The organism is Amycolatopsis sp. MJM2582 (assembly GCF_000754115.1).
GTDB lineage: Bacteria > Actinomycetota > Actinomycetes > Mycobacteriales > Pseudonocardiaceae > Amycolatopsis > Amycolatopsis japonica.
Genome location: NZ_JPLW01000002.1, coordinates 532705 through 645114, shown reverse-complemented (window position 1 = coordinate 645114; position 112410 = coordinate 532705). Strand labels below are relative to the sequence as shown.

The window sequence follows — 112410 nt, the reverse complement described above, 5'->3', positions numbered from 1 at the left end:
CGGTGAAAGGCCCCTTCAGCCACCCCGAGGCCAGAAGAACCCAAGACACGACTGGTGTCCTTTGTGGACATAATCTGGTCGAGCCTCCTGCCAACCGCCCCGTTCGAAGATCCGGTCCGAATCACCAAGAGTGGCATCGACCAGCGCTTATACGACTTCGCCGGTGCCCTGCGCCAGGTGCCGGGAAAGGGTCCTTCAGGCGAGCACGGCCACCAGTATCGATCAGCCCTTGCCGGAGCGACGGTGGACCCGCGGCGATACGGTCCCGTCCGCCAGACGGCGCGCCGTCAGCAGGAACGCGGTATGCGCGACCATCCGGTGGTCCGGCCGCACCGCAAGGCTCACGACGTGCCAGGGCCGCATGAGGGTCTCCCACGACTCCGGTTCGGTCCAGCACTGCTGATCCCGCAGGGCTTCCGTGATCCGCGAAAGTTGTGTGACCGTCGCCACATAGACCGTGAGCACGCCGCCGGGCACGAGATGCGCGGCGACCGTCTCCAGCTGGTCCCAAGGCGCCAGCATGTCGAGGACGACGCGGTCGACCTCGCCGGTGTGCGTCGACAGGTCCGCGACCGTGAGCGACCAGTTGTCCGGCTTGTGGCCGAAGAACTTCTCCACGTTCCGCTCGGCGTGTTCGGCGTGGTCGTCCCGGATCTCGTAGGACTGCACCGTGCCTTCCGAACCGACCGCGCGCAGCAGCGAGCAGGTCAGCGCGCCGGAACCGGCACCGGCCTCGAGCACCCGCGCCCCCGGGAAGATGTCGCCCCACATCACGATCTGCGCGGCGTCCTTCGGGTAGATCACCTGCGCGCCACGCGGCATCGACAACACGTAGTCGGGCAGCAACGGGCGCAGCGCCAGATAGTGGCTGCCGCCGGCCGAAGTGACGACCGAACCCTCCTGCGCACCGATCACGTCGTCGTGCGCCAGCGCGCCGCGGTGGGTGTGATACTGCTGTCCCTCGGCGAGCACCATGGTGTAGTGCCGCCCTTTGGAGTCGGTCAGCTGAACCCGGTCACCAACACGAAACGGCCCACGGACCGACACTGAACCTCCATACGCGCGAATGATCGACGACCGATCCTCGCAGGTGGCCGTACCGCGCTACGCCGGGGGTCGGCTCCGGGTCATCGCGGCGCGCAGGTCTTCCCGCCGCAGCACCCCCGCGGGCCTGCCTTCGTCGTCCACGACGAGGAACTGCCACGCGGCGGTTTCCCTGACCCGCTCGGCGATCTCCTCCCCCGACTCCGAGGAGAGCAGCACGGTGTCGGCGCGGATCGGCTCCGCGGCCATCTCCGCTGGCGCGTGCGGAGACGTCCCGGCCAGTTGTGCGGCGGCCGTCTCGTCGAGCAGCCCGGCGGCGACGCCGTCGGCGCGCACCAGGACCACCCCGCGGCCCGCCGAAGCGGCCAGCGCGTCCGAGACGGGGCTTTCCGCGGGAAGCTGCAGAACGGGCCGGATGAGTTCGCTCAGCCGTACGCCTTCCGGCCAGCCTCGGCGTGTTTCGGCGGCGAGTTCGCTTCGCGCGCCGAGGACCACGAACCACGCCGTCACGACGCAGACACCGAGGCGGAGCCAGCGGTCCTCGCTGCCCGCCGCCAGACCCCACAGCGCCCAGACGACCAGGCCCGCCGCGACGACACCGCCCCCGACGACCGCCGCGCGCGTGCCCTTCTCGCGGCGTCCCGTGGCAGCCCAGACCCCGGCGCGGACCAGCCGTCCGCCGTCGAGCGGAAGTCCGGGAAGGAGGTTGAAGATCCCGACGGCGAAGTTCGCGACGGCGCATTCGGCGATGAGCAGCCAGGCGGCGCTCTCCGGCGGGACGGCGAACATCAGCAGCCCGCAGAATCCGCCGAGCAGCAACGAAACCACCGGTCCCGCGGCGGCGACGAGCCCTTCCTGCCGAGGCTGGCGGGGAGTCCTGGCGACCTCGGAGAGGCCGCCGAGCAGGAACAACCGCAGGCGCCGGACCGGGATGCCGAGGCGCAGCGCGACCAGGCAGTGCCCGAGTTCATGCGCGAGCACGGAAAGTCCGAGAAGGACCGCGAACGCGGCGGCCAGCAGCCAGGAGGTCAGCGTGGTGACCCCGGGCAGGATCCGGCCGACCAGCGGCGTGTAGAGCACCACGATGATCAGGGAGCCGATCCACCACGAAGGGGCCAGCAGCACGGGGATCCCGGAGACCCGGAACAGCAGGAGCCCACCCTCTGGTGCCACGCCTCGTCGAGGCGGGCCCTGCTCACCCGTCACCGCCATGTGTCGAAGCGTAGATGCCCAGGTGTGGGGTGCCGGTAACCCGCCCTTCCCGTCCGGGTGGTGTCGGTCATGCCACTCCGGTCCGTCGCGGTCCCGAAACTGTCGGTACCCGGCGATACGCTTCCCCCATGCCCGACACCGACACGGTCACCGCCGATCCGCCGCCCGGCGCCGAAGTCCCGCGCCGTCGGCCGGCCCTGTCCCCGTCGCGTGCCAGCGACTTCAAGCAGTGTCCGCTGCTCTACCGCTTCCGCGCGGTCGACAGACTGCCCGAGATCCCGACGAAGGCCCAGCTGCGCGGCACGCTGGTGCATTCCGTGCTGGAGCGCCTGTTCTCCCTTCCGCAGGCCGATCGCACGCCGCCGCAGGCCAAGGAGCTGCTCGCACCGGCGTGGGAAGAGCTGTCTTCGGAGCGTCCGGAGTGGATCGAGCTGTTCGATCAGGAGGATCCCGAGGCCGTCACGTCGTGGCTCGCGTCGGCCGAGCAGCTCGTCGACACCTACTTCGGCCTCGAAGATCCGCGCCGCCTGGAACCGGAAGCGTGTGAGCTGCACGTCGAGATCGAACTGGGCTCCGGAGTCCTGCTTCGGGGCTACGTCGACCGGCTGGACGTGGCGCCGACCGGCGAGATCCGCGTCGTCGACTACAAGACCGGTGCCGCGCCGCGCGAGATCGGCGAGGCCAAGGCGATGTTCCAGATGAAGTTCTACGCCGTGGTCCTCTGGCGGCTTCGCGGTGTCGTGCCGCGCCAGCTGAAACTGATGTACCTCACCGACGGGCAGTCCCTGGCCTACACGCCCGACGAGGGCGAGCTGATCCGCTTCGAGCGCACGCTGGAGGCGATCTGGCAGGCGATCCTCAAAGCGGGCAAGACCGGCGACTTCCGGCCGAATCCGAGCAAACTCTGCGCGTGGTGCGATCACCAGGCACTCTGCCCACAGTACGGCGGCACTCCCCCGCCGTACCCGGGCTGGCCGGAGCCGGATCCCGGCGAGGAGTCCGTATTGGACCGTGCGGATTAGGCCGTGTCCGGTGAGTCCGTTCGATGGGCTTCGTGATCCAGGTGGTTCCTGGCGGTGCGGGCGGATCGGCCTCGTACCGGGTCGTACTCGGCCGCATCCGCCCGTGCCGTCAGGGGGCGCCTGGGCGCGGAGACCGCGAACGGCCTCATCGGACACGGCCTAAGGTGCTTATGTGACAGAAGCGTTTTACGTGCCGTCAGGTGACGGCGTCTTCCTCCCGACCCCGCACACCGCCGGCCCGTGGACCCCGGACGCGCAGCACTTCGGGCCGCCTTCGGCGTTGCTGGTCCGCGCGCTCGAAGAGGTCGAGGCGCCCCACGCGAGCCAGCTGGCCCGGGTGACGGTCGAGATCCTCGGGCCCGCGCCGCTGGAGGAGCTGTCGGTACAGGCCCGGGTGGAACGGCCGGGCCGGTCGGTCGAATGGCTGACAGCCGAGCTCTCCCACGGCGAGCGGGTCGTCGCCCGTGCCTCGGCGTGGCGCATCGCGACGTCGGACACCACCGCGGTGGCCACGGCGGATGCTCCCGCGCTGCCGTCGCCGGACGGGCTGCCCGCGTCGAACTGGCCGGAGGGCTGGCTCGGCGGGTACCTGCAGGCCGTCGAGTGGCGCAGCGTCAAGGGTGCGCTGGACGAACCCGGCCCCGCGACCGTCTGGGGCAGGCAGCGCGTCGCGCTCGTGGACGGGGAGAAGCCCAGCCCGCTGCAGCGGTTGTTCGTGCTGGCGGATTCCGGCAACGGGATCTCGAACTTCCTGGACCCGCGGGAGTGGTGGTTCATCAACTCCGAGCTGACGGTGCACCTCCGCCGTCCGCCCCTCGGCGACTGGATCGGCGTCGACGCGGCCACCCTGGTCGGCCCGAACGGGATCGGCACGGCGACGACGACGCTGCACGACACGTCGGGGCCGATCGCCTCCGGGGCGCAGGCCTTGCTGGTGCGGCCGCGACAGGCGGGCTGATAGACGCGCTTTCTCGGCGGGTTTCCAATAGCCTTCCCGGAACAACAGACACAGGGAGCGCTTCGGCATGCAGATCACCTCGGTGGTCAACCAGAAAGGCGGGGTCGGCAAGACCTCACTCAGCGTGGGCGCGGCGGCCGCACTGGCCGAACGCGGCCGCCGGGTGCTGCTGATCGACCTCGACCCACAGGGCCACGCGACCACTGAACTCCTCGGCCTGGACGAGGTGGCGCCGGACATGCCCAGCCTCGCGAAAGCCCTGACCAAGGTGTGGAAGGGCCCGATCGAGGAACTCGTCGTCCGGCATCCGCGCAGCAATCTCGGGCGGGGTGGCGCGTTCGACGTCATCCCGACCTCGCCGGGGATGTTCGACCTGATCCGGCGGCTGGACCAGTTCCGGGTGCCCGGCTGGCAGCTGGCCAGGGTCATCCAGTTCGCCAACTACGACCACATCATCATCGACTGCCCGCCCGCGCTCGACGTACTGACCAACAACGCGCTCGCCGCTTCGCACGGGATCCTCGTGCCGGTGCAGCCGGACCGGACGAGCATCCGCGCGCTGCGCCTGCTTTCGGACCAGGTGCGTTACGTCGAACAGACCGTCGGCCGTCCGCCGATCGCCTACTACGGTCTCGTGCCAGGGCTGTACCGCCGCCCGATCTCGCATTACGCGGCCGCGGCGTTGCAGGAGCTGTACGCGTTCGGGATCCCGATGCTGTCGCACGTCCCACTCGGCGTCGTGATGAACGAAGCCGCCGCGCACGGCGTTCCGGTGACGACGTACGCGCCGGAAACGCTGCAGGCACTGTCGTTCCGGGAGATCGCGGAGACGCTCGACGGCTACCTGCGGAATCATCCGGCCGCGGCGATCGTGCCCGCGGACGAGGAGTTCGTCTTCGAGGACTTCATCACCGAGGTCTCGGTGACCCGTAGCGCGAAGGACAACGGGGCACGCAAGAAGCTCTACGACCTGATGCCCAAGAAGCCCAACCGCCCCCGCTAGCCAATGCCATGAACGGTCCTTTCCTCCCAAATTTCGCAAGGAAAGGACCGTTCATGGCGTCTGGAGCGGGGGTCAGAGGCGGCAGGCCCGGATGTCCGAAGCGAGGACGGCCTTGGCGCCGGTCTCGGCGAGCTCGTCCATGATCCGGTTGACCTCCTTGCGCGGCACCATCGCCCGCACGGCCACCCAGTCCGCGTCGGCCAGCGGCGCGACGGTCGGCGACTCGAGACCCGGCGTGATCGCGATGGCCGCGTCGAGCAGCGACCGCGGGCAGTCGTAGTCCAGCATCATGTAGTGCTGGGCGAAGACGACACCCTGCAGCCGCGCCTTCAGCTGATCCTTGGGCCGGGTGTGCTCGGTGCCCGCCCGCTGCAGCAGCACCGCCTCCGACACGCAGATCGGGTCCCCGAAGGCCACGAGGTTGTGCTGGCGCAACGAACGTCCCGACTCGACGACGTCCGCGATGGCGTCGGCCACGCCGAGCTGGATCGAGATCTCGACGGCGCCGTCGAGGCGGATGACCTCCGCCTCCACCCCGTGCTGCTTCAGGTTCTCGCGCACGAGCCGCGGGTACGACGTCGCGAGCCGCTTGCCCTGCAGGTCTTCGGCCCGCCACTCCCGGCCCGCCGGCGCGGCGTACCGGAAGGTGGAACCGCCGAAGCCGAGGCCGAGGATCTCCTCGACCGGGGCGCCGGAGTCGAGCGCGAGGTCGCGGCCGGTGATGCCGAGGTCCAGCTCGCCGGATCCGACGTAGATCGCGATGTCCTTGGGACGCAAGAAGAAGAACTCGACCTCGTTGACCGTGTCGAGCACGGTCAGGTCGCGGGCCTCATGTCGCTTGCGGTAGCCGGCCTCTCCGAGCATCTCCGACGCGGCGGCGGCGAGGGCTCCCTTGTTCGGCACGGCGACACGCAGCATTGCTTCTCCTTGGTTCTCCGGACGCGAACGCGTCACAGGTACCGGTACACGTCCTCTGTCGACAGTCCTCGGCCGAGCATGAGCACCTGTACGCGGTACAGCAGCTGTGAAATCTCCTCGGAGAGCCTGTCGTCGGATTCGTGCTCGGCGGCGATCCACACCTCGCCCGCCTCTTCGAGCACCTTCTTGCCTTGCGCGTGCACTCCCGCGTCCAGCGCGGCGACGGTGCCGGAACCGTCAGGGCGCGTGCGGGCGCGCTCGGCAAGCTCGGCGAACAGCTCATCGAAGGTCTTCACGGTCTGGAGATCCTTCCATCCGCGCCCGCGTCGCGCTGCCCCGGGCCGGTGTGTTGCCGCTCGCGTCACACTTCAGAACAGCGCGGCACCGCCCCGTTCGAAGTCGAGCAGGTGCCGTTTCCGTTCGACACCACCGCCGTAACCGGTGAGATCGCCGTTGGACCCGATCACGCGATGGCAGGGCACGATGATGCTGATGGGGTTCTTCCCGTTCGCGAGGCCGACCGCGCGCGACGCGGTGGGCCTGCCCAGACGGTCGGCGAGCTGACCGTAGGAAACCGTCTCGCCATATGGGATCCCGAGCAGGCCTTCCCAGACCATCCGCTGGAATTCGGTGCCGCCGAAGCTCAGCGAAAGATCGAATTCCTTCCGCTGTCCGGCGAAGTACTCCTTCAGCTGCTTCTCGGTCTCGACGAAGATCGGCGCGCCCGGGTCCGGATGGCCGAAGCTCTCCTCGGCCGGACGGTGCCGCTGCTGGACCATGTAGACCCCGCAGAGGCTTTCGCCGTCCGCGACCAGAGTCAGCTTGTCGTACGGGCTGTCGATGACGGTGTGCGTGCGCATGGCGTTCCTCGGAGTCAGGCGGCGGGCAGCTTGTTGATCGGGTGATCTCCGGTCGCCCAGAGGTGCTGGACGGCATAGGCGCGCCACGGGCGCCAGCGTTCCGCGTGCGTGGCGAACGCCGCCGGGCCGAGTCCGAACCCCTTCGCGGCGATTTTGACGCCGAGGTCGGTCGGCAGGAAGGCGTCGGGGTCACCGAGCGAGCGCATCGCGATGCTCTCGACGGTCCACGGGCCGAAGCCGGGCAACGCGTGCAGGCGCTCGCGGGCGGACTGCCAGTCACTTCCCGCCCCGAGGTCGAGCCCGCCGTCGTTCAGTTCGGCGACGAGGCCGAGCAGGGTCCGCTTGCGGCTCTGCGGCATCGCGAGGCTTTCCGGGTCGATTTCCGCCAGCGCGGCGGCGTCCGGGAAGACGTGGGTGAGGCCGCCGTCCGGATCGTCGACGGGCTCACCGTGCGCGAGCACCAGCCGGGCAGCGTGGGTTCGCGCGGCCGCGGTGGACACCTGCTGCCCGAGGACCGCCCGGACGGCGAACTCGTCACCGTCGACCGTCCTCGGCACCCGCCTGCCGGGCGCGGCGGCCACGAGCGGGCCGAGCAGCGGGTCCGCGCCCAGGGCTTCGTCGACCGCGGCCGGGTCGGCGTCGAGGTCGAGCAGACGGCGGCAGCGGCTGATCGCGGTCGAGAGATCCCGCAGATCCGACAACGTGAGCCGGCAGCCGATGTACCCGTCTTCCGGCTTGAGCGCGACGACGGCCGCGCCGTGCGGGAGCCGCAGCGTGCGGCGGTACGCGCCGTCGCGCCATTCCTCGACACCGGGGACGCCAGTCGCGACGAGATGCCCGAAGAGGTTGTCCGGGAACAGCGGCTTCCGGTACGGCAGGCGCAGGTTGAGCGTCCCGGGCGCGGTCGCCGGCGCGGTGCGGACGCGGGCCCGCAGTTCCGTCGGGGACAGGGCGAAGACCTCGCGGACGGTGTCGTTGAAGGTCCGGACGCTGCCGAATCCCGCGGCGAGGGCGACGTCGATCATCGACAGGCCGGTCGTCTCGATCAGCAGCCGCGCCGTCTGCGCCCGTTGCGCACGGGCGAGGCTGAGCGGGCCCGCGCCGAGTTCGGCGCGCACGTGCCGCTCCACCTGCCGGACGCTGTAGCCGAGCCGGGCGGCCAGCCCGCTCACGCCGTCGGTGTCGACGACGCCGTCGGCGATCAGCCGCATCGCCCTGGCCACCAGGTCCGCGCGCTCGTTCCACTGCGGTGACCCGGGGCTGGCGTCCGGACGGCACCGTTTGCAGGCACGGAACCCGGCCTCCTGCGCGGCCGCCGCGCTCGGGTAGAACGTCATGTTCTCCGGCTTGGGCGGGACGACCGGACAGCTCGCCCGGCAGTAGATCCGCGTCGTCAGGACGGCGGTGAAGAACCAGCCGTCGAACCGGGCGTCCTTCGCCTGGACCGCCCGGACGCAGCGTTCGAAATCCTCATGCACCAGGCCAGCATCACCGACCGCACCGGGTGCGGTCTAGCGGAAATGCGACATGGCGGTCAGGGCAGGAGCGCGGTCAGCGCCGGCACGTCGAGCCCGACCAGCGACGAACGGAACACCCGCCGCTCTCCCGGTTCGACGTCGACGTCGTTCGGGATCACCACCACCGTGCAGCCCGCGGCGGCCGCGGAAGCCGCGCCGGGCGGTGAATCCTCAATCGCCACACACCGGGAAGCCGGGACTCCCAGCAATTCCGTGGCCAGCTGATACGGCCTCGCGTGTGGCTTGTTCAGACCATCGACCTCGTCACCGCAGACCGTGGCGGCGAAGTAGTCGCGGCCGATGGTGTTGAGCGCGAGTTCGGTCAGCGACCGTTCGGTGGAGGTGACCAGCGCCATCGGGACACCGTTGGCGCGCAACAGTTCGAGCAGCTCCTGCGCGCCGGGGCGCCACGGGAGCGGACCGTCGAAGAGGTTCGCCGTGCGGCGGCGGATCCACTCCCCCATCTCCGCGATCGACTCTGGTGTCACGGGCCTGGCGCACACTTCGAGCAGGAACGCGGCCGTGTCGTCCATATTGGACCCGACAAGACTCAGGCGCTGCTCCTCGGTCAGGCTTCCGCCGAGGCTCTCGACGGCCTCGTAGAGCGCGACGTCCCACAGCTTCTCCGAGTCGACCAGCGTGCCGTCCATGTCCCACAGCACGGCGGCGAGTCCGTCCGGTGTGGACGGTTCGGTCACGGCTCCCCCTCACGTTCGGTCAGGCCTTCCGGAGCCCACGGTAGCCGAGATGGATTCATGTCGACGGCCAGGTAAGTGCCCGAAATGTCGCATTGCGTCGGCTCCGCGCGGTTCGCGCCCGCGAAACGCCACCGGACATGCCCAACGGCACACGGCCGCCTGGTCGTAGGCTGGTCCGGTGAGTGAGCCCGTCGACGAGACCCAGCGGCCCGGCCGCGACCACCCGGATGACACCAAGCCGATCATGATCGTCGCCTTCGAAGGATGGAACGACGCAGGTGACGCGGCCAGCCGGGCGGTCGAGCATCTCCAGCTCAACTGGGATGCGACCCCACTGAGCGAGCTGAGTCCTGACGAGTACTACGACTTCCAGGTCAGCAGACCGACCGTGCGCATGGTGGACGGCGTCACCCGGCGGGTCGACTGGCCGACCACGCGGCTCTCGGTGTGCCGCCCGGAGGGCTTCAGCCGGGACATCGTGCTGGTGCAGGGGCCGGAACCGAACATGCGCTGGCGCGCCTTCTGCGCCGAACTGCTGGAGCACATCCAGCAGCTGGAGGTCTCCACTGTCGTCACCCTCGGCGCGCTTCTGGCCGACACCGCGCACACCCGGCCCGTCCCGGTCACCGGGACGGCGTACGACAAGGACACCGCTTCGCAGTTCGGGCTGGAGCTGAACAACTACCAGGGGCCGACCGGCATCGTCGGGGTCCTGCAGGACTACTGCGTGCAGGCGGGGGTCCCGGCGGTCTCGATCTGGGCGGCCGTGCCGCACTACGTCTCGCATCCGCCGTCGCCCAAGGCCACGCTGGCGCTGCTGCACAAACTCGAGGACGTGCTCGACGTCGAGATCCCGCTCGGCGCCCTTCCCGAGCAGGCGGAGGAGTGGCAGCGGACGGTCACCGAGATGGCCGAGGAGGACGAAGAGATCAGCGAGTACGTCCGGGGGCTCGAGGAGCGCGGCGACGCGGAGACCGAGTTCACGCTGGACGACGTCAGCGGGGACAAGATCGCGGCCGAGTTCGAGCGGTACCTGCGGCGGCGCCGTCCCGGCCAGGACGGTCCCGGGCGAGGCTGAGCGCACCCTCCTGCCGCAAATGTCATGAAGGGGCCGTTCCTGACGTTTTTCGTCAGGAACGGCCCTTTCATGACATTAGAGACTCGCGCCCCCGTTGAGGCGTCAGAAGATGCGCCGCAGCGGGATCGGTCCCCGCGACCGCTTCCGCCACTCACGCGGATAGCCGAGCGAGACCTCTTCGAAGCGCACGCCGTCCGCCTCCGTGGAGCGCGGGATGTGCAGATGCCCGTAGACGGCGACCTCGGCACGGAAGCGCAGGTGCCAGTCCTCGGTCTCGGTCGTCCCGCACCACAGCGCGAACTCCGGGTAGTACAGCGGTTCGGTCGGGTGGCGGTGCAGCGGCCAGTGCGACATGAGGATCGTCCCGTGGTCCTCGGGGATCGCCTCCAGCCGCTCCGTGCTGATCTTCACCCGGTCGGCGCACCACGCCTGCCTGCTGGGATACGGATCGGGGTGCAGGAAGAACTCGTCCGTGCACAACACGCCCGCCTCACGCGCCTGCTCGATGGCCGCCAGCATCGGCAGCCCGTCGGCCAGCGGGGTCCGCCAGCTGTAGTCGTACAGGACGAACAGCGGCGCGATCGTCAGCGGCTTCTCCTGGTGCTCCCACACCGGGTACGGGTCCTCCGGGGTGAGGACGTCGATCTCGCGGCAGCGTTCCACCAGATGCTCGTAGCGCGCCTGCCCGCGCAGCTGACATTCATCCTTCTGGGTGGTCCACAGCTCGTGGTTGCCGGGTACCCAGACGACCTTCGCGAAACGTTCACGCAAGGTCTTGAGCACCCCGATCACGGATTCGGCGCGTTCGGCGACGTCACCGGCCACGAGCAGCCAGTCGTCGGGGGTCCGGGGGACGACCTCGTCGACGAGCGGGGCGTTGCCCTCATGGGTGACGTGGAGGTCGCTGGTGGCGAAGAGATGCGGCACTCCACCACCGTAGCTTCACCCGGTCCGGGGAACCGCCGGAATTGCCTTACCGCGCAGCCTTCCCGACGCCGACACGGCCAGCACGATCAACGCCGAGAGGGTGTGCAAACCCGCCTGGACGTTCAGCAGGACCCCCGTGCCCAGCACGTCCAGCAGCCAGCCGGTCAGCAACGCGCCCAGCGCCGTGAACCCCGCGGTCCCCGCGAAGACGGTGCTCAGCACGCGGCCGGAGCGTGCCGGGGACGCGGCGGTCTGGACCAGCGAGAGCAACCCGGATCCGGCGAGCACCCCGGGTGCGCCGACCAGGCCGAAGAGCCCGATGAAAACGCCCAGCGAAGCGGTCAGCGCGGGCAGATTCCAGATCAGCGCCGACAGCAGGCCGAGCGCGAGCCCGCCCCAGCCGAGCAGTGCGGCGGGCGCGACCTTGCGGGCGACGGTGGCGACGGCGAATCCCGCGGCCAGCCCACCGAGCGCCTGTACGCCGCGTAGGAGGCCGACGTCGCCTTCGGTGCCGTCGAGGATGTCGAGCACGAAGACCACGAACAGCACCAGGAACATCCCCTGTGCCAGCGACGTCAGGACCACGACGACACCGGCGAGGCGAAGGCGTCCTTCGCGGCCGATCTCGCGAAGCCCGTCGAGCCACGCTCGCAACACCGGTTCGTGCGGTCCGGCCGCTTTCGGCGCCGCGACACGCTGGAACGGGCGCGCCAGGAGGGCGGAGCCGATCACCAGCACGCCGAGATAGGCGACCACGACCCAGCCCAGGCCGCCGAACCCGAGCAGGAGACCGCCCGCCCAGCCACCGGCGAGCCGGGCGACGCTGCCGTTGATGCTCATCAGGCCGTTGGCGCCGATCAGCTCGCCGGGAGGGACCAGTTCGGGCACGAGCGCGTTGCGCGCGGGCTCGAACAACGAAGCCAGGCCCGCCTGCGCGGCCATCACCGCGTAGATCACGTGGACCGGGCCGCCGGACGCGACGAACAACAGCGGCAGCGCCACGAACGCCTGTCCCGCGCACACCACGCACAGCACCAGCCGCCGGTTCCAGCGATCCGCGATCACGCCGGCGACCGGGCTCAGCAGTACCGCGGGCACCAGGCCCAGGACGATGCTCAACGCCGTGGTCGCCGCCGAACCGGTCGCCTGGAAGACGAACACCGGCAACGCGATCTGCAGCATCCACTCGGCGGTCTCGGAGAAGAACGCGGCGATCCACAACCGCGCGAACGCGGGTTCCCTCAACGGTTTCATCTGCCCGGTTTCCCCTCGGCGTCGATGCGGAGGAACGCCCGCAGTCCCAAGTGGACCGGGAGTGCCTCCGCGGGAGCGTCTTCGCGGATCGCGCCGACGTAGGGCCGCACGAGCGCGTCGATCCGCTGGACCAGCTCGTCCAGCTCACCAGCGGTCACCCGCAGCGAGTAGGTGTTGATCCCCGAAGCGTCCCGCCACTCCTTGCCGAGCCGGTCGGCGGCGTCGAGATAACGCTCGGTCAGCTCCTTTTCCCGCGCGAGGGTGGTGCCCACGACCGCCAGCTGCGCGCCGTGCAGCTCCGGGTCGTCACCGAACTCGATGCCGACCTGGCACGCCCGCCACGGCCGCTCCCGCCCGTCCTCCCCTTCGACCCGCTCCACGAGACCGTGCCGCGCCAGCTGACGCAGATGCCAGCTGCAGTTCGAGGCGGTCGAGCCGACGGCCGCCGCGCACTCACTCGCGGTCCGCGGGCCGACCGCCATGAGGTGGTCCACCAGCGCCGAACGCAGCGGATGCGCCAACGCCCGCATCAGCTCGACGTCTTCGATCCGCTTGCGCGGCGGTAACCCGGCCATCGCCCGATCCAATCTGAAAGACTTCTTTCGAAAGTTCTCTTTCAGATTCACAGGCAGCCGCCGCGCTGTCAAGCGAGTCACGCTCCGGCGAACAAGAAGGGGGTTGACTAATGCTACTGGTGTTGCGTTAGACTCTCCGCATCATGGACAACTGACATCGCACCTTCCCCGTTCCGAGGCGGCTCCGGTCGAGCACAGCTCCCGCAAGCCACGAAGCCCGGCGGGGTCCCCCCATGTCCGAAGAAGCACGGTGATGTCGTATGTCTCTTTCCCTGATCGCCAAGGACCTCGTCCACTCCTACGGCGCCCGCGTCGTCCTCGACGGCCTGAACCTCACGGCTTCGGCCGGGCAGCGGCTCGGGCTGGTCGGCGAGAACGGCGTCGGCAAGTCCACGCTCCTGCGCCTGCTGGCCGGCGTGGAAGAGCCGCAGGGTGGCGAGGTGTTCCGCGGCGACGACCTCGGATTCCTCTTGCAGGAGTTGCCTTTCCCGCTCACGGCGCGGTTCTCCGACGTCATCGACGACGCGCTCGCCGAAATCCGGCGGGCGTCGGCGAGACTCGACGAACTGACCGCGGTGCTAGCCCGGCATCCGGACGACGCCGCCGTGCTCGACGAGTACGGCACGGTGCTCGAATGGGCCCAGGCGCACGACCTGTGGGACGCCGACCGGCGCGCCGAGGTCGTGTGCGCGGGGCTCGGGCTGGCCGGGATCGACCCGGCGCGCGAACTGGGCACGTTGTCGGGCGGCCAGCGGTCGCGGCTCGGCCTCGCCGCGTTGCTGATCCGGCGGCCAGGCACCCTGGTCCTGGACGAGCCGACGAACCACCTCGACGACGCCGCGATGGAGTTCCTCGAACAGCATCTCGCTTCGCTGACCGGGGTCCTCGTGCTGTCGTCGCACGATCGCGTGTTCCTCGACGCGGTGTGCACCGACATCGTCGACCTCGACCCGGCTTTGGGCGGCCCGACCCGGTACGGCGGCACGTATTCCGACTACCTGGACCAGAAACGGGCCGAACGGGCGCGCTGGGAACAGCGGTACGCCGAGGAACAGGACGAGCTCAAGGAACTGCGGGAATCGGTGGCCGTCACCGCGCGCAACGTCGCGCACAACCGGCCGCAGCGTGACAACGCCAAGATGCTCTACGACTTCAAGACCGGGAGGGTGCAGAAGCAGATCTCACGCCGGGTCCGCAACGCCCAGCTGCGGCTGGACGAACTGGAACGCGATCAGGTGCGGAAACCGCCCGCGCCGCTGCGGTTCCAGGGCGATCTGACCGGCGAGCCCGGTGAGGGGAAGACCGCGATCTCGGTACGGGACATCGAGATCGCGGGACGGCTGCGGTTGTCGACCTTGGACATCACGACGACGTCGAGGCTCCTGATCACCGGTGGCAACGGCGCCGGGAAATCGACGCTGCTGTCCGTCCTCGCCGGCTCGCTGACCCCGGACTCCGGCACCGTCCTTTCCGGACGCGGCGTGCGGATCGGCCTGCTGGCACAGGACGTCGTGTTCGCCGAGCCGGAGAAGACCGCGCAACGGACCTACGCCGAAGCCCTCGGCGAGGACGCTCCCCCGTTGCGCGAGCTGGGGCTGCTGGCCCCGCGCGATCTCGGGACCCGGGTGGGCGCGTTGTCCGTCGGGCAGCGTCGGCGGCTCGCGCTGGCGCTGCTCATCGCCGATCCGCCCGAGGTGCTCCTGCTGGACGAGCCGACGAACCATATCTCGCTCACCTTGGCCGAGGAGTTGTTCACCGCGCTCGATTCCGCGCCGGGTGCCGTCGTCATCGCGTCCCACGATCGATGGCTGCGGCGTGATTGGGCGGGTGATCACCTCCGGCTGGAAGCCGGTCGCGTCGCCGTGTAGGGCGTTATACGGATGTCAGGAAAGGGTCGTTCAGGACGAAAGATGTCCTGAACGCCCCTTTCCTGACGTTCCTCAGAGCTCGATGCCGAGCAGTGCGTCGACCGCGTTCCGGATCAGCCCGGGTGCGGCCGGGTCGGTGCCGGAGCGGTTCAGCGCCTGCTCCACCCAGGCGTCGACGGCCGCGAGCGCCTTGGGCGTGTCGAGGTCGTCGGTGAGGTGGTCACGCAGCCGCGCGACGGTGTCCTCCGCGGCGGGACCCGCGGCGAGAGAGACCGCTTCACGCCAACGCGCCAGCCGTGCTTCGGCATCCGACTGCAACTGCGCGGTCCACGGCCGGTCCTCGCGGTAGTGGCCGGCGAACAGCGCGAGCCGGATCGTGCCGGGGTCGACCTTGTCGGCGCGCAGCCGCGAGACGAACACGAGGTTCCCGCGCGACTTCGACATCTTCTCGCCGTCGAGGCCGATCATCCCGGCGTGCACGTAGTGCCGCGCGAACGGCCTGTCCCCCGCGACGGCCTCCGCGTGCGCGGCGCTGTACTCGTGGTGGGGGAAGATCAGGTCCGAGCCGCCGCCCTGGACGTCGAAGCCGAGACCGAGCCGGTTGACCGCGATCGCGCTGCACTCGATATGCCAGCCGGGCCTGCCCGCGCCCAGTTCGGACTCCCACGAAGGCTCGCCCGGCCGCGCCATCCGCCACAGCAGCGCGTCCAGCGGGTGCTGCTTGCCGGGACGGTCCGGGTCGCCGCCGCGTTCGGCGAAGAACTTCGCCATGGTCTCGGCGTCGTAGTTCGACTCGGAACCGAAGTGCCCGGTGGCGTTGTGGTCGAAGTAGATGTCCGGGTATTCGGCATCGTCCGCGCGGTAGGCGCTGCCGTTGGCCAGCAGCTTGGCGATGACCTCGACGATCTCCGGGATGCTCTCGACGGCCCCGACGAACTGCCGCGGCGGCAGCACCCGCAACGCGGTCATGTCCTCGCGGAACAGCGCCGTCTCACGCATGCCGAGGACGACCCAGTCGTCCTTGTCGCGCTCGGCGCGCTCCAACAGGGGCTCGTCGATGTCCGTCACGTTCTGCACGTAGTGGACTTCGTGCCCGGCGTCCCGCCACAGGCGGTTCACCAGGTCGAACGTCAGGTACGTGGCCGCGTGCCCCAGATGGGTGGCGTCGTACGGCGTGATGCCGCAGACGTACATCCGGGCGGTGGGCCCGGGCGCGGTGGGACGGATCTGTCCCGTCGCGGTGTCGTGGAGCCGCAGCGGACGGGGGGTGCCGGGGATACGGGGCACGTCGACCGATGACCAAGTCTGCATACCCCGACTGTAAGCGGAGCCGCCGCGCCGTTCCCGCCCGGTGGGAGACGAACACGGCCGGAGTAACCGGACCGCTATCCGGCGGCCCGGTCCGCGTTGGCGTGGACGGCGTCCCGGATGTACTCGCCGAGGCCCGGCCGCTGGTCCGGCTCGCGCACCAGGAAGCCGAGCTGGACCGGTTCGGTCGCGTACAGCCGGGCGAGCTCGCGGTGCGTCGTGAGGTCGCAGTCGCCCATGAACGCCGCGAGCATCCGGCGGTGTTCTTCCGCGAGGTCCATCGCCGAAGAACTGTCGGCGGGCGCGCCGGAGTCGAAGACGGCGAGCAACCGCCGGACCCAGTCTTCCCGGCTCTTCTCCGCTTCGAGCCATTCCTCCTTGGACCGCGGCCGGGCCGCCGCCCGCCACTGCGGGGTATCACCCCATCGACGGACGGCCTCCTCCGCGTAGCCCTCCGGCTCACGGAACTCGCCGAAGACCTCGAACCGCTCCTCCGGGGTCAGCGCGTTCCCGGCCTCCTTCGCCGCGATCACCCGCTCGACGGATTCGGCCATCCGCGTCAGCTCGCCGATCCGGTCGGCGAGCAACGCGCGCTGACGCCGCAGGTGCTCCAGCGCGTCCACGCCCGGGTCTTCGATCACCTTCGCGATCGTTTCGAGGCCGAAGCCGAGTTCCCGGTAGAACAGGACGCGCTGGAGGCGGTCGAGGTCGTCGTCGCTGTAGCTGCGATACCCCGCGGCCGTCCGCCCGCTCGGGGACAGCAGGCCGATCTCGTCGTAGTGGTGCAGCGTGCGCACGGTGACGCCCGAGAGCGCCGCCACCTTCCCGACCGGATACCCCATCGGGCCAGCGTAGGCGAGTTCAGCGCTTCCTGGTCCGCAGATAGTCGCCGACCACGGCGGCACCGAGCCCGTCGAGGTCGGGAGCGACCACCCGGCCGCCGGAGCGGCGGGCGAGCAGGTCGACGAACTCCGTCAGCCGCGGGTCGTCCCCGAGCCGGAACACCGTCACCGACGCGCCCAGCTTCGCCATCCGGTCCACTTCGGACAGGGTCTTCAGCAACGTCCTCGGCTGGGGCGGATAGTCGAATTCCGCCGATCCGTCCGGTTCCAGATGCGCGGTCGGCTCGCCGTCGGTGACCATCAGGACCACCGGCTGCGCGTCGGGATGCCGCCGCAGATGCCGTCCGGCCAGGAGCAGCGCGTGGTGGGCGTTGGTGCCCTGTTCCCAAGCGCCTTCCAGGCCCACCAGTTCGGCCAGCTCGACCGATGTCGCGTAGCGGCCGAAGGTGATCAGCTGGAGAGCGTCGTTGCGGAACCGGGTGCTGATCAGCTGGTGCAGCGCGAGCGCCGTCCGCTTCATCGGCAGCCAGCGGCCCTCCTGCACCATCGACCACGAGGTGTCCACGAGCAACGCCACCGCCGCGCGCGACCGGTGCTCGGTCTCGATCACCTCGACGTCGGCGACGTCCATCCGGACCGATCGCTCCCCCACCGAAACCGAGCGCAGGACGGAGTTGCGGACCGTCCTGGAGACGTCCCACGGCTGCATGTCCCCGAACCGCCACGGCCTGGTCGCGCCGGTCGGTTCGCCCGCGGCGCCGGCGGACTCGGTCTCCCGCTGCCCGGTCTTGCCCCGCAGCGTGTTCACGACGTCCGCCAGAGCCGTCTCGCCCAGCCGCCGCAAAGCCTTGGGCGACAAGCGAAGCGTGCCATCGGGAGCACGTTCGAAAAGTCCCTGCCGCCGAAGCTCGCGTTCCAGTTCGGACAGCCGCCGCGCGTCGACACCGGCGTCCGGCCCGAGCTGGCGTTCGAGCGCGTCGACGTCGATGTCCTCCAGCCTGGCGCCGGGATACGACTGGCCGAGCTGCTCGGCCAGCGCATCGAGTTCGGCGAGATCGGACATCGCCCGGGCACCCTCGCCGAGACCCATCGGATCGTTGCCACGGAACCGTTCCGAAGACGTCCAGTCCTCGCCGGGCCGCAGCGACCGCAGCTGGGCATCCAAAGTGGACAGTTGCTGCGCGAGCCGAGGGTCGCCGAACGCCTGCTGGGACAGTTCGGCCAGTTCGGCCCGCTGTTCCGGGGTCATCGAGTTCAGCATCCGCTGCGCGGCCGCGGCGCGGGCGGCGAGGACGTCGATCAGCTCCTCGACGTTTTTCGGGTTCTCCGGGAAGAACTCGCCGTGCCGGCGCATGAACTCCGCGAACCGTTCCGGGACGTCCTCACGGCCCTGGGCGTGCGCGGCCAGGAGGTCGTTGAGGTCGGCGAGCATGCGGTTCGCCTGCTCGACCTGTTCCGGCCCGGCGTTCCGCAGCGCCTCCTTCATCCCTTCGAACCGGGAATCCAGCAGCTCACGGCCGAGCAGGTCGCGGATCTTCTCGTAGTTCTCCCTGCCCTCCCGCGAACGCCAGTCGTACTCGGCGAGTTCGCGCACCGCCGCGGCCGTCCCCGGTGGCAACGCGTCCAGCTGCGCCTCGCGGAAACGGGCGTCGTCGTCCGGATCTGGGAACAACTCGCGCCGCTCGGCCTCCAGCGCCTGGTCGAGAAGCCGCTGGACCTCTTGGAGCGTGCCGTCGAGCCGGTGCCGTCGCTGGATCTCCGACCGCCGCTGCCAGAGCCGCCTGGTCAGTTCGTCGAGCCCCGCGGTGCGCGGGGTGCCGCGCCGCAGCAGCTCTTCGAGCGCGGACCGGGGCGACGCGCCGGCCATGACGTCGCGACCGATCTCGTCGAGCGCGTCCCGCAGATCGGCGGGCGGCGCCAGCGGATCGGGGCCGTCGTGCCACGGCCCGTACGAATACCCCTCCGGGAGGAAACTCATCGGCCGTAGACGGTCGTCGAGTCGTCCGAGTCCTTGGCGAGTCTCCTCGACAGGAACAGGGATTCCAGCGCCAGCTCGACCGCGGCCGCGATACGCCCGGCCGGTTCGTCCGGTGCGACGCCCGCACGCGCGGCGACGTCGTGCAGGACCGGCAGTTCCGGCAGCGCGGCGAGGACGTCCTTGCCGGGTACGCGTTCCCCGGTGGCGACAAGATGCCCGGACTCGACGGCGTCGGCCAGTGGCAGCAGGTCCAGGCCGGCGAACCGCGAGCGGGCCGTCTCCGCGACCGCCCGGCGCAGCAGGTGCACGAGGTGTTCGGTCTCGCGTCCCTCCTCCCCCGGCTCGAATTCGAGCTTGCCGCGCAGGACGGCGGGCACGGCGTCGAGATCGACCGGGCGCGCCACCGCGGGCTCCTCGCCGGTCAGCGCGGACCGGCGCAACGCCGCGGCACCGACCGTTTCCGCCGCCGCGACGGCGAACCGCGCCGAAACGCCGGACCGCTGGTCGATCACCGGCGACTCACGCAGGTTCCGCACGAACCGGGCGAGCACCTCCAGCAGTGGCTCGCCGACCTCGGCGACCAGATGGGCCTCCTGCCGCACGACCGCGATCTCCGCCTCGACGTCGAGCGGGTAGTGGGTGCGGATCTCGGCGCCGAACCGGTCCTTGAGCGGGGTGATGATACGGCCGCGGTTGGTGTAGTCCTCGGGGTTGGCGGTCGCCACCAGCAGCACGTCCAGCGGCAGGCGCAGGGTGTAGCCGCGCACCTGGATGTCGCGTTCCTCCATCACGTTCAGCAGCGCGACCTGGATGCGTTCGGCTAGGTCCGGCAGTTCGTTGATCGCCACGATGCCGCGGTGGGCGCGCGGCACGAGTCCGAAGTGGATCGTCTCGGGATCGCCAAGGCTGCGGCCTTCCGCGACCTTCACCGGGTCGACGTCGCCGATGAGGTCACCGACCGAGGTGTCCGGCGTGGCCAGCTTCTCCGTGTACCGGTCTTCGCGGTGACGCCAGGTCACGGGGAGGGCGTCGCCGAGTTCGGCGGCGCGACGGCGCGATTCCGGGGTGATCGGGTCGAGCGGGTGCTCGCCCAGCTCGGCACCCTCGATGACGGGCGTCCATTCGTCGAGAAGTCCCACGAGGGTGCGCAGCAGCCGGGTCTTGCCCTGGCCGCGTTCGCCGAGGAGGACGACGTCGTGGCCGGCCAGCAGCGCGCGTTCCAGTTGCGGCAGCACCGTGCGGGAGAAGCCGACGATCCCGGGCCAGGCGTCTTCGCCGTCACGCAGCTTGGCGAGCAGGTTGTCGTGCAGTTCTTGGTTGATCGACCGCGGCAGGTGACCCGCCGCGCGGAGGTCCCCGGCGGTCCGGGGCAGGTTTGCGGGAACATCGTTCACCCGTTCGACGCTACGTCGCGAGCGTGGCCGCTGTCGACGTGAAGCAACTCCAGCTCCGCGTCGAACGACCAACGCGACCCTTTCCTGGTCTTACCGAAAGCACGACTAAAATCAGTCCGGTGTGCCGTCCTAGTGCGACCCTCGCGGTCTGGTCTTCGGCGTGGCTGAACGGAGCCGCGGCCTCCGACGACATCCTTGACGCCCTGCAGGTCTGGGGCGAAGCCCACGACTTCGTCGCCGCGGACGCGGCCGCCGCCGAGGCGTTCGATCTGCCGCTCGCGTTCAACCGGGCCGCGACCCCGGTCCAGCTGCTGCTCGCCCTCCGTTCGCAGGGGGCGAAGAGCATGCAGCTGGTGCTCCCGGTGCCCGGGGACGTGCGGGGGCTGGGTGGCGGCGGGCCGTTCGCCAAGGCGGCGTTGCGGACCGGCGAGGCCGTCGTGCTGCCGGATCTCGGCTACGGGGTGGTCCCCGAGGCGATCGCCGAAGGTCTCATGCGCTGGACCGTGTACTCGGTGCCCATGCCCGGCGTCCTCGAATACCGCCCGCTGGGCGAGGCGGAACACGGCCTGACCGACGCGATCCGCGCGAGCGCGGGTGCGCTGCAGGCGCTGGACGTCGCCAGCGAACGGCCAGGCGTGCGTGCCGAGCTCTCGGCACGGCTCCGCGCGGCCACCGACGCGCCCTGGCCCGCCGGAATGCCGAGCCGGGCGCTGCGGGTGCTCCAGCGGTCCCAGGAGATCGCGGCGATCCTCGCCATCGCGGAATCCGACGATCCGGGTGGCGCGCTCTCGTCGTCGGCGGCGCTTCGGCGGGCGGAGGCCCTGCGGCCGCTGACCGAAGCCGTCCGCAACGCCCGGTGCGCGGCGATCAACGAAGCGGTGCGGGTGTTCGCCGAGCAGGGTGACAGGCACCCGTAGCCGGGTTCAGGCGGCCACGGTGTGCTCCCGCCGGATCCGTTCGGCGTACCGGACGGACCACAGCGAAAGCCCGCCGATGACGGCGAGCAGCAGGATCACGCTGAGCGCGTTCATCACGTCGGCGGACAGGGTGTAGACCAGAGGCACCCGGACCGCGGCTTCCAGCAGCAGCGCCACTCCCCACACCGCCGACATCCGGGTGAACGCCCGCCGGAAGGCGGGGACCTCGTCGCCGAGCCGGTCGATCTCCGCGCGTTTCGCCGCACTGGAACCGGCCCGCACCGCGACGAGCATCATGGGCGTGCGGCTGAAGCAGCTCAGCAACAGCACGATCGCGGCGGTCGCGGTGGCGAAGGATTCCTTCAGCAGCAAGAACTTCACGTCACCGGTGACCAGCGAGAGCACGAGTCCGACCCCGAGCACACCGGCCAGCAACGCGGCGAAGCCGTCGAACGACCGGTCGCGCAAGGCGACCCACGCGATCCGCGCCGCCGCCAGTCCCGCCCCGGCGAGCAGCGAAATCTGCTCGCTCTGGCCGGCGAGCCGAAGCCCGTAGTACGCGGCCAGCGGGAGCGCCACGTCCCAGAGCAGCAACGACAGCGTGGGATTCCTGCCGCGCGCGGTCACGAGTCCGCTTCGCAGTCGGCCAGGAACTTCAGGACCCGCGTGTTGACCTCGGCCGCGGATTCGCCGGCGATGGCGTGGGTCGCCGACGGCCACAGTTCGACCTGTCCCCGCGGCAGAAGCTCACGGGCGCGGGCGGCCGCGCGGTCCGGATCGTGGATGACGCTGCGCCCGGCGATCAGGGCCAGCACGGGCATCCGTAGCGAGCGCAACTGTTCGTCGGTGAACAACTTCGGCGATGGCAGGGCGATGCGGTAGGTCCGCATTCCCTCGTCGATCACCCGCGCGACCGGATCCGTGGCATCGACCTCCGCGCCACCGGAGATCCAGGTGAGGAACGACGGCCGGGCCCAGCGGTTGACGACGGGGATCGCGGTGAGGGTGGCGCGGACGACGAGTCCCGGGGTCAGTCCGCCGAAGGTCAGCACGGGGTCGATCACGGTGAGCGACCTCAGCCGTTCCGGCGCCCGCACCGCGAGGTTGGCGGCGAGCCAGCCACCGAACGAATACCCGATCAGGTGGACCGAGGGTAGGTCGAGTTCCGCGAGCACCGTGCTCAGCCATGCGGCCTGATCCTCGCCGTCGCGGATCGGGATGGTCTGTTCGCTGCGGCCCGGCTCACCGATGAGGTCCACCGCGTAGACCTCGCCGTGCCCGAGCAGCGCCGCGAGGTTGGGCTCCCACATCACCGCGGTGCCCGCGCGACCGGGCAGCAGCACGATCGGTGTCCCGCCCGGTTCACCGAACCGGTACACGCGCGCCACCCCGAACGTCGTCTGGATGTCGTGCACACCGGTCGGTGCGGGCAAGGCCGCCAAACCTCGGTCATAGACGGCCTCGTACTCGGCTCGCGCCGCCGACGAGGCGAAACCGCCCACCTTCATTCGCACCCCTCCTCTTTACGGTACGATCGGATTGTAAACAGTCGGTGAGAAGTTTGCAATCCGATCGGACTGCCAAAAGGAGGAGTGGGTGCCCAAGCGAGTCGATCACGAGGACCGGCGGCGGCAGATCGCCGCGGCCGTTCGCCGCATCGCGGCCGACCGGGGACTCGAAGGGGTCAGCCTGAACGAAGTCGCGGCCGAAGCCGGTATCTCGAAAGGCTTCGTCCAGCACTACTTCGCGTCACGGGACGACATGCTGCGCTTCGCGGCGACCACCCTCCGAGGTGGGATCGAGGAGCGCATCGCCACCCCGCTTCGTGTCCGCGACCTGCTCGTCGCCTTGCTCCCCCTCGACGACGCCGGACGGGACGACGCGCTGGTCGCCAACGCCTTCCTGGTGCGCGCGCTCAAGGATCCGGAGATCGCCGGTCACTTCCGGACCGGCCACGGACTGCTTCGCGACACGGTGGCGGCCCTGATCGCCGCTGCCCAAGCGGACGGCGATCTCGCCCAGTCCGTCGACCCGGCCGCCGAAGCCACCCTTCTGCTGGCGCTGGTCGCCGGCCTCGGTGACGCGGTGCTGCTCGGCTACCAATCCGGCGACGAGGCCATCGCGCTGATCGATCTGCACCTGTCGAGGATCGCCGCCTGACCTAGCGAGCCCGGCATCTGGTCCCAGGTCCGTGAAGGCCTCCTTGCCTACCCTGAAGGTAGGGAAGGAGGCCTTCACGGACTTCACAGCGAGCAAGGCGGCGAGGGCAAGGCATTTACGGGCGCGCGGGCCTCTTCGCGGGCTCGCAGCAGCCGACCGCACAAGGCGCCCCGTTGATCGTGCACCCGGCCGCCGGGAACGACGACAGCTTCCGCGCCGGCGCCCCGTCGATGTGCTCCCGGATCAGCTCCACGACGAGCTCCGCGAACCGCGGGTCGGTGTCCGGAGTCGCAGCCCGCGCGAAGCCCATGCCGTGCTCCGCGGCCCGCTCGGCGGCCTCGTTGTCGAGGTCCCAGATCACCTCGAGGTGGTCGGACACGAAACCCACCGGGCAGACGACGACCGAGGTCACGCCTTCCGCGTGCAGCGCGTCGATGTGGTCGACGATGTCCGGCTCCAGCCACGGCACCTGCGGCGGGCCGGAGCGCGACTGCCAGACGACGTCGTAGGTCTCGATCCCCGCTTCCGCCGCGACGAGCCGGGCCGCTTCGGCGATCTGGCGCGAGTAACGCCGTCCGCCTTCCGAAGGCGGTCCGGACGCCTTGTCAGCGGACTCGGGCACCGAGTGCGCGCAGAACACCGTCCTGGTCCCGGGCTGGTTCCCCAGCTTCGCGTGCGCGGCCCGGACGGCGTCGGCGAAGGCGGCGATGAACAGCGGGTGGTCGAAGAACTGCCGCAGCTTCACCAGTTCCGGCGCGCCGTCCCCGACCGACGCGCGGGCACGCTCGATGTCCTCGTCGTACTGGCGGCAGGCGGAATAGCCGCCGTACGCGCTCGTCGGGAAGACCAGGACGCGCCGAGCGCCCGCCTCTGTGATCTCGGCCAGGGTGTCCTCGACCATCGGCCGCCAGTTGCGGTTGCCGAAGTGGACGGGCAGATCGATCCCGGCGGCCGCGAGTCGCTTCTCGACCGCGGAGATCGCGTCCCGGTTCAGCCGGTTGATCGGCGAGACCCCGCCGAAGTGCTGGTAGTGCTCGGAGACCTCGAGCAGCCGTTCCCGGGGGACCCCCCGGCCCCGCGTGACGTTCTCCAGGAACGGCATCACCTCGTCGGGTCCCTCGGGACCACCGAACGAAAGCCAAAGCAGCGCGTCGTAACCCACCCCGTCATCTTGCCGTTGTGGCGCCCCGCACGCTGACCCGGCCCGTTTTGAACCGACCGATCCAAAACCTGGTACGGTCGCTGCCATGGCCAGGCCGAAGGAATTCGACGAGCGCGCCGCGGTCGGGCGCGCCACGGACGCGTTCTGGGCGCGCGGTTATGAGGGCACGTCGACACAGGCCCTCTGCGAAGCCACCGGTTTGGGCCGCAGCAGCATCTACAACACCTTCACCAGCAAGCACGCATTGTTCATGCGCGCGCTCGATCACTACGCCGAACGCGGGATCACGGCCAGGACCGCCTTGCTGGAGGAATCCGGGACCGGCGTCGAGCGGTTCCGCGCCCTGTTCGCGTACACGATCGACGAGGAAGTCGAGCATCCCGGCCGAGGCTGCCTCGTGGTCAACACGGTGGCGGAGTTCGGCGAGCGCGATCCCGAGGTCAAGGCGCGGATCGACGCCGACACCCGGCGGCACATCGCCCTTCTTTCGGCCTGCGCCAAGGAAGGACAGCTGGACGGGACGATCGACGGCGGTCGCGAGCCCGGCGCCGTCGCCGAGTTCGCGCACAGCACTGTCGCCGGGCTCCGGCTGATGTCCCGGCGCGGCGCTGGACGAGCGGCCATGGAGGCCGTCGCGGCCATCGCGGTGGACGCGATCGCCGCGAAGTAGACCGAACGAACCCTTGTGCGCGACGCTGCCCACATTTTGGACCGAACGATACAAAACTGGAGGGATTTCCCGTGCCTTTGGCGGTCTGCGTACTCGGGCTGAGCGTGTTCGCGCTCGGCACCTCCGAGTTCATGATCACCGGCCTGCTCCCCGGGATGGCGGTCGATCTGAACGTCGGCATCCCGGAGGCCGGGCTGCTCATCTCGGCCTTCGCGATCGGCATGGTCGTCGGCGCTCCCCTGCTCGCGATCGCGACACTGAGGGTGCCGAGGCGCGCCACCCTGATGGCCCTGCTCGTCGTCTTCGGGCTCTCGCACGTCGTCGGCGCGCTGGGCTCGGGGTACGCCCTGCTCTTCGTGACGCGCGTCGTCAGCGCGGTCGCGTGCGCCGGATTCTGGGCGGTCGCGGCGGCCACCGCGGTCGCGCTCGTCCCGGTCGAGCGCCGCGGCCGCGCGCTGGCCATCCTGGTCGGCGGCCTCACCGTCGCGAACATCGCCGGCGTCCCCGCCGGGACCTTCCTCGGCCAGCACGCGGGCTGGCGGGCGGCGTTCTGGGCGGTCACGGCGCTGACCGTGGTCGCGCTGATCGGGGTCTTCGCCCTGGTCCCGGAGACCCAGAAGGGTGAGGACAAGACCGACGTCGCGACCGAACTGCGGCTCTACCGGGGCGGCCGCTTCTGGCTGGCGCTCGGCGTGATCGCGCTCGCGCAGGCGATGATCTTCGCGACCTTCAGCTACCTCGCGCCCCTGCTGACCGAGGTCGCCGGGCTGCCGGAAAGCTGGGTGCCGGGCGTGCTCTCCCTGTTCGGGCTCGGCGCGCTGATCGGGATCGCCGCCGGCGGCAGGCTCGCCGACGCGAGGCCCTTCGCGACCCTCTACGGCGGCCTCGCCGTCGCCCTGCTCGCCCTGGTGCTGCTCGCGGTCTCCGGTCCGGCGACGCCGGTCGCGATCTTCGCCGTCTTCCTCTTCGGCGTCGCCGGGTTCGGGATCAATCCCGCCTTGAACGTCCGCGCCTTCGCCGTGGCGGGCAACGCCCCCACGCTCGTCGGCGCGAGCACGACCGCCGCGTTCAACGTCGGCAACACCGTCGGCCCGTGGCTCGGCGGCGAGTCGATCGACGCCGGACTCGGCTACCCGAGCGTGGCATGGGTGAGCGTCGGGCTCGGGGTCGCCACCGTCGTCGCACTCACTTTCGCAGCCGGTGTCCAGCGCACCGACGATACCCGCCTGCTCCGTGAACCCGTTACCCAGTAAGGAGAATCATGTCCGAACGCACCAAGGCCACCCTCGACGAGTTCTTCCGCCGAATGTCCACAGGAGACACTGACGGCGCCACGGAACTCTTCGCCGACAGCGTCGCGTGGGACATCCCCGGCGCGACGGATCTGGTCCCGTGGATCGGCCCGCGCCGGAACCGGGCGGAAATCCGTGAGTTCTACGACCTGCTCGACAAGGGCCTGATCAAGGACCGGTTCGACGTCGAACGCGTCTTCGTCGACGGGCCGCACGCGGTCGCGATCGGCCGCCTGCGCTCGACGATCCGCAGCACCGGCAAGGTGATCCAGACGGCCTTCAGCCTCGAGTTCGAAGTGGACGACGACGGCCGGATCACCAAGTACCTGATGCTCGAGGACTCCTGGCACGTCGCGAACGCCGTCCTGCCCTGACGCGCGTGAAGGCCCCCTTCCCGCGGCTGAGCCGAGGGAAGGAGGCCTTCACGCGCATCGAGACCTAGATGCCGAGGGCGTGCACTCCGCCGTCGACCATGATCATCGAGCCGGTGGTCGCAGGCAGCCAGTCCGACAGGACGGCACAGACGGACTTCGCCGTCGGGTCCGGGTCGGAGCTGTCCCAGCCGAGCGGCGCGCGGTCGCCCCAGCCCTCCTCCAGCTCGGAGAAGCCCGGGATCGACTTCGCGGCCATGGTCTTCATCGGGCCGGCGCTGACCAGGTTGACCCGGATCCCCTTCGGCCCGAGGTCACGCGCCAGGTACCGGTTCACCGACTCCAGCGCCGCCTTCGCCACGCCCATCCAGTTGTAGACGGGCCACGCGACGCGCGCGTCGAAGTCCATGCCGACGATCGACGAGCCGGGCGAGAGCAGCGGCAGCGTCGCGACAGCCAGGGACTTGAACGAGAACGCCGAGACGTCGACGGCCACCTTCACGTCCTCGCCCGGGGCGTCCAGGAACGGCGCGCCGAGGCAGGACTGCGGGGCGAACCCGATCGAGTGCAGCACGCCGTCGAGCCCGTCGACGTGCTCACGCACGCGGTCGGCGAGCGAGTCGAGGTGCTCCTGGTTGGTGACGTCCAGCTCCAGCACCGGCGCCGGCTCGGGGAGCCGTTTGGCGATGCGCTCGACGAGCGACAGCCTGCCGAAGCCGGTGAGCACGACCTTCGCGCCCTCCTGCTGCGCGATCTTGGCCGCGTGGAACGCGAGCGAGGCGTCGGTGATGACGCCGGTGATCAGCAGGCGCTTGCCTTCGAGCAGTCCTGGCACGGGACCTCCAGTCCGGAGTGGTTTGCGATCGGTACGGGAAAACGGGGACGTCAGTGGCCCATGCCGAGGCCGCCGTCGACCGGCAGCACCGCACCGTTGACGTAACCGGCCTCTTCGGAGGCGAGGTAGCGGACGGCGGCGGCGATCTCCGACGGCTCGGCGTACCGGCCGGAGGGAACCTGGGCGAGGATCTCCTTCTTGCGGTCCTCGCCGAGCTCGTCGGTCATGTCCGTGGCGACGAAGCCCGGCGCGATGACGTTCGAGGTGATGTTGCGCGAGCCCAGCTCACGCGCGAGCGAGCGGGCGAGACCGACGAGGCCCGCCTTGCTGGCCGCGTAGTTGACCTGCCCGGCCGAACCGGTGAGGCCCACGACGGACGAGATGAAGATGTAGCGGCCCCACTTGCCCCGCAGCATGCCGCGTGAGGCGCGTTTGGCGACCCGGTACGCGCCGGTGAGGTTGGCGTCGACGACGCGGGTGAACTGCTCCTCGCTCATGCGCATGAGGAGGGTGTCGTCGGTCATCCCGGCGTTCGCGACGAGGACCTCGACCGGGCCCTGGTGCTCCTCGACGAGCTTGAACGCGGCGTCGATCTGCTCGGCGTCCGTGACGTCGGCCTGCACCCCGAAGAGGCCTTCGGGCGCGCCGGAACCGCGGTGCGTGATCGCGACCTTGTGCCCCTGCGCCGCGAGGTCCTTCGCGATCGCCAAACCGATGCCGCGGTTGCCGCCGGTGACCAGTACCGACCGTCCCACTTCAGCTCTCCTCGCCTCGTCCTGTCGCGCTGACGGCACTGAGGTTATCGGCTCGCCAGGTTCGCGCCGGAGCCGCGCCACCCCTACCTCCGGGTAACCGCGACCGTCCTAAGCGGATGTTAGGAACCGCGCCGAAACCTTGCCCGGCGGTCACGGATTGTTCACCGTGAGCCGGAACACAGGAGGTCAAAGATGACAACCCGGATCGGCGAAGCGTCGCCGCCCGTGAGCGAACGTCGAGTCGTCGGCAACGTGCTGCGCGGCTCGATCGGCAACCTGGTCGAGTGGTACGACTGGTACGCCTACGCCGCCTTCACCACGTACTTCGCGAAGTCCTTCTTCCCCACCAAGGACACGACGGCGGCCTTCCTCGGCACCGCGGCGGTGTTCGCGGTCGGCTTCCTCATGCGGCCACTCGGCGGCTGGATGCTGGGCCGGTTCGCCGATCGCTTCGGGCGACGAAGCGCACTCGTGCTTTCCGTCACGTTGATGGCGACGGGGTCGCTGATGATCGCCGTGACGCCGACCTACGCCACGATCGGGATCGCCGCGCCGATCCTGCTGCTGGTGGCCCGGCTCATCCAAGGACTCTCGGTCGGCGGCGAGTATTCGACCTCCGCGACCTATCTGTCCGAAGTGGCCACTCCGGGCAAGCGCGGCTTCTACTCCAGCTTCCAGTACGTGACGCTGTACGGCGGCCAGCTGCTGGCGCTGGGCCTTCAGCTGCTCCTGCAGGCCGTGCTGACCGAGCAGCAGCTGACCTCGTGGGGCTGGCGGATCGCCTTCGTCGTCGGCGCGCTCGCCGCGGTCGTGGTGATGATCCTGCGCCGGGGAATGGACGAGTCGGCCAGCTTCGAGGAGACCAAGGCCTCCGGCACCGGCAAGGACGCGGGCGACAAGGGCACCCTGCGCGCGCTGATCAAGTACCCCAAGGAGATCGCGCTCGTCGTCGGCCTCACGCTCGGCGGCACGGTGTCGTTCTACACCTTCGCCACCTACAGCCAGAAGTTCATGGAGAACACCGCGGGCATCCCGCGCCGGACGGTCACGCTGATCCTGTTCTGCGCGATCCTCGTCGCCGCGATCCTGCAGCCGTTCGCGGGCAAGCTCTCCGACCGCATCGGCCGCCGTCCGCTGCTGATGTTCTTCGGGATCGCCGGCACGCTGCTGACCGTCCCGATCATGACGCTGATGGGCGGGACGAAGCAGCCGGTGCTCGCCTTCCTGCTGATGCTGGCCGGGCTGGTGATCGTCACCGGGTACACCTCGATCAACGCGATCGTGAAGGCCGAGCTGTTCCCGACGAAGATCCGCGCGATCGGCGTCGGTCTCCCCTACGCGCTCACCGTAGCGATCTTCGGTGGCACCGCCGAGCTCATCGCGCAGGCGCTCAAGGGCGCGGGCCACGAATCGGTGTTCTTCTACTACGTCGCGGGCTGTGTCCTGGTGTCGCTGATCGTGTACGGCACAATGCGGGAAACCTCGAAGACCTCGGAGCTGGACAAGAAGAAGCGGCCCGAGCCCGAGCTCGTGTCCGGCCGCGAAGGCTAGGCGGGAAGGTGTGGCCGTGCGGGTGCTGCTCGTCGAGGACGACGCCGGTGTCGCCGACGCGCTCGCCGAAGCGCTGCAGTCACGCGGCCACACCGTCTCCCACGCGATCCGCGGCAGCGACGCGCTGCACCGGCACCGCGCCGCCGACGTGATCCTGCTGGATCTCAACCTGCCCGACATGCACGGGCTCGACGTGCTCAGGAAGGTCCGTCAGGTGTCGCCGGTACCGGTGCTCGTGCTCACCGCGAGCGGGGACGAACGGTCCGTCGTGCGCGGGCTGCGGCTCGGCGCCGACGACTACCTGACCAAACCCGTCCGCCTCGCCGAACTGCTGGCGAGGATGGACGCGGTCGTCCGCCGTGCCTCCGTCTCCGCGGCACCGCGGGACGGTGTCGTGCGCGTCGAGGACGTCGAGATCGACCTCGGCGCGCGGCGAGTGCTGGTCGACGGGCACGACATCGGGCTCACCGCCAAGGAGTTCGCCGTCCTGGCGGTACTCGCCGCCCGGCCGGGCACCGCGGTGAGCCGCCAGCAGCTGATGGACGAGGTGTGGGGCGACGCGTACCTCGCCGTCTCCCGTTCGCTCGACGTGCATCTGACCCAGCTGCGCGCGAAGCTCGACCGGCCGGGCCTGCTGACCACCATCCGGGGTTTCGGCTACCGGCTGGGCCGGGACTGACCGGTGCGCACCCGGCTGCTGGTCGTCCTCGTCGCCCTCGCGCTGACGGTGGTCGCCGCGTTCGCGATCCCGCTGTTCGGGTCGACGGCCGCACAGCGCACGCAGCAGCTCGTGATCGCCCGCAACGCCGACGTCGACCGGTTCGTCGTCCTCGCCCAGCAGGCGGTCGACGCCGCCGACCCGACCGCGCTGGCGGTCGACGCCGCGCGGTATTCGTCGTTATACGGCGAAGCGGTCGTGGTGGTCGACGCGCGCGGCGTGCCGCTGGTCGAAACCGGTGGGATGACCGCCGCGGAACCGGTGGTCCGCTCGCTCGTCGAGGCGGCGCTGCGCAACCAGCCCGCGAAAGGGCCGGAACAGCTCAGCCCGTGGTCGGCGGATCCGGTCCATTTCGCCCGTCCGGTGGGCACCGGGACCCGGGTGGCCGGTGTGGTCGTGCTCCGCGCGTCGGTGACCACGGCGGCGGCCGACGTCGCCGCCCGCTGGGCCGCGATCGTCGCGGGCGCGGTGCTGGTCGCGGCGGTCTTCGTACTGCTCGCCGTCCTGCTGGCCCGCTGGATGGTGCGGCCGTTGCACGAACTGGAGACCGGCGTGCAGGCGGTGACCGAAGGACATCGCGCGCAGGTCCCCGAGCGGGCCGGGCCCCGGGAGCTGCGGTCGCTCGCGACGTCGTTCAACCGGATGTCCGACGCCGTCGTCGAGTCGGCCGAACAGCAGCGGCGGCTGGTCGCGGACGCGTCGCATCAGCTGCGGAATCCCATGGCCGCCTTGCGGTTGCGGGTGGATTCGCTCGCCGCGCAGGTCGACGGCGACGGCCAGCGGGCCTACCGGGCGACCGTCGCGGAGGTCGAGCGCCTGGAATCCCTGCTGGACGGGCTGCTCGCGCTGGCGCTCGCCGAAAGCGCCGCGACCCGGCTGGCCGCGGGCGAATCCGGCGACGAACCCTGCGATCTCCCCGCCGTCCTGGCGGAACGGGTCGACGCGTGGCGGCCCTCGGCCGAAGACGCGGGAGTGGGCCTCGCGGCGTCGGAAGGCCACGACGAGCCGGTGCCCGTGCGGTGCGAGGAAAGCGAACTGGCCCAAGTGCTGGATGTCCTGCTGGACAACGCGGTGCACTACGCGGGACGCGGCGCCACGATCACCACCGGCTACGAAACCGGCGACACGACGGCGACGCTCTTCGTGTCCGACAACGGTCCTGGACTGTCCGAAGAGGACAGAGAACGCGCGACCGAACGCTTCTGGCGTGCCGGTGGCGATGGCGCCCCGCGCGGCACAGGCCTCGGCCTCGCGATCGCGAGCCAGCACGTGCTCGCCAGGGGCGGGAAACTCGAACTGCGCGAGGCGGAACCGCACGGCCTCGAAGTCCGCGTCGAACTCCCTCTAGCGGCAGGGGAAAAGCCATGACCGTCACCAGGCGCACCGCACTCCTCGCCGGGCTCGCGCCACTCGCGGGCTGTTCGGCCGCGGGCTACCGAGGTCCGGAGCGAGAGGTCGTCATCGCGGCGGGCGAGAACGGCGGGTTCTATCTGGCCTTCGCGGAACTCCTGGCCCAGCAATTGAACCGGGCGGAACCACGGCTGCGGGCGAGCGCCGTCGCCACCGAGGCAAGTGTCGAGAACCTGCGTCGGCTACGGGACGGCAGAGCCGATCTCGGGCTCGTCCTCGGAGACGTCGCCGAGTCCGCTTTCCTCGGCGCGGAGCCGTTCTCCGTCCCGATCGCGTTCTCGGCCATCGGCCGCGTCTACGAGAACTACCACCAGCTCGTCGTCCGGGTGGACGGCGGTGTGCGGTCGCTCGCCGATCTGTCCGGGCGGCCGGTGGCGATGGGCGCGAGCGGGTCCGGCGTCGCGGTGTTCAGCACCCGTCTGTTCGCCCGCGCCGAAGTGCCCGTGAAGGCCAAGAACCTGCTCCTGGGCGAAGCGATCAACGCGCTGGCCGCGCACGAGGTCGACGCGCTGCTCTGGTCCGGCGGGATCCCGACCCCCGCGCTCACCGAACTGAACCGCACCACCCCGATCACGCTCCTCCCGCTCGACGGTCACCTTCCCGCCCTGCGCGCCGGCTACGGACCCGTGTACGACCAGGTCCACGTCCCGGCGCAGGCCTATCAGGGTGTCGGCGAGCTGCGGACGATCGGCGTCGCGAACCTGCTGCTGGCCGCTCCGTCACTGCCCGACGACGTCGCGGCCGCAGTGGCGCGGGTGCTGGCCGGGCACGCCGCCGACCTCGTCCCCGCGGCCGCCGTAGGAACGCAGTTCCTCGACGTCCGGACGCTGATCGGTACCGGGAAGGTCCCGCTGCATCCCGGGGCCGCTTCGGCCTACCGTGCCCTGCACGGGTGATCACGGCTCCATCTTCAGAGGGATGCGCGTCGCACTGGGGCGCTGCCAGGGTCGGAAGCAGGCGGTCACCGGGCCGCTCCGATCCGAAAGGACTCCCGCAGTGGGATTGAGACACACCAGGGTGGTGCGGGGTTCGGCGCTGATCGCGGGCCTCGCGCTCGCGGGCGGGCTCGCGACGGCGGCCCCCGCCGTCGCGGCCGACCAGGCCAAGCTCACCGCACCGGCCCTCACCGGCCCCTACGACGTCGGCACCACCGACCTCCACCTCGTCGACCCGTCCCGCGCCGATCCGTGGAAACCGGAGCGGCGACGGGAGCTCATGGTCACCGTCACCTATCCGGCGGACCGGTTCGCCGACGGCCCGCGAGCACCGTGGCTCGCGCCCGGGGTGGGCTCCGTCCTCGACCAGGTGCTGGCGAGCGAGGACTACCTCGGTCTGCCGGCGGGCTCCATCGACTGGGCTTCGGCGAAGCGGCGGGCCGAACTCGGCGTGCCCGTGGCGCATGGCGCGCCGAAGCCCGTCACGCTCTTCTCCCCGGGCTTCGGCGGCCCTCGTGAGACGTACACGGCGATCGTCGACGACCTGGCCAGCCGTGGTTACGTGGTCGTCTCGCTTTCGCACACCTACGAGAGCGCCGCGGTCGAATTCCCTGGCGGAAGGCTCGAAACGGCCGTCTCGGGCGAAGGTCCCGAGTTCATGAAGAAGGCGCTCGACGCCCGCGTCGCCGACAGCCGGTTCGTCCTCGACCAGCTGGCGAAGATCACCCGCGGGCAGAACCCGGACGCGGAGAACCGGCCGCTCCCCCGCGGGCTCGGCTGGTCGCTCGACCTGTCGCGGGTCGGCGCCTACGGCCATTCCTACGGCGGGTTCACCGCGGGCGAGACGATGGTCCACGACCGGCGCATCGATGCCGGGATCAACCTCGACGGCGCGATGGCGAGCGCGATCGGCTACCCGCCGGGCAGCGTCTACGTGCCCGGAGAGGTCACCAAACGCGGCCTCGACCGGCCGTTCATGCTGATGGGCGCCGAGGGCACCGACGAGACCGGCAAACCGCTCGAACACACGCACCGGCATCCCGAATTCGACCGCAGCTGGGCGGATTTCTGGGCCAACCAGCGGGGCTGGAAGCGTGATCTGTACCTGCGCGGCGGCAGCACGCACATGGCCTACAGCGATCTGCAGGTCGTCGTGCCGCAGCTGGGTTCGCGAGTGACGCCGGAGAAGCGGGAGGCGGTCATCGGCACCATCGATCCCCGCCGTTCGGTGGCCGCGCAGCGGGACTACATCGGCGCGTTCTTCGATCTGCACTTGAAGGGCCGGGACCGGCATCTGCTCGATGGCGAGTCGCCGCGTCATCCGAACATCGATTTCATCGACTGACCGGACGCGCGTGAAGGCCCCCTTCCCTCGGCTCAGCCGCGGGAAGGGGGCCTTCACGTAGGTTGGAACCGTGACAGAGCCACGGAAACCGATCGTCGAGATGCCGCTGCGCGTGCGCTACCACGAATGCGACGGGCAGGGCATCGTGTTCAACGCGCACTACCTCGCCTATGTGGACATGGCCATGTTCGAGGCGGAAAAGGCCCTCTTCGGCTCCCACCAGGAGGCGCTGGCCGCCGGTGTCGACGTCGTCGTCGCCGAATCGAATCTCCGCTACCGCGCGCCTTGCCGTTACGACGACGAACTGGTCGTCGCCGTGTACCTGAACCACCTCGGCACGACGTCGCTGATCATCGACTTCGAGATCACTCGCGACGGCCGGCCGTGCGCGGAAGTCAAGACCCGCTACGTCTTCGTCGACCCGTCGACGCTCACGAAGGCGGCGCCGCCCGCGGCGGTACGCGAGGCGTACGCCGCCTTCGTGCCCGCTCAGGCGGACTGAACGCCGGGCCGCCGGTCTTCGACGACGTAACTGGCCCGCGTGCTGATCGGCGCTCCGGGGGTGTTGACGAACGGCACCACGCGGAAGTCGCTCCGCCAGCGCTGCCGGTTGACGTTCACCCGGACGTAGCCCCGCTGGCTGTTGAAGAACTTCATGTGCGGGTTGGCCTTCAGCAGGGTCTCACCGCCGGGCGTCATGTCCGCGCCGTTGCCGCCGCTGGTGATCGACGTCCCGACGAACTCGCTCGCCACGGTCGGCGAACCGGGGTCGCCGAAGTCGCGCTTGAGGTCCCAGGCGTAGTTCTGGTGCCGGTCGCCGGTGATGACCACCAGGTTCCGCACCCCGCGGTCCTGCGCCGCGGCCAGCACGCGGTCGCGGTCGGCGACATAGCCGTCCCACGGGTCGAGGTAGACGTTCGTGGCCTCGCCCGCGTCGGTGTCGGTCTGGCCCATCGGCGCCTGGTTGCCGAGGATCTGCCACCGCGCGCGGGACCGCGAGAACCCGTCGAGCAGCCACTGCCGCTGCTCCGCGCCGAGCAGGGTGCGGTTCTCGTCGAACCGCTCGGTGCAGTTCGCCGACTGGCCGTCGCCGCACGGCTGGTCGTCGCGGTACTGGCGGGTGTCGAGCATGGTGAAATCGGCCAAGGTGCCGTAGCTGAGCCGCCGGTGAAGCCGCGCGTCCGGCCCCTTCGGCAGCTGGGCGATGCGGTACGGCAGGTGCTCGTACATCGCCTGGAACGCCTCGGCCCGCCGCTGCCGGAACACCGCGCGATCCTGGTCCGGTTCCTTGTCGATCTGCGAGATGTCGCCGGCCCAGTTGTTCTCGACCTCGTGGTCGTCGTTGACGTGGATCCACGGGAAGGCGGCGTGCGCGGCCATCAGCGGCGCTTCGGACTTGTAGAGGGCGTACTGGAGCCGGTAGCGGGCCAGGTCGAACGTCTCGCCCTTGAACTGCGATCCCACCGGCGTCCCCCGGCCGACCCCCGTGACACCGCTTTCGTAGAGGTAGTCGCCCAGGTGCACGACCAGGTCGAGATCCTCGGCCGCCATGTGGTCGTACGCGGTGAAGTGCCCGGCCTCCCAGTTCTGACACGACGCGAACGCGAAGTTCAGCTCGCGCGGCGACGACCAGGCGACCGGCGCCGTCCGGGTGCGCCCGACCGGCGAGATCACGCCGCCCGTGCGGAAGCGGTAGAAGTACTCGTGATCCGGCGCGAGACCGTGGACCTCGGGGTGCACGGAGTGACCGAGTTCGGGCGTGGCGACCACGGAGCCGCGGCGGACGACGGCGCGGAAGCGCTCGTCGAGCGACACCTCGTACTCGACGCGGACCGGCGTGCGCGGCATACCGCCGAACCCGTCGGCCTCATAGGGCTTCGGCGCGAGCCTGGTCCAGAGCACGACGCCGCCGGGCAGCGGGTCGCCCGAAGCGACACCGAGGGTGAACGGGTCGCCGGCACCGCGAGCGAGCGGCATCGCGCCGGCGGCGTTCCAGGCACCGGTCCCCAGCAGGACGGCGGCAGCGCCGGCGGAGCCATAACCGAGGAAGCGACGCCGCGACAGGGGGTGAGGGAGCGAAGGCATGTAAGCCCTCCTGTGGTGGGATGGTCACGGGCGGGCCTCATGCTCGTCCGGCTTGATGGCCGCCCGGCCGCGCTCAGGCGAAGCGCCCGTGAACGAAAGACGATCAACCCTCGTGTTCCGCATCCTGTTCTACCGCCCCGAAATCCCGCCCAACACGGGTAACGCGATCCGCTTGACCGCGAACACCGGCTGCGAGCTCCACCTGGTGGAGCCGCTCGGTTTCACACTGGAGGACAAGCAGTTGCGGCGCGCCGGTCTCGACTACCACGACCTCGCGCGCGTCCACGTCCACGCGGATCTCGACGCGGCGTGGGCGGCTTTGCTGCCCGCCCGGGTCTACGCGTTCAGCGCTTCGGCGACGCGGCTGCACACCGACGTCGCGTACGAGCCCGGCGACGTCCTGATGTTCGGGCCGGAGTCGGCGGGGCTGCCCGCCGAGATCCAGGAGTCCCCGCAGGTGACGGACCGGGTGCGGCTGCCGATGCTTCCGTCGAGCCGGTCGCTGAACCTTTCGAACACCGCTGCGATCAGTGTGTACGAGGCTTGGCGGCAGAACGGCTTCGCGACCCCGTAGTCGCCCGGATGTCATGAAAGGGCCGTTCAGGACATCTTTTGTCCTGAACGGCCCTTTCATGACACGTCGCGAGCCGGCTAAGGCAGACGCTGCCCCAGGAAGAGCGAAGCCGCGGCTCCGATCATCAGCACCAAAGTCCCGAGGATGACCCAAGGACGACTCGCGTCGGCGTCCTTGAGCTCGTACCCGATCTGCTCGCCGAGGTCGTCGTACACGCGTTTCAGCTCGTCCGCGCTCGCCGCCTTGTAGAAGTCGCCGCCCGAAAGCCGCGCGATCTCCTCCAGCGATTCGTCGTCGACCTTCACGTCCTGCGGTTTGCCGTCGATGTCGACCGAACCGTGCGTGGTGCCGAACGAGATCGACGAGATCGGCACCTGCGCCTGCTTCGCCGCCTGAGCGGCCGTGTAGCCGCCACGCGGGGCGTACAGGTCGTCCGGGACGGTCTGCTTGCCGTCACTCATCAGGACGATCCGGGCGGGCGGCGGACCTTCCGCGCCACCGACGATCGCCGAGAAGCTCTCGATCGACTGCAACGCGGCGAAGATCCCTTCACCGGTGGCCGTCGACTGCGCCAGCTTCAGGTTGTCGATCGCCTTCACCACGCCACCGCGATCGGTGGTCGGCGCGACCAGCACGGTCGCCGTCCCCGCGAAGGAGATCAGCCCGAGGTTCACGCCAGGAGTCATGTTCTGCGCGAACGACCGCGCCGACTCCTGCGCCGCCTTCAGCCGGGTCGGGGCGACGTCGGTCGCCTCCATCGACAGCGAGGTGTCGATCACCAGCATCACGGTGGCCCGGTTGCGGGGCACCTTCTGCTCGGCCGTCGGCCCGGCGAGCGCGACGGTGAGCACCAGCAGCGAGAGCACGATCAGGATCGCGGGAACATGCCGCACCCAGCCCTGGCTCTTCGGCGCGACCTTCTCCAGCAGTTCCAGGTTGGCGAACCGCATGGTGCGCTTGCGCCGCGCGCGCTGGGACAGCACGTAGCCCACGACCACCCCGGCGACCGCCAACAGCAGCAGGAACCACCACGGCGACGCGAATCCGGTGAGGCTCACGCGACACCACCGGACCAGCGGCGCTTGCGGGCCACCACGAACCGGACCATGTCCGCGATCCAGTCCGAATCGGTGCGCAGCACCAGATGCGCGGCACCGGCCCGGCGCAGCGCGGCCGCGACCTCCTGCCGGTGTGCGTGCGCCGCGGCGCCGAATTCCTTGCGCAGCAAGGCCGAAGCGTGCACTTCGCGCTGTTTCCCTGTCTCCGGGTCGGCCAGCACGACGGTGCCCACGTCGGGCAGGTCGATGTCGCGCGGGTCGAGGACTTCGATGGCGATGAGGTCGTGGTGCCCGCCGAGCGCCCGCAACGGACGCTGCCAGTCGGTGTCGCCGAGGAAGTCGGAGATCACGACGGCGAGCCCGCGACGGCGCGGCGGACGGCGCAGTTTCTCCAGTGCCGCGGCGAGATCCCCGCGGACACCTTCCTCGGCACGCGGGGTCTCGGCGATCTTGCGGACCAGCCCTCGCGCGTGCGGGAGCCCGCCGCGCGCCGGGATGCGCGTGATGCTGCCCGCCCCGTTGGAGACGAGCGCGCCGATCCGGTTGCCGCCACCGCCGGTCAGATGCGCGACCGCGGCCGTCGCGCAGACGACCAGGTCACGCTTCTCGCACAGCGCCGTACCGAAGTCGAGGCTCGCGGACACGTCCGCCACCAGCCACGTCTCCAGTTCGCGGTCGGCGACGGTCTCCCGGATATGCGGGCTCGTCGTGCGCGCGGTGACCGCCCAGTCCATCCGGCGGACGTCGTCACCGGGCTGGTACGGCCGGGCCTCCCCCGGTTCCGAACCGGGCCCCGGCACCAGGCCGAGATGGTTGCCCTGCAGCAGCCCGTCGAGACGGCGGCGCACGTCGAGTTCGAGCGTGCGCAGGCCCGCCTCCATCCGCTCCCCGCGGAGTACCGGCGGAGCCCAGGAAGGACGTTCGCCCTTCTCGTTCTTCACGCTCGATTCCTTACCTGACCGGTGCGCCGGCCGGGACCGGGCCACCCTGTCCGGCGCCGCCCTGCGGACGGGCCGAGACCTGCGGCAGCGGCACGGTCTGCAGCACCCGCGTGATGATGTGGTCGATGGGGACGCCGTCGGCCAACGCGTCGTAGGACAGCACGAGCCGGTGACGCAGCACGTCGGGAACGACGTCGACGACGTCCTGCGGCAGCACGTAGTCCCGCCCGCGGACCAGCGCCAGCGCGCGGGCCGCGGCGATGATGCCGAGGCTGGCACGCGGCGAGGCGCCGTAGGACACCCAGCCCGCGACATCGGCGAGGCCGTGGTCGTTCGGCGTACGGGTGGTGAGCACGAGGCGCACGACGTAGTCGACGAGCGCGTGGTGCACGAAGACCTGCGAAGCGACGTTCTGCAGCCGCACCAGCTCGGCCGGGCTGAGCACCTCTTGCGGGGTCGGCGGGGTGACACCCATCCGGTAGATGATCTCGCGCTCTTCCTCGGCCGTCGGATATTCGACGACGATCTTGAACAGGAAGCGGTCACGCTGCGCCTCGGGCAGCGGATACACACCCTCGTTCTCGATCGGGTTCTGCGTGGCGAGCACGAGGAACGGGTCGGGCATCGGGAAGGTCTGGCCGCCGATCGACACATGCCGCTCAGCCATCACCTCCAGCATCGCCGACTGCACCTTGGCGGGCGCGCGGTTGATCTCGTCGGCGAGCACGAAGTTCGCCACCACCGGGCCGAGTTCGACGTCGAACCGTTCGGCGCCCTGCCGGTAGATCCGGGTGCCGAGGATGTCGGCGGGGACCAGGTCCGGGGTGAACTGCACGCGCGAGAACGAGCCGCCGACCACTCGCGCGAAGGTCTCGACGGCGAGGGTCTTCGCGACGCCGGGCACACCTTCGAGCAGGAGGTGTCCCCTGGCCAGCAGGCCGACCAGCATCCGCTCGACCAGCCTGTCCTGGCCGACGATGATCCGCTTGACCTCGAACACGGTCCGCTCCAGCAACTGGGCGTCCCGCGCCGGCGTTCCGGGCTGCTGCTGCGCGCCGTCGGCGTAGCCGGGCTCGGTCACTCGTGCCTCCTGTGTTCCCCGCTTGCGTTCTTGCGTCCGGATGTGACCGTAGTGGTCGGTGACACAGCCGTTCGTGACGGTAGCCAACCCGATCAGCGGTATGACGGCTGTGAAGGGGCCTCGCCGCGGAATTTCACCAGGTCGTCCCACGCCTGTTTCGGATGCATCGCCATCCGCTGCCGGACGACGGCGAGCCGGTGCAGACCGGGCGTCAGCCGGTCGCCGGTCAGCGTGTCGTCGAAGACCTCCAGCACGGTCGCGCAGAACAGCACGAAACAGCCGCTGTGCCAGCGCAGATCGCTGATCGCGGCGGCGTCGGCGTCGCCGCCGGCCACCAGCCGTTCGGCGATCGCGGCCAGCGCTTCCGGCTCCTCCGTGCCCGGGATGCCGAGCAGTTCCGTGGTCAGCGCGACCAGTTCCGGCGAGCGGTCCAAGGTGGCCGCGGTGGCGATGAAGGCACGGGCCTTTCCCGCCAGCTCCCCCGTGACGAGCCTGCGCGCGACGACCTCCAAAGACGGCTGATAGACCTCGTTCGCGAGATCGACCATCTCGGTGGCGCAGCGTTTGAGGTCGCGGGGCAGGCCTCCCGACAGACAATGCGCCAGGTAGCAGAACTGTTCGGAGATCCCCCGCAACCGCAAGGCGATCCAGAGCCTGCTTTCGTCCAAAGTGAACGGTTCGAGCCGCACCATCTCCGAGAACGCGCTGTCGAAGGCGTCCCGGACACCGAGCCCCCGCTGTTCGAAACCGAGGACGGCGTCGTCCGAAACGGACACGAAGAACAGGCACCCCGGAACGTCGAAGACACCCTTCACGTCGTTGATGAACTGATGCGCCTTGTCGGGCTCGCCGATCTTGTCCAGTTCGTCGATCGCGATCACGACCCGGCCGGCGACCCGCTCCACGTCGAGCCGCCGAGCCGCCTCCTCGGCGAACTCGCGGAACTTGTCCACGACCTCCGGATGGGTGAGCTGCTGTTCGGCACGCTGCGTCGACCAGGTGCGGCCCGCTTCCCCCTTCAGCGGCATGCTGAGCTTCCCGGACCACCCGGTCGTGTAGGTCTGCAGGAACCGGATCCGATCGAGTTGCTGTTCGGTGAGGCGACGGAAGCCCGCCAGGCGGAGGTCCCGGCGGCGTGCGATCAGCAGCCGGACGACCGCGGCCCCGGCCGCCACCACGCCGAACACCAGCCGCAGCAGGAACAGCGACACCACCCCGAGGGCGACGAGCTTCGCTGTGGGCTGTCCCGTCCACACCTGCTGAGGTGTCACCCGCCCGTTCACGACATCGAGGGCGAGCGTCCGGAGGTCCGGCCACGGCGTCCCGCCCCACAGCAGCCAGACGGCCGACGCCGCCACTCCCCAGAACACCAGGAACGCCAACGCCTTCCTGAGTGAGCGCCCGAGCATCCGCCGCCGACGGAGCCTGCCGGACACCGTTCGCGAACCCTTCGAGATCTTCGCCAGCACCGCCTTGCAGAGCAACGCGTGCAGGTGCAGCACGAAGTCGCGGGCCTCGTACGCGGCGGGCGCGGAGGCGACCACGACCAGGGGCGCCGCCCGGTCCGACCGGCTCAGCAGGCCCTGTTCCAGCGAGCGGATCGACGTGGTCTTGCCGGTCCCCCGGTGCCCGGCGAGCGCGACGGCCACCGAATCCGCCCGATCGACGATCCGCCGCAGCCGTTTCACCGCGGCCGTCCGCACGAGCCCCGCTTCCAGCTCCGCCGAGGCGTCCGGCTCTTCGAAGACGAGCTCCAGGCCCGAGCGGATCCGCCGGTGATCCCGCAGATGGTCCCGGAGCGCGGGCAGGACGATCTCCCGCAGCGCGAACTCCCACCGGTCGACAAGGCCGACCATCTCCGGATGCGCCCACTCCTCGGTGCGCTGCCAGCCCTCGGTGACGAAGAGCCCGGGGATCCGGCGGCCGATGACCAAGACGGCCATCCCGATCACGCCGCCGAGTCCCAGTACGCCGACCAGCTGGAACGGCACCGGCATCGACGACCACGTCAGCTGCAGGATCCGGAGGTACCCGACGAGAAGCGCGCAGGTCACGAGCAACCAGCCCGCCTCGCGGACGGTCACCCGCCGGAACGGGAGGCGCCGGGGCCGTTCGAAGGCCACGTCCGCCCGTTCCCGCTCCATCCGGATCCGCGCGAGCGCGGTGACGTCGCCCAGAACGGCCGTGCGGGCGTCTTCGGCGCGAAGTCCCTCCCTGCGGAGTCCCGAAGCGACTTCCGGTTCGGTGAGCGCCTCGTCGAGCACGGCCTCCAGCGCGAGCAGCGCGGACCACGTGTCGAAATCCTCGATGAATCCCTCGCCGTCGCGCAGGAGGTCCGACTCGTACTCGTCCGGATGCAGGTCGCTCACCGGCTTATGATGCCGAACCTCCCGCCCGCGTTCCCCGGTTCCGGTCAGGAAAACCGGTCCAGATCCTCCGGCGTGTCGATGTCGGCGCTCTCCCCGGGCTCTTCGGGCACGTCGACGATCTCCAGCCCGCCCAACGTCCGCCGAAGCGACGCGTTCTCCACCGTTTCCGGCAGGGCGTCGCGCAAGGCCTCCGCGCGCCAGGCGCCGAGCAGCCACTGCCGCTCCCCCGACACGTCGACCAGCACCGCCCCCGCGGCCCGGTCGAGCCCCGCCAGCAAGCGGTCCACAGTGGATTTCCGGACGCCGGCGAGATCACCGGCCAGCACCACGACGAGCTCCGTGCGCACCAGCGCGAGCCCGGCCGCCAGCGCGGCCACCGGACCCGTTCCCGGCGACGTTTCCCTGGTCCAGACGACGTCGCCGAAGCCCGGCCGTTCCGGGCCGACGACGATCACCGGATCCGCGTCCGCGAGGGCCGCCAAAGCCCTGGCCAGCAACGGTTTCCCGCCGACGGGGAGCGCGGGTTTGTCCACACCGGACAGGCGACGCGCGGCGCCGCCCGCCAGCACGATCCCCGCGTACGCCACACCTAGCCGATCAAGCGGGTCGCGTACGGCATGATGCCGCCGTACCGCACCGGCGCGATCCGGACCCGCAGACCCGACTGCGGCGCCTCGACCATCTGGCCGTTCCCCAGGTACATAGCGACGTGGTGGATGCCCCGCGCGCTGCCGCCCCAGAAGAGCATGTCGCCGCGGCGCATCTGGGAGAGCGGCACCTTGCGCCCGGCGTTGTACTGGTAGCCGCTGTAGTGCGGAAGCGACTTCACCCCGGCGAACGCGTAGATCATCAGGCCCGAGCAGTCGAAGCCGATCTTGTTGTAGTCGCCGTAGCGGTCGGCCGTACCACCGTCGCGGATACCGCGGGTGGGGCCGGAGGTGTTGCCGCCACCCCACGCGTAAACGACTCCGAGCTGCGCGAGCGCCCGCCGGACGACGGCCTCGACGCTCGCCCCGGCCGGAGCCGACTGGACGGGCCTGCCGGACGGACGGCCACCGCCGCCCTGACTGGGCCTTTCCGCGGCGAGAGCGGCCTGACGGGCGCGCTCCTCGTCCTCGCGGGCCTTCTGCGCCTTCCAGTCCTCGTAGCGCTGCCGCTGCCCCTGCAGGCCGTTGACCTTCTGCTGTGCTTCGAAGAGCTGCTTCTCGACACTGGCCTTGTCGGCTTCGAGTTTCTGGTTCTGCGCGGCCTGGGTGTCCTGGGCGTGCTGCGCGGCGCTCTGCGCGTTGTCGGCCTCGTGCTTGGCCGCCTCGGCCGCGCGCTTGCGCTCCTGCGCGATCTCCAGCTTCTTGCGCGCGGTCGCGTCCTTGTTGGACTTGTCCGTCTGCGCGCGCTTCATCGCGTCGAGCGCGTTGAGCCTGCTGCCGCCGACCGCGTCGAGCATCTGGGCGCGGCCGAGGAGTTCCTTGGGGCTGTTGGCGGTCAGGTACGCCGACACCGAGCCGATCGTGCTGCCCTGCTGGAAGCTCGCGGCGGCGAATTTGTCGAGATCGGCGCGGGCCTTGTCGATGGTCGCCTGCGCGGCGTCGGATTCGGTGCGCGCGGACCGCGCCTCGCGATCGGCCTGCGCGGCTTCGTCCTGCGCGGTCTCCGCGTCGACCCTGGCCTTGTTGGCCTCTTCCATCTTCAGCTCGACGTCGTCGTTGAGCTGCGCGAGCTTCGACTCGGCCTGGGCCAGCTGGTTCGTGAGCCTGCCGACGTCACCCGCCTTGGCGTTGGCGTCGGCCTTGCTGGAGTTGATCTCGGAGTCGCTGGGATTCGGCGGAGGCGGCGGTACCGCAACGGCGGTACCCGTCACCCCGAGCAACAGGGCGATGCCGAGGGCGCCGATGGTCATGCCACGGCGGGCACCGGTCCCCGACCCGGCTTCACCACGCACGATCCACCCACCTCCTGATCTTGAACAATGAGCTCACTGTGCCACTGCCGTCACAGCATTACCAGAAGCACCACCAGGAACTTACACACCGTAGGCACCATTTCCCCTCAACGGGGGACGAACAGACGAACGTTTCGTCACTCGAACGGCCGCAGGTCGATGAGACCTTCGCGACCCGCGTGTCGGCTTGCCAAGCCAAACAGGACGGGCGTACTGTTTGAAAGGACGAACGAGGTGTGCCATCCCGGGTCCGGACCTACGGTGGGGGTGCGCAACACTCGCTCCGGGTCGGCCCGAACGACCTGGAGAACACACCGAACTGACCCGCCACTGGAGTTAGAAGTGACCGCACCCGCCAGCAAGGACAGCTTCGGCGCCAAAGACACGCTGAAGGTGGGCGACTCCTCCTACGAGGTTTTCCGCCTGAACAAGGTCGAGGGCTCCCAGCGCCTTCCCTACAGCTTGAAGATCCTGCTCGAGAACCTGCTGCGGACCGAGGACGGCGCGAACATCACCGCCGACCACATCCGCGCGCTCGGCAACTGGGACGCCAAGGCCGACCCGTCGATCGAGATCCAGTTCACGCCCGCCCGCGTGATCATGCAGGACTTCACCGGCGTGCCCTGTGTCGTCGACCTCGCCACCATGCGCGAAGCCGTCACCGACCTCGGCGGCGACCCGGACAAGGTCAACCCGCTCGCCCCCGCCGAACTGGTCATCGACCACTCCGTCATCATCGACGTCTTCGGCCGCGCCGACGCCTTCGAGCGCAACGTCGAGATCGAGTACGAGCGCAACCGCGAGCGCTACCAGTTCCTGCGCTGGGGCCAGGGCGCCTTCGACGAGTTCAAGGTCGTCCCGCCGGGCACCGGCATCGTGCACCAGGTCAACATCGAGCACCTCGCGCGCACGGTGATGGCCCGCAACGGCCAGGCGTACCCCGACTCCTGCGTCGGCACCGACTCGCACACCACCATGGTCAACGGCCTCGGCGTGCTGGGCTGGGGCGTCGGCGGCATCGAGGCCGAGGCCGCCATGCTGGGCCAGCCGGTCTCCATGCTCATCCCGCGCGTCGTGGGCTTCAAGCTCACCGGCGAGATCCCGACCGGCGTGACCGCCACCGACGTCGTGCTCACCATCACCGAGATGCTGCGCAAGCACGGCGTGGTCAGCAAGTTCGTCGAGTTCTACGGCGAGAGCGTCGGCGCGGTGCCGCTGGCGAACCGCGCCACCATCGGCAACATGAGCCCCGAGTTCGGCTCCACCGCGGCGATCTTCCCGATCGACGAGGAGACCGTCCGGTACCTCAAGCTCACCGGCCGCTCCGAGGAGCAGGTCGCGCTCGTCGAGGCCTACGCCAAGGAGCAGGGCCTCTGGCACGACCCGTCGCACGAGCCGGAGTACTCCGAGTACCTCGAGCTGGACCTGTCGACGGTCGTCCCGTCGATCGCCGGCCCGAAGCGCCCGCAGGACCGCATCGAGCTCACCGACGCGAAGAACTCGTTCCGCAAGTCGATCCACGACTACGTGGGCGGCGAGCAGGTCCCGCACACCAACGTGGACGAGGCCGTCGAGGAGTCCTTCCCGGCCAGCGACCCGGCCGCCCTGTCCTTCAAGGACGAGGGCGCGGTCGACATCCAGTCGGCGGCGAACGGCCACAGCGGCCGCCCGACCAACCCGATCAAGGTCAGCACCTCGGACCGCGGCGAGTTCATCCTCGACCACGGCGCCGTGGTGATCGCCTCGATCACCTCGTGCACCAACACCTCCAACCCGTCGGTCATGCTCGGCGCGGCGCTGCTCGCGCGGAACGCGGTCGACAAGGGCCTCGCGGTCAAGCCGTGGGTCAAGACCTCGATGGCGCCGGGTTCGCAGGTCGTCACCGACTACTACGACAAGGCCGGTCTCTGGCCGTACCTGGAGAAGCTGGGCTACCACCTGGTCGGCTACGGCTGCACCACCTGCATCGGCAACTCCGGCCCGCTCTCGGACGAGATCTCCGCGGCGATCCAGGAGAACGACCTCACCGCGGTTTCGGTGCTCTCGGGCAACCGGAACTTCGAAGGCCGCATCAACCCCGACGTGAAGATGAACTACCTCGCGTCGCCGCCGCTGGTCATCGCGTACGCGCTCGCCGGCACGATGGACTTCGACTTCGAGGCCCAGCCGCTCGGCCAGGACTCCGACGGCAACGACGTCTTCCTGAAGGACATCTGGCCGTCGGCCAAGGAGATCCAGGAGACCATCGACTACGCGATCACGCAGGAGATGTTCACCAAGGACTACGCCGACGTCTTCGACGGTGGCGAGCGGTGGAAGTCGCTGCCGACCCCCGAGGGCAAGACCTTCGACTGGGACGCGGAGTCCACCTACGTCCGGAAGCCCCCGTACTTCGAGGGCATGCAGGCGGAGCCCGCCCCGGTCACCGACATCGCCGGCGCGCGCGTGCTGGCGAAGCTGGGCGACTCGGTCACCACCGACCACATCTCCCCCGCCGGCGCGATCAAGCCGGGCACCCCGGCCGCGCAGTACCTGACCGAGCACGGCGTGGAGAAGAAGGACTTCAACTCCTACGGCTCGCGTCGCGGTAACCACGAGGTCATGATCCGCGGCACCTTCGCGAACATCCGGCTGCGCAACCAGCTGCTGGACGACGTGCAGGGCGGCTACACCCGCGACTTCACCCAGGCCGACGCCCCGCAGGCGTTCATCTACGACGCGGCGCAGAACTACGCGGCGCAGGACATCCCGCTGGTCGTCCTGGGCGGCAAGGAGTACGGCTCCGGATCGTCGCGTGACTGGGCGGCCAAGGGCACGCGCCTGCTGGGCGTGCGCGCGGTGATCACCGAGTCGTTCGAGCGCATCCACCGGTCGAACCTGATCGGCATGGGCGTCATCCCGCTGCAATTCCCGGCGGGCGAGTCGGCCTCGTCGCTCGGCCTCGACGGCACCGAGACGTTCGACATCTCGGGTATCACGAAGCTGAACGACGGCGAGACCCCGCGCACGGTCCACGTCACCGCGACGAAGACCGACGGCACCAAGGTGGAGTTCGACGCGGACGTCCGCATCGACACCCCGGGTGAGGCGGACTACTACCGCAACGGCGGCATCCTGCAGTACGTCCTGCGGAAGATGACCCAGGCGTAAGCACACCCGCGAAGGCCCCTTTCCCCGCACTTTCGGGAAAGGGGCCTTCGCGCGTTCTTCGGTAGCGTGGACGTATGGCCCACGGTCGAATCCAGGTCGAGAACGGCGAGCTCGCGTACGAGATCCGGGGCGAGGGTGATCCCGTCGTCCTGCTCCACGGCGGCATGCTCGACTCCCGGATGTGGGATGCCGAGATGCGCGAACTCGGACGCCACCACACCGTCATCCGGTACGACGCGCGCGGACACGGCGAGTCGTCCACGCCGACGGAACGGTTCAGGCACTACGAGGACCTCCGCGCGCTGATGACCGCGCTGGAACTCCCCCGCACGTCACTGGTCGGCCTGTCCGGCGGCGGGCGGATCGCGGTCGATTTCGCGCTGACGTATCCGGAGCTGGTCGAGAACCTCGTCCTCGTCGCGACGGGCCTCAGCGCGATGGTGACGAAGGATCCGTTCGTCCTGGAGCAGAACAAGAAACTCGAAGAAGCGGGCGCGCGGGGCGATCTTCCCGCCGCCATCGAGTGCCTCCTGCGCATGTGGGTGGACGGGCCCCGGCGCGCGCCCGCGGACGTCGATCAACGGGTCCGGCTGCTGTGCCAGGAGATGTACACGCAGACGATCGTGCGCCACGGGCTCGCCGGTTTCACGCTGATGGACGAGCTACGGGCCATCGAGCGCACCGGCGAGCTGACCCCGCGCACCCTGACCTTGGTGGGGGATCTGGATTCCTCGGACATCATCGCCATCGCGGACCAGATCGAAAACGAGGCACACGACGCCCGGAAACTGGTCGTCCCCGGGGTCGCGCACATGATCAATCTGGAGAAGCCCGGCGAGTTCTCCGGAATATTGCTGGATTTCCTCTCCTGCTCGTGAGTCGGCGTTCCGCAAGTCCGTACGGTTCTAAGCGTCCTTACCACTCACGAGGTCGTCTTCCCGCTGTTCCGGGCGACGGTCGACGACGCGGCCGAGCGGGCGCAACAGCACGTTGACCCCGACGATCACCGCCGTCCCGGCGAGTGCGACGACGTAAAGTCCCGCTCCAGCAAGGGATCCGACGGCGGCGGAGCACCAGAGGGTGGCCGCGGTGTTGAGCCCGCGCACGTTCAGGCCGTCGCGCAGGATCACGCCGGCGCCGAGGAAACCGATCCCGGAGACGATCTGGGCGGCGACCCGCGTCGGGTCGGCGTCACCGCTGGTGTTCAGCCCGCCGAAACCGTGCGCGGACAACAGGACGAAGAGCGTCGCGCCGACGGCGACGAGGGCGTTGGTGCGGAGTCCGGCCATCCGGGCGCGGTACTGGCGCTCGATGCCGATGACGGCGCCGAGGCCGACGCCGGTGCCGACCCTGAGCAGCATTTCGAAGGTGTTCATGATTCCGGCTCTTTTCTGGCGTGCGTACACAAAGCCAGACAGGGAAAGGAGACCGGAGAAGGTCAGCGCACCACGCACACGGGTGAACGGCGACCACGTCCGGTCGGTCCAGAACTGTCTTCCGGCATGTGCCGCTCACCTCGCTTTCGTACTCGATCGGTGTTGATCAACCTTCGGGACTCTACCACCGGACGGCCCGAGCGCGGCGTGGATCGTGTCACGCAGCCAGCGCTGGGCCGGATCGGCGTCGAGCCGCGCGTGCCAGAGCTGGCAGACCTCGATCCGCGGAAGCTCGGCGGGGATCGGGAACCAGCGGATGCCGAGTGACCGGCCGTAGTGCTCGGCGAGCCGCTGGGGCGCGAGCCCGACGTAGTCGCTCGACGCGACCAGGAACGCCGCGACCGCGGAGGTGGGGACGACCGCGGCGACTCGGCGCTGGAGTCCGGCCGCCTCGAGCACGTCGTCGAGCGGTCCCCTGCCCCGGCCCCGCCGTGACGCGGAAACGTGGGGATAGCGGCAAAGCTGCGCCAGCGTCGGACGCCGCACGCCGCCGAGCGGACCGTCCGCCCTGACGATCGCGACCACACGTTCGTGGTACAGCAGCTCCGAGTGGATGTCGGGGGCCGTGATGTCACCCGCGCCGATGTCCAGATCCACCGAACCGTCTCGCAAGGCTTCGGTGCTTTCACTGCCTTCCGCGACGAAGCGCAGGACGACGCCCGGAGCGACGGCGGCGGTCGCCTCGACGGCGGCCGTCGCCAGTGTCGCGGCGACGCCGTCGTTGATGCGGATGGTGAAAGTGCGTTCGAGGTCGCCGAGCGACAACTCGCGGTCCGCGCTGATCAGCGCCGACGCCTCGTCGAGCAGCGATCGCACCCGCGGTGCCGTGCGGAGCGCGAACGGTGTCGGCACCATCCCGCGGCCGGCGCGCACGAGGATCGGATCCCCCATCGCGCGCCGCAACCGGCCCAGTGCCCGGCTCGCCGCCGGGATCGACAGATGCAGGCGTTCGGCGGCCGCAGTCACGCTGCCCTCCCGCAGCAAGGCGTCGAACACCCGCAAGAGGTTCAGATCCAGCTGATCGGCCATAGTTGCATCGTACGCAACTCTTTGTTGCCAATGTTGCGTGGCGCGAAGAACCGGCAGGCCCATAGCGTCGTGGACATGCCACTCCGACTCCAAATCCGCGACGCTCCCGAAACCGCGGCGAACCGACGCGGCCTGTTGACCGCCATGTGCGCCTGTGTCGTACTCGTCGTCGGGATGGTCGCCGCGATCAACCTCGCCGTCCCGATGCTCGCCGCGAGCGACCTCCACCCGTCCGCGTCGGCCTTGATCTGGATCGTCGACACCTATGTCATCTTCTTCGCCTGTCTGGTGATCCCCGGTGGAGCGGCGGGCGATCGCTTCGGCCGCAAGGGTGTCCTGCTCGCGGGCCTCGCGCTTTTCGCACTCGGTGCACTGCTGTCGGCGATCGCGTCGAACGTGCCCTTCCTGCTGGCGGGCCGGGCGATCACCGGGATCGGGGCCGCCGCGGTGCTGCCCAACACGCTCGCGGTCCTGCTGCACGCCGTCCCCGCCGAGCGCAAGGGCGTGACCATCGCGACCTGGGCGTCGATGACCGGGATCGGCGGTGTCGTGGGGAATGTCGGCGGCGGTGCCGTACTGACGAGCGGATCGTGGCGTTGGCTGTTCGCGGCCGCCGTCCCGCTCTCGCTGGTGCTCGCCGCGCTCGTCGCCCGGATCGCGCCGGTCTCCCCGCGACACGAGCGGCCGCTCAGCCCGCTCGGCGCCGTCCTGCTCGTCGGCGCGTCGGTCGCGTTACTGCTCGGTATCGTCGAAGGTCCCGAAGCAGGCTGGACCAGCCCGATCGTCCTGGCCGGATTCGCCGGTTCGGTCGTGCTGTTCGCCCTGTGGACGTTCGCGGAACTGAAGGCCGAGCACCCGCTGCTCGATCCCCGGCTATTCCGGGTGCCCGCGCTGCGCAGTGCCTGTCTCGGCATGACCGCGATCTTCTTCGGGATGTTCGCGCTGTTCTACGTCAACGCGTCCTTCCTCCAGTACGGCAAGGGTTTCGGGGTACTGCCGACCGGGCTCGGCATCATCCCGCTGACCGTTCCAGTCATCCTCGGTGCGCGACACGTGGGCAAGCTAGTCCAGCGCTTCGGCGTCGACGTCGTCGTCGCCATCGCGTTCCTCTTCTGCGGCTGCGGCCTCATCGGACTGTCCACAAGCGACACTTTGACGCCGTATCCGGTCTACGCCGCCTGGCTCGTGGTGACCGGGATCGGTGTCACGCTGGCCCTCCCGACGTTGTCCGCCGCGATCTCCGGTTCACTGCCTCCGGCGCAGGCCGGGGTCGGCGCCGGACTGCAGGCCACCACACGTGAATTCGGCAGCGCGCTCGGGGTCGCGGTCATCGGCACCGTCCTCACCGGACGCTTCGTCGCGGCGCTGCCGGAAGACATCCGCGAGGCCCACGATCCGCACACCGTCGCGCAGGCCCTGGCCGTCGCCGCGCCCGGCCGCTCGGCCGAGGTGATCTCCGCGTTCGTCACCGGCGCGAGCACGGCACTCCGGGTGATCGGGGTGAGCGTGCTCGTCCTCGGGTCGCTCGTCGTCCTGCAATCACGGCTTTCCCGTAACACCAAGTAGAAGGAGCATTCCCATGCACGTATTCGTCACCGGGGCGACCGGCTGGATCGGCTCGGCCGTAGTGGACGAACTGCTCCACGCCGGCCACGAGGTCACCGGCCTCGCCCGATCGGACGACTCCGCCACCGCTCTGGAGCGGAAGGGCGCCCGGGTCCGCCGCGGCGACCTGGACGATCTCGACGGCCTCCGTGCGGGCGCCGAGTCGGCCGACGCCGTCATCCACCTGGCGAACAAGCACGACTGGGCCAACCCCGCGGAGTCCGACCGGGCCGAGCGGGCGGCCGTCCAGACCTTCGCCGACGCCTTGACCGGCACCGGCCGGGCCTTCGTTCTCGCCGCGGGCCTCTCGACCCTGGCCACCGGACGCCCCGCCACCGAGACCGACCTCTCCCCCGCCGTCGGCCCCGACTCCCACCGTGGCGGCGCCGAGAACCTCGCGCTGGAGTACGCCGAAAAGGGCATGCGGGTGATCAGCGCCCGCTTCGCACCGTCCGTGCACGGCGTGGGCGACCACGGTTTCGTCGCCGCCCTCGTCGCGGCCGCCCGCAAGCATGGCGTTTCCGGCTATCTCGGCGACGGCACCGCCGCCTGGGCCGCCGTGCACCGCACCGACGCGGCCCGGCTCGTCCGGCTGGGACTGGAAGGCGCGCCCACCGGCTCCCTGCTCCACGCGGTCGCCGAAGAAGTCGTCACCACGAAGGAGATCGCCGAAGCCATCGGACGGACGCTCGACGTCCCGGTGGTGTCCGTGGCGCCGGAGAACGCCGCTGAGCACTTCGGGTTCGTCGGCCGGTTCTTCGCGCTGGACATGTCCGCGTCCAGCGCGCGCACCCGCGAACTCCTGAAGTGGACCCCGTCCGGACCGAGCCTGGCCGAGGACATCGAAGCCGGCGCTTACGCCTGATCGAGAGGAAGCACCATGTCCGCAGTGACCGCTTTCATGCTGGTGAAGACCACACCCGAGTGGCTCGGCCTCACCGTCGAACAACGGGTGGCGGCCTTCAAGACCGAGGTCCTCCCCGCCATCGAAAGCAAAGTGAAGGGCGTCTGGTCCCGCTTCTTCGACACCGAGTTCTACTCCGCGCGAGTGACCGACGTATGGGTGTGGGAGGCCGACGACCACCACTCGTACCAGCTGCTCGTCGAGGCGCTGCGCGAGACGCCGTTCTGGGACCGGTACTTCGAGGTGGTCGATCTCCTGGTCGGGGTCGAGAACGCGTATGCCACGAACTACGGTCTGGACGCTTACGCGAGCGTCAACGTCTAAGGCCGATGGGTGAGCCAGGCGCACCGGCGGCCGCGACCAAGCCGAAGCCGGTGCCCTGGTTACCCACCCGGATCTCCTGGACGAGCGAATCGTCCGGCCAATCCGGCCCTCCCCGTCCGGAACCCTAGGGCCGGAAGTTCGGGACCGGTCCCCGGACGCCGCGAAGGCCACCGCCGAGACGGTGGCCTTCGTGGTGTTCAGCCCGGGATCAGGCGGTTTCGAACGGCTGGACGTTCGGCTGGAAGATCTGGCCGTTGGCCGGGACCTTCAGATCGATCAGGTAGTCGGCCGTCACCTTGTCCACCCCGAGCGAGTCGCCCAGGATGCAGTGCCCGAAGGCGTCGACCGAGAGCAGCCGGGCGTTGCCCAGCTCGTCGGCCATCCGCTTCGAGAACAGGTACTGGGTCGCCGGGTCGTAGAAGTTGCCGACGACCAGGACCGGGGTGTCGGTCTTGGCCTGCCACGGGCCGCGGTAGACGTCCGGCTTCTTCACCGGCCACACCGGGCAGCCCGCCACGTCCGAGAACGCCTGGTAGCGACCGAAAGTGGGCGATTCCTTCTCCCACTTCGCGGCGATCTCGGGGACCTTCTCCTGTTTGATCGTGATCTTCTTGTCCGAGCAGTTCACGGCGAAGTACGAGTCGTCGCCGGTGTACGGGCTGTCCGGGTTCGCGTCCGCGCGCCCGTTCGCCCCGGACCGCAGCACCTTCAGCTCGACGGCCTGAGCCGTCTGCGCCTGCGCCGCGGGCGGGTGGACGACGTTGTACAGCGCCTGCAGGTCGTCGGCCAGCGGCGGGAACGACGTCGGCGAGTACAGCACCCCGGCCACCGTGCTGGTGAACGCGTTGATGTCGTAGCTGCTCCCGTCGGGCAGCTTGACCGGCTGCTGCCGCAGGTGGTCGCGGATCTCGTCGAACTTCGCCCGCGGCGTGCCCGCGCTGAAGGAGCACTTCGGCCCGACCTGCGCGCACTTGCGCAGGAAGGCGTCCAGCGCGATCTCGAACCCGCGAGCGCGCTCGCGGTCGTACTGCACGCCGTCGCTGGTGCGCAGCGCCGGATCGACGTTGCCGTCGATGACGATCGCCCGGCTCTGCTTCGGGAACATCGACGTGTACGTCGACCCGATCAGGGTCCCGTACGAGAAGCCGACGAAGGTCAGCTTCTGGTCGCCGACGGCCGCCCGCATCTTGTCCAGGTCACGCACGACGTCCTTGGTGGACATGTGGTTCAGCAGCGCGCCCGCGTTGTTCTTGCAGAACTGGCCGTAGTCACGGTACGAGGCCAGCGTCCCGGAGATCTCCTGTCGCGACAGCGGCACGGGGATCTGCGCGGCGAAGACGTCGTCCGCGTCCTCCTGCGTGGTGAAGCATTTGAGCGGGTTGCTGGCGCCGACGCCGCGCGGGTCGAATCCGATCAGGTCGAACCGGTCCAGCACCTGCGGCTGGAAGTAGTTCGCCGCGCCGATCGGCATCCGGAACCCGGAGCCGCCGGGGCCGCCCGGGTTGAGGAACAGCGAACCGACCTTCTTGTCGGGCGTCTTCGCCGCCCGCTTCAGCATCGCGATGTCGATCGTGCCGAGCGCCGCGTTGTCGTGGTCGATCGGCACGCGATACCGCGAGCAGCTGTAGAACTTCACCTGATCGGCCGGAACACCGCGGAGCTGGTCCGCCGTGCAGGCACCCCAGTTCACCGGCGCCGTCGCGCCGACCTGGGCGGCGGGCGGCCCGGCTTCTTGGGCGGCGACCGCCGTCCCGGACGCCCCTGTCAGCGCGGCGCCGGCCACGAGTGCCCCTACCAGTGCGAAACCGCGCACCGGCCTCCTTGTGGATCTCGGCAAAACGACTCCTCCCTCGGCTGGCGACGTGTCGGACCACGTCGCGCGATGCGCCGCCGACGTCACGGCGCGTAACACCCAAGGAGCCTCGCACAGGCCGGTAACCCAGTCACCGGCCGAAAGGATGGTACGAACCTATCGAGTGGTTGTCTTCAACTCGAAAATCGGTAACACACGGCAAGCGGCTTTCTCCTCCATGGAGTAACCGGGCCAGAACTCCAGCAGCCGTTCCCACATCGCCTCGTACTCGTCTCCGAGCAGTTCCCTGGCCCTGACCGGGATCTCCTCGCCCGCCAGCGCGACGACCGCGTCGGGATGCGAGCGCAGATTGTGCGTCCACGCCGGATCGTTCGGCCTCCCCCAATTGGAGCCGACGAGCACGAAACCTTCCTCGTGCGGGAAGTACAGAAGATTGGTACTGCGGGGCAGCCCGCTCTTCCGGCCGGTCGTGGTCAGCCGCAGGGAAGGGAGCCCGGCCAGCGCGACCAGGCTCACCTTCCCCTTGAACAGCCGGTGGAGTCTCTTGTCCACCCAGATGATCCCGCCCGCGAGCCCCATCAGCCACGGTTTGGTGCCGAGCACACGGGCGAGCGAAGTGAGAGGGTTAGCCACGGACAGATCTTGCCAGGCTCACCCCGAACCGCGATTCCGAGTCCGTCCACCATTTCTCCACGGAGAAACCGGCTTCGGCCAGTTCCGCGGCGATTCCCTCCCGCCGGAACTTCGCGGAGATCTCGGTGCGCACGTATTCGCCCTCGTCGAACTTGACCTGCAGGTCGGCACCCGGGATGTCGACGGTCAGCGGCTCACGCGCCCGCAAGCGCATTTCGATCCATTCGTTCTCTTCGTCCCAATATGACACGTGGTCGAACGCGGCTGGGTCGAAGTTCGCGCCGAGGCCGTTGTTGATCACGTGGAGCATGTTGCGGTTGAACTCGGCGGTCACCCCGGCGGCGTCGTCGTAAGCACGCTCCAAGGTCTCCCGGTCCTTCACCAGGTCCGTCCCGAGAAGGAACCACTCCCCTTCGTCGAGCACCTCCCGGACCGAGCGCAGGAAGGTGGCGCGGTCGGCGGGGAGGAAGTTGCCGATCGTGCCGCCGAGGAAGACCACCATCCGCGGCCGGTCGCCCGGCAGCAGGTCGAGGTGCTGGGTGAAGTCACCGACCACGCCTCGGACCTCGAGGGACGGGTAGTCGGCGGTGATGGCTTCCGCGGCCTCGGCAAGCGCCGTCTCGGAGACGTCGAGCGGGACGAACTCCTTCAACGTGCCGTGGCTCGTGAGCGCGTCGAGCAGGAGCCTCGTCTTCTCGCTCGACCCGGAACCGAGTTCGACGAGGGTGTGCGCGCCCGAGCTTTCGGCGATCTCGCCGCCGCGCGCGGCGAGCACCTCCCGTTCGCTCCGGGTCGGGTAGTACTCGGGAAGGGCGGTGATCTTTTCGAACAGCTCGCTGCCGCGCGCGTCGTAGAACCATTTGGGCGACAACCACTTCTGGTCCGCGTCCAGGCCGGCACGGACGTCCGCGCGCAGCTGCTCGGTGATATCCGATTCGCTGTGGTGTACGTCGAGGTCGAGTTCGGTCATCGTGCCTCAGGGCTCCGATCGGCTTCGAGGGGCAGGATCTCCACGCCGGCGCCGGTGACCCGGACGGCGTGGTGGTCGGGAACGGGAGTCCAGCCGGGATCGTCGTCGCACGGCTCCGACGCGACGAGCACACCGTCTCCGGTGTCCCGATAGGACAGGGAATGCGTCCACGCGGTACCGATGAGCGTCCGGCCGTCGGTCAGCAGGAGATTGAGCCGCGAACCCGGGCCCGCCTCCTCGACCACTCCGGTCAACCAGGTGACGGCCGCGAGCGGGTCTTCGCCCGCCTCGAGCCGTTCACGCAGCAAAGCCCACAGCAGTACCGAATCCGTGGTCGCCTCCAGCGTCAGCAGCCGGGTGATCGGCAGCTTCGCGGCGAGCTCGGCCATCGAGTCCGGCCAGCCCCGCACCAGCCCGTTGTGGCTGAAGAGGTAGCCGCCGCCGGTGAACGGCGCGTTCGCCGCCTCGACCACGGGCATCCCCGTCGTACCGTTGCGGACCGCCGCCAGGAAAGCGTGCGAGCGGACCGATCCGGCGAGGGCGGGCAGATCCCCGTCCGTCCACAAGGGAGCGGACCGGCGCAGCCGCAGCGGCTCGGGGCCTTCGGCGTACCAGCCGAGGCCGTATCCGTCCGCGTTGACCGAGCCGCCGCCCCGCATGTCACGAGGGGCGTACGACTGCACGAGCAGCGAATGAGGGGCTTGAAAGAGCGTCTCGGCGGGCGAGCGCGGCTCGCCGAGATACGCGACGTGACGGCACATGCCGCTCAGGCCACCTCGCTCGGCCGCGCGTCCCGGGCACAGCGGAACCCCGAGAAGATCTGCCGCCGGATCGGGTGATCCCAGTTGCGGAACGTGCCGCGGATGGCCGCCGCGTCCGTGCCGAACGAGCCACCGCGCAGGATCCGGTAGTCCCCGCCGAAGAACACCTCCGAGTACTCCTTGTACGGGAAGGCGGCGAATCCCGGATACGCCTCGAAACCGCTGCTGGTCCACTCCCAGACGTCACCGATCAGCTGGTGCACGCCCAGCGGCGACACACCCGCCGGGTACGCGCCGACCTCCGCGGGCCGCAGGTGCCGCTGCCCGAGGTTGGCGTGGTCGGGGGTGGGTTCCTCGTCGCCCCAAGGGAACCGGCGCGACCGGCCGGTCGCCGGATCGAACCGGGCGGCCTTCTCCCATTCCGGCTCCGTCGGCAGGCGACGGCCCGCCCAGGCCGCGTACGCCTCGGCTTCGTGGAAGGAAACGTGGACAACGGGTTCCGCGGCGGGCACCTTCTCGTAGACGCCGAACCGCGTCCGCCACCAGCCGTCCTGCTCCCGTTTCCAGAACCGCGGCGCGTCGATGCCGTGTTCGCTGCGGTACGCCCAGCCGCGCTCGCTCCACCACTTCGGGTCTTCGTAACCGCCGGAGTCGAGGAACTCGGCATACGCCCCACAGGTGACCGGCGCGGTGTCGATGAAGAACGCCTCCACCACGACCTCGTGCGCCGGACGCTCGTTGTCCAGCGCCCACGGCTCGGCGGAGGTCCCCATGGTGAAGGCACCGCCGGGTACGAACACCTCCGCGGGCAGTGGCCCGGACCGCGACGGCGGCGGGGCGGGCGCGTGCAGCACCGGATCGCCCTTGCGCAGCTGATGGGTGGCCAGCATCGTCTCGTCGTGCTGCTGCTCGTGCTGGGTGATCATGCCGAAGGCGAAGGCGTCCTCGGTGAGCCGCCTGCCTTGCAGTGGAACGGTTTCCAGGATGTCGAAGGATTTCTCCCTGACCTCGCGGACGTACTTGCGAGCCTCCTCGGGGCCCAGCAGCGGCAACGCCGGGCGATCCGCGCGGGCGTGCTGGAACGCGTCGTAGATGTCGTCGATGTCGGGCCGGAGCGCCTCGCGGCCGCCGACGTCGCGGACCAGCCAGAGTTCCTCCTGGCTGCCGATGTGCGCGAGATCCCAGACCAGCGGCGACATCAGTTTCGAATGCTGGCGGACCAGGTCTTCGTCGTCGACGCTCGTCAGCGCGACACTGCGCTCACGCGCCCTGGTGAGCGCCTCGGCCGCGTGAGCCCGCAGGTCTTGCGGGCTCAGCGCGCGAAGCGGGTTGGTCTCGGTGCTTTCCACGCTCATGACTGGTGGCTCCTCGAACCCCTCACGAGGGATTGCACACCCTCGCTGATCTCGGTGATGGTCTCCGGCGGCAGACCGGTCGTGCCCAGTTCGGCACAACCGAGGTCCACCACCTTGCTCGCGACGTCGGCGATCGCCCGGTCGGCGAGGCCGAACCGGGCCGCGCACTCCCATCGGCCCATGACCGGTTCGCACAGTTCGAGCACCTTGTCCACTGTGGACGGGCGCGCGAGCAGTGCGGCCAGCAGGGCCACCGGGTGCAGCCACCTGGCGGCGGGCTGGGCGTCCAGGTAGCGGATCTCCAGATACCCCTGTGGACGCACCGGGGTGAAGAACGTCGTCAGGTGGTAGGCCAGGTCGTCCTCGGTCGGCCTGCCGAGCCCGGCGCCCTCGCCCCGGCCGTCGATCCAGTCGGCGAAGGTCAGGGAATCGGGCGCGTCCCAGCGGCCGTCCGGTCCGGGAAGGACCATCAGCGGGGTGTCCATGATCCTGCCCGCCCATTCCGCGGCCGGGTCCTTGCCCGGTTCCGCCGACCGGGTGCGGGCCTTTTCCGTTTCCATGACGGCGAGCCAGCGTGCGGACGCGTGGCCGGTGTCGCGTCCGGCGTGGATCCGGGAATTGGCGAAGGCGGCGAGCAGGGGCGGACCGAGCGCGTGGACGGCCGCCCAGCGGACCGGCAGATCGTGCGCCTCACCGGCGTCCACGCAGACCTGCAGGCCCGCGGTGCTGCACATCATCGTGGCGCCGCCCTCGCCCATCGGGGCGAAGCGGCGTTCCATCGCGGCGTAGCGCGGGGTGCCCAGCTTGCGGGCGGGGGCGCGATACCTGTCTATCCCGGTGTCCCCCAGGTACAGGCCTCGTGCGGCGAGAAGACTTTCGAGATGGGCCAGATCGGCCGAGACGACGGCGTCCAGGTGGCGCAGCGTGGTCTGGGGTTGAGCGGAGATCTCCACCTGGCATCCGGGCTCGAGGCTCAGCGGTGAACCTGCCGGAAGCGGGAGGGCGGGGCTGTCGGGGCGCAGCGTCCGCGGCGTGTGCGGGCCGAGCGCGGCGGCGAGATCGTCGGGATCGAGGGGCCGGGCGGGTTCGTCGGCGTAGTGCACGGTGAATTCCAGCTCTACGCCGAGAAGTCTCGGCGGCCCGTGTTTGAAGCACACGGAAGCCACATACGCCTCACCTTCGGCGCGGTCCGAGAGGACCTTCGCCGTCGCGTTCGACGCGCTCCCGGACTTCTCGGGGAAATCATGAACAGTAGTCATCTTTCCGCCGTCCAGTCGGTTGTCCGATAACTGAGATGCCTTGACTTCGGACGCTACACGCGGGGTCCGACAAAATCAGTCCGGTTCTTGCCGGGCAGGATCGCCGGACCACGTTCCGGGACAGGACGATCAGGGCAAAGCGGGCTCCGTGCCCAGGCCCAGCGCGGCCGCCGCGTTCCGCACCGCCTCGATCACCAGCTGCAGCGCCGGGCGCCGCGACGAGGTCGTCCGGTAGGCGATCGAAACCGTCCGGAGCAACGGTGTGGTCAACGCGACGACGTCGATCCCCGGCGGCCGGAGCCCGAGCCCGAGGTCGGAAACGAGGGTCACCCCGAGCCCCGCCCTGACCATCGCCATCGCCGTGGACTGCTCCTCGACCTCGTGGTTGATCTTGGGTTCGAACCCGTGCCGGTGACACGCGGTGCGCACCGCGCGGCCGAAATGACTCTTCGGGCTGGCGAGGATCCAGGGATGTTCACCCAGTTCGAGTAAAGACGCGCTTCCGGCGGGCACCGCGCCGGCGGGTACGGCGGCGTGCAGCCGTTCGACCGCGATCACCGCGCGCTCCAGGCCCGCGTCCCACGGCATCGGCGCGTCGGAGTAATCGAGGACGAACGACAGATCCAGCTCGCCGTCGCGCACGGCGTCGGCGGTGTCCTCGGGAGCCAGCTCACGGGTCCGGACCTGGATGCCCGGATGCTCACCCGCGAGCGCGGCCAGAGCGTGCGGCAACAGCCCCGAAGCGACCGACGCCCACACTCCGGCCATGAGGCGCACCGAAACGGTCTCCTGCGCCTCTTCCAAGGCCAGTGTCGCCCGTTCGACCGACCCCAGGATCTCCTCGGCGTGTTCGGTGAGCAGCAACCCCAGTTCGGTCAGCTGCACCCGTCTGCCGAATCGTTCGAACAGCTTCGCGCCCACGTCCCGCTCCAGCTGAGCCAGCTGCTGCGATACCGCCGAAGCGGTGTAATGCAACGAAGCGGCGGCCGCCGTGACGGTGCCGCGCCTGCTCAGCTCGCGGAGCATCCGCAGGCGGTGCAACGAAAGCTCCATGGCCCCAACGTAATCGGGTGCGGTCGTGCACGCCGGGTGACGCGTTACACCAGTTTCTCTGCACATCATCGTTCAGATTCGGTAAATGGACGCGCGCGCCCGCCGGGGCGCACCCTCGGAAGTGGCGCAGGAACGACCCCGAATCCACGAAGGAGGTGGCCGCATGGCCGCGAGGAACGCCGAACCGCTGATGAGGCTCGTCTGGACCGACCCCGTCACCGGTGCCACCGGCTACCTCGTAGTGCACAGCCTGGTCTCCGGTATCGCGACCGGCGGGACCCGGATGCGCGCGGGCTGCACGATGACCGAGGTCGAGGACCTGGCGAGGGGGATGGCGAACAAGACCGCGACCTTCGGCTTGCCGGTCGGCGGGGCCAAGGGCGGCATCGACTTCGATCCCAAAGACGAGCGTGCTTTCGGTGTGCTGGAACGGTTCTGCTCGTTCCTGCGGCCGTGGATCGACAACCACTGGGTGACCGCCGAAGACCTCGGCGTGCCCCAGCACCTGATCGACGAGGTGTTCGCGAAGCTCGGGCTCGAGCAGTCGTACCACGCCGCGATCCGGCGTTCGGCCGATCCGGCGCACACCCTTCGCCGTGTGCAGGCCGGGCTGAACACCCCGGTCCCCGGCGGGCTCCTGCTCGGCGACGTGATCGGCGGCTACGGCGTCGCACAGGCCTGTCTCGGTGTCGCCGACGCGTGGGAATGGGCCGCCGAGAAGACCACGGTTGCCATCCAGGGCATCGGCACCATGGGCGGCGGCGCGGCCTGGTACCTGCACGAAGCCGGGATGAAGGTCGTCGCGGTCGCCGACGCGGCCGGGACGCTGTACCGGCCCGAAGGTCTCGACATCCCGGCGCTGTTGGAACTGCGGGACTCCTACGGCGAGATCAACCGGAGCAGGCTCCCCGCCGACGTCCGGCTGCTCCCCCGCGACGAGATCGTGGCGACGGAGGCGGACATCCTCGTCCCGGCGGCGATCTCCTACGCGCTGCGCGCCGGGAACCAGGGCGTCGTCAAGGCGAAGGTCGTCATCGAAGCGGCCAACGCGGCGACCACGCCCGACGCCGAAGCGGGGCTGGCGGCCCGTGGCATCCCGGTGATCCCGGACTTCGTCGCGAACGCCGGCGCGGCCGCGTGGGCCTGGTGGCTCCTGCTCGGCGAGGTCGGCGCCGATCCCGCGGATTCGTTCCTGCGCCTGAGGACCGAGATGCGGGCGAAGGTGGCGCTGCTGCTGAGTTCGTGGAACCTCGACCGGATCGCACCCCGCACCACCGGGCTCCGGCTCGCCGAAACCACCCGTTCGGACGCCACCGCTCCCGAAACCGCCCCCGCGTTGGTCATCCCCTGACGGCGAGCGTGAAGGCCCCTCCCACCGAGGGGCCTTCACGCTCGTTCAGGAAGCGAAACGGTCCGTCGCGCCGATGAGGACCTCGCGCATCGGCTCGTCCTGGGTGCTGTGGCCAACCTCGTCGATGACCACCAGTTCGCTGCCTGGCCACGCGTGCGCGAGCTCCCACGGCGTGCCGATGAGGTTGCCCAGGTCGAGACTTCCTTCGGCGAGCACGGCCGGGATATGGGCCAGTTTCCCGGCCTCCCGCAGGACCACGCCTTCGTCCAAAAAGGACCCCTGGCTCCAGTAGTGCGTGACCAGCCTGGCGAAGGCGAGCCGGAACTCCGGGCTCTCGAAGCTCTTGTACGGCGGGGAAGTCGGGATGATCGCGTCTTCCCAAGCACACCAGTCGGCCGCCGCCTTCCCGTGCACCGCCGGATCGGGGTCCATCAGCAACTTGAGGTAGGCCGCCGCCAGGTCACCGTCGCGATCCTCTTCCGGAACTCCGTCGCGGAACTTCGCCCACGCCTCGGGGAAGACGCCGCCGAGGCCGCGGGTGAGCAGATCGGTCTCGCTCCGCCGTCCGGTCGCCAAGCCCATCAGGACCATCTCCGTGACCCGGTCCGGATGACGCTCGGCGTAGACCAGCGCGAGCACCGAGCCCCAGGAACCGCCGAAGAGCAGCCACTTCTCGATGCCCAGATGCTCACGAAGGCGTTCCATGTCGGCGATCAGGTGGTCTGTGGTGTTGGCGGAAAGATCGGCTTCAGGCTCCCCCGCGTGAGGGGTGCTCCGGCCGCAGCCTCGCTGGTCGAACAGCACGACGCGGTACTTGGCCGGGTCGAAGTACCGGCGCAGGCCGGTACTGCAGCCGCTCCCGGGGCCGCCGTGCAGGGTGACGGCGGGTTTGCCGTCGGGATTCCCGCAGACCTCCCAGTACACGAGGTGCCCGTCGCCGACGTCGAGCATCCCGTGGTCATACGGTTCGATTTCCGGATACAGCCGTGTCACGTTCTCGTCCTCCCAGACCCCGCCAGAAATACAACAGCGCTGTCACAATAGCGGGGAGCGTGTCCTGGCGCGCGAGATTAAGCAGTCCGTGAAGGCCTCCTTGAGGGACTCTGGGTCTCTCAAGGAGGCCTTCACGGACTTGGCGGTCCTGATCTTCCGCGAAATTCCGCGCACCGGATGTCTGTTCCGGCGCGAGTGATTCGTGGACAAGGTGAGCGGCCGCCACGAGAGCGCCGCCACGAAGCCCCAGGGGATGAGATGTCGAACGCCCGCCGCATGTACGACCTGGTCGAGCCCATCGGTCTGGTGCCCTACTTCGCCGACGAGTCGGACGAGGCACTGATCGCACTCGGCCTGCGCGGCCCGTGGGACGCCTACTTCGCCGGCCGTGCCGCGCCGTTCGGCCGGTCGGTACCCGCCGAGGTGATCCACGCGATCTTCTACAACTTCGCCACCGGTGAGGTGGCCCGGCACATCCCGAAGATCTGGGAGCTGACCACACCCGAGGAGGCGCTGGCCGCCCGCGAACGAGGATGCGTCGCGGGGATGCGGCGGATCCTCGGCGGACTCGCCGACGCCCCCGGAGTCACCCGCGCAGGCGACCTCCTGCTGAAGGCCGCGACCAGCGCGCCGGTGGAGGGGCGCGCCCTCTACGCCGCCCTCCGCACTGCCCCGGTCCCGCAGGAGCCCGTGGCCAGGCTGTGGCACGCCGCCACTCTCCTGCGTGAACACCGCGGCGACGGCCACACCGTCGCTTTGCTGGCCGAAGGCATCGGCGGCACGGAGTCCCATGTGCTCCACGCCCTGTCCGTCGGCACCCCCGCGAACGAGTTCGGCCGGGTCTGGCACCTCCCCGCCGCCCAGCTGACCGCGGTCGTCGACGGTATGCGCGACCGCGGTCTCATCGGGACGGACGGCTGGCTCACTCCGGCTGGGCGCGCCACGAAGGAACGCGTCGAGGCCATGACCGACAGGCTCGCGGAGACGCCGTACAACGCCCTGAGCGCCCAAGAACTCGAGCGTGTCGTCGCCCACCTCGAACCGATCTCGGCCGCGCTCAGGGCGGTGTTTCCGTGGTGACGGCCTAGCCGGCCAAGGTGCTGGAGACGTGCTTGAGCGCGTCTGCCAGCTCCGCCGGGCCGGCCGGTCCGATGTGGACCACGGCGTCGTTGCCATGGCCGGTCGTGTAGCTCAGGTACCGGCCCCAGTCCGTATCGGCGAAATGGAGCGGATCCTCGACGGCCACATGCCTGCCGACCTCGTCCCGTTTGCCGACGTAGAGCTCGCCGCTTCCCTCGACCGGCCGCTGCACGAGGCTGACGATGTCCGCGATCACCGGCGGCAGCGAATGCGTGTCCGGGCCGCGGCGGGCCGCTTCTTCGAGCTCGTACGCGCGGACGGTGCGCAGCCTCCCGCCGCCCGCCGGGACGGGCGGCAGCTGCTCGATCAGTGTTTCGGGCAGCCGTCGCCGATCGATCTCCTGCAGCCCGACCCAGTCGCCCGACGCCACAGCCAGGACCGCCTGCAGCCCCAGCGAAGCGGCGAGGACGCCGTAGGTCTGGCCGCCGGTGTTCACCCAGCCGTAGTACTCGATGGCCGGTTTCGTGAGCACCGGAAGCCAGTCCAGGAAGTCGACCGACGCGCGGCCGCTCGAATCCAGCAACCCGGCCTGTGCCAGCGCCGCTTCCACGCGCTTGTCCGCCTCCGCGCGGGCCGTCCTGGACAGCCAGCGCGGTTCGGGACGCAGCGTGATGTGCAGTTCGCCGACGCGTTCGCGTTCGGCGAGCACCGCCAAGGCTTCGACCGGGACGTCCACCCGGCCTGTTCTCACGGTCATCCGTTACTCGCCGATGACCGGCGGACTGGTCCGCTGGTCGGTGCCGAAGATCGCGTCCGGGTCGGCCTCGATCAGGTAGTCGGGACGCTGGTGCTCGTCGTCCTCGTCGCCGTCGGCACGGCGGCCGCCGGCGCCCATCGGACCCATCTGCCCGCCGCCACGACCGCCCGCTCCGCGACCACCGGCCAGGTGGTCGGCGCCACCGATGCCGCCGAGACCGCCCATGCCGGAGCCCCTGCCCGAGCCGAGACCGCCGGAACCGGGAGCGCCCGCCCGGCCGCCGGTGCCGCCCTCGCCACCGAGCAGCCTGCCCGCGGCGCTGTTGGACGGGGGCACGTTGCGACCGCCGGTGCTTCCCGGCGGGTTCTGGCCGGGACCGTTCGGGTTGTAGTTCTGGCCGGGGCCGTTCGGCAGGCCGATGACGTTGTCCGAGTCGCCGCCGGGACCCCGTCCGGGGATCCTGCCCGGGATTTCGGTCGTCGGCCCGGGCTTGCCCTTGCCACCGCCGGTCGGGCGTGTGGTGTCGTCCCCGTCGCCCGGCTTGCGCGTCGTGGGAGGCGGGATGGTGGGGTCGGGCCGGTCCCTCGGGATCACCGGGCGGTCGTCGTTGGGGCCCGGTTTGGTCGGGGTGCGGTCGTCGCCGCCCGGCCTGTTCTGATTCGGGTTGGTGCCGTTGTCGTCCGTGCCGCTGGTGTCGGTGCCGTCGTTGTCGTCCCCGCCGCCGTTCCTGATCGGCTTGACCGGGATGACCGGCGGGTGGACCGGGGGCGTACCGCCGGGGGTCTTGACGCTGACGTCCGCGCCGTCGCTCTTCAACACGCCGTAATCGGTCGGCAGGCTGGAACTCGTGCTGCTGGTGACCGAGTCGTACTGGTCCATCACGCGGACGTTGTTCTGGTTCGCCGCCTCGTGTTTCGCGACGCCCTCTTGGTAGTTCTTGATGTCGTTGTTGACCATGAACGGCCCGGCGATCGGGATCGCGCCCTTCAGGCCGGTGGTCCAGGGGTTGGGCTTGTCCGGCTTCGGCGGCACCGGGACGACCGTCTGCCCGGAGTCGTCGAAGCTGTCGGCCTGCGTCGTCACCGAATCCCTGGTCTGGAACAGCGGCTCCGCGGTCTCCTTGAAGGCCTGCTCCAGCGGGCCCGCACCGGCGTTCGCCGCGTCGGCGGCGGAACCGGTCCAGGACGCCGTCATCCGCGTCTGCAGGGACTTGATGGCCATGCCGCGCTCGACGTAGGCGTCCGAGAGTTCGGCGATGCGATCGGCCGCCGAACGCAGGTTGCGGGTGTCGCCCTGGGTGAAGTTCTCGAAGATCTGTTTGCCGTCCACTCTCATGCCCCCTTGAGTGTCTTGATCACGGCCGACGCGAGTTTCTGCGCGGTCCCGCACGAATTCTGTTCGTCGCCGTAGCCGGCGGCCAGGGTGTTGACCGTCAGGTCGTCCGCGACGCCCACCGCGAGATCGCAGTTACCGCGCGCCCGCCGGTCCTGGATTCCGTAATAGACGGTCGGATAGCCGTCGACCTCGGGGCCCGGCTCCAGGAACCGCAGCTGCCCGGATTCCTTGGCCTTGTACATTCCGGCCAGGCCGCCCGTGCCCTTTTCGCGGTTTCCGCTGCCGAGGATGACCTGCAGCGTCTCGCCTTTGCCCCTGATGAACCAACCGCAGCTCGGATTGCTCGACTCGGACCTGGGCTCGCCGGGCTCGGTGAACCCCAGCTCCGCCGCCGAGGCGGCGGGAAGCAGCTTGCAGGCGTCACCGACGTACGCCGAGGCGTCCAGCGGATTCGCCACCTTCGGGACGTTCGGATCCTCCGGTGCGGCGGAAGACTCCGACGACGGCGCCGACCCACTGCTGGGCGACGGTTTCCCGGGGTTCTCCCCCGTGCAGCCCGCCACCGCGACGGATACGAGCATGAGCGCCGCCACGGCGGCGCGTTTCCTCAACACGTTCGGCATCCTCAGGTCGTGCGCATGGTGTTGGCTTGGTCGGTGACCATCGTCTTCGTCCTGGCGATCTCGAGCTTCGCGATGTAGCCGGTGATGTATTCCTTCATCGAGTCGTTCTGCTTCTGCAAGGCGAGCAGCGAATCGACGCCGGAATCGACATAGCTGGAGCTGGCCTCGTCCCGGCCCGGCGGACTCAGATCGGCGAGGATGTCCTCGATCTTCATACCGTCTTCGGAGACCTTCTTCAGCTCGTCCTGCCACAGCCCGATGACGGTCTTCAGCTCTTCGGGGCTCATCTCGAACCCGCCGCCACCGCCGCCCCCACCGCCGTAAACGGTCGGTTCCTTCGGCGTGGTGAGGTCACCCCAGACGGCCTTGATCGCGCTCGCGGCGTCGCCGATGATGTTCAACCCGCACCTTCCCCTCAGCACTCACACACGGTGATGGACAAAGAGTAGCCAAGCGGCGGACGGCGTGTCAGCCGATCCGGCCGAGTGGTCGGACGTGTCTCGGAGCCGTCCGGTTCCCGGTCGGGCGGATCATCCCGCGAACTGGTCACAGTACGTACGTACGGATTGCATTGACCGGGCTCCCGGTGACAGGATCCCAGGATGCCACGGGTCAGCCAGGATCACCTCGACGCACGCCGGCGCCAGATCCTCGACGGCTCCCGCGTGTGTTTCGCACGCCACGGCTACGAGGGTGCCACCGTCCGGCGGCTGGAAGAAGCCACCGGACTGTCCCGCGGTGCGATCTTCCACCATTTCCGCGACAAGGAATCCCTCTTCCTGGCCTTGGCCGAGGACGACGCGGTGCGCATGGCCGACATCGTCGCCGAGCAGGGTCTCGTCCAGGTGATGCGCGAGCTGCTGACGAACCGCAGCGAGCACCCCGCCGACTGGCTCGGCACGCGGCTGGAGGTCTCCCGGCGGCTGCGCACCGACCCCGAGTTCCGGGCCCGCTGGGCCGAACGGTCCCACCAGCTGACCGCCGCGACCCGCCGCCGCCTGGAGCGCCAGCGCGACGCCGGGATCCTGCGTGACGACGTCGACGTCGACGTCCTGACCGCATACCTCGAACTCGTTCTCGAAGGTCTCGTCTCCCACCTCGCGATGGGCCAGCCCGGAGACGATCTCGGCCCCGTTCTCGACCTGGTCGAGGAGAGCGTGCGGCGGCACCGTGCCCACGCGGCCGGCGGAACACGTTAAGATTGTCCCATCGCCGCAGTACAGCGGCGGTGTCAGTTGATTCCGATCGAGGAGTGACTCTTTTCGTGCGCGACGCGCAGTCACCTGGTGACAGTATCGAGCCGGGTGGCACACCCGGCTGTTCCGCGGCTCTTCCCGCCGGCAGGAAATGATGGAAATCCTGCTCGCCGTTCTCGGCATTCTCCTGTTCCTCCTGCTGACCGTCGGCACCGGCCTCGCCGTCGCCGCCGAGTTCTCCCTCACCGCGCTCGAGCGCAGCACGGTGGACGCGAACGTCCGCCAGGTCGGCGACAAACGTGCGCACACCGTGCAGAAGGCGCACCGCACGCTCTCGTTCCAGCTCTCCGGCGCGCAGGTGGCGATCACCATCACCACCCTGATCACCGGTTACCTCGCGGAACCGGTGATCGGTGATCTGCTGCACCCGCTGTTCACCGCCGTCGGGTTCTCCGAAGGCGTGGCGAACGGCGTCTCGCTGGCGGTCGCGCTGATCCTGGCCACGTCGCTGTCGATGATCCTCGGCGAAATGATGCCGAAGAACCTCGCGATCGCCCGGCCGTTGCAGACCGCGCGTGCCGTCGCGGGGTACCACTCGCGGTTCTCGTCGCTGTTCCGCTGGCTCATCACCCTGATGAACAACAGCGCCAACTTCCTCGTCCGCAAGTTCGGCGTGGAGCCGCAGGAAGAGCTGCGGTCGGCCCGGTCGCCGCAGGAACTCGGGTCGATCGTGCGCTCCAGCGCGGAAAGCGGCACGCTCGACACGTCGACGGCCGAACTGCTGGACAAGTCGCTGCGCTTCGGCGAGCGGACAGCCGACGAGCTGATGACGCCGCGCGTCCAGCTCGAATCGCTGACCGTGGACGACGCGATCTCCGACCTCATCGAGATCTCGCGCCGCACCGGCTTCTCGCGTTTCCCGGTCTACACCGAGGATCTCGACGACGTGCAGGGCGCGGTGCACATCAAGCAGGCGTTCACCGTCCCGGCCGCCCAGCGCGCCACGGTACGGATCGGTTCGGTCATGCGGCCGATCCCGACGGTGCCCGAATCGCTGCCGGGAGACTCGCTGCTCAACCGGCTGCGTGATTCCCGGTTCCAGCTCGCGATCGTCGTCGACGAGTACGGCGGCACCGCGGGCCTGGTGACCCTGGAGGACGTGGTCGAGGAGATCATCGGCGACGTCCGTGACGAACACGACGAACGTGAAGCGCCGTCCTCCCAGCAGGTCGGCGCCGACAACTGGCTCGTGTCCGGACAGCTTCGCGCCGACGAGGTCACCGACGAGACCGGGTTCCGGATGCCCGACGGCGACTACGAGACCATCGCCGGCCTGATCCTCGAACGACTGGGCCGGATCCCCTCCCCCGGTGACGCCACCGAACTCGACGCCTGGCGGCTCACGGTGACCAAAATGGACCGTCTCCGCATCGCCGAGGTCGAAGTCCGCCGGGTCAGCGAAACCTCGACCTCCGCCGAGCAGGAGCCCGCCCGATGAGCGACTGGTTCAACATCTTCCTCGTCGTGGTCCTGTTGCTGGCCAACGCGTTCTTCGTCGGTGCCGAGTTCGCGCTGATCTCGTCGCGGCGTGACCGGCTGGAAGCCTTGCTGGAGCAGGGGAAGACCCGCGCCAGGATCGTGATCAACGCGAGCAGGAACGTCTCGCTGATGCTCGCGGGCGCGCAGCTCGGCATCACCATCTGCTCGCTGCTGCTGGGACGGCTCGGCGAGCCCGCCGTCGCGCACCGGCTTGCCGGGTTCTTCGAGTTGTTCGGCATTCCCGAGGTGCTGCTGCACCCGATCTCGTTCGCGATCGCGCTGGCGTTCATCACCATCCTGCACGTCCTCATCGGCGAGATGGTGCCGAAGAACCTCGCGATCGCCGAGCCGGAGCGGCTGGCGTTGTGGCTGGTGCCGGTGCACGTGGCCTGGGTGAAGGTCGCCAACCCGTTCATCTGGCTGCTGAACTTCGTGGCGAACTCGCTGCTTCGGGTGTTCAAGGTCGAGCCGAAGGACGAGCTGGAGACTGCCTACACGTCCGACGAACTCGCCGAACTGCTCAGTGAGTCGCGCCGCGAGGGGCTGCTGGAGCATTCCGAGCACCAGCGTCTGAGCAAGACGCTGTCCTCGGTGGAGAAGACGGTCGCGGACGTGCTGGTCCCGACGGCCCAGCTGACCACACTGCCCTGCTCGCCCACGCTGGGCGACGTCGAACGCGCGGTGTCCTCGACCGGGTTCTCCCGCTTCCCGGTGTGCACCGACGACGGGACGCTGACCGGCTACATCCACGTCAAGGACATCCTCGACCTCGTGGGCGAGGACCCGACCACCGTGGTGCCGTCGGACAAGACGCGGGCGCTCACCGAACTGCACGCCGACGCCCGGCTGGACGAGGCGCTGTCGGCGATGCGCAAGGAAGGCAGTCACCTGGCGCGGGCGCTGAGCCCGGCCGGGACCGCGGTCGGCGTCGTCGCGCTGGAGGACCTCGTCGAGGAATACGTGGGAACTGTCCGCGACGGTACCCACGTCATGTCATGACCGGCCTGATCGTCCTTCCCGAGTCCGTGTGGCGGGCTCGGGAGGACGAGCACGTCACGCGGATGCGGCGCTGGACGACACCGCACCAGCGCCGCCGCTCGCGGGGCGAGAAGCATCCGGTGCTCGACTTCCTCTTCAGCTACTACTCGCACCGGCCAGGGCATCTGGAGCGCTGGCAGCCGGGTCCGGGTGTCGTGCTCGAAGGCGCGTCCGCGCACCGGTTCCTGGAGCGGAAGGGCTACCTGGAGACTCCGGACGGCGTCATGCTCGATCCGGCGGGATTCACCGAGGGCCGGGCCAAGACCGCGCAATTCGTTCTCCGGCTGCTTTCCGCGACCGCGTCCCGCTCGCCGAGACTCAGTTGTTTCGGGCTTCACGAATGGGCAATGGTTTACCGGGAATCGGCGAATGAGGTTCGCCACTCACAGCTTCCGCTCCGGCTCGGCTCGGCCGGGACCGACGGCGTCGTCGAGTCGCTGGAGATCCGATGCGGACATTTCGACGCGTTTCGGTTCTTCACCGAGCCCGCCCGGCCGCTCAACACCCTGCGGCCGGCGCGCGAGGACCAGGTCGACTTCGAGCAGCCGGGCTGCCTGCACGCCAACATGGACCTGTTCAAGTGGGCGTACAAACTCGATCCGTTCGTCCCGGCCGAGCTGGTCGGGGACTGCTTCGAGCTGGCCGCGGACATCCGTGAGCTGGACATGCGGGCCAGCCCGTACGATCTGGCGTCGTTCGGGTACTCGCCCGTACGGATCGAGACCCCGGAAGGCCGTGCCGAGTACGCCCGCGCGCAGGCCGCGTTCGCCCGGCGGGCGGCGCCGCTGCGTGAGCACCTGATAGCGCATTGCCAACGGCTTCTGGCCGAGTTAAGGAAAGTTCCCGCGACACGCGGAAAACAACTGTGAGTCGTCGCATTCCCCGTAACATCCTCCCCTGTTAGAGTGATAACGGTTTGATTGCATACGCAGCGCGAGCGCGCACGTTTCGAAAGGACAACGATGGGGCGACACAGCGCGGTCGAGGAGCCGGTGCCGCATCCCCTCGACCCGCCGAAGCGGCCTCAGGGTCGCGGTGAGGCGACCGGTTCGCACCGGATCGTCGGGAAGAAGGCCCCGCGGCGGCGGATCGCCAAATGGCCCATCGCCTGCCTGGTCCTCGTGGTCCTGGTCGCGATCGGCGTGCTGGGCTGGAACTGGGCGGACGGTGAGCTCAACACCCGCGCCGAAGCCCAGGCCAAGGCGTGCAGCGCCGGCGACACCCCGATGCGGGTCATCGTCACCCCCAGCATCGAGAAGCCGGTCCGTGCGGCGGCCGAGCGGTGGAACAACGCCGCGACCGTGGTCCGCGACCACTGCGTGATCATCCAGATCGACGCGCTGTCCTCCGCTTCGGTGCTCGACGGCCTCGTCGGGCGGACCAACCTCGACTCCATCGGCGGCCTGCCCGCCGCCTGGATCCCCGAGTCCTCCTACTGGGTGACCGAGCTGAACACCGCCAAGCCCGAGCTGGTCGGTTCTCCCGCCCAGTCGGTCGCGACGGCGCGTTCGGCCGACTATCCGCTCGTCGGGCTCGCCGGCAAGAACATCGACGAGGTCCAGATGCGCGCCGCGCAGACGTTCCGCCAGTACCTCCAGCAGCCCGCCCAGCAGGCCGACTTCGCGGCCGCAGGTATCAAGGCCACCTGAGGCCCCGAACCACGGGAAAGGCCCCTTCGCCGCTCGGGAAGGGGCCTTTCCCGTACTTCATGAGTGGGTGAGCCCGGCGTGACTCGCGTGATCAGGGACGTAACTCGCGTGTTTGAACACGGAACTCGTGTGATTGGACGCCGCACTCGGGTGTTCCGCGCCTGATCACGCGAGTTCGGTCTCTGATCACGCGTGATCGGTCTTTGATCACGAGGAGAAGGTGTCCGGGTCCGGGCCGGTACGCGTCCCGTCGTCGAACTCGGCGAGCGCGGCGAGATCGTCTTCGGCGAGTTCGAAGTCGAAGACGTCGAAGTTCTCGCGGATCCGGGACGGTGTCACGGATTTCGGGATCGCGACCGTGCCGACCTGCAGATGCCAGCGCAGCACGAGCTGCGCGGGGCTCTTGCCGTATTTGGCGGCCAGGGCGGTCAGCGTCGCGTCCGAGAGCAAAGATCCCTGCGCCAGCGGGCTCCACGCCTCGGTGACGATGCCGTGCTCGGCGTGGAACTCCCGCAACGCCTTCTGCTGAAGCCGGGGATGCAGCTCGACCTGGTTGACCGCGGGCACGATCCCGGTCTCGTCGAAGAGCCGCCGCAGATGCGGGATGTGGAAGTTCGACACCCCGATCGCGCGCACCCGGCCGTCCGCGTAGAGCTTTTCCAGCGCACGCCAGGTTTCGACGTACTTCCCGCGGGCGGGCATCGGCCAGTGGATCAGGTAAAGGTCGACGTGGTCCAGCCCGAGCTCCGCGAGGCTCGCGTCGAACGCCCGCAGCGCCTCGTCGTAACCGTGGCCCGGATTCGGCAGCTTCGTGGTGATGAACAGTTCGTCGCGGGGGACGTCCGATGAGCGGATCGCCTCGCCGACACCGGCTTCGTTCCGGTACGACGCGGCGGTGTCGATGCTGCGGTACCCGGCCTCGATGGCGGTCCGGACGACCTTGGCCGTATCGCCCGCGGGCACCTGCCAGACGCCGAAACCGAGTTGTGGGATGGCTACCTCGTTGTTCAGGACGACGGAAGGCACGGCCATGGAAGGGAAATCCTCACTGGGTTCGGCGGCAGGGCTTCTTGCCCCGCATCATTCCACCCCGCGCGCGGCATACGCGCGCAAATACTCCGCCGTGTCCGCGTCCGCCGGGAAGAACGACTCGATCACCAGCTCGGCGACCGTGACGTCCAGCGGTGTGCCGAAGGTCGAGACCGTGCTGAAGAACGTGAGTTCGGCGTCCCCGTGCCGCAGTCTCAGCGGGACGAAGATGTCACCCGGTCCGGGGACCTCCACCTCGGGGACGGGATCCGCGCACGGATAGGCGCGCAGTTCCTCCAGCAGTTCGGTCAGCATCGGGTCGGCGGTCTGGATCACCTGACGCCGCAGCCTGCCGAGCAGATGGGCCCGCCACTCCCCCAGATTCAGCACATGCGGCGCCATCCCGTCCGGATGCAGTGTCACCCGCAGGACGTTGACCGGCGCGGCCATCAAGGCGGGCGAGACCAGGTCGGTCATCAGCGAGATGCTCGCGTTGGCGTCGACCAGGTTCCACCAGCGGTCGACGACGGCGGCCGGGTACGGCTCGTGGCCGGTCATCAGCTGGCGCACCGCCTTGCGGACCGCTTCCAGCTCCGGGGCGGCCAGACCGGTTTCGGCGTACGCGGGCGCGTATCCCGCCGCCAGCAGCAGCTGATTGCGTTCCCGCAAGGGCACCTCCAGATGTTCGCCGAGCCGCAGCACCATCTCGCGGCTGGGCTTGGACCGGCCGGTTTCGACGAAGCTCAGGTGCCGGGTGGAGATGTCCGCCGAGATGGCGAGGTCCAGCTGGCTGATCCGGCGGCGGTCACGCCATTCACGGAGGAGTTCGCCGACGGGGCGGCCCGCGCTCACTGTGGTCGTCACGATCACGAACCTACGGCTCCGCGCGCGGAGCCGCCATTACCTCCCGCGTAATCGACGGGACCCGCTCCCGGCCGACAGAGTTGCGGCATCGGTTACCCCACAACGAAACAAGGAGACACCATGTCGGACATCCAGCGCGTCGCCGAGCAGTACATCGCCGTGTGGAACGAGACCGACGCGGACAAGCGCCGCGCCCTGATCGCCGAAGTGTTCACCGAGGACGCCGCCTACACCGACCCGCTCGGCGCCGTGACCGGCCACGACGGGGTCGACGGCTTCATCGCCGGCGCGCAGGCCCAGTTCGCGGGCTTGAAGTTCAGCCTGCCCGCGGCGCCCGACGCGCATCACGACATCGCGCGGTTCCGGTGGTACCTCGGCCCGGAAGGCGCTGAGGAGCCGCTGGCGATCGGTTTCGACGTCATCACCGTCGAGGACGGCCGGATCAAGCAGGTGCTGGGCTTTCTCGACAAGATGCCCGGCTGACGATCAGGCGAAGGCCTCCGGCGGCGGACAGGAGCAGACGAGGTTGCGGTCCCCCGCGGCCCCGTCGATCCGCCGCACCGGGGGCCAGATCTTCGATGCGGTGAAGCCGGCCGGGAAGACCGCGATCTCCCTGCTGTACGGGCGATCCCATTCGCCCGCGAGACAGCGCGCGGTATGCGGCGCGTTCCGCAGCGGGCTTCCCTCCAGCGGCCACTCCCCCGCGGCGACCTTCTCGATCTCGCCGCGGATCGCGATCATCGCGTCGCAGAACCGGTCGAGTTCACCGAGATCCTCGCTCTCGGTGGGCTCGACCATGAGCGTTCCCGCGACCGGGAAGGACATCGTCGGCGCGTGGAGCCCGTAGTCGGCCAGCCGCTTGGCGACGTCGTCCACGGTGACGCCGGTCCGTTTGGTGAGCGCGCGGAGATCGAGGATGCATTCGTGCGCGACGAGGCCGTCGTGCCCGGAGTACAGCACCGGATAGTGCTCGGCGAGACGCTTGGCGACGTAGTTGGCGTTCGCGACCGCGGTCAACGTCGCCCGCTTCAAGCCTTCGGCGCCCATCATCCGGACGTAAGCCCAGGAGATCGGGAGGATCGACGCGCTCCCCCACGGCGCGGCGCTGATCGGTCCCACCCCGGTGGCCGGGCCGGCGTCCGGCTGCAGCGGGTGGTTCGGCAGGTACGGCGCCAGATGCGCGCGGACGCCGATCGGCCCGATGCCCGGTCCGCCGCCACCGTGCGGGATGCAGAAGGTCTTGTGCAGGTTGAGATGCGAGACGTCGGCGCCGAATTTCCCGTACTGTGCCACCCCGATCAGCGCGTTCAGGTTCGCGCCGTCGACGTACACCTGGCCGCCCGCGTCGTGCACCAGCGCGCAGACCTCGCGGACGGTGTCCTCGTACACGCCGTGCGTGGAGGGATAGGTGATCATGATCGCGGCGAGGTCGTCCGCGTGCTCGTCCACAGTGGACTTGAGATGACCGAGGTCGATGTTGCCCTCGTCGTCGCATTTCACGACGACCACCCGCATCCCGGCCATGACCGCGCTGGCGGCGTTCGTCCCGTGCGCACTGGACGGGATCAGGCAGACGTCACGCGCGGCGTTCCCGCGTTCGCGGTGGTACGCGCGGATGGCCAGCAGTCCGGCGAACTCGCCCTGGCTTCCGGCGTTCGGCTGCAGGGAGACCGCGTCGTAGCCGGTGATGCCGGCGAGCCAGCGCTCCAGATCCTTCACGACGGTGAGCAGGCCGGCAGCGTCCTCGGCGGGCGCGAACGGATGCAGACCGGCGAACTCGGGCCAGGTGATCGGCTCCATCTCGGCCGTGGCGTTGAGCTTCATCGTGCAGGAGCCCAGCGGGATCATGCTCCGGTCGAGCGCGACGTCCTTGTCGGACAACGCCCTCAGGTACCGGAGCAGCGCCGTTTCCGAGCGGTGCGCGTGGAAGACCGGATGGGTCAGGTAGTCGCTGGTGCGGCGCAGATCCGGCGGGAAGCCGTCCGCGGTGTCCGCGTCGAGCGAGTCCACATCGGACACCGCGACGCCGAACGCCTTCCACACCAGGGAAAGATGCTCACGGGTGGTCGTCTCGTCGCAGGCGACGGCGACGTGGTCGGAGTCCACGAGCCTCAGGTTGACGCCGAGTTCCCGCGCCGTGCCGACGATCCCCGCCGCGCGGCCCGGGACGGAAACCGTGACGGTGTCGAAGAATTCGCAGTGCACGACGTCGACACCGCTTTCGGCGAGGCCCGCCGCGAGCACCGTGGCCATCCGGTGCGCGCGGTTCGCGATGGCGCGCAGCCCTTCGGGACCGTGGTACACCGCGTACATCGACGCGATGACCGCCAGGAGCACCTGGGCGGTGCAGATGTTGCTCGTCGCCTTTTCGCGGCGGATGTGCTGTTCGCGGGTCTGCAGCGCGAGCCGGTACGCGGGGGCGCCGTCGGCGTCCTTCGACACCCCGACCAGCCGTCCGGGCAGCTGCCGTTCGAGCCCCTGCCGGACGGCGAGGTACGCCGCGTGCGGTCCGCCGAAGCCCATCGGGACCCCGAACCGCTGCGTCGACCCGATGGCGACGTCGGCGCCGAGTTCACCGGGCGACCGCAGCAGGGTCAGCGCGAGCGGATCCGCGGCCATCACCACGGCGGCGCCGAGCGCCTTGACCTCGGAGATCGTGTGGTCCCATTCGCGGACGACCCCCGACGCGCCCGGGTACGACAGCAGCACGCCGAAGAAGTCGCCGCCGAGCCCGAGCCCGGTGATGCCCTGGGACAGGTCCGCGGTCACCAGGTCGATGCCGAGCGGTTCGGCGCGGGTGCGCAGCACCTCGATCGTCTGGGGAAGGGTGTCCTCGTCGACCACGAACCGGCTCGATTTCGCCTTGCCCGCCCGGCGGACCAGCGTCATCGCCTCGGCCGCGGCGGTCGCCTCGTCCAGCATGGACGCGTTCGCGATCGGCAGCCCGGTCAGATCGGCGACCATGGTCTGGAAGTTGAGCAGCGCTTCGAGGCGGCCTTGCGAGATCTCCGGCTGATACGGCGTGTACGCGGTGTACCAGGCCGGGCTCTCCAGCACGTTGCGGCGGATCACCGGCGGGGTCACGGTGTCGTGGTAGCCGAGGCCAATCATCTGGACCATCGGCCGGTTGCGCGCGGCCAGTGCGCGGAGCTCGGCGAGCGCGCCGGTCTCGGTGGCGGGAGGCGGCAGATCCGGCGGCGTCGCGGACTCCCTCAGCGACGCGGGGACGGCCCGCTCGGCGAGCTCTTCGAGGGAGGCGACGCCGACGACGTCGAGGATGCGCGCGAGCTCTTCGGCGCCGGGACCGATGTGCCGGTCCGCGAAGGGGGTTCCGGATTCGAGAGCGGCCAGTGAAACAGGCTTCATCGGGGACCTCCCAAGACGCGGGGGTGGGGCCGGGACGGATTGTCCTGGCCCTCCCCACTCTGTCCGTACCCCCGAGGGGGCGCCTGAGAGTTTCGCCCGAGTGTTGAGCCGGGCTTGCACCGTCGGCGGGGCCGCCAGGCTGTGACCTGGCGAACCACTTTCCAGAGGCGTCTCTTCCGCGCGGTCCAGGGTGCCTGAGAGGTTCCGGGGAGGACTTGCTCCTTCGGCGCCGAGCTCAACGGTTATCGACTCGGTCTCTCCCGCGCGGATTCGTCGACCGCGGAAGTGAGCCTACCCTGCCGCTCGCGCGGCCTCATGATCAGCCGGTGCGACGGGCGTTGCGGCGCTGCGTGAGCTCGTCCGGCGTGACCGTTTCGATCACGCCGCCGTCGGCCCGCTCGGCCGGGAACTCGTGGATGGTGCCGCTGATCTCCTGCATCGCGCCGCTGACCGCGATGCCGAAGACGCCCTGCCCGCCCTGGAGTAAATCGACGATCTCCTCGGGCGAGGTGCACTCGTAGACGGTGGTGCCGTCCGAGAACAGGGTGACCTTGGCGAGGTCACGGACGCCACGCAGGCGCAGATGATCGACGGCGACGCGGATGTTCTGCAGGGAGACACCGGTGTCCAGCAGCCGCTTGACCACCTTCAGGACGAGGATGTCCTTGAACGAGTAGAGCCGCTGCGAACCGGAACCGTGCGCCGTGCGGATGCTCGGCGCGACCAGCTTCGTGCGGGCCCAGTAGTCGAGCTGCCGGTAGGTGATCCCGGCGATCTGGCAGGCGGCCGGGCCGCGGTAGCCGACGAGTTCGTCCGGGAGGGAAGAGTCGGGGAACAGCTCGCCCTGCTCGCCGTCAGCGACCGGAACGAGCGGCTCTTGAGGGCTACCAGCCTCGACCACGCCATGCCTCCCCTCGCCCGACCTGGCGGCCGGCGAACAAAGCCGCGCGGACCCACGGGAGTCCGCACCGGAGTTCCTCGTCAAGACGAATGCCCCAGACATCCGAATCACACCTTGGCGATTCACCTTCATTGACGGTAAGCGCGTCCGGCAAACCGGTCAACGCGACGCGCGGTCGGCCTCAAGCTCTTCTTGAGGCTTGTCGAGGACAGTCCCCCGTTCGGCCGTACGCTTGCCGGATTTACTCAGCCGTGTTAATTTTTACTCATGCAAGTAAATCCCTCTACCCAAAGTGCCCTGCAAGAGGTTCAGGCGGAGCTGGGGCTCTCGGTCACCGAGGCGGCCCGGCGGGCCCAGATCGTCGGGGCCGCGATCGCGACGATCGCCGACTTCGGCTACCACAAGACGTCGTTCGCGAAGATCAAGGAGCGGGCCGGGCTGTCCAGCACCCGGATCATCTCCTACCACTTCACCAACAAGGCCGGCCTGATGCAGGCCGTGGTCACCACCGCGACCGGGATGAAGGACAAGTTCCTCGAGGAGCGCATCGAGGGCACGACCGACCGTGCCGGGCTGCTGCGCGGCTACATCGAGGCGGAGATCGCCTTCCTCGGCTCGTACCCGGAACTGGTGCGGGTCATGGTCGAGATGGCTTCGAGCGGCTCGGACGCCGAGGGCTGGTTCATGTCGGCACCGCTCGTCGAGGAGTTCCGGACCGGACGGCTCGAACGTCAGCTCCGCCAGGGCCAGCAGGAAGGCGCTTTCGGCGACTTCGCGGCGGACGTGATGGCGCTGTCGATCGCGCAGGCCATCGACGGCGTCGCGGCGAAGTTCGCGGCGGATCCGAAGCTGGACCTGGAGCGGTACGGCCGGGAGCTGGCGGACCTGTTCCTCAAGGCGACCGCCGCCTGATCCGCATTCAGAGGACCAAACGCCTACGAAGAAGGGGCGGCACCACCAGGCGCCGCCCCTTCGATCGAGTTCTCGGGATCAGGTGTCCGCGCCGCGGAAGTCCTCCGGCGAGACCGAGTCGAGGAACTCGCGGAACTTCTCGACCTCGTCCTCCTGCTCGTCGGGGATGATGAGGCCCGCCTCCTCCAGCACCGCGTCGACGGCGTGGATGGGCACCCCCACCCGCAGCGCCAGCGCCACCGAATCGCTCGGCCGCGCCGAAACCCGGATGTCCCCGTCGAAGACCAGTTCCGCGAAGAACGTGCCTTCCTTCAGGTCGGTGATGACGACCTGTTCCAGCTCACGGCCCAGTGCGCCGATGACCTCCTTGAGCAGGTCATGGGTCAGCGGACGGGCCGGGCGGACTCCCTGCTGCTCCAAGGCGATGGCGGTGGCCTCCACCGAGCCGATCCAGATCGGCAGGTAACGCTCGCCTTCGGTTTCCCGCAGCAACAAGATCGGCTGATTCGCGGGCAGCTCCACCCGCACGCCGACGACGCGCATCTCGCTCATCGGGCTTCGCCTCCCTCTCGTGCGCACGGGCTGCAACGCTTGTCTCGACGACCAAGCGACGGTAGTCCCGACGCTACCCGTCTTCCGAGCGCTGTGCTCGCTGTCTCCGACATTCTCGGTTCGCCCGTGGCAAACCCGACTCTCACGGTACGGCATTGGATGCCGAACATTCAGGCATTGACAAGTGGCCTCACAACGGCTCCCGGTCACCTGGAACCGTTCAACCGCCCGTGACAGCCCGTATTCCGGCCTTCACCAAGAGCGTGTGCAACGCCACGGTCAAGGCGGCGAGCTCCCGGACGACTTCGTCACCCCTCGCCTGGGCGTCCTCGTCACGATGCCGATACACCGGGGTCACGATCTGCTCCAGCAGGCCGACCTCGCGGTCGGCCGCGGCCCGGAAGGCACGCAGATGTCTCGGCTCGATACCGAATTCGGTCATCGCTTTCACGGTCTTCGCCACGAGGACCGCGTCGGGGTCGAAGAACCCCGCCGCACCTGGGCGCACGAGACCGTATTGCCGCAGCTCAGCCAGGGTGGCGGCGTCGATGCCGGCCTGGCGGAGCAGATCTTCCTCGGTCAGCCTGATCTCGCGTTCGGTCTCGAAGTCCCCGGGGGACGGCAGTCCGCCGTTCTCCCCGGGGGCGTCGAGTGAAACGAGTTTCCGCGGCAGCCTCGGCATCGCCGCTTCCGGCGCGGCGCCCCGATCCGCCGCGTCCAGCTGTTCCTTGATGACCTTCAGCGGCAGGTAGTGATCCCGCTGGGCGGACAGGACGAACCGCAACCGCTCCACGTCCGCCGGAGCGAACTGCCGGTACCCCGACGGGGTCCGGCCCGGCTGGACCAGACCCTCCGCCTCGAGGAACCGGATCTTGGAGATGGTGACATCGGGGAAGTCGCCGCGCAGCTGTGCCAGCACGGCCCCGATGCTCAACCCATCGCGCTGCGAAGCATCCCGATCAGGCCGCCCGGCCGCCGTCACCGTGCCCCCTGGCCCCCGGAACCCGGGCCGGTCAGGAAGACCAGGCGGAACTTGCCGATCTGCACCTCGTCGCCACCGGCGAGGACGGCCTGGTCGACCGGCTCGCGGTTGACGTAGGTGCCGTTGAGGCTGCCGACGTCGATGACGACGAACTCGCCGCCCTCACGCCGGAACTCGGCGTGCCGCCGGGAGACCGTGACGTCGTCGAGGAAGATGTCGCTGTCCGGGTGCCGTCCCGCACTGGTGGTGTCGCGGTCCAGCAGGAAGCGCGACCCCGCGTTCGGGCCCCGCTTGACGACCAGCAGCGCGGAACCCGCGGGCAGCGCGTCCACACCCTGGACGGGGGCCTCGGCAGCCGGAGGAGCCTCAGTGCCTTCGACGTCGGCCAGGAAGTCGGCCCGGAAGACAGAAGTCCGCTCCGGAGACTGCTCCGGGGGAACGCCGGGCCCGTCGTTCGTGCTCACCTGAGCTCTCCTAACGCATGTGTGTTGCCACTACTCAAGAACGTGTGGAGGTCAAACGTACCGTGCCTGATCGAATCTCCGGCCCGCGGCTCCCCCTACTCTTCCCGAAGGGCCACGGCCTGCGGCTATTCCTTGATCAGCGCCTGGTACGCCTCGGCCTCCAGCAGGGATTCCACCGAGCTCGCGTCGTCGAGACGGAGCTCGATCAGCCAGCCTTCGCCGTACGGGTCGCTGTTGATCAGCTCGGGCGACTCGGTCACCGCGTCGTTGACCGCGACCACCTCGCCGTCGAGCGGGGCGAACAGCTCCGAGACGCTCTTGGTCGACTCGACCTCGCCGAACGCGTCGCCCGAGCCGACCTGCTTGCCGACCTCGGGCAGTTCGACGAACACCACGTCACCGAGCTGGTCCTGGGCGTACTCCGTGATGCCCACGCGCACGAGCCCGCCGTCGCGCACGGAGACCCACTCGTGCTCCTCGGTGTACCGCAGTTCTTCTGGAGTGGACAACGCCGCTCCCCTTTCTGATGCCCTCACTCGAAACCGACGCGCGCAGTTTCCCATCCCGCCGGGTCACGCGCCCGGCGCCTCCCGCGACACGCCGGGAGCGGCCGGGCGCAGCGCCCGTACGGTCTGGACGACGTACAGCACGCCTGAATAGACGTACAGGACCGCACCCCATGCCGTGAAGGCGTAGCCGATCGGCCGGGCGATCGCGGCGATGTCGGAGCCGCCCTGGGTGAGCAGCAGGAACGGGAAGGCGTACATCAGCACGAAGGTGGCGCCCTTGCCGATGTAGGTGACTTCCGGCGGGGCGAACCCCCGGCGCCGCAGCAGCAGGACGCAGACGCCGAGGACGGCCTCCCGGACGACCAGCGGGACCACCAGCCACCACGGGATGATGTCGCGGATCAGGAAGGCGATGAGGGTCGCGAGGATGTAGAGCCGGTCGGCCGCGGGATCGAGCAGCTGGCCGAGCCGCGACATCTGGTTGAGCCAGCGGGCGAGTTTGCCGTCGAGCCAGTCGGTGAGCGCGCTGAACACGAGCAGCGCGAGCGCCCAGCCGTCCTCCTTCGGGCCGAGGAGCAGCCACAGGAAGACCGGCACCCCGGCGAGCCGGAGGATCGAAAGCATGTTGGGGACATTCAGGGCCTGCCGCAGCAGGGAAGGCTCTTCGCTGGTCACGCTCGGTTCGGGGGGCGTACTCACCCGCTCAGCCTAGCCAGCGGCGGCAGGTCCTCCCGCGTCAGCTGGCCCGGGTGTGCGTCCAGCCGCGGCGTTGCAGGTCCGCGCTGGTCAGCGCCACGGGCCTGCCCCGGTGGTCGGTGCCCATCCAGCGATGGTGGCCCGCCGAGTTCTCCAGGACGTACGGGCGGCCGCCACACCAGACGACGGTGCACGGGGCCGTCGGGGGAAGCTCCGTGCTCGCCGGTGCGGTGGCCTGGGTTGACGCGGGGTCGGTCTGTTCGTCGGTCTTCATCGCTCTCACGGTTTCGGTGACGGGGACTGGGACACGCCGGAGCGCTACTTGTCTTTTCGGCAGAACGGGGCCGCGCGTTAACGGCTCGGCGCCGGATTCGTCCGATCGGTTCGCGACGACAGCAGGGTGTTGCCGCGCCGTGAACGGCATATTAATTGTCCACAGTGGACAGTGATTGCCCGGTCCTCGCGTATCGCGGCGACGGGGCCGCGATAGCCTCCCGCGAACCGAACGTGGCTCAATGCCACGACATCGGGCCCGGCCGGGTCAGAATGGGCCGGCCACGACCGGCCGACGAAAGGATCGCCTTGCCCGTCTCGACGACCACGGGAACGTGGCGGCACCTGGTCGCGGTCTGCGCCGTCGCCGGAACGCTCGCCGCCTGTTCGGGCGAAGCCCCGCCACCGCCTGTCACTTCGACGCCGGTCTCATCGCCCGCGATCCCCACGAGCGCGTCCAGCGTTTCGGTGCCGCCGATCCCGTCCCAAACCGCGCCGAGTCCGTCCGCCGCCCCGACTCCCGCCCCCAAACCGAAGCCCGCTGAACCGGTACAGGGTTCCTGCGGAACGGTGACCGCGGCGAGCGGGCTGACCTTGCAGGTGCTCAACGGACCCGGCGTCTCCTGTGCGGAGGCGACCGGGATCGTCGACGCGTTCCACAAGAGGATCGCCGGCCGTCAGTCCGCGGGCTCGGACGAGCCGGTCAGCGAGACAGTGGACGGCTGGCTGTGCGTCTCCGGTGCTCCCGCCGCCCAGGGCGGCACGAGTTGCAGCAAGGGCGAGCAGAACGTGTTCGCCGCCGTCGTCCCCGTCGAATGAACCATCCCCGAGAAGAAGGGCCCATGAAGAGCCTCGCCGTGCTTCCCGCCGCGTTCGCCGTCGTCCTGCTGAGCGGTTGCGGCGCCGATCCCGCGCCCGCGGCCGCGCCGCCCCCGTCCTCCCCCGCACCCGCCGCCGACCAGGCCCTCGCCGGATCGCCGTGCGGAGAAGTCGCCGGATACCAAGGCGCGAAGAACAAGGTCGTCGTCCGGGGGAAGACCGACTGTGCCGAAGCGACGCAGGTGCTCAAGGACTACTTCGCCAAGCTGACACCCGCCGAAGCGACGTCACCGCAGGGGCCGGGCCCGGTCGTGGTCGGGGCCTGGACCTGCGGCAGCGGTCCGAACGATCCGGTGACGAGCTGTTCGACCGAGGACGAACGGCAGATCGAGGCCACCCGGAGCTGAGCACGGACGGCGGCGTCACTTCCCGCGACGCCGCCAGGTCCGGGTCTTCCGGTACAGGACACCGAGTCCGATCAGCATGCCCAGCAGGACCAGGCCGCACAACGCGACCATCACCAGGCTCAAAACCCGATTCGACCTTGACGGGTAAGCGAATCCGTCACCGGCGAAGATCCTGTCGCCTTCCGCGACCCTCTCGCCGTTGATCCTCCCCTGTCCGGTGCGCCCGTCGTCGAACCGCCACCCAGCCTCGCAGTAGGGAAACCGGCCGCTCATCGGCGGCCCTTCCTCGACACATCCGGAGACGGCGGTGACCGTGACGTCCTCTCCGGCGTTCAGTTCACGCACGCGGTCACCGAGGGCTCCCCCGGTCACCCACAACAGGAAAACGAGCGGGATCCCGCCCAGCAGCATCTGCAAGAGAAACCTAGAAGTCCCCGGTTCACCTGACAAGGAAGTCCCTTCTTCTCGGCCATTCCAGGCTATTCGCCGAAGCGACGGAGCTGCACGGGATTTGTACCCACCCCCTTGCCAGCCGAAGTAAGAGTCGTCTAGACTCAAACTATGCTCACCAGGGAAGACGCCATGAAGGCGGTCGAGGACGCGGCCGGCCCGGCCGCGCTGTTCGCCCGCCATCGCTACCGCGAACTGGCGGCCGTGCTCCACCCCGACCGCAACCCCGGCGACGCGCGGGCCCACCGCGCGGCCGCCACGCTCAACCGCCTCCACGACGAGTGGAAGCGGGCCCGGCGGCAGACGGTCACCACGGCGACGTCGGCCTACACCCTCGTCGCGCCGCACGCGGTGGGCAGTGTCGCCACGACCTACCGGACCACCGGCCCGCATCTGGTCAAACTCGTCCGCGATCCGGCGCTCAACCCGTTGATCCACGCCGAATGGGAAGCGTTGCGCGCGCTGGACGGCTTCACCGAGCGGCATCGGTGGCTCCGTCCCTACTACCCGCGGCTGCTCGACACGTCGGGGCCGGTCGCGAGGGGCGATCGCGCGTTCAGCGTTCTCGATCCGCTCGTCGACGGCTTCCTCACCCTCGCCGACATCGGGAAGGCCTTCCCCGGCGGGCTCGACGGCCGCGACTACGCCTGGATGCACCGTCGTCTCCTGCGTGCCGTGGCCGGCGCGCACCGGGCGGGTGTCGTCCACGGCCATCTCACCGCGGACAACGTGCTCGTCCATCCCGGACAGCACGGCATCGTCGTGGCCGGCTGGTCGTTCGCCGTCGAAGACGGTGCGCTCCCGCTGGCGGCGGACAAATCCGTCCGCTATCCACCGGAAGTCCACAAAGGACAGCCGATGACCGCGGCCACCGACGTCCACATGCTCCACCGCATGATGCTGGGCCTGCTGGCACCGGGCGAAACCCGCCAGCGCGAATTCGCCAAGTGGTGTCTCCAGGAGATCCCGGCACAACGACCCGAGGCCGCCGATCTGCTCGACGAGTACGACGAACTGCTCGCCGACCTGTACGGCCCTCGCACCTTCCGACCGTTCATCATCCCCGAGACAGGAGCCTGACCATGGGACACGGACACTGGGACGACAACGCCTACGCCGCCGCGAAGACCTTCCGCGCGGCCAAGGGCGAGGACGATTTCGGCTACACCGCCGATCTCCGTTCCAAACCCGCGAAGGAATGGAAGGTCGCGCCCGCGCTGGACCCGCTGAACGCCGTGCGGGAATGCCGGGATTCGGCCGACCACAGCGATTCGACGCCGATCGCGGTGCTGTTCGACGTCACCGGTTCGATGCGCCGGGTGCCGCGGATCATGCAGGGCAAGCTCGGAAAGCTGCACGGCCTGCTGAAGCGCCGGGGTTATCTGGCCGACCCGCAGGTGCTGTTCGGTGCGATCGGCGACGCCGACAGCGACCGGGTTCCGTTGCAGGTCGGGCAGTTCGAATCGGACAACCGGATGGACGAGCAGCTGCGCACGATGTTCCTCGAAGGCGGGGGCGGCGGCCAGAAGAGCGAGTCCTACGAACTGGCCGCGTACTTCATGGCGCGGCACGTGGTGACCGACGCGTGGCAGAACCGCGGCCGCAAGGGCTATCTGTTCATCATCGGCGACGAGCTGAACAAGCCCGCGCTGGAGGCCCGCCACATCCGCCGGGTGATCGGGGACGACGTGCGGGAGGACATCGACCCGGCCTCGGTGTACCGGGAGCTGGCGCGCAAGTGGCACGTCTACTTCGTGCTGCCGAACCAGTCCTCGTACTACAACGACCCGCAGATCGGCGAGCACTGGAGCGAGCTGCTCGGCCAGAACTTCCTGAAGCTGGACGACCCGGGCGCGGTGTGCGAGCTGATCGCCGCCACCATCGGGCTGGAAGAGCGGGTGGTCGACGTCGACCGGGCGCTCGCCGACCTCGCGGACGTCGGCTCGGTCGCCGAAAGCAAGGCGGTCGGCAAGGCGCTGGCGAAGCTCGGCACCAAATCGGTCGTCACGTCGGCGGTGCCCGAGGCCGGCGGGCCGAGCGACGTGGTACTGCGATGAGTCTCCTTGATGGTCACGTGGTGGTGGTCGGGCTCGGCTTCGGCGACGAGGGCAAGGGCGCGGTGGTCGACGCGCTCTGCGCCGCCCGGCCCACCACCGCGGTGGTCCGCTTCAACGGGGGCGCGCAGGCCGCGCACAACGTCGTCGTGGACGGGCGGCACCACACCTTCAGCCAGTTCGGGGCGGGCACGTTCGCCGGCGTGCCCACCCATCTGTCGCGGTTCGTGCTCGTCGAGCCGTTCGCGCTCGCCGCGGAAGCTCGACGGCTCGAAGCGGCCGGCGTCCGGAATCCGCTGTCACTGCTGAGTGTGGACGGCCGGGCGCTGCTCACGACGCCGTTCCACATCCACGCCAACCGGGCCAGGGAGGAGGCCCGCGGCGTGGACCGGCACGGTTCGTGTGGCAAGGGCATCGGCGAGACCGTCTGGTACTCGCTGTTGCCCGGGGCCGCGCCGGGGGAGGTGGTGGAGAGCCAGGAGGTGATCGGGACGCCGGGGGAAGCGCCCACGGTCGCCGACTGCGCCCGGCCGTCGGTGCTGCGGCGCAAACTGGACGCGCTCGCGCGGTTCTACGCGCCGCTCGCCACGCCGCCGCACAGCGTCGACGAACTGGTGGCGCTGTACCGCGATTTCGCGGGCGCGGTGCGGATCACCGACGGGGGCGAAACGGGACGGCTGGCGGATTCCGGGCGGCTGGTGTTCGAGGGAGCGCAGGGGGCTCTTCTCGACCAGTACCACGGGTTCCATCCGCACACGACCTGGTCGACGACCACGCCGCACAACGCCCGCACCCTGTTGGGCGGGCGCCCGCACACCGTCGTGGGGGTGACACGGACGTACCTCACCCGGCACGGCGCGGGACCGCTGCCGACCGAATCCGCCGCCGTGCTCGCCCGCTTTCCCGAGGCGCACAACGAAACCGGCGAATTCCAGGGCGCTTGGCGGGCGGGGCATCTCGACGCGGCCTTGCTGGACTACGCGATCGCGGCCTGCGACGGCGTGGACGCGCTCGCGGTGACCCACCTCGACGCGACCGGGCTGAAGGTCGTGCCCCGTGACGGCTCCCCCGCCGTCGACCTGCCGGATCCGCTGGCGTGGTTCGGCGCGCGGCTGCCGGTGGCCGTCATGGGGTACGGCCCGGACAGGGCCGGTTACCGGGTCGCGGAGGCACGGTCGACAATCAACGCGTGATCGATTCGACGCCGGTGTCCGTTGACGTGCTCGTGGTGCGGTTCGCCCCCGGCACCAGGAACGTCCTGTTGGGAATCGCGCCGCGGGCGGCCGAGCCGTTCGAGGGGGAACTCGCCCTGCCCGGGGTGCTGCTGGGGCTCGGGGAACGGCTGCGGGAGGCGGCGAACCGGGCGGTGGTCGGCAAACTCGGCCTCCCGCCCGACGCGGTCTCGGCGACGGGACAGCTCGCCACCTTCGACGAGCCGAACCGTGACCCGCGAGGTCCCACGCTCTCCATCGCCTTGTGGGCCACGGTGAATCCCGCGCTCGACGACCCAGGGAACGTCGTCTGGGTGCCGTTGGACGAGGTCCCGCCGCTGGCCTTCGACCACGACCGGATCGTCGCCGACTGCCGTCCGATGCTGGCCGAACGGCTGTGGCGGGACGTCGCCTTCACCGCCGGGCTGCTGGGACCGATCTTCACCACGGCACAGGCGCTGGACGCCACCGAAGCGCTGACCGGGGACCGCCCCTATCCGGCCAATCTCGGCCGGACGATGGAGCGGGTCCCCGGTCTGCGGCGTACCACCGAACACGCGGCCGCCCTCCCCAAGGGAGGACGGCCGCCGTCGCTGTGGCGCTGGGAGTGACTCAGATCCCGCAGGAGGACGCCGACCAGAAGCGCGTCGACCGGTGTGCCACGTGGGTGTGATCGTTGTGGCCGGGGTAGCCCGGCCCGAGGATCTCGGCGAACCCGTGGTTACGGGCCTGCTTCGCCAATCCGCAGAAGCCCTGCGAGCCGGCGCCGAGGTCGACGGCGTCACCGTAGAGATGACGGCTGTTGGTCGCGCCGCCGACCGCGTTGTTGCAGGCGACGCTGCGGAAACCGCCGTTGACGTCGATCGGCCGGTCGCCCATGGCGTGCCGCATCGCCTGCAGCTTCCACATCGAGACCAGCGCGTTGGCCTTCGCCGTCGCCGGTGGGACGTTGCCGCCCGACCAGTCGGAGTTGCACCGGTTCAGTTCCGCGTAGGTGAAGTTGATCGGCGTGCAGTCGTCGTCCTGCAACGCGTAGAGCTTCGAGAACGTGGCCGAACCGGCGATGCCGTCCGCGGCCAGCCCGTACGCCTGCTGGAAGCGGGTGACCGCGGCCTTGGTCCCCGCGCCGAACTGGCCGTCGAGGGCGAGCACGCCGCCGTAGCCGGGGTACCCGGCCACACGGATCTGCAGCTGCCGGACGTCCTCACCGGACGCGCCTTCCGACAACGTGCGTCCCCAGGAGTAACAGGCGTCGGCGACGGACATTTCGCCCGCTGTCACCGGGCCTGGATCGGCGGCGGCCGGGGTGGCCACCGCGGTACCGAGCCCGGCCACCAGGGCGAGCATCGGCAGGAGGAAACGAATGCGCATGACAGGAACACCTTTCAAAGCAGGGAAGGTGAGACCCGTGACCCCCACGGGTTGTCAACGATTCACTGCCGAGGATGCTAACGCGGTTCCGGTTACCGCGCTGTGGGTCGTTCGACCCACACTCCTGCCTTGACCGTCACACGTGATTGGACGGACGACACGCGTGATTGGACGGACGACACGCGTGATTGGACGGACGACACGGCCGCAGGCGGGCTCGCCGCCGTGTCGTCCGCCTGATCACGCGTGTCGTCCGCCTGATCACGTGTGTCCGCCGTGCGGCGTCAGCCCTTCAGCTGCGGGAAGTCCTCTTCGCGGAACTCCCCCGCCGGCCGGCCGTCGGCTTCGTTCTCGCGGCCGCGCAGTTCGACCCGGCGGATCTTGCCGGAGATCGTCTTCGGCAGGTCGGTGAACTCCAGCCGCCGGATTCGCTTGTACGGGGCCAAATGTTCCCGGCAGAAGGCCAGGATGGACACCGCGGTGTCGGCCGTGGGCTCGTGCCCGTTCGTCAGGACGACGTAGGCCTTCGGGACCGCGAGCCGGATCGGGTCCGGCGCCGGGACGACCGCCGCTTCGGCGACCGCCTCGTGTTCCAGCAGGACACTTTCCAGCTCGAACGGCGAGATCCGGTAGTCCGACGCCTTGAAGACGTCGTCCGTCCGGCCCACGTAGGTGATGTAGCCGCGTTCGTCGATCGACCCGACGTCACCGGTGTGGTAGAAGCCGTTCGCGAACGCCGCGGCGGAGCGTTCCTCGTCGTCGGCGTATCCGGCCATCAGCCCGACCGGCCGCCGGGCGAGGTCGAGGCAGATCTCGCCCTCCTGCGCGCGCTCCCCCGTCACCGGGTCCACGAGCGCCACGGTGAAGCCCGGCAGCGGGCGGCCCATCGACCCCGGCACGACGTCCTGTCCGGGGGTGTTGGCGATCTGGACGCTGCTCTCCGTCTGCCCGAAACCGTCGCGAATCGTGACGCCCCAAGCCTTTTCGACCTGGTCGATCACTTCGGGGTTGAGCGGTTCGCCCGCACCGACCACCTTGCGCGGCGGCGTCTTCAGCACGGTCAGATCCGCCTGGATCAGCATCCGCCACACCGTCGGCGGAGCGCAGAAACTGGTGATACCGCACCGTTCCATCTGCGCCATCAGCGAGACCGCGTCGAACCGCGCGTAGTTGTAGAGGAACACCGTCGCCTCGGCGTTCCACGGCGCGAAGACGTTGCTCCACGCGTGTTTCGCCCACCCGGGCGAGGAGATGTTGAGGTGGACGTCGCCCGGTTCGAGGCCGATCCAGTACATTGTGGACAGATGGCCGATCGGGTACGAGACCTGGGTGTGCTGCACCAGTTTCGGCTTCGCAGTGGTCCCCGAGGTGAAGTACAGCAGGAGCGGGTCTTCCGCCGCCGTCGGGCCGTCGGGCGTGAAGGTGTCCGCTTCCTCGTAGGCGTCCACGAAGGACCGCCAGCCTTCGACCGGTTCACCGACGGCGATGCGCGTGTAGTCGCCCTCGACGTTCTCGAACTTGTGCGCGTCGACGGACCGGATCACGACGTGTTTCGCCGCGCCCCGCTCGACCCGGTCGGTGAGGTCCGCCGGGCCGAGCAGGGTCGAGGCCGGGATGATGACGGCGCCCAGTTTGATCGCGGCGAGGATCGTCTGCCACAGCTCGCCCTGGTTGCCCAGCATCAGGATCAGCCGGTCGCCCCTGGCCACGCCGAGCGAGCGCAGCCAGTTCGCGACCTGGTTGGACCGCCGCGCCATCTCCGGATAGGTCCAGCGGTTCTCGATGCCGTCCTCTTCGACGATCCACAGCGCGTACCGGTCCTGATTGGCCGGATCGGCCGCGACGACGTCGAACCAGTCGAGCGCCCAGTTGAACTCGGCGGGCTGGGGCCAGGTGAAGTCCCGATAGGCGGTTTCGTAGTCCTCGCGATGGGCCTGCAGATAGTCCCGTGCCTCGCGGAACGTGCGGTATGCCTCCGAAGCGCTCACGATCGTCCTCCTGGTCCGCTGGTTGGGCCGCCGGTTCTTTCTACTCCCCCTTGAACTCGGGCGCGCGGCGCTCGAGGAAGGCCTGCACGGCCTCGCCCAGGTCCTTGCTGGGCAGGAAAGCCGCGTTCCAGGCCGAGACGTAACGCAGGCCGTCCGCGACCTGACGTTCGGTGTTGGCCGAGAGGACGTTCTTGGTGCCCTGCACGACCAGCGGCGGGTTCGTGGCGATCTCCGCCGCCAGCTTGCGGGCCTCGGCCAGCAGGGTGTCCTGATCCGCGTAGACGTCGTTGACGAGGCCGATCTTCTCGGCGCGGGCGGCGTCGATGTCCTTGCCGGTCAGGGCCAGTTCGCGCAGGTGCCCCTCACCGATGATCGGGGCGAGCCGCTGGAGGCTGCCGAGGTCGGCCACGATCGCGACCTTGACCTCACGGACGCTGAACTTCGCGTCGGCGCTCGCCAGCCGGATGTCCGCGGCCGCGATCACGTCGACGCCGCCACCGATGCACCAGCCGGAAATGGCCGCGATGACCGGTTTGCGGCATTCCGCGACCGAGGACACGCTCGCCTGGAGGCTCCGGACCTCGTCGAGGAACTTGGTCCGCGGGCCCGCCAGCGCGTCGCCGCCGAGCATTTCGCCCCAGCTGGGCATCATCGCGGGCAGATCGAGCCCGTAGGAGAAGTGCTTGCCGCTCCCGGTCAGCACGACCGCCCTGACCTGGGGGTCCGCGTCGAGCGCGCGGAAGACGATCGGCAGCTCACGCCAGAAATCGGGGCCCATCGCGTTGCCCTTGGACGGACCGAGCAGCGTCACTTCGGCGACGTGCCCGTCGATCTCCACCTTGAGCGAAACGAGATCGGGAAGACTGTCAGCTGTAGCGGTCATGAGGTCATCTTGACTCATGTGATTGACAGGCTGCCAACGGCCACTGTGCCCGGCCGCGCCTGAGATGCTTTCCTGGTACCAGCGAGTACTACCGGTGAGTACCGGCAATCGACGAAGGACGGTGGGATATGAGCCCGGCCAGCAGCGCCACCGCGGTCGCCGACCTGCCCGCGCCGACCCCCGGACGGCGACGGGAACGATCCTCCCGGCCGATCGAGTTGTCGGGATCCTTCACCCATGAGGGTCACCGGCTCGCCTACACCGAGTTCGGTTCCGGCGACCGGGTCGTCGTGCTCACCCACGGCATCATGCTGACGAGGCGGATGCACGCCCCGCTCGCCCGCAGGCTGGCCCGTGCCGGATTCCGGGCGGTGACCCTCGACCTGCTGGGGCACGGCGATTCGGACCGGCCCACCGACTCCTGGCTGTACTCGATGCCCGCGTTCGCGGAGCAGACCGTCGCGCTGCTCGACCACCTGGAGATCGACGCCGCCGTCATCGGCGGGACGTCGCTGGGCGCCAACGTCGCGCTCGAAGTCGGCGTCGCCGCGCCGGAACGCGCGCTCGGCCTGGTCGTCGAGATGCCCGTGCTGGACAACGCGATCGTCGCCGGGCTGATCACGTTCGCCCCGTTGCTCATGGCCGCCCGGTTCCTGCCGGTGACCGTGCAGGGGGTGGCGCTGGCGGCGAAACTCGTACCGCACGGCAACCAGTGGGTCGACGTCGTCACCGACACGCTGTCCCAGCAGCCGGCGCCGATGGCCGCGCTCCTGCACGGCGTGCTCTTCGGCCGGATCGCGCCGCCCAAGTCGATCCGGTGCAAGATCGAGATCCCGGCGCTGGTCATCGGGCACGAGCGCGACCCGATCCACCCCTTCGGCGACGCGGACACGCTGGCCGCGGACATGCCGGCGGCCGAGTTCGTCCAGGCCCGCAGCCCGGTCGAGCTGCGGTTCGATCCGACCCGTCTGACCGACACCATCGCCGACTTCTCCGCGCGCTGTCATGACCGTTGAGCCGGCGCCGACCCGGGACGTGGGCGCGGAGGAGCTGCGTACCGGGCGTTTGCGCCTGAGCCGACCGGGGCCCGACGACCTCGACGCGATCTTCGCCCTCCACACCGATCCCGAGGCCTGCGCGCACAACCCTTCGGATCTGCTGGAGACACGCAAGGACGCGGAGCTGCTGTTGCTCCGCTGGTCGCACCAGTGGGACCGGTACGGCTTCGGGTACTGGACGATCCGGCCCCATGACTCGGCTGAGACGCTGGGGTTCTGCGGGGTGAAGATCGTCGGTTTCCGGCAACGCCCGGTCCTGAACCTCTTCTACCGCCTGTTCCCCGCTTCCTGGGGTTTCGGATACGCCGGCGAGGCCGCCACCGCGGCGGTGGACTGGGCCCGCGCCCACCGGCCGGACGACCTCGTGATCGCCCGCGTCCGGCCGGAGAACGTCGCGTCGCAGCGGGTGGCGCTACGGGCCGGGCTGGTCCGCGCGGAACACCTCGACACTCCCGGCGACGACGGCACCGACTGGTTCTACGTTTCGAACCCTGGCTACGAAGGCTGAGCCAGCCCCGCCACCGGGCCGAAGACGATCACCGCGGGCGGCCGCACCCCGGCCGCCGCCGCGTCCTCGACCACCTTGTCCAAAGTGGAGCGGAGCACCCGCTGCGTGCGCATGGTGCCGTCCTCGATGATCGCCACCGGCGTGTCACCCGGCCGCCCCGCCTGGAGCGCCTTGGCGAACAACGGAAGCCGCTCGACGCCCATCATCAGCACGATCGTGCCGCGCATCTTCGCCAGCTGATCCCAGTCCACCAGCGACTTCTCGTCGTCCGGCGCGACATGACCGGACACCACGACGACCTCGTGCGCGACGCCGCGGTGGGTCACCGGGACGTCCGCCGCGGCGGGAACGGAGAACGCGCTGGTGATGCCGGGGACCATGGTCACCGGGATACCCGCTTCGGCGCAGGCGAGGACTTCTTCGAAGCCGCGGCCGAACAGGTACGGGTCGCCGCCTTTGAGCCGCACGACGAACTTCCCGGCCTTGGCCCGCTCGATCAGGGTGGAGTTGATCACGTCCTGGCTCGCGGCGCGGCCGTACGGGATCTTCGCGGCGTCGACGATCTCGACGTGGGGCGCGAGTTCGTCGAGAAGTTCGCGCGGGGCCAGCCGGTCGGCGACGACGACGTCGGCCCTGGCGAGGAGCCGGCGGCCGCGGACGGTGATCAGTTCCGGGTCGCCGGGGCCACCGCCCACGAGGGCGACGCCGGGCAGGTCGTCGTGGGCGTCCGGCACCCGGCCGTCGGCGACGGTACCGGCCCGGAGGCCGTCGAGGACGCTGTCCCGGACGGTCGCCGACCGCAGCGGCTCACCGCCGGAGAGCACGCCGATCAGGAGCCCGCCGTGCCTGCCGGACGCCGGGGTGACCGCGCTGCCGCGATCGCCGTCGTCGGCGCGGACGCAGAACACCCGCGCGCGTTCGGCCTCGGCGCAGACGGCGGCGTTGACCTCGGGATCGTTCGTGCACGCCAGCGCGTACCAGGCGTCGGTGAGGTCGCCCTCGGTGTAGCGGCGTTCGTGCCAGACGATCTCGCCGGCGTCGGCCATGGCGCTCACCGACGGCGTGGTGTGCGGCGAGACCAGTTCGACCCGCGCGCCGGCGCTGATCAGCCGTGGCAGGCGGCGCTGGGCGACCGTCCCGCCACCGATCATCACGACACGACGGCCTGCCAGGTCGAGGCCGGAAAGGTAATGCGGGTCATCCATGCGGGGCAGTGTAAGGATTCAGCGCCCCGGACCGCGATCCGAGTGAGAACCGCCTCAGCGCTCGAGCAGTTCCAGCAGTTCGGTGTTGCCGAACATCCGGGCCGCGTCGATCGCCGACGGCTCCCCCGCCGTCGCGTCCGCGCCGCCCTTGAGGAGCGCCTTCACGACCTCGGGCTCGTTCTTGAAGACCGCGCCGGCGAGCGGACTCTGGCCGCGGTCGTTCTCACGATTCGGATCGGCGCCGCGCTCGATCAGCGCCGCGACGGTCTCCGCGTGACCGTGGTAGGCGGCGAGCATGACCAGCGTGTCGCCCCGGTCGTTGGTCAGGTTCGCCGAGATCCCGGCGTCGACGTACGCGGCGAGCTCGGCCGTCGCGCCCGAGCGGGCGAAGCCGAACACCTTGGCCCACAACTCCAGCAGTTCGGGATCGAATTCCTCGGCCTTTCCGGGGTTCTCCATCATGGGGCCGATTCTTCCACGCCGGACGCGGTCCGGGCGGCACGTCGCACCGCCCGGACCGGCGGTGTCAGCGCCCCGCGTGGGGATAGGGCAGCAACGCCATCTCGCGGGCGTTCTTGATCGCCGTGGCGACCTGTTTCTGCTGCTGGGGCGTCAGCCCGGTGACCCGGCGGGCGCGGATCTTGCCGCGGTCGGAGATGAACTTCCGCAGCAGGTCGGCGTCCTTCCAGTCGACCTCGGTGACCTTGTTGGCGTGCAACAGGTTCGTCTTGCGCTTGTACGGACGGTCGCGGTTCGGCTTGGCCATCGCGCTCACCAGCTCGACTTCGTGACGCCGGGCAGTTCGCCGTTGTGCGCCATCTGCCGCATCCGGACCCGCGAGAGCCCGAACTTCCGCAGGTATCCGCGAGGACGGCCGTCGGCGGCGTCGCGATTGCGGATCCGGGTCGCGCTGGCGTCCCGCGGCATCGCCTGCAGGGCCGACACGGCGGCGGCCTTCTCCTCCGGCGACGCGGAGGGCGAAGCGATGGTGGCCTTCAGCTCACGGCGTCGTTCGACGTAGCGGGCGGCGACGACCTTGCGCTGCTCGTTCTTGGCGATCTTCGACTTCTTGGCCATCAGCGCTCCTCCTTGAACTCGACGTGCTTGCGCGCGATGGGGTCGTACTTGCGCAGCACCATGCGGTCCGGGTCGTTCCGGCGGTTCTTCTTGGTGACGTAGGTGTAGCCGGTGCCGGCGGTCGAGCGGAGCTTGATGATCGGCCGGATGTCGGTGCTCTTGGCCATCAGAGCTTCACCCCTTTCGCGCGGAGCTCGGCCACGACGGCCTCGATCCCCCGCTTGTCGATGGTCTTCATGCCCTTCACCGAGACCCGCAGCCGGACCCAGCGCCCTTCGCTCGGCACGAAGTACCGCTTGGCCTGCAGGTTCGGCTCCCAACGCCGGGACGTGCGCCGATGCGAATGCGACACCTGCTTCCCGTAACCCGGTTTGCTGCCGGTGACCTGGCACACGGCGGACATATACCCTCCCAAGTTGATATCGGTTGTCGTTTTCATTTACTCTACACAGCCGAACCAGAACGCCCTCGACGCCCCGGAGCCTCAGTGACCGACAACCCCCGTGTGCCCCTCGTCCTGATCGGTGGCCTCGCACCGGGACCGAACGCCGACCTCGCCGAGCGGCTGCGCCTCGCCGAACCCGGCACCGCCGTCGTGCATCACGACCTGAGGCAGATCCACTCCGGTGTGGTCCGACGGCGCATCCGGCTCGCCGACCGCGACCAGCTGACGGTGCTCGAACTGGCGCACGGCTGCGTCTCGTGCACCCTGCGCGAAGACCTGTTGCCGTTGCTGCGCAAGCTCTCCCGGATGCCGCAGGTGCGGCGGATCGTGGTGCGGCTCGACGAGGCGATGGAGCCCGAGCCGGTCAGCTGGGCGCTGCACAACGTCCTCGTCGGCGAGCGGCCGGTGATCGAGGACGTCGACCTGCGGGCCGTGCTGACGGTCGTCGACTGCGCGGGCTGGCTGGCCGACAGCACCGGAGACGACACGCTGGCCGAACGGAACCTGCTCGCCAGCCCCGAGGACGAGCGCACCGTCGCGCAGGTCGCGCTGTCCCAGGTCGAGTTCGCCGATCTGCTCGTCCTCGCCGGCGCGGCGACCGACGCGTGGTCCGCGGCGAAGGCCTCGGCCGTGCTCGACCGGGTCGCGCCGTCGATCCCCCGCGTCGAACTGTCCTCAGTGGACGGTAAGACCGTACTCGACGCCGTCCCCGCCGACGCCCGGCGCGGCGAGGTCACCGACATGCACGGCCCCCTGCTGCGCGGCCAGCCGCCGTTGCACACCGACTGCGGGATCGGGCTGCTCACCTTCACCTCGCAGCGCCCGTTCCATCCGGAGCGCCTCCACGACGCGATCGACGTCCTGCTCGACGGCGTCGTCCGCACCCGGGGACGGCTCTGGGTGGCGAGCCAGCCGGACATGGCGCTGTGGATCGAATCCGCGGGCGGCGGTCTCGGCGTCGGGCACGCCGGGCCGTGGCTCGCCGCCCCGGACGGCCCGGACTGGGCAGCCGTCTCCCCCGAACGCCGCACCCTCGCGTCCCTGCGCTGGGACCCGCTCTTCGGCGACCGCGCGCAGGAACTGGTCGTCGTCACCGATCAGGCCACCCCCGACGAGATCGAAGCCGCCCTGAACGGGGCGCTGCTGACCGAAGAAGAGCTCGCGGCCGGGGAACAGGAATGGCTCCGCTATCCGGATCCGTTCGGCGAGTGGCACGAAGAACCGTGCGAGGACACGGAAACCGACCCCGAGAAGCACGACGTGAACGCGTCGAACCGAAAGGACGAATCGCAGTGAAACCGGGTATCCACCCCGACTACCACCCCGTGGTGTTCAAGGACCTCTCCACCGGGGACGCCTTCCTGACCCGCTCCACCGCCACGTCGGAGCAGACCATCGAGTGGAGCGACGGCAACACCTACCCGCTGGTGAACGTCGAGATCAGCTCGTGGTCGCATCCGTTCTGGACCGGCAACCAGCGGATCATGGACAGCGCCGGCCAGGTCGAGAAGTTCCACCGCCGCTACGGCCGTCGCGGAGGGTCGAAGTAATGGCCGTCCCGAAGCGCAAGATGTCGCGCAGCAACACCCGGTCCCGTCGTTCGCAGTGGAAGGCGGCCGTGCCGGATCTGGTGCCGATCAAGGTGAACGGCGAGACGAAACTCGTGCCGCGCAAGCTGATGAAGCATTTTCACGAAGGTGGGAAGTGACGACGCCGGTCACGGTGCTGTCCGGTTTCCTCGGTGCGGGCAAGACGACCGTGCTCAACCACGTCCTCGCCAACCGCGACGGGCTGCGGGTGGCGGTGATCGTGAACGACATGAGCGAGGTCAACATCGACGCCGCGCTGGTGCGGGACGGGAACAGCCTGTCCCGCACCGAGGAACGGCTCGTCGAGATGACCAACGGCTGCATCTGCTGCACCCTGCGCGACGACCTCCTGGAGGAGGTTTCGCGGCTGTGCGAGGACGGGCGGTTCGACTACCTGCTCATCGAATCGAGCGGGATCTCCGAGCCGATGCCGGTGGCGGCGACGTTCTCGTTCCTGGACTCCGCGCGGCTCGACACGATGGTGACCGTGGTCGACGCGGTGAACTTCGAGCGGGAACTGGCCGCCGGGGACGGGCTGACCGAACGCGGGCTGGACCAGTACGACGGGGACGAGCGGACGGTCAGCGACCTGCTGATGGACCAGATCGAGTTCGCGGACGTCCTCCTGCTGAACAAGGCGGACCTGGTCCCGGCTCGCTCCCTCGACCGGCTGACGGCGGTGTTGCGGCGGCTCAACCCGGCCGCCGAGGTCGTCGTCGCGACTCACGGCCGCGTCGCGCTCGACCGGGTGCTCGGCACCGGGCGCTACGACATCGAGCGGGCGCAGGAAGCGCCGGGGTGGGTGGCGGAACTCAACGGTGATCACGTGCCGGAGACGGAGGAGTACGGGATCTCCAGCGTCGTCTTCCGCGCCTCGGTGGCTTTCGATCCGGAACGGCTGTGGGACTTCGTCGGGCGGCTCGACACCGGGGAGTTCGGGACGGTCCTGCGGTCGAAGGGGTTCTTCTCGCTGGCGTCGCGGCCCGGGGTGACCGGGCTGTGGTCGCAGGCCGGTTCGGTGGCCCGGTTCGAGCCGCAGGGCGTCGAGGAGGCGCCACGGCAGGAACTGGTGTTCATCGGTGTGGGGCTGGAGAAGGACGCGCTGCTGGACTCGCTTGAGGCCTGTCTGGCCGTCGGTTCGGGCGGCGTGGATCCGTTTCCGGAATGGGAGGCGGTACACGTCCACTGACGGCCCGCGGCAAGTCCGGTCCGTGAAGGCCTCCTTGAGGGACTCAGGGTCCCTCAAGGAGGCCTTCACGGACGACACGGTTGCCTTACCCCTCAACAGAACTGCCCTCGCTGCTCGCTACACATGAGGTCAGTGGTCCCCGTGCGCGGCGTGGCGGTGGCCGTCGTGCACGTAGTCGCCGTGCGGCACCGCGATGTGGCCGCATCCTTCGCCGTGGGCGCGCGTATGGCCGGCGTGCTCGGTGTGTGCGGCGGCCATCACCGGGTTCTTCCTGATCGAAATGCGTGATCAGGCGGACCGTAGCACCGGTCTACCGGCCCAGCAGCGCTCTCACCCGACCGAGTTCCCACGGCTCAGGCGATGCCGCGGCGGTGCCCGGCCCAGAACGGCGCCCGCAGCGCCCGCTTGTCGACCTTCCCGATCGCCGTCAGCGGCAGCGCCTCGGCGAAGTCCACATCAGACGGTACGAAATGCTCCCGCCCGAAGAACTCCCTGGCCTGTGCACGGACGTCTTCGGCCGACAGCGCCCCGGAAGCGACCGGCACCACCACTGCGTGGACCCGCTCGCCCTCGCCGTCGTCGCCCGGTACACCGAAAACGGCCACCGAACGGATCAGCGGATGCCGCGCGAGGGCGTTCTCGACCACCGTCGAGTACACCTTGGTGCCGTGCTCGCCGGTGATGATGACGTCGTTCGCCCGGTCCAGCAGGTAGAGATACCCCTCGTCGTCGAACCGCCCGAGATCACCGGTCCGCAGCCAGCCGTCCCCGATCGGCGCCGACCCGTGGTAACCGTCCATCATGGACAGTCCGCGCACCAGGACCTCCCCCTCGTCGATCCGTGCCTCCATACCGGGGACGATCCGGCCGACGGATTCGAGCCGGTCCGGGCGCCCGTCGAGTTCCGCCGCGGAGATGCTCGCGATCATCGGCGCCTCGGTGAGCCCGTATCCCTGTCCGACCACGGGCCCGAACACGTCGAGTGCCTGAGCCAGCCGCCGCGGCGGAAGCGGGGCGGCACCCAGCGACAGCCCGCGCACACTGCTGACATCGGTCGACGCCATGGCCGGATGGTCGAGTACCGCGGCGAGCCGCGCGGGAGTGAGGGACAACGTGGTGATCCGGTGCTCCGCGATCGCGTCCAGGACCGCGCCCGCGTCGAAGTCCCGCAGCAGTACCACGCTTTCCCGCCGCAGGATCGCCCCCAGCACGGTGGCGTTGCCGGTCATATGCGTCATCGGCGCGATCAGCAGGGTGCGCCCCGGCCCCGCCGGATCCGGCGCGAAGATATGGGCCATCCCGTCGTAGATCCCGCTGTGCCGGATCAGTTTCGGCGTTCCGGTGGTGCCGCCGGTGGGAAAGACGACGGTGACCGACCGCGGCAGCTCCGCCGGGTCGGCACCGGCGCGGTCCACCAGTTCGTCGAGCGTGGTCACCCCGTCCGGCCAGTCCGCCGGGTGCTCGGCCACCAGGGTCGTGACCCCGGCCGCCTCGACCGCGGCGAGGCGATCCGGCGCACTCGCCGACGCGGCGACGAGCAGAACCGTCGAACCCCGCAACTGGGCGGCGATCTGCAGAAGGACGGTTTCGGGCCGGTTGCCGGCGTCGATGGCAACCACGCCGCCGTCCGGGAGTGCCGCGTACATCCGGCGCACCAGTTCGAGCGCCTGTCCGTAGCCGGTCTCGACGCCGTCCTGAACGAACAGCACCTCGTCGCCACCCGAACGCAGCGCGTCCAGCACCCTGGTCAGAAACAGACTCTCCACCGGCCGGACCCTAACCCAGGCTCACGACCCCGAGCAGCACCCTCCGCCGGACGAAGCGGAATCCTCGTAAGCGTCGTGCCAGTTCCACCACTCGTACGGCGGCGTCTGCGGGTAGCCCTCCGGCGAGTCCTCCCATTCCTCCTGCCGCCCCAACGCGGTGATGTCGAGGTAGCTCCACGTGCCGCCCATCGTCTCGTCGCCGCGATCGTTGACGAAGTACGTCCGGTAGACCTGGTCACCCTCGCGGATGAAGGCGTTGGTGCCGTGCCACTCGTCGACGCCGAAGTCGACGTCGAAGTCGCCGGTGATCGTGTACCACGGCATCGTCCAGCCCATCCGCTTCTTCAGCCGCGCGATGTCCGGCTGCGTGCCGCGCGAGGCGAAGGCGAGCGTGGTGTCGCGGGCGTTCAGATGCGCGACGTGCGCGACCTGGTCGGCGACCAGCGAGCAGCCTTTGCAGGCGTGGTCGGGGAAACCCTCCACCCCGGGATCGAAGAACGCCCGGTAGACGATCAGCTGACGGCGTCCCTCGAACAGGTCGAGCAGGTTCACCGTCCCGGATGGGCCTTCGAACTCGTACGGTTTCCCGATCGCGAGCCACGGCATCCGCCGCCGCTCGGCCGCGAGCGCGTCGCGGGCCCGGGTCAGCTCCTTTTCCTTCACCAGCAACCGAAGGCGCGCTTCCTCCCATTCGGCCGCGGACACCGTGTTCATCGCGCCAGCTCCGCGGGAAGCACGCTCTGCCGGTTCGGCTGCCCCTCGCCGGTGGTGATCAGGTCCCGCAGGCTGGTACCGACGTAGAAGGTCCACGCCTTGTGGCAGACGTCGAAGCATTCGTACTCCAGGACGAGCCCGTGGTGGGTGAAGCGTGCTTCGGTCTTGCCGTCCTTCTTCTCGATCTCGAAGGTGATCGTGGTGCCGACCCATTCGGTCTCGTCGCGGGTGAAGTCGAAGTGGTTCTCGAGGACCAGCCAGGACACCTTGCGGCCGGGCACGGACTCGGTGATCCGGATCCGGCAGCGGTGGACCTCTTCGTAGTGGTATTCGAACTCGTCGCCGGTGTACTCGATCTCTTCCGACCACCACCGGCGGACGTCGGTGAAGGCGTCGTAGACCTGCTGCGGTGTCCGGTCCACGGTGAAACTCGTCGTGAAGCTCATGCTGAACCCTCCAGATGGTCTTTCAGCGCCGCGAGCGGCCCGTCCCAATCGCGGGCGAGCGCGGCGAGGAACTGCTGGGCGACCTGCATCGGCGCCGAGTGCAGGCGGTACCGGACGCGGCGCCGCTCCCCCTGTTCCGGGATCACCAGGCCGGCGTCGGTGAGCAGTGCGAGGTGCTTGGCGATGGCTTGCCGGGTGATCGGCAGCCGGTCCGCCAGGTCGGTCGCCGTGGCCGGGCCGCCCGAGGCGAGGACGGCGAGAATGCTCCGCCTGCTCGGGTCGGCCAGTGCGACGAAGACCTGTTCGGCGATCGCTTCGTTGTCAGGCGGCATCGAGGTATTCGATCAGTTCGCCCAGCTCGGCCGCCCACCCCTTCGTGTTCCCTTCGAACGCGACCTGGTGGACGTCGTCCGGCAGCTGGGAGAAACCGGTCTCGACGACGGTGAGCCGCGTGCCTTCACCGTTCGGAGCGAGGGTGAACTCGACGTAGGTACGGCGAGGGTCGTCGTCGGGCAGGCCGTAGATGTTCCAGGTGAAGCCGAAGACCTCCGGCTCTTCCACGCGCTCGACGCGCATGGTCGCCTTGTGCCCCTCGTCCCATTTCATCTCGGCGTCGCCACCGGGCCGCAGGTCGATGCTGGCCTGGTTGCCGAACCAGGTGCCCAGCCCTTCGGCCGTGGTCAGCGCGGCCCAGACCTTCGCGGGCGGATGGGCGATCTCGACGGTGCGTTCGATCCGGTCGGGGAATCCCACGACAGCCTCCACAAGTAGCAATCAGTCGGTTGCTATAACTTTGTATAGCAACCGGCTGATTGCGTCAAGGGGAACTCAGGAAGCCGTGTACAACGCGCCGAGGAACTCGAGCAGCAGCCGCTCCCGCAGCGGACCGGGTGCCGTGGCCAGCAGGGCGTTGATCTCCGCCATCCGGGTGGGCAGGCCCGCGTCGCCGCCGAGGCCCGCGGCGGCGAGCAGTCCGGCGAACTGCTCCGGCGTCAGCGTCGCGGGATCCAGCGCGGCGACGAACTCGGCCACCTGCGGATCGACGACGACCGGCCCGGCCTCTCGGGCGGCCACGACCGAAGCGCCCAGGTCGGCGAGGAAATCCTTCTCGCTCCCCCGGTTCGCGGCCGTCACCGTCAGGTGCAAATTCGCGGGCGACGACTCGTGGGCGAACTGCGGCTGGACGTACCAGCCGCGCTCGCGCATCTCGTCCGCGACGGTGAACAGGTCGAAGCCCGCGCCGTCCGCCACGGTGAACGCGAGCAGGGTCGACACCGGATCGCCGAGGACCCGCAACCCGTCCAGCGCCTCGATCCCGGCGCGGATCTCGACAGCCGCCTCACGCGCCGCCGAGGCAAGTTCGCGATAACCCTCTTCGCCGACATGACGCACCACAGCCCACGCCGCGGCGAGCGGGCCGCCGGACCGCGTGCTCTGCAGCGTGGTGTTCAGCATCGTGTAGCCGGGCCAGTCCGCACTGGCGAAGTACTGCGAACGGCGCAGCCCGGCGTCGGCGTGCAAGAGGACCGACACGCCTTTCGGGCAGTACGCGTACTTGTGCAGATCCACCGAAACACTGGTGACGCCCGGGACGTCGAACCCGAACGGGCCGAGCCCCAGATACGGCAGCACCCAGCCGCCGATGCACGCGTCGACGTGGAACCGGACGCCGTCCAGCGACGCGGCGATCTCCGGGATCGGGTCGAGGACGCCGTGGGCGTACGACGGCGCGCTCGCGACGACGAGCACCGTGCTGTCGTCGACCGCGGCGGCCATCGCCTCGGGAACGGCGCGGAAGCTCACCGGATCGACCGGCACCGATACCACGCGCACACCGAAGAAATGCGCGGCCTTGTGGAACGCGGCGTGCGCGGTGGTGGGCAGCACGATGCTCGGCGAGGACACGTCCGGACGCGCGTCGCGGGCGGCCAGGACGGCGAGCATGCACGACTCCGTGCCACCCGACGTCACCGAGCCGACCGTGTCCGCCGTACCGCCCAGCAACCGGGCGGCCGTGCCGACGAGGTCGTTCTCCATCCGCAGCAGGCTCGGGAACGCCGTCGGGTCGAGCCCGTTGGCCGACGAGGCCAGCGCGTGCGCCGCCGCGCCGAGTTCGTCCACTTCGGACAGACCGCTGTCGTAGACGTACGCCAGCGTCCGGCCGCCGTGGGTCGGCAGGTCTCCCGCGCGCAGTTCCCGAAGCTCCTTCAGGACGTCCTCGGCGGTCACGGCCGGCGCTCCAGTACCGACTTGCGCAGCAACGGGATGCCGAGCACGATCAGCACGGCCGGAAGGATCGACGCGCCGAGAAGGATCGCCGTGAGCGCGCTGTCCGGCTGCGCGGCCTTGGCGTCGAGGCTGGACTGGTACCCGCCGAACTGCAGCACCAGTCCCCAGAGCCCCGGCCCGAGCGCGAGCCCCAGCGTCTCGGACGCGGTCCAGACCCCGGCGGCGACCCCGGCCCTGGTCTCGCCGGTCCGCTCCTCCTCGTCGCTGATCAGGTCCGGCAGGATCGCCAGCGGGAACACCGAGATCCCCGCGTACCCGACGCCGCAGAAGGCGACGAACACCATCGTGACGGGGAACGGGAACACCTTCGCGCCGAGAAGACCGAGCAGCCCGATCCCGAACGCGGCCGTCGCGATCCGGAACCCGGCCAGTTTCCCGACGCTCGCCCCGAGTTTCGGCCACAGCGGCATGGTCAGCAGCGCCGGACCGACGAAGCCGACGAACAGGACCGTCGAGTAGCCGGAGCTGCCGAGGATCCGCTCGGCGAAGAACGGGATGGCGGCCAGCACCGTGCCGATGCCGAGCGCCTGGATGAAGTACACCCCGAGCAGCCAGCGGAACGGCCGCCACTGCGCCAGCGTCCGGAGCAGCTCGCGCGGGCTCACCGCGTTCGGCCGCAGCGCGCCGACGGGAGCGTCCTTGAGCCCGAAGTACACGCCGAGCGTCGCGAGCAGGATGACCACGGCGATGAACAGGCCCATCACCCGGTAGCCGGCGACACCGCCGATCAGGTCGGTGATCGCGGGCGCGCCGCCACCGGACACCAGGATGGCGACCGCGAGGAAACCGATCCGGACGCTGGTCAGCTTCGTGCGCTCTTCGGCCGAGTCCGTCAGCTCGGCGGGCAGCGCGTTGAACGGCACCTGGAAGAAGGCGTACGCCGTGGCGCACAACAGGAACACGACGATCACGTAGATCGCGTCGGGCACCGGGCCGCCGAAGCCGGGATGCGCGAACAAGGCCGCGAAGAGAATCGCGACGCCGATGCCGCCGTAGAGCAGGAAACGGCGGCGGCTCCCGGTGCGGACCATGTCCGCGTCCGAGAGCCGTCCCGCGATCGGGTTGAAGAGCACGTCCCACGCTTTGGGAACGAAGACGATCAGGCCGGCCACGCCCGCCGCGACGCCCATCGTGTCGGTGAGGTACTTCAGGAGGAGCAGGCCGGGAACCGTGCCGAAGGCGCCGGTGACGAACGAGCCGAGCGAGTAGCGGTACCTCGTCCGTGCTGGCAGCGATGCCATGATCCTCCTCGAGGCGATTCTCCCGATGAAGGCCTCAGTATTGGATCTTGGCCACCACCGGGTAGTGGTCGGAGGGAATCGTGCCACCGTCGTAATGCACGAGCTGTACCGGGCCGACAGCGGCGAGTGGACGGCCGCCCGCGCGTACGGCTCCGACGTAGTCCAGCGAGTCGCGGTAGGTCGCCGGAACGGACTTCGCCGCGTTGGGGTTCGTCGCCGCGTCGAAGGTGTACGCGCCTTCGCCCGTCGTCCGGAGAACGCCGTCGAGGAACGCCTCACCTTGCTGAACCTGGGTCCGGCCGAGGGAATCCTTGCGCGCTTGTCCCGCCCAGTACTCGATGTTCAGGTCGCCCGCGATGACGACCGGCTCGCCGGCGGGGGCGTGTTTCGTGACCAGGTCCCGGATCTCGGCGAGCTGGGCCATCCGGACGTCGTGCGCCTTCGGCAGCGTTTCCGGTCCCTCGTCGGCCTGCATGTGGGTGCCCGCGATCCAGACCGGCTTCCCGGCGACGACCAGACGGGCGAGCGCGGCGCCCTTGTTCGACAGATAGTCCGCGGTACCGGAGTAGGAATTGCGGAAGACCAGCTGGTGCTGTTCGGTCACCGGCGCCTTGCTCAGCACGGTGACCCCGCCGTTGACCACGACCGGGGAATTCGAGCAGTTGCCGTTCACCGTGGTCCAGCCCGGTGACGTGGAGCAGTACTGGCCGACGAGCGGGGTCTGATGGGGCCAGACGTCCTTCAGCCGGTTCCGCATTTCCTCCGCCTGGGCGCTGAAAGCCTCGTCCAGGACGACGACGTCGGCGTCGTTCGCGCGGATGACAGCTTCCGCCGCGCGGGCGCGCGCCTGTTTGTCCGAGGTGTTCGGGCTGGCGATCCAGGGCAGCTGCCAGATGTTGAACGCCATGACCTTCACCGTGACCGCCGCCTGGGCGGGGACGGCGGTTCCGGCGAACAGGGCGGCGGCGATGGCGAGTACGGCGAGCTTCCGCACGAAAGACCCTTTCGGTGTCAGGAAACGACGAACGTCCGTGAAGTCCCGCTGAACGCGGAGATCGCCCCGTTCCAGCCGTTCTTCCAGTTGCCGAAGTGGACCACGCGATATTTGCCGATCGGGGCGTTCGCGGGGATCTTCCAGTGGACGACGGCTTTCGATTCGGCGACGAACGTCCGCGCCCAGTGGTATTTCGTGTCCCAGTCGCCGTCGTCGGCGTGGCGGACCCACTTGCCGTCGGCCAGCCGCTGGATCTCCAGGAACGTGCCGCCGCGCCGGAGGTCGTTCTTCGGATGCCCGGTGACGAACTCGACCGCGACCTGTTCGCCGCGCGCGTACGTGCTCTTCGCGTCGACCAGGACGTCACCGAAGCTCTTGAACGCGGGCGGGCTGTCGAAGACGACGCCAGGCTGGAAGTTGATCAGCTTACCGCGCAGATCCCGCGGCGTCGGGCCGTGCGGAACCGACGTCCCCGCCTTCATCGCGGCCGCCAGTTTGGCGAATTCCTGCTGGTACGCGGGAAGCGTGTAGCGGCCGTAGAGGGTCGACGCGCCTTCGTACTGCTGCGAGTCGTACTCCTCGGGTGTGGTGACGTACTGGCTGTAGGCGTTGGAGTAGCCCTGGATGAGCACGTTCTCCAGCGGGACGCCGAGTTCGGCGGCGACGGTGCGGCGCAAGCGCAGCCCGGAGACGATCGTCAGTTCGGCCGGCACGGCCACGAGGTGCAGCTGCCCGATCCGCACGAGCTGCAGCGGCAGGACCTCTGGCGTCCACGGATACGGCTTCATGGCGCCGAACGGCACCGCGATCACCTTCGGCGCGTGCGCGTCGGCGAGCGCCTGCGGGATGGGCGCGTCGATGCCGCCGAGCCAGTCGATGAACGGGTTCTTCACCCCTTCCGGGAGCGGCAGGCCGGGGCCGTCCTCGCGGCTGCCCGCCAGCATCGAGACGCCGATCGCGGCCGTGCAGGTGCGCTGCGGCCGCCCGTTCGGCGTGTACTTCGCGTCGACGGCCACATCGGACATGTCCACGTAGCACATCCGGTGGTCGACGCCGCCCGTCACGGCCTCGGCCGCGGCGTCGAAGGCGCTCTTCGCCGCACGGAACTGGAGGTCGCCGATGGTGCGGGTGTTCTCGAACTCGGTTTCGGGTGTACCGGGTTCGAGGTTCAGGTTCGGGCTCATGTCGCCGGTGTTGGTCTGCGGGAACGCGGCGACGAACCGCGGGTTCCCGTCGAGGTAACGCACGCCGGCGTGGTCGTGCTCCCACTCGTAGGCGGCGTACCCCTTGTTGTCACCGCTGATCAGGTGGTTGCCGTTGCTCATCGACGTCCCGTGCGTGGCGAACCAGCTGATCGCGCCGACGTCGACGCCGTTCTGACTGAACCGCAGCACCGTGACGGCCGGGTCGATCGCCTGCGGGAAGTGGTCCTTGTCGGCCTGGGGGTTCAGGTCGAAGGCCTTGCGGGAACGGTTGACGCTCGCCTTGGTGAGCTCGGCACGGCCGAGCCGGATCGACCCGGGCGCGAGGTTCGCGTGCGCGCGGCCGATCGCCTCGAAGATCCCGTCCACGACGGCGTCGTAGACCTCCTGCTGGAAGCCGAGGATCGCCAGATCGTAAGCGGCGTAATGGGAATCCCCGCCGCAAGCGGAGTGGGTGTGGGTGGCGTTGAGCAGTACGTTCTGCTCGGTGTACAGGTCGCCGTACGCGGCCTGGAGCTTGCGCAGCACGCCCTGGTGGACCGACTGGAACAGCGCGCCGAGGTCGGCGGTGACGAAGGCGATCCGCTTGGCTCCGTCGTCGACCACGAAGGCCCGCGCCCGGGTGCGCAGGTGGATGCCGGCGGTCTGCTGCTGCGGCATCGAGTAGCCCATCATGCCGTTTTCGGCGGCCGGGCCGGTGACGTCGGAGATACCGACGCCGACGCGGAAACCCTTCGACGGCGCCGCATGCGCCTGCTGGGCGCCGAGCATGCTCGCCGCGACGGGCAACGCCGCCGCACCCGCGAGAACCCGCCTCCGGCTCACCGTCATGAGTCGCACCTCCCGGCCACGAACATGAACCGACTTCATGTTCGTGGCCGGGACGCTACGTGATGGGCCTCACTGCCGCAACCCCACGAAAGGCGCGGACCACCCGCCACCGCCGCCCTCGCTTTGAAGTACATGAAGGTCCCCTTCATGTACTTGGCAACGCGTGAAGGCCCCCTTCCCTCGGCTGAGCCGAGGGAAGGAGGCCTTCACGCGCGGTCGCGTCGTCCAACTGCCACCCGCATTTAGAGGACTAAATGCATGTCGGGAGCGGCTAGCCGAGGGTCTCGGCGACCTTCGTGAGCGTCGCGGCATCCCCCCGCAGCAGCAGCGTGGTCACCACGGTCTCCTCCCACGCCGCGAGTTCGTCGCGGATCTTCTCCGCCGGCCCGATCAGCGACGTGTCCTCGACCAGCGAAGTCGGGATCGCGGCCGTAGCCTCGTCCTTGCGCCCCGCCAGATACAGCTCCTGGACCTTGTCGGCCACGTCCTCGTACCCCATCCGCGCGAAGACGTCGTGGTGGAAGTTGACCGATTTCGCGCCCATACCGCCGATGTAGAGCGCGAGCGACGGCTTGATCCAGCTCGCGGCCTCCTCGACGTCGTCGTGGACGAGCACCGGAACGGACGCCGCGACCTCGAAGTCGTCGAAACCGCGCCGGGCACCGGGCCGCGAGAAGCCCTCCTCCAACGCCGTCCGGTAGAAGGCGTCACTCTTGGGCGAGAAGAACAACGGGAGCCAGCCGTCGCAGATCTCCGCCGACAGCGCCACGTTCTTCGGCCCCTCCGCGGCGAGGAAGATCGGGATCTCCTTGCGGAACGGGTGCACTGTGGACTTCAGCGGTTTGCCGAGCCCGGTGCCGCCCTGCAGCGGAAGCTGGAAGTGCTGCCCGTCATGGGTCACCGGTGCCTCGCGAGCGACCACCTTCCGCACGATGTCGACGTACTCACGGGTGCGCGCGAGCGGCTTCGGATACGGCTGCCCGTACCAGCCTTCGACCACCTGCGGCCCCGACGCGCCGAGCCCGAGCACGAACCGGCCGCCGGACAGATGGTCCAGCGTCAGCGCGTGCATCGCCGTCGCGGTCGGGGTGCGCGCCGACATCTGGACGATGTTGGTGCCGAGCTTGATCCGGCTCGTCGACGCGCCCCACCAGGCGAGCGGGGTGAACGCGTCCGAGCCGTAGCCCTCGGCGGTCCACACCGAATCGAAGCCGAGCTCTTCGGCCCGCAGGATCGCGTCCAGCGCGCCTTCCGGCGGCCCGGAGGACCAGTAACCGAGGTGGTAACCAAGCTTCATCGAGGCTCCTCGTCAGACGTTCGGTGAGTAGTGCTCGGGTTTGCCCCGCTCCGAAAGCGGCGGAAGGTTCCTCGCGGGAGTCTCGACCAACGGCGCGTCCGGGGCCAGTTCGCCACGCTCGCGGCGCCAGCCGGCCCTCGCCCGCGGGTGGTAGCGGCGATCGCGCGGGACCAGCTTGAACACCGCATTGATCAGCTTCCCCACCCGGCGGTGCCGCCGCTCGTCGCGTTCGGTCCAGGTGTAGCCGAGCCGCTCGCGGATCGGCGGGTCGTACAGGCCGATCGTCAGCCAGACGAAGTTCCGCGCCACCTGCCCGCGCACGAGGTTCCACGCGAAATCCGGCAGCCAGGGCAGGAAATGCGGTTTGGCGATGTCCTGGATCTCGAGGACGTCACGCGTGGCCTTGTTGTCCTCCAGCACGTCCTCGCACATGCGCTTCCAATACAGCTGGAAGTCCTCCCACGACTCCGGCACCGGACGCATGCTCATGCCGTACATCTCGTACCACTGCACGTGTTCTTCGAAGAGTTTCCGCTTCTCGGCCTCGCCGATGCCACCGCAGAAGTTGTCGGCGATGAGGATCGCGCTCACGAAGAACGTCGAATGCGCCCAATAGAACGTGTCCGGGTTGAGCGCGTGATAGCGCCGCCCGTGTTTGTCGACGCCCTTGATCCGATCGTGGTAACCCCGCACCTCCAGCGCGGTCTGCCGCGCCCGCGGGCCGTCGTAGATCACTCCCCCGATCGGGTAGAGCGAGCGGAACAGCCGCTGCCAGCGTTCCTCGAAGAACCGCGAGTGCTCTTCGACGCCCGCGCCCAGCTCGGGGTGCATGTTCTGCATGGATCCGGCCCAGAGCGCGATGAGCAGCCCGCGCCAGTCGCCGAAGTACTTCCAGGTCAGCGAATCCGGTCCCAGCGGCCGCGGCTGTGTCATCCCCGGTCTCCTCAATGAGCTGGTTAAATTGACCACAACTGTTGTCAGGTTAAAGTTGACAACGGCCGTAGTCAACAAGAGGAGCCGATCATGGCCGGCCGCAGCTGGGCAGGCACGACCCTGGACGACCGCAAGGCCGCGAGGCGGGGACAACTCGTCGACGCGGGCCTCGACCTGCTCGGCACCCAGGGCAGCGCGGGGGTGAGCGTCCGCGCGGTGTGCCGCCACGCCAAGCTGACCGAGCGGTACTTCTACGAGAGCTTCACCGACCGCGAGGAACTGGTCGTCGCGGTCTACGAGCACATCGGAGAGCAGGCCCGGCAAGCGCTGGTCGACGCGGTGAGCGACACGGCCGAACCCGCCGAACGGGCGAAGGCGGCCGTCCGCGCCTTCGTCGAGTTGATGCTCGACGACCCGCGCAAGGGCCGGGTGCTCCTGCTCGCGCCGATCACCGATCCCGCGCTGACGACGCGCGGGATCGCGCTCCTCCCCTCGTTCGCCGAACTGGTCAGCGGGCAGCTGTCCCACGGTGACGCGGCCGAGCGGCAGATGACCTCGATCGGGCTGGTGGGCGCGCTGAGCAACGTGTTCATCGCCTACCTCGACGGCTCGCTCAAGGTGAGCCGCGAGCGCCTGATCGAGCATTGCGTCCGCCTCGTGCTCGGCGCCGACCGTCAACCCTGACCGCGTTCGGCGACCAGCTGCAGGGCGATGTCGATGATCATGTCCTCCTGCCCGCCCACGTACTTCGCGGCGCCGACGCGGTAGAGGATCTCGTGCGCCGGGACGTCGTAGCGTTCCGCGGCGCGTTCGGCGTGCAGGAGGAAACTCGAGTACACCCCGGCGAAACCCTGCACGATCGACGACCGGTCCATCACCGGCAGCCGCGTGATGTAGGGCTTCACGACGTTCTCGGCGGCGTCCATCAGCACGTCCTTGTCGACGCCCGTGCGGATCCCGAGCTTCTCGAAGGTCGCCGCGAGGACCTCGGTCGGCGAGTTGCCCGCGCCCGCGCCGAGCGCCACGAGCGAACCGTCGATCTGCCGCGCGCCCGCCCGGTACGCGAGCACCGAGTTCGCGACGCCGAAGCTCAGGTTCTGGTGCCCGTGGTAGCCGACCTGCGCCTCGTCCCCGAATTCCGCGACCAGCGCGGCGACGCGTTCGCCCGCGTCCTCGAGGATCAGCGCCCCGGCGGAGTCGACGACGTACACGCACTGGCACCCGGCGTCGACCATGATCCGGCCCTGTTCCGCCAGCGCCTCGGGCGTGGACATATGGGACAGCATCAGGAAACCGACCGTTTCCAGCCCGAGCTCGCGCGCCGCGCCGAAATGCTGGACGGAGACGTCGGCCTCGGTGCAGTGGGTCGCGATCCGGACCGCGCCTGCCCCGAGGTCCGCGGCCACCCGCAGGTCGCC

General features: G+C 69.5%; 117 protein-coding genes, 1 pseudogene and 1 riboswitch (1 of these 119 only partly in view). Of the genes and pseudogenes, 44 read left to right on the top strand and 74 right to left on the bottom strand.

The window, feature by feature from the left end:
* Positions 1–222: 222 nt before the first annotated feature.
* Positions 223–1047, bottom strand: coding sequence for a tRNA (adenine-N1)-methyltransferase (locus ED92_RS13230; protein ID WP_007035384.1), 825 nt, complete (start codon positions 1045–1047; stop codon positions 223–225).
* 57 nt (positions 1048–1104) lie between these two features.
* Positions 1105–2256, bottom strand: coding sequence for a M50 family metallopeptidase (locus ED92_RS13225; protein ID WP_052120516.1), 1152 nt, complete (start codon positions 2254–2256; stop codon positions 1105–1107).
* 128 nt (positions 2257–2384) lie between these two features.
* Here ED92_RS13225 and ED92_RS13220 point away from each other — a divergent pair, with 128 nt between their 5' ends.
* The 3 genes from ED92_RS13220 to ED92_RS13210 all read left to right on the top strand — a co-directional run bounded on the left by ED92_RS13220 (position 2385) and on the right by ED92_RS13210 (position 5239).
* Positions 2385–3278 carry a RecB family exonuclease gene (locus tag ED92_RS13220; protein ID WP_037337482.1) on the top strand — a complete coding sequence of 298 codons (894 nt, stop codon included), beginning with the start codon at positions 2385–2387 and terminating at the stop codon, positions 3276–3278.
* A gap of 172 nt (positions 3279–3450) precedes the next feature.
* On the top strand, positions 3451–4236 hold the full coding sequence (locus ED92_RS13215; protein ID WP_037337479.1) for a thioesterase family protein: 786 nt from the start codon (positions 3451–3453) through the stop codon (positions 4234–4236).
* 67 nt (positions 4237–4303) lie between these two features.
* Positions 4304–5239, top strand: coding sequence for a ParA family protein (locus ED92_RS13210; protein ID WP_037337476.1), 936 nt, complete (start codon positions 4304–4306; stop codon positions 5237–5239).
* A gap of 72 nt (positions 5240–5311) precedes the next feature.
* Here ED92_RS13210 and hisG read toward each other — a convergent pair whose 3' ends face one another.
* The 5 genes from hisG to ED92_RS13185 form a co-directional block, all read right to left on the bottom strand.
* On the bottom strand, positions 5312–6157 hold the full coding sequence (hisG, locus tag ED92_RS13205) for an ATP phosphoribosyltransferase (RefSeq protein WP_037337473.1): 846 nt from the start codon (positions 6155–6157) through the stop codon (positions 5312–5314).
* Between the two features lie 32 nt (positions 6158–6189).
* Positions 6190–6453 (bottom strand): phosphoribosyl-ATP diphosphatase, encoded by a 264-nt coding sequence (locus ED92_RS13200; RefSeq protein WP_016334149.1) that lies wholly within the window; start codon positions 6451–6453, stop codon positions 6190–6192.
* Positions 6454–6525: 72 nt separating this feature from the next.
* Complete coding sequence (locus tag ED92_RS13195) at positions 6526–7017, bottom strand: methylated-DNA--[protein]-cysteine S-methyltransferase (protein ID WP_037337468.1); 492 nt, start codon at positions 7015–7017, stop codon at positions 6526–6528.
* Between the two features lie 14 nt (positions 7018–7031).
* Entirely contained in the window at positions 7032–8495 is a 1464-nt protein-coding gene (locus tag ED92_RS13190; RefSeq protein ID WP_037337465.1) for an AlkA N-terminal domain-containing protein, read from the bottom strand.
* A gap of 56 nt (positions 8496–8551) precedes the next feature.
* Positions 8552–9232: an HAD family phosphatase gene (locus ED92_RS13185; protein ID WP_037337463.1), complete on the bottom strand. Its 681-nt coding sequence runs from the start codon at positions 9230–9232 to the stop codon at positions 8552–8554.
* 178 nt (positions 9233–9410) lie between these two features.
* Here ED92_RS13185 and ED92_RS13180 point away from each other — a divergent pair, with 178 nt between their 5' ends.
* On the top strand, positions 9411–10310 hold the full coding sequence (locus ED92_RS13180; protein WP_037337460.1) for a PAC2 family protein: 900 nt from the start codon (positions 9411–9413) through the stop codon (positions 10308–10310).
* Positions 10311–10412: 102 nt separating this feature from the next.
* Here the strand turns inward: ED92_RS13180 and ED92_RS13175 are convergent, their stop codons facing one another.
* From ED92_RS13175 to ED92_RS13165, 3 genes are read right to left on the bottom strand one after another with little or no spacing between them, the layout of a single operon-like run.
* Entirely contained in the window at positions 10413–11237 is an 825-nt protein-coding gene (locus tag ED92_RS13175; protein ID WP_037337457.1) for a metallophosphoesterase, read from the bottom strand.
* Positions 11238–11252: 15 nt separating this feature from the next.
* Positions 11253–12491 (bottom strand): MFS transporter, encoded by a 1239-nt coding sequence (locus ED92_RS13170; RefSeq protein WP_037337454.1) that lies wholly within the window; start codon positions 12489–12491, stop codon positions 11253–11255.
* Entirely contained in the window at positions 12488–13066 is a 579-nt protein-coding gene (locus tag ED92_RS13165; RefSeq protein ID WP_037337451.1) for a helix-turn-helix domain-containing protein, read from the bottom strand. Before ED92_RS13165 ends, ED92_RS13170 begins: the two co-directional genes overlap by 4 nt.
* A 260-nt stretch (positions 13067–13326) precedes the next feature.
* Between ED92_RS13165 and ED92_RS13160 the strand changes: the two genes are divergently transcribed.
* Entirely contained in the window at positions 13327–14934 is a 1608-nt protein-coding gene (locus tag ED92_RS13160; RefSeq protein WP_037337448.1) for an ABC-F family ATP-binding cassette domain-containing protein, read from the top strand.
* Positions 14935–15006: 72 nt separating this feature from the next.
* On the opposite strand, the gene mshC is transcribed toward ED92_RS13160, so the two are convergent.
* The 4 genes from mshC to ED92_RS13140 all read right to left on the bottom strand — a co-directional run bounded on the left by mshC (position 15007) and on the right by ED92_RS13140 (position 20456).
* The gene (mshC, locus tag ED92_RS13155; RefSeq protein WP_037337446.1) at positions 15007–16245 is read right to left on the bottom strand and encodes a cysteine--1-D-myo-inosityl 2-amino-2-deoxy-alpha-D-glucopyranoside ligase; all 1239 of its coding nucleotides are present in this window, start codon (positions 16243–16245) and stop codon (positions 15007–15009) included.
* 74 nt (positions 16246–16319) lie between these two features.
* Entirely contained in the window at positions 16320–17084 is a 765-nt protein-coding gene (locus tag ED92_RS13150; protein ID WP_037337443.1) for a MerR family transcriptional regulator, read from the bottom strand.
* 19 nt (positions 17085–17103) lie between these two features.
* Complete coding sequence (locus tag ED92_RS13145; protein ID WP_037337440.1) at positions 17104–19062, bottom strand: VWA domain-containing protein; 1959 nt, start codon at positions 19060–19062, stop codon at positions 17104–17106.
* A complete protein-coding gene (locus ED92_RS13140) occupies positions 19059–20456 on the bottom strand; it encodes an ATP-binding protein (RefSeq protein ID WP_037337436.1) in 1398 nt (465 codons plus the stop codon). Before ED92_RS13140 ends, ED92_RS13145 begins: the two co-directional genes overlap by 4 nt.
* Positions 20457–20575: 119 nt before the next feature.
* Between ED92_RS13140 and ED92_RS13135 the strand changes: the two genes are divergently transcribed.
* Entirely contained in the window at positions 20576–21373 is a 798-nt protein-coding gene (locus ED92_RS13135) for a hypothetical protein (RefSeq protein WP_037337435.1), read from the top strand.
* 6 nt (positions 21374–21379) lie between these two features.
* On the opposite strand, the gene ED92_RS13130 is transcribed toward ED92_RS13135, so the two are convergent.
* Positions 21380–22000 carry a VC0807 family protein gene (locus ED92_RS13130; RefSeq protein WP_037337433.1) on the bottom strand — a complete coding sequence of 207 codons (621 nt, stop codon included), beginning with the start codon at positions 21998–22000 and terminating at the stop codon, positions 21380–21382.
* On the bottom strand, positions 21997–22881 hold the full coding sequence (locus tag ED92_RS13125; RefSeq protein WP_037337431.1) for an alpha/beta fold hydrolase: 885 nt from the start codon (positions 22879–22881) through the stop codon (positions 21997–21999). Before ED92_RS13125 ends, ED92_RS13130 begins: the two co-directional genes overlap by 4 nt.
* 88 nt (positions 22882–22969) lie before the next feature.
* Between ED92_RS13125 and ED92_RS13120 the strand changes: the two genes are divergently transcribed.
* Entirely contained in the window at positions 22970–23533 is a 564-nt protein-coding gene (locus ED92_RS13120; RefSeq protein WP_037337429.1) for a TetR/AcrR family transcriptional regulator, read from the top strand.
* A gap of 115 nt (positions 23534–23648) precedes the next feature.
* Here ED92_RS13120 and ED92_RS13115 read toward each other — a convergent pair whose 3' ends face one another.
* Positions 23649–24695 (bottom strand): ferrochelatase, encoded by a 1047-nt coding sequence (locus tag ED92_RS13115; RefSeq protein WP_037337426.1) that lies wholly within the window; start codon positions 24693–24695, stop codon positions 23649–23651.
* Between the two features lie 85 nt (positions 24696–24780).
* Between ED92_RS13115 and ED92_RS13110 the strand changes: the two genes are divergently transcribed.
* From ED92_RS13110 to ED92_RS13100, 3 genes are all read left to right on the top strand, one after another.
* Entirely contained in the window at positions 24781–25365 is a 585-nt protein-coding gene (locus tag ED92_RS13110) for a TetR/AcrR family transcriptional regulator (RefSeq protein WP_037337424.1), read from the top strand.
* 71 nt (positions 25366–25436) lie between these two features.
* Positions 25437–26618: a Cmx/CmrA family chloramphenicol efflux MFS transporter gene (locus tag ED92_RS13105; RefSeq protein ID WP_037337422.1), complete on the top strand. Its 1182-nt coding sequence runs from the start codon at positions 25437–25439 to the stop codon at positions 26616–26618.
* Between the two features lie 8 nt (positions 26619–26626).
* Positions 26627–27031 (top strand): nuclear transport factor 2 family protein, encoded by a 405-nt coding sequence (locus ED92_RS13100; RefSeq protein ID WP_037337420.1) that lies wholly within the window; start codon positions 26627–26629, stop codon positions 27029–27031.
* A 64-nt stretch (positions 27032–27095) separates the two neighbouring features.
* On the opposite strand, the gene fabI is transcribed toward ED92_RS13100, so the two are convergent.
* On the bottom strand, positions 27096–27863 hold the full coding sequence (gene fabI / locus ED92_RS13095) for an enoyl-ACP reductase FabI (RefSeq protein ID WP_037337418.1): 768 nt from the start codon (positions 27861–27863) through the stop codon (positions 27096–27098).
* A 50-nt stretch (positions 27864–27913) separates the two neighbouring features.
* Positions 27914–28618: a beta-ketoacyl-ACP reductase gene (gene fabG / locus ED92_RS13090; RefSeq protein ID WP_016334125.1), complete on the bottom strand. Its 705-nt coding sequence runs from the start codon at positions 28616–28618 to the stop codon at positions 27914–27916.
* A 192-nt stretch (positions 28619–28810) separates the two neighbouring features.
* On the opposite strand from fabG, the gene ED92_RS13085 reads away from it, so the two are divergent.
* The 6 genes from ED92_RS13085 to ED92_RS13060 all read left to right on the top strand — a co-directional run bounded on the left by ED92_RS13085 (position 28811) and on the right by ED92_RS13060 (position 35079).
* A complete protein-coding gene (locus ED92_RS13085) occupies positions 28811–30169 on the top strand; it encodes an MFS transporter (protein ID WP_037337416.1) in 1359 nt (452 codons plus the stop codon).
* Between the two features lie 10 nt (positions 30170–30179).
* Positions 30180–30848, top strand: coding sequence for a response regulator transcription factor (locus ED92_RS13080; protein WP_037337413.1), 669 nt, complete (start codon positions 30180–30182; stop codon positions 30846–30848).
* A gap of 3 nt (positions 30849–30851) precedes the next feature.
* Positions 30852–32255 carry a HAMP domain-containing sensor histidine kinase gene (locus tag ED92_RS13075; RefSeq protein WP_037337408.1) on the top strand — a complete coding sequence of 468 codons (1404 nt, stop codon included), beginning with the start codon at positions 30852–30854 and terminating at the stop codon, positions 32253–32255.
* The gene (locus ED92_RS13070) at positions 32252–33193 is read left to right on the top strand and encodes a TAXI family TRAP transporter solute-binding subunit (protein WP_037337405.1); all 942 of its coding nucleotides are present in this window, start codon (positions 32252–32254) and stop codon (positions 33191–33193) included. The genes ED92_RS13075 and ED92_RS13070 overlap by 4 nt, the downstream gene beginning before the upstream one ends.
* A gap of 100 nt (positions 33194–33293) precedes the next feature.
* Complete coding sequence (locus ED92_RS13065) at positions 33294–34577, top strand: lipase (protein WP_152610922.1); 1284 nt, start codon at positions 33294–33296, stop codon at positions 34575–34577.
* Between the two features lie 70 nt (positions 34578–34647).
* Positions 34648–35079, top strand: a complete 432-nt coding sequence (locus ED92_RS13060; RefSeq protein ID WP_037337399.1) for a thioesterase family protein — start codon at positions 34648–34650, stop codon at positions 35077–35079.
* Here ED92_RS13060 and ED92_RS13055 read toward each other — a convergent pair.
* Entirely contained in the window at positions 35067–36662 is a 1596-nt protein-coding gene (locus ED92_RS13055; protein ID WP_037337397.1) for an alkaline phosphatase, read from the bottom strand. The genes ED92_RS13060 and ED92_RS13055 overlap by 13 nt on opposite strands.
* A gap of 112 nt (positions 36663–36774) precedes the next feature.
* Here ED92_RS13055 and ED92_RS13050 point away from each other — a divergent pair, with 112 nt between their 5' ends.
* Positions 36775–37236, top strand: coding sequence for a tRNA (cytidine(34)-2'-O)-methyltransferase (locus tag ED92_RS13050; RefSeq protein WP_037337394.1), 462 nt, complete (start codon positions 36775–36777; stop codon positions 37234–37236).
* A gap of 77 nt (positions 37237–37313) precedes the next feature.
* On the opposite strand, the gene ED92_RS13045 is transcribed toward ED92_RS13050, so the two are convergent.
* From ED92_RS13045 to ED92_RS13020, 6 genes are all read right to left on the bottom strand, one after another.
* Positions 37314–38294, bottom strand: a complete 981-nt coding sequence (locus ED92_RS13045) for a VWA domain-containing protein (RefSeq protein ID WP_037337392.1) — start codon at positions 38292–38294, stop codon at positions 37314–37316.
* Complete coding sequence (locus tag ED92_RS13040; RefSeq protein ID WP_235213319.1) at positions 38291–39175, bottom strand: DUF58 domain-containing protein; 885 nt, start codon at positions 39173–39175, stop codon at positions 38291–38293. The genes ED92_RS13045 and ED92_RS13040 overlap by 4 nt, the downstream gene beginning before the upstream one ends.
* A 70-nt stretch (positions 39176–39245) precedes the next feature.
* Entirely contained in the window at positions 39246–40316 is a 1071-nt protein-coding gene (locus ED92_RS13035) for a MoxR family ATPase (protein WP_037305078.1), read from the bottom strand.
* A 92-nt stretch (positions 40317–40408) separates the two neighbouring features.
* Complete coding sequence (locus ED92_RS13030) at positions 40409–42685, bottom strand: hypothetical protein (RefSeq protein ID WP_037337386.1); 2277 nt, start codon at positions 42683–42685, stop codon at positions 40409–40411.
* A gap of 44 nt (positions 42686–42729) precedes the next feature.
* On the bottom strand, positions 42730–43272 hold the full coding sequence (locus ED92_RS13025; RefSeq protein ID WP_037337383.1) for a molybdenum cofactor guanylyltransferase: 543 nt from the start codon (positions 43270–43272) through the stop codon (positions 42730–42732).
* A gap of 2 nt (positions 43273–43274) precedes the next feature.
* A complete protein-coding gene (locus ED92_RS13020; RefSeq protein WP_037337381.1) occupies positions 43275–44624 on the bottom strand; it encodes an NlpC/P60 family protein in 1350 nt (449 codons plus the stop codon).
* 342 nt (positions 44625–44966) lie between these two features.
* On the opposite strand from ED92_RS13020, the gene ED92_RS13015 reads away from it, so the two are divergent.
* Positions 44967–47774, top strand: coding sequence for an aconitate hydratase (locus ED92_RS13015; RefSeq protein ID WP_037337378.1), 2808 nt, complete (start codon positions 44967–44969; stop codon positions 47772–47774).
* Between the two features lie 74 nt (positions 47775–47848).
* A complete protein-coding gene (locus tag ED92_RS13010) occupies positions 47849–48652 on the top strand; it encodes an alpha/beta fold hydrolase (protein WP_037337375.1) in 804 nt (267 codons plus the stop codon).
* Between the two features lie 54 nt (positions 48653–48706).
* Here the strand turns inward: ED92_RS13010 and ED92_RS13005 are convergent.
* Positions 48707–49150: pseudogene (locus tag ED92_RS13005) on the bottom strand (MgtC/SapB family protein); the annotation flags it as partial.
* A gap of 135 nt (positions 49151–49285) precedes the next feature.
* Entirely contained in the window at positions 49286–50239 is a 954-nt protein-coding gene (locus tag ED92_RS13000; RefSeq protein WP_037337370.1) for a LysR family transcriptional regulator, read from the bottom strand.
* A 144-nt stretch (positions 50240–50383) separates the two neighbouring features.
* Between ED92_RS13000 and ED92_RS12995 the strand changes: the two genes are divergently transcribed.
* Genes ED92_RS12995 through ED92_RS12985 form a run of 3 tightly spaced genes read left to right on the top strand, consistent with a single transcriptional unit; the run spans position 50384 to position 53072 of the window.
* Complete coding sequence (locus tag ED92_RS12995) at positions 50384–51805, top strand: MFS transporter (protein ID WP_200882721.1); 1422 nt, start codon at positions 50384–50386, stop codon at positions 51803–51805.
* Between the two features lie 13 nt (positions 51806–51818).
* Positions 51819–52709, top strand: coding sequence for an SDR family oxidoreductase (locus ED92_RS12990; RefSeq protein WP_037337367.1), 891 nt, complete (start codon positions 51819–51821; stop codon positions 52707–52709).
* A 15-nt stretch (positions 52710–52724) separates the two neighbouring features.
* Complete coding sequence (locus ED92_RS12985) at positions 52725–53072, top strand: darcynin family protein (RefSeq protein WP_037337365.1); 348 nt, start codon at positions 52725–52727, stop codon at positions 53070–53072.
* Positions 53073–53280: 208 nt separating this feature from the next.
* Here ED92_RS12985 and ED92_RS12980 read toward each other — a convergent pair whose 3' ends face one another.
* The 7 genes from ED92_RS12980 to ED92_RS12950 all read right to left on the bottom strand — a co-directional run bounded on the left by ED92_RS12980 (position 53281) and on the right by ED92_RS12950 (position 60916).
* On the bottom strand, positions 53281–54885 hold the full coding sequence (locus tag ED92_RS12980) for an alpha/beta hydrolase (RefSeq protein WP_037337362.1): 1605 nt from the start codon (positions 54883–54885) through the stop codon (positions 53281–53283).
* Between the two features lie 156 nt (positions 54886–55041).
* A complete protein-coding gene (locus ED92_RS12975; RefSeq protein WP_052120702.1) occupies positions 55042–55464 on the bottom strand; it encodes a nitroreductase family deazaflavin-dependent oxidoreductase in 423 nt (140 codons plus the stop codon).
* A 46-nt stretch (positions 55465–55510) separates the two neighbouring features.
* Positions 55511–56488 (bottom strand): L-histidine N(alpha)-methyltransferase, encoded by a 978-nt coding sequence (gene egtD, locus ED92_RS12970; RefSeq protein WP_037337358.1) that lies wholly within the window; start codon positions 56486–56488, stop codon positions 55511–55513.
* The gene (egtC, locus tag ED92_RS12965; RefSeq protein WP_037337357.1) at positions 56485–57249 is read right to left on the bottom strand and encodes an ergothioneine biosynthesis protein EgtC; all 765 of its coding nucleotides are present in this window, start codon (positions 57247–57249) and stop codon (positions 56485–56487) included. Before egtC ends, egtD begins: the two co-directional genes overlap by 4 nt.
* A 5-nt stretch (positions 57250–57254) precedes the next feature.
* Positions 57255–58604 (bottom strand): ergothioneine biosynthesis protein EgtB, encoded by a 1350-nt coding sequence (gene egtB / locus ED92_RS12960; RefSeq protein ID WP_037337356.1) that lies wholly within the window; start codon positions 58602–58604, stop codon positions 57255–57257.
* On the bottom strand, positions 58601–59863 hold the full coding sequence (locus tag ED92_RS12955) for a glutamate-cysteine ligase family protein (RefSeq protein ID WP_037337355.1): 1263 nt from the start codon (positions 59861–59863) through the stop codon (positions 58601–58603). Before ED92_RS12955 ends, egtB begins: the two co-directional genes overlap by 4 nt.
* Before the next feature lie 129 nt (positions 59864–59992).
* Positions 59993–60916: a LysR family transcriptional regulator gene (locus ED92_RS12950; RefSeq protein ID WP_037337353.1), complete on the bottom strand. Its 924-nt coding sequence runs from the start codon at positions 60914–60916 to the stop codon at positions 59993–59995.
* 163 nt (positions 60917–61079) lie between these two features.
* Between ED92_RS12950 and ED92_RS12945 the strand changes: the two genes are divergently transcribed.
* Positions 61080–62267, top strand: a complete 1188-nt coding sequence (locus tag ED92_RS12945; protein ID WP_037337351.1) for a Glu/Leu/Phe/Val dehydrogenase — start codon at positions 61080–61082, stop codon at positions 62265–62267.
* 45 nt (positions 62268–62312) lie between these two features.
* Here ED92_RS12945 and pip read toward each other — a convergent pair whose 3' ends face one another.
* Positions 62313–63218, bottom strand: coding sequence for a prolyl aminopeptidase (gene pip / locus ED92_RS12940; protein ID WP_052120699.1), 906 nt, complete (start codon positions 63216–63218; stop codon positions 62313–62315).
* A 318-nt stretch (positions 63219–63536) separates the two neighbouring features.
* Here pip and ED92_RS12935 point away from each other — a divergent pair, with 318 nt between their 5' ends.
* The gene (locus ED92_RS12935) at positions 63537–64340 is read left to right on the top strand and encodes a MarR family transcriptional regulator (protein WP_161791120.1); all 804 of its coding nucleotides are present in this window, start codon (positions 63537–63539) and stop codon (positions 64338–64340) included.
* A 4-nt stretch (positions 64341–64344) separates the two neighbouring features.
* On the opposite strand, the gene ED92_RS12930 is transcribed toward ED92_RS12935, so the two are convergent.
* From ED92_RS12930 to ED92_RS12915, 4 genes are read right to left on the bottom strand one after another with little or no spacing between them, the layout of a single operon-like run.
* Positions 64345–65076 carry an ESX secretion-associated protein EspG gene (locus ED92_RS12930; RefSeq protein ID WP_081975777.1) on the bottom strand — a complete coding sequence of 244 codons (732 nt, stop codon included), beginning with the start codon at positions 65074–65076 and terminating at the stop codon, positions 64345–64347.
* A gap of 24 nt (positions 65077–65100) precedes the next feature.
* Positions 65101–66432 (bottom strand): hypothetical protein, encoded by a 1332-nt coding sequence (locus ED92_RS12925; protein ID WP_125734202.1) that lies wholly within the window; start codon positions 66430–66432, stop codon positions 65101–65103.
* Entirely contained in the window at positions 66429–67055 is a 627-nt protein-coding gene (locus ED92_RS12920; protein ID WP_037337344.1) for a DUF3558 domain-containing protein, read from the bottom strand. The genes ED92_RS12925 and ED92_RS12920 overlap by 4 nt, the downstream gene beginning before the upstream one ends.
* A 2-nt stretch (positions 67056–67057) precedes the next feature.
* A complete protein-coding gene (locus tag ED92_RS12915) occupies positions 67058–67456 on the bottom strand; it encodes a hypothetical protein (RefSeq protein WP_037337342.1) in 399 nt (132 codons plus the stop codon).
* A 201-nt stretch (positions 67457–67657) separates the two neighbouring features.
* Between ED92_RS12915 and ED92_RS12910 the strand changes: the two genes are divergently transcribed.
* The 5 genes from ED92_RS12910 to ED92_RS12890 all read left to right on the top strand — a co-directional run bounded on the left by ED92_RS12910 (position 67658) and on the right by ED92_RS12890 (position 72477).
* Complete coding sequence (locus tag ED92_RS12910) at positions 67658–68254, top strand: TetR/AcrR family transcriptional regulator (RefSeq protein ID WP_037337340.1); 597 nt, start codon at positions 67658–67660, stop codon at positions 68252–68254.
* A gap of 148 nt (positions 68255–68402) precedes the next feature.
* Positions 68403–69749: a hemolysin family protein gene (locus ED92_RS12905; protein ID WP_037337337.1), complete on the top strand. Its 1347-nt coding sequence runs from the start codon at positions 68403–68405 to the stop codon at positions 69747–69749.
* A complete protein-coding gene (locus ED92_RS12900; RefSeq protein WP_037337336.1) occupies positions 69746–70789 on the top strand; it encodes a hemolysin family protein in 1044 nt (347 codons plus the stop codon). The genes ED92_RS12905 and ED92_RS12900 overlap by 4 nt, the downstream gene beginning before the upstream one ends.
* Positions 70786–71697 carry a 3-methyladenine DNA glycosylase gene (locus ED92_RS12895; RefSeq protein ID WP_037337334.1) on the top strand — a complete coding sequence of 304 codons (912 nt, stop codon included), beginning with the start codon at positions 70786–70788 and terminating at the stop codon, positions 71695–71697. The genes ED92_RS12900 and ED92_RS12895 overlap by 4 nt, the downstream gene beginning before the upstream one ends.
* A gap of 93 nt (positions 71698–71790) precedes the next feature.
* Entirely contained in the window at positions 71791–72477 is a 687-nt protein-coding gene (locus ED92_RS12890; protein WP_037337331.1) for a hypothetical protein, read from the top strand.
* A 207-nt stretch (positions 72478–72684) separates the two neighbouring features.
* On the opposite strand, the gene ED92_RS12885 is transcribed toward ED92_RS12890, so the two are convergent.
* The gene (locus ED92_RS12885) at positions 72685–73509 is read right to left on the bottom strand and encodes an aldo/keto reductase (RefSeq protein WP_037337327.1); all 825 of its coding nucleotides are present in this window, start codon (positions 73507–73509) and stop codon (positions 72685–72687) included.
* Positions 73510–73557: 48 nt separating this feature from the next.
* The gene (locus ED92_RS12880; RefSeq protein WP_037337324.1) at positions 73558–74376 is read right to left on the bottom strand and encodes a helix-turn-helix domain-containing protein; all 819 of its coding nucleotides are present in this window, start codon (positions 74374–74376) and stop codon (positions 73558–73560) included.
* 114 nt (positions 74377–74490) lie between these two features.
* Between ED92_RS12880 and ED92_RS12875 the strand changes: the two genes are divergently transcribed.
* Positions 74491–74853 carry a nuclear transport factor 2 family protein gene (locus ED92_RS12875; RefSeq protein WP_037337322.1) on the top strand — a complete coding sequence of 121 codons (363 nt, stop codon included), beginning with the start codon at positions 74491–74493 and terminating at the stop codon, positions 74851–74853.
* A 3-nt stretch (positions 74854–74856) separates the two neighbouring features.
* Here ED92_RS12875 and gcvP read toward each other — a convergent pair whose 3' ends face one another.
* Both gcvP and ED92_RS12865 read right to left on the bottom strand, forming a co-directional pair.
* Entirely contained in the window at positions 74857–77736 is a 2880-nt protein-coding gene (gene gcvP, locus ED92_RS12870; RefSeq protein ID WP_037337319.1) for an aminomethyl-transferring glycine dehydrogenase, read from the bottom strand.
* A gap of 171 nt (positions 77737–77907) precedes the next feature.
* A riboswitch (glycine riboswitch) is annotated at positions 77908–78009 on the bottom strand.
* Positions 78010–78055: 46 nt separating this feature from the next.
* A complete protein-coding gene (locus ED92_RS12865; RefSeq protein WP_005150040.1) occupies positions 78056–78637 on the bottom strand; it encodes a MerR family transcriptional regulator in 582 nt (193 codons plus the stop codon).
* Between the two features lie 267 nt (positions 78638–78904).
* Here ED92_RS12865 and ED92_RS12860 point away from each other — a divergent pair, with 267 nt between their 5' ends.
* Positions 78905–79549 carry a TetR/AcrR family transcriptional regulator gene (locus ED92_RS12860; protein ID WP_016334079.1) on the top strand — a complete coding sequence of 215 codons (645 nt, stop codon included), beginning with the start codon at positions 78905–78907 and terminating at the stop codon, positions 79547–79549.
* Positions 79550–79627: 78 nt separating this feature from the next.
* Here ED92_RS12860 and ED92_RS12855 read toward each other — a convergent pair whose 3' ends face one another.
* From ED92_RS12855 to ED92_RS12825, 7 genes are all read right to left on the bottom strand, one after another.
* Positions 79628–80101, bottom strand: a complete 474-nt coding sequence (locus ED92_RS12855; protein ID WP_005150031.1) for a bifunctional nuclease family protein — start codon at positions 80099–80101, stop codon at positions 79628–79630.
* Between the two features lie 220 nt (positions 80102–80321).
* On the bottom strand, positions 80322–81083 hold the full coding sequence (locus ED92_RS12850; protein ID WP_037337317.1) for a MerR family transcriptional regulator: 762 nt from the start codon (positions 81081–81083) through the stop codon (positions 80322–80324).
* Positions 81080–81547, bottom strand: coding sequence for a glycogen accumulation regulator GarA (gene garA / locus ED92_RS12845; protein WP_016334077.1), 468 nt, complete (start codon positions 81545–81547; stop codon positions 81080–81082). Before garA ends, ED92_RS12850 begins: the two co-directional genes overlap by 4 nt.
* Positions 81548–81672: 125 nt before the next feature.
* Entirely contained in the window at positions 81673–82056 is a 384-nt protein-coding gene (gcvH, locus tag ED92_RS12840; RefSeq protein ID WP_005150021.1) for a glycine cleavage system protein GcvH, read from the bottom strand.
* A gap of 63 nt (positions 82057–82119) precedes the next feature.
* Positions 82120–82755, bottom strand: coding sequence for a CDP-alcohol phosphatidyltransferase family protein (locus ED92_RS12835; RefSeq protein ID WP_052120514.1), 636 nt, complete (start codon positions 82753–82755; stop codon positions 82120–82122).
* Between the two features lie 37 nt (positions 82756–82792).
* Positions 82793–83026 (bottom strand): hypothetical protein, encoded by a 234-nt coding sequence (locus ED92_RS12830; protein ID WP_037337311.1) that lies wholly within the window; start codon positions 83024–83026, stop codon positions 82793–82795.
* Positions 83027–83264: 238 nt separating this feature from the next.
* Positions 83265–83555, bottom strand: coding sequence for a hypothetical protein (locus tag ED92_RS12825; protein WP_235213260.1), 291 nt, complete (start codon positions 83553–83555; stop codon positions 83265–83267).
* A 40-nt stretch (positions 83556–83595) separates the two neighbouring features.
* Between ED92_RS12825 and ED92_RS12820 the strand changes: the two genes are divergently transcribed.
* Positions 83596–83844, top strand: a complete 249-nt coding sequence (locus ED92_RS12820) for a hypothetical protein (RefSeq protein WP_037339884.1) — start codon at positions 83596–83598, stop codon at positions 83842–83844.
* A 23-nt stretch (positions 83845–83867) separates the two neighbouring features.
* Positions 83868–84251: a hypothetical protein gene (locus ED92_RS12815; protein WP_037337309.1), complete on the top strand. Its 384-nt coding sequence runs from the start codon at positions 83868–83870 to the stop codon at positions 84249–84251.
* Positions 84252–84266: 15 nt separating this feature from the next.
* Here the strand turns inward: ED92_RS12815 and ED92_RS12810 are convergent, their stop codons facing one another.
* Positions 84267–84662, bottom strand: coding sequence for a hypothetical protein (locus ED92_RS12810; protein WP_037337304.1), 396 nt, complete (start codon positions 84660–84662; stop codon positions 84267–84269).
* A gap of 150 nt (positions 84663–84812) precedes the next feature.
* Here ED92_RS12810 and ED92_RS12805 point away from each other — a divergent pair, with 150 nt between their 5' ends.
* Genes ED92_RS12805 through ED92_RS12790 form a run of 4 tightly spaced genes read left to right on the top strand, consistent with a single transcriptional unit; the run spans position 84813 to position 88577 of the window.
* Positions 84813–85781 carry an adenylate cyclase gene (locus ED92_RS12805; RefSeq protein WP_037337301.1) on the top strand — a complete coding sequence of 323 codons (969 nt, stop codon included), beginning with the start codon at positions 84813–84815 and terminating at the stop codon, positions 85779–85781.
* 2 nt (positions 85782–85783) lie between these two features.
* Positions 85784–86758, top strand: a complete 975-nt coding sequence (locus ED92_RS12800) for a hypothetical protein (protein WP_037337299.1) — start codon at positions 85784–85786, stop codon at positions 86756–86758.
* Positions 86755–87948 carry an adenylosuccinate synthetase gene (locus tag ED92_RS12795; protein ID WP_037337296.1) on the top strand — a complete coding sequence of 398 codons (1194 nt, stop codon included), beginning with the start codon at positions 86755–86757 and terminating at the stop codon, positions 87946–87948. The genes ED92_RS12800 and ED92_RS12795 overlap by 4 nt, the downstream gene beginning before the upstream one ends.
* Positions 87945–88577, top strand: a complete 633-nt coding sequence (locus tag ED92_RS12790; RefSeq protein WP_037337293.1) for an NUDIX domain-containing protein — start codon at positions 87945–87947, stop codon at positions 88575–88577. The genes ED92_RS12795 and ED92_RS12790 overlap by 4 nt, the downstream gene beginning before the upstream one ends.
* Position 88578: 1 nt before the next feature.
* Here the strand turns inward: ED92_RS12790 and ED92_RS12785 are convergent, their stop codons facing one another.
* The 3 genes from ED92_RS12785 to ED92_RS12775 all read right to left on the bottom strand — a co-directional run bounded on the left by ED92_RS12785 (position 88579) and on the right by ED92_RS12775 (position 92208).
* A complete protein-coding gene (locus tag ED92_RS12785) occupies positions 88579–89337 on the bottom strand; it encodes a D-Ala-D-Ala carboxypeptidase family metallohydrolase (RefSeq protein WP_037337290.1) in 759 nt (252 codons plus the stop codon).
* 284 nt (positions 89338–89621) lie between these two features.
* Entirely contained in the window at positions 89622–91325 is a 1704-nt protein-coding gene (locus tag ED92_RS12780) for an AMP-binding protein (RefSeq protein WP_037337286.1), read from the bottom strand.
* A gap of 40 nt (positions 91326–91365) precedes the next feature.
* Complete coding sequence (locus ED92_RS12775; RefSeq protein WP_037337283.1) at positions 91366–92208, bottom strand: crotonase/enoyl-CoA hydratase family protein; 843 nt, start codon at positions 92206–92208, stop codon at positions 91366–91368.
* 128 nt (positions 92209–92336) lie between these two features.
* On the opposite strand from ED92_RS12775, the gene ED92_RS12770 reads away from it, so the two are divergent.
* Both ED92_RS12770 and ED92_RS12765 read left to right on the top strand, forming a co-directional pair.
* Positions 92337–93224: an alpha/beta fold hydrolase gene (locus ED92_RS12770; protein WP_037337280.1), complete on the top strand. Its 888-nt coding sequence runs from the start codon at positions 92337–92339 to the stop codon at positions 93222–93224.
* Positions 93214–93774: a GNAT family N-acetyltransferase gene (locus tag ED92_RS12765; RefSeq protein WP_052120512.1), complete on the top strand. Its 561-nt coding sequence runs from the start codon at positions 93214–93216 to the stop codon at positions 93772–93774. The genes ED92_RS12770 and ED92_RS12765 overlap by 11 nt, the downstream gene beginning before the upstream one ends.
* On the opposite strand, the gene cobA is transcribed toward ED92_RS12765, so the two are convergent.
* The 6 genes from cobA to rpmB form a co-directional block, all read right to left on the bottom strand.
* Entirely contained in the window at positions 93762–94979 is a 1218-nt protein-coding gene (cobA, locus tag ED92_RS12760; RefSeq protein ID WP_037337277.1) for a uroporphyrinogen-III C-methyltransferase, read from the bottom strand. The two genes, ED92_RS12765 and cobA, sit on opposite strands and share 13 nt — an antisense overlap.
* 54 nt (positions 94980–95033) lie before the next feature.
* Complete coding sequence (locus ED92_RS12755; protein ID WP_037337274.1) at positions 95034–95441, bottom strand: ankyrin repeat domain-containing protein; 408 nt, start codon at positions 95439–95441, stop codon at positions 95034–95036.
* A 64-nt stretch (positions 95442–95505) separates the two neighbouring features.
* Positions 95506–95754, bottom strand: a complete 249-nt coding sequence (gene rpsR / locus ED92_RS12750; RefSeq protein ID WP_037337271.1) for a 30S ribosomal protein S18 — start codon at positions 95752–95754, stop codon at positions 95506–95508.
* The gene (gene rpsN, locus ED92_RS12745; protein WP_016334058.1) at positions 95751–96056 is read right to left on the bottom strand and encodes a 30S ribosomal protein S14; all 306 of its coding nucleotides are present in this window, start codon (positions 96054–96056) and stop codon (positions 95751–95753) included. Before rpsN ends, rpsR begins: the two co-directional genes overlap by 4 nt.
* A complete protein-coding gene (rpmG, locus tag ED92_RS12740; RefSeq protein WP_016334057.1) occupies positions 96056–96223 on the bottom strand; it encodes a 50S ribosomal protein L33 in 168 nt (55 codons plus the stop codon). The genes rpsN and rpmG overlap by 1 nt, the downstream gene beginning before the upstream one ends.
* Positions 96223–96459 carry a 50S ribosomal protein L28 gene (gene rpmB / locus ED92_RS12735; protein ID WP_037337268.1) on the bottom strand — a complete coding sequence of 79 codons (237 nt, stop codon included), beginning with the start codon at positions 96457–96459 and terminating at the stop codon, positions 96223–96225. The genes rpmG and rpmB overlap by 1 nt, the downstream gene beginning before the upstream one ends.
* A gap of 84 nt (positions 96460–96543) precedes the next feature.
* Between rpmB and mrf the strand changes: the two genes are divergently transcribed.
* From mrf to ED92_RS12715, 4 genes are read left to right on the top strand one after another with little or no spacing between them, the layout of a single operon-like run.
* On the top strand, positions 96544–97797 hold the full coding sequence (mrf, locus tag ED92_RS12730) for a ribosome hibernation factor-recruiting GTPase MRF (protein ID WP_037337265.1): 1254 nt from the start codon (positions 96544–96546) through the stop codon (positions 97795–97797).
* A complete protein-coding gene (locus ED92_RS12725; RefSeq protein WP_034306403.1) occupies positions 97794–98051 on the top strand; it encodes a type B 50S ribosomal protein L31 in 258 nt (85 codons plus the stop codon). Before mrf ends, ED92_RS12725 begins: the two co-directional genes overlap by 4 nt.
* Positions 98051–98209, top strand: a complete 159-nt coding sequence (gene rpmF / locus ED92_RS12720; RefSeq protein ID WP_016334054.1) for a 50S ribosomal protein L32 — start codon at positions 98051–98053, stop codon at positions 98207–98209. Before ED92_RS12725 ends, rpmF begins: the two co-directional genes overlap by 1 nt.
* Positions 98206–99279 (top strand): GTP-binding protein, encoded by a 1074-nt coding sequence (locus tag ED92_RS12715; RefSeq protein ID WP_037337260.1) that lies wholly within the window; start codon positions 98206–98208, stop codon positions 99277–99279. Before rpmF ends, ED92_RS12715 begins: the two co-directional genes overlap by 4 nt.
* Positions 99280–99408: 129 nt before the next feature.
* Here the strand turns inward: ED92_RS12715 and ED92_RS43650 are convergent, their stop codons facing one another.
* The 12 genes from ED92_RS43650 to ED92_RS12655 all read right to left on the bottom strand — a co-directional run bounded on the left by ED92_RS43650 (position 99409) and on the right by ED92_RS12655 (position 110992).
* The gene (locus tag ED92_RS43650) at positions 99409–99537 is read right to left on the bottom strand and encodes a hypothetical protein (protein ID WP_037337257.1); all 129 of its coding nucleotides are present in this window, start codon (positions 99535–99537) and stop codon (positions 99409–99411) included.
* Between the two features lie 95 nt (positions 99538–99632).
* A complete protein-coding gene (locus ED92_RS12705) occupies positions 99633–101045 on the bottom strand; it encodes an AMP-binding protein (RefSeq protein WP_037337254.1) in 1413 nt (470 codons plus the stop codon).
* A gap of 21 nt (positions 101046–101066) precedes the next feature.
* Positions 101067–101759, bottom strand: coding sequence for a DUF899 domain-containing protein (locus tag ED92_RS12700; RefSeq protein ID WP_037337250.1), 693 nt, complete (start codon positions 101757–101759; stop codon positions 101067–101069).
* Positions 101756–102205, bottom strand: coding sequence for an SRPBCC domain-containing protein (locus ED92_RS12695; protein ID WP_037337248.1), 450 nt, complete (start codon positions 102203–102205; stop codon positions 101756–101758). Before ED92_RS12695 ends, ED92_RS12700 begins: the two co-directional genes overlap by 4 nt.
* Entirely contained in the window at positions 102202–102537 is a 336-nt protein-coding gene (locus ED92_RS12690; protein WP_037337245.1) for a helix-turn-helix transcriptional regulator, read from the bottom strand. The genes ED92_RS12695 and ED92_RS12690 overlap by 4 nt, the downstream gene beginning before the upstream one ends.
* On the bottom strand, positions 102527–102958 hold the full coding sequence (locus ED92_RS12685) for an SRPBCC domain-containing protein (protein ID WP_037337242.1): 432 nt from the start codon (positions 102956–102958) through the stop codon (positions 102527–102529). The genes ED92_RS12690 and ED92_RS12685 overlap by 11 nt, the downstream gene beginning before the upstream one ends.
* A 75-nt stretch (positions 102959–103033) precedes the next feature.
* Positions 103034–104434 (bottom strand): aminotransferase class V-fold PLP-dependent enzyme, encoded by a 1401-nt coding sequence (locus tag ED92_RS12680; protein ID WP_037337239.1) that lies wholly within the window; start codon positions 104432–104434, stop codon positions 103034–103036.
* The gene (locus ED92_RS12675) at positions 104431–105735 is read right to left on the bottom strand and encodes an MFS transporter (protein WP_037337238.1); all 1305 of its coding nucleotides are present in this window, start codon (positions 105733–105735) and stop codon (positions 104431–104433) included. The genes ED92_RS12680 and ED92_RS12675 overlap by 4 nt, the downstream gene beginning before the upstream one ends.
* A gap of 34 nt (positions 105736–105769) precedes the next feature.
* Positions 105770–106729 (bottom strand): sphingomyelin phosphodiesterase, encoded by a 960-nt coding sequence (locus ED92_RS12670; RefSeq protein ID WP_037337234.1) that lies wholly within the window; start codon positions 106727–106729, stop codon positions 105770–105772.
* 17 nt (positions 106730–106746) lie between these two features.
* Complete coding sequence (locus ED92_RS12665; RefSeq protein ID WP_037337233.1) at positions 106747–108762, bottom strand: neutral/alkaline ceramidase; 2016 nt, start codon at positions 108760–108762, stop codon at positions 106747–106749.
* Between the two features lie 271 nt (positions 108763–109033).
* The gene (locus ED92_RS12660) at positions 109034–110059 is read right to left on the bottom strand and encodes an LLM class F420-dependent oxidoreductase (RefSeq protein ID WP_037337230.1); all 1026 of its coding nucleotides are present in this window, start codon (positions 110057–110059) and stop codon (positions 109034–109036) included.
* 12 nt (positions 110060–110071) lie between these two features.
* Positions 110072–110992, bottom strand: coding sequence for an oxygenase MpaB family protein (locus ED92_RS12655; RefSeq protein WP_037337228.1), 921 nt, complete (start codon positions 110990–110992; stop codon positions 110072–110074).
* A 90-nt stretch (positions 110993–111082) separates the two neighbouring features.
* Here ED92_RS12655 and ED92_RS12650 point away from each other — a divergent pair, with 90 nt between their 5' ends.
* Positions 111083–111676, top strand: coding sequence for a TetR/AcrR family transcriptional regulator (locus ED92_RS12650; protein WP_016334041.1), 594 nt, complete (start codon positions 111083–111085; stop codon positions 111674–111676).
* Here ED92_RS12650 and dmpG read toward each other — a convergent pair.
* Positions 111667–112410, bottom strand: the 3' portion of a protein-coding gene (gene dmpG / locus ED92_RS12645) for a 4-hydroxy-2-oxovalerate aldolase (protein ID WP_037337223.1). The gene runs 291 nt beyond the window's last position; the window shows 744 of its 1035 coding nt (coding positions 292–1035); its start codon lies beyond the right edge, outside the window; it ends in the stop codon at positions 111667–111669. The two genes, ED92_RS12650 and dmpG, sit on opposite strands and share 10 nt — an antisense overlap.

Coding starts and splice junctions, on each gene's coding strand:
- gcvP (WP_037337319.1), bottom strand. CDS start 77,736: ATGAAGCCTGTTTCACTGGCCGCTCTCGAATCCGGAACCCCCTTCGCG.
- ED92_RS12815 (WP_037337309.1), top strand. CDS start 83,868: ATGAAGAGCCTCGCCGTGCTTCCCGCCGCGTTCGCCGTCGTCCTGCTG.
- ED92_RS13220 (WP_037337482.1), top strand. CDS start 2,385: ATGCCCGACACCGACACGGTCACCGCCGATCCGCCGCCCGGCGCCGAA.
- ED92_RS13010 (WP_037337375.1), top strand. CDS start 47,849: ATGGCCCACGGTCGAATCCAGGTCGAGAACGGCGAGCTCGCGTACGAG.
- rpmB (WP_037337268.1), bottom strand. CDS start 96,459: ATGTCCGCCGTGTGCCAGGTCACCGGCAGCAAACCGGGTTACGGGAAG.
- ED92_RS13055 (WP_037337397.1), bottom strand. CDS start 36,662: ATGCCTTCGCTCCCTCACCCCCTGTCGCGGCGTCGCTTCCTCGGTTAT.
- ED92_RS43650 (WP_037337257.1), bottom strand. CDS start 99,537: ATGGCCGCCGCACACACCGAGCACGCCGGCCATACGCGCGCCCACGGC.
- ED92_RS13145 (WP_037337440.1), bottom strand. CDS start 19,062: ATGAGTTTCCTCCCGGAGGGGTATTCGTACGGGCCGTGGCACGACGGC.
- ED92_RS12800 (WP_037337299.1), top strand. CDS start 85,784: ATGGGACACGGACACTGGGACGACAACGCCTACGCCGCCGCGAAGACC.
- ED92_RS12875 (WP_037337322.1), top strand. CDS start 74,491: ATGTCGGACATCCAGCGCGTCGCCGAGCAGTACATCGCCGTGTGGAAC.
- ED92_RS12860 (WP_016334079.1), top strand. CDS start 78,905: ATGCAAGTAAATCCCTCTACCCAAAGTGCCCTGCAAGAGGTTCAGGCG.
- ED92_RS12885 (WP_037337327.1), bottom strand. CDS start 73,509: ATGGCCGTGCCTTCCGTCGTCCTGAACAACGAGGTAGCCATCCCACAA.
- ED92_RS12805 (WP_037337301.1), top strand. CDS start 84,813: ATGCTCACCAGGGAAGACGCCATGAAGGCGGTCGAGGACGCGGCCGGC.
- ED92_RS12905 (WP_037337337.1), top strand. CDS start 68,403: ATGATGGAAATCCTGCTCGCCGTTCTCGGCATTCTCCTGTTCCTCCTG.
- ED92_RS12945 (WP_037337351.1), top strand. CDS start 61,080: ATGGCCGCGAGGAACGCCGAACCGCTGATGAGGCTCGTCTGGACCGAC.
- egtC (WP_037337357.1), bottom strand. CDS start 57,249: ATGTGCCGTCACGTCGCGTATCTCGGCGAGCCGCGCTCGCCCGCCGAG.
- rpmG (WP_016334057.1), bottom strand. CDS start 96,223: ATGGCCAAGAGCACCGACATCCGGCCGATCATCAAGCTCCGCTCGACC.
- ED92_RS12660 (WP_037337230.1), bottom strand. CDS start 110,059: ATGAAGCTTGGTTACCACCTCGGTTACTGGTCCTCCGGGCCGCCGGAA.
- ED92_RS12765 (WP_052120512.1), top strand. CDS start 93,214: ATGACCGTTGAGCCGGCGCCGACCCGGGACGTGGGCGCGGAGGAGCTG.
- ED92_RS12935 (WP_161791120.1), top strand. CDS start 63,537: ATGTACGACCTGGTCGAGCCCATCGGTCTGGTGCCCTACTTCGCCGAC.
- ED92_RS12900 (WP_037337336.1), top strand. CDS start 69,746: ATGAGCGACTGGTTCAACATCTTCCTCGTCGTGGTCCTGTTGCTGGCC.
- rpmF (WP_016334054.1), top strand. CDS start 98,051: ATGGCCGTCCCGAAGCGCAAGATGTCGCGCAGCAACACCCGGTCCCGT.
- ED92_RS13170 (WP_037337454.1), bottom strand. CDS start 12,491: ATGAAACCGTTGAGGGAACCCGCGTTCGCGCGGTTGTGGATCGCCGCG.
- ED92_RS12795 (WP_037337296.1), top strand. CDS start 86,755: ATGAGTCTCCTTGATGGTCACGTGGTGGTGGTCGGGCTCGGCTTCGGC.
- ED92_RS12895 (WP_037337334.1), top strand. CDS start 70,786: ATGACCGGCCTGATCGTCCTTCCCGAGTCCGTGTGGCGGGCTCGGGAG.
- ED92_RS13160 (WP_037337448.1), top strand. CDS start 13,327: ATGTCTCTTTCCCTGATCGCCAAGGACCTCGTCCACTCCTACGGCGCC.
- ED92_RS13195 (WP_037337468.1), bottom strand. CDS start 7,017: ATGCGCACGCACACCGTCATCGACAGCCCGTACGACAAGCTGACTCTG.
- ED92_RS12675 (WP_037337238.1), bottom strand. CDS start 105,735: ATGGCATCGCTGCCAGCACGGACGAGGTACCGCTACTCGCTCGGCTCG.
- ED92_RS12755 (WP_037337274.1), bottom strand. CDS start 95,441: ATGATGGAGAACCCCGGAAAGGCCGAGGAATTCGATCCCGAACTGCTG.
- ED92_RS12855 (WP_005150031.1), bottom strand. CDS start 80,101: ATGAGCGAGATGCGCGTCGTCGGCGTGCGGGTGGAGCTGCCCGCGAAT.
- ED92_RS12810 (WP_037337304.1), bottom strand. CDS start 84,662: ATGCTGCTGGGCGGGATCCCGCTCGTTTTCCTGTTGTGGGTGACCGGG.
- cobA (WP_037337277.1), bottom strand. CDS start 94,979: ATGGATGACCCGCATTACCTTTCCGGCCTCGACCTGGCAGGCCGTCGT.
- ED92_RS12695 (WP_037337248.1), bottom strand. CDS start 102,205: ATGAGCTTCACGACGAGTTTCACCGTGGACCGGACACCGCAGCAGGTC.
- ED92_RS12830 (WP_037337311.1), bottom strand. CDS start 83,026: ATGAAGACCGACGAACAGACCGACCCCGCGTCAACCCAGGCCACCGCA.
- ED92_RS13000 (WP_037337370.1), bottom strand. CDS start 50,239: ATGGCCGATCAGCTGGATCTGAACCTCTTGCGGGTGTTCGACGCCTTG.
- ED92_RS12650 (WP_016334041.1), top strand. CDS start 111,083: ATGGCCGGCCGCAGCTGGGCAGGCACGACCCTGGACGACCGCAAGGCC.
- ED92_RS13100 (WP_037337420.1), top strand. CDS start 26,627: ATGTCCGAACGCACCAAGGCCACCCTCGACGAGTTCTTCCGCCGAATG.
- ED92_RS12975 (WP_052120702.1), bottom strand. CDS start 55,464: ATGGGGCTCGCGGGCGGGATCATCTGGGTGGACAAGAGACTCCACCGG.
- ED92_RS12985 (WP_037337365.1), top strand. CDS start 52,725: ATGTCCGCAGTGACCGCTTTCATGCTGGTGAAGACCACACCCGAGTGG.
- ED92_RS12950 (WP_037337353.1), bottom strand. CDS start 60,916: ATGGAGCTTTCGTTGCACCGCCTGCGGATGCTCCGCGAGCTGAGCAGG.
- ED92_RS13210 (WP_037337476.1), top strand. CDS start 4,304: ATGCAGATCACCTCGGTGGTCAACCAGAAAGGCGGGGTCGGCAAGACC.
- ED92_RS12995 (WP_200882721.1), top strand. CDS start 50,384: ATGTGCGCCTGTGTCGTACTCGTCGTCGGGATGGTCGCCGCGATCAAC.
- ED92_RS12890 (WP_037337331.1), top strand. CDS start 71,791: ATGGGGCGACACAGCGCGGTCGAGGAGCCGGTGCCGCATCCCCTCGAC.
- ED92_RS12775 (WP_037337283.1), bottom strand. CDS start 92,208: ATGACCGCTACAGCTGACAGTCTTCCCGATCTCGTTTCGCTCAAGGTG.
- ED92_RS12700 (WP_037337250.1), bottom strand. CDS start 101,759: ATGAACACGGTGTCCGCGGCCGAATGGGAGGAAGCGCGCCTTCGGTTG.
- pip (WP_052120699.1), bottom strand. CDS start 63,218: ATGCTCGACGTCGGCGACGGGCACCTCGTGTACTGGGAGGTCTGCGGG.
- ED92_RS13085 (WP_037337416.1), top strand. CDS start 28,811: ATGACAACCCGGATCGGCGAAGCGTCGCCGCCCGTGAGCGAACGTCGA.
- ED92_RS13150 (WP_037337443.1), bottom strand. CDS start 17,084: ATGGGGTATCCGGTCGGGAAGGTGGCGGCGCTCTCGGGCGTCACCGTG.
- ED92_RS13070 (WP_037337405.1), top strand. CDS start 32,252: ATGACCGTCACCAGGCGCACCGCACTCCTCGCCGGGCTCGCGCCACTC.
- ED92_RS13225 (WP_052120516.1), bottom strand. CDS start 2,256: ATGGCGGTGACGGGTGAGCAGGGCCCGCCTCGACGAGGCGTGGCACCA.
- egtB (WP_037337356.1), bottom strand. CDS start 58,604: ATGAGCGTGGAAAGCACCGAGACCAACCCGCTTCGCGCGCTGAGCCCG.
- ED92_RS12955 (WP_037337355.1), bottom strand. CDS start 59,863: ATGACTACTGTTCATGATTTCCCCGAGAAGTCCGGGAGCGCGTCGAAC.
- mshC (WP_037337446.1), bottom strand. CDS start 16,245: ATGCAGACTTGGTCATCGGTCGACGTGCCCCGTATCCCCGGCACCCCC.
- ED92_RS13125 (WP_037337431.1), bottom strand. CDS start 22,881: ATGAAGGTGGGCGGTTTCGCCTCGTCGGCGGCGCGAGCCGAGTACGAG.
- ED92_RS12655 (WP_037337228.1), bottom strand. CDS start 110,992: ATGACACAGCCGCGGCCGCTGGGACCGGATTCGCTGACCTGGAAGTAC.
- ED92_RS12910 (WP_037337340.1), top strand. CDS start 67,658: ATGCCACGGGTCAGCCAGGATCACCTCGACGCACGCCGGCGCCAGATC.
- rpsN (WP_016334058.1), bottom strand. CDS start 96,056: ATGGCCAAGAAGTCGAAGATCGCCAAGAACGAGCAGCGCAAGGTCGTC.
- ED92_RS12770 (WP_037337280.1), top strand. CDS start 92,337: ATGAGCCCGGCCAGCAGCGCCACCGCGGTCGCCGACCTGCCCGCGCCG.
- ED92_RS13165 (WP_037337451.1), bottom strand. CDS start 13,066: ATGGCCGGGTTACCGCCGCGCAAGCGGATCGAAGACGTCGAGCTGATG.
- ED92_RS13040 (WP_235213319.1), bottom strand. CDS start 39,175: ATGGAGGCGGGCCTGCGCACGCTCGAACTCGACGTGCGCCGCCGTCTC.
- hisG (WP_037337473.1), bottom strand. CDS start 6,157: ATGCTGCGTGTCGCCGTGCCGAACAAGGGAGCCCTCGCCGCCGCCGCG.
- ED92_RS12785 (WP_037337290.1), bottom strand. CDS start 89,337: ATGCGCATTCGTTTCCTCCTGCCGATGCTCGCCCTGGTGGCCGGGCTC.
- ED92_RS12665 (WP_037337233.1), bottom strand. CDS start 108,762: ATGACGGTGAGCCGGAGGCGGGTTCTCGCGGGTGCGGCGGCGTTGCCC.
- ED92_RS13110 (WP_037337424.1), top strand. CDS start 24,781: ATGGCCAGGCCGAAGGAATTCGACGAGCGCGCCGCGGTCGGGCGCGCC.
- egtD (WP_037337358.1), bottom strand. CDS start 56,488: ATGACCGAACTCGACCTCGACGTACACCACAGCGAATCGGATATCACC.
- ED92_RS12925 (WP_125734202.1), bottom strand. CDS start 66,432: ATGAGAGTGGACGGCAAACAGATCTTCGAGAACTTCACCCAGGGCGAC.
- ED92_RS12920 (WP_037337344.1), bottom strand. CDS start 67,055: ATGCCGAACGTGTTGAGGAAACGCGCCGCCGTGGCGGCGCTCATGCTC.
- ED92_RS12990 (WP_037337367.1), top strand. CDS start 51,819: ATGCACGTATTCGTCACCGGGGCGACCGGCTGGATCGGCTCGGCCGTA.
- ED92_RS12690 (WP_037337245.1), bottom strand. CDS start 102,537: ATGCCGCCTGACAACGAAGCGATCGCCGAACAGGTCTTCGTCGCACTG.